Here is a 113979-nt window from a genome sequence, read left to right as displayed (position 1 = left end):
CGTCGCGGACATGCGCAAGACCGGCTTCACCCTCGCCCAGTGAGGCGTCCGGGAAAGGGGGCCCCGACGCGTCGCGCGGGCGCCGTGCCCTACCTGTTCCTCGCCCCGGCCATGGTGTTGTTCACGCTGTTCATGGCCCTGCCCATCGGCTACACCGGCTACCTGAGCCTGCGCCGCACCAAGGTCTCCGGTCTCGGCCTCGGCAGGGGCGCCCGTACGGAGGTCTTCGCCGGGCTCGGCAACTACGCCGCGGCCGCCGGGGACGGCGAGCTGTGGGCCGGCTGGCTGCGCGTCCTCGGCTACGGCGCGCTCGTGCTCGCGCTGATGCTGGGGCTCGCCCTGGTGTTCGCGCTGATGCTCGACGCGGCGCACGTGCGGCTGGCCCGGCTCACCCGGATCTCGATCTACCTGCCGTACGCCGTGCCGGGGGTGGCCGCCACGCTGATGTGGGGGTTCCTCTACCTGCCCGGCCTCAGCCCGTTCGGCGACCACGCGTTCCTGGGCGCCGGCGTGGTCACGTTCTCGATGGCCAACGTGGCGGTGTGGGGCGGCACCGGCTTCAACATGCTGGTGCTGTACACGAACCTGCGGGCCGTGCCGCGCGAGTACTACGAGGCGGCCAGGATCGACGGCGCGGGCGAACTGGGGATCGCGCTGCGGATCAAGATCCCGATCCTCGTCCCGGCGATCATCCTGACCACCGTGTTCTCCGTGGTCGCGACCATCCAGGTGTTCACCGAGCCGACCACGCTGCGGCCGCTGACCAACACGATCAGCTCGACCTGGAGCCCGTTGATGAAGGTGTACCGCGACGCGTTCGTCACCGGCGACCTCCACTCGGCCGCCGCGACGTCCATGGTGATCGCGGGGATCTCCGTCGTGGTGTCGTTCGGTTTCCTGCGGATCGTGAAGAACCACGCGTTCGGGGAGGGCTGATGGCCGCCGCCACGCGGGCCGGGGCACGCCGGCCGGCCGGGATCGTCCCCACGGGGGTGCTCGTGCTGGGCGCGGTCTACACCCTGTTCCCGGTGAGCTGGGTGGTGGTCGCGGCCACCAAGTCCAAGGCCGAGCTGTTCTCCACGCCGACCTTCGCGCCCGGCACCGGCCTGCTGTCCAACCTGGCCGACCTGTTCGCCTACCGCGACGGCGTCTTCTGGCTGTGGCTGCTCAACACGGCCCTGTACGCCGGGGGCGGCGCGGTCCTGGCGACCGCGGTGGCCACCGTCTCGGGGTACGCCCTCGCCACGTACGCCTTCCCCGGCCGCGGCCTGATCTTCAACCTGCTCGTCGGCGGGATCCTGGTGCCGCCCGTCGTGCTGGCGATCCCGCAGTATCTGCTGTTCTCCGAGGCGGGCCTGGCCGGCACCTACTGGTCGGTGCTGCTGCCCCAGGTCCTCAGCCCGTACAGCGTCTATCTGGCCAGGATCTACGCGCGGGCCGCGGTCCCGGCCTCGCTGCTGGAGGCGGGCCGGCTGGACGGCGCGGGCGAGTGGCGGCTGTTCCACCGGGTGGCGCTGCCGATGCTCACCCCGGCCATGGTGACGATCTTCCTGTTCCAGTTCGTCGCGATCTGGAACAACTTCCTGCTGCCGTTCATCATGCTGGGCGACGACCACCGGTTCCCGCTGACGGTCGGCCTGTACACCCTGCTCGCCGCCGGGGCCAACCAGCCCTCGCTCTACAACCTGATCATCACGGGGACGCTGCTGTCGCTCGTTCCGCTCGTCGCGCTGTTCCTCACCATGCAGCGCCACTGGCGGGCCGACCTGTCCGGCGGAGCCGTGAAAAGCTGAGCTGGGCGGGGGAGAACGCGCTGATCGGCGGGGGGACAATACGACCATGGCGAAGCGCCCGACCATCCACGACGTCGCCGCGGCGGCCGGCGTCTCGCGCGGCACGGTCTCCCGCGTGCTCAACGACGACCGGTACGTGAGCCCGGCCGCCCACGCCGCCGTCCGCCGGGCGATCACCGAGACCGGCTACATCGTCAACCGCAACGCCCGCAGCCTGGTCACGCAGCGGACGGGGTCGGTGGTCATGGTGCTGTCCGAACCGCACGAGAAGGTCTTCGAGGACCCCAACTACGGGGTGCTGATCCGCACCGCGATCCGGCGCCTGGCCGAGCGCGACGTCTCCCTGGTCGTCATGCTGGCCGGTGACGACGGGGACCGCGAGCGGGTGCTCCGCTACGTGCGCGGCGGCCACGCCGACGGGGTGTTCCTGGTGTCCACCCACGCCGGCGACACACTGGCGGACGCCCTGGTGAAGACCAGGGTGCCGGCGGTCGCGCAGGGCGCGGTGGTCGGGCGGGAGAACGCGATCCCGTACGCCGCCGCGGACGACCGCGAGGGCGCCCGGCAGATGGCTCGTTACCTGGTCGAGCAGGGCCGCAGGAGGATCGCCACCATCACCGGCCCGATGGACACCCCCGGCGGCGTCCAGCGGCTGGAGGGCTTCGCCGACGTGCTCGGCCGCAAGGCGTCCAGGCGGCTCATCGAGCACGGCGACTGGACTCAGCTCAGCGGCGAGAGCGCGATGGCGCGGCTGCTGGAGCGCGCGCCCGACCTCGACGCGGTGTTCGTGGCCTCCGACCTGATGGCGGCCGGGGCCCTGGCGACGCTGCGGGCCGCGGGCCGGCGGGTGCCCGACGACGTGGCGGTGGGCGGCTTCGACGACTCGTCGATCGCCGTCTCCACGCACCCGCCGCTGACCACGATCCGGCAGCCGCTCGCCCAGGTGGCCGAGGAGACCGTACGCCTGCTGCTCGAACTGGTCGACGGCGCCGACCGCGTCGAGCCGGTCATCCTCCCCACGACGCTGGTCGTACGCGACTCCGCCTGACCTCGGGCGGCGGGGGGATGTCACACATGGAAGGGCTGTCTCGTCCTCAGCACGTGGACGACCATGACGACGGCGGGATCGGCGGGGGCGCCGGGTTCGAGGCGCTGCGGCCCCGGCTGCTCGGCGTCGCGTACGGGCTGCTCGGAAGCCTCGACGAGGCCGAGGACGTCGTGCAGGACGCCTGGCTGCGGCTGCGCCGCCACCGGGAGGAGGGCGGCGCGGAGATCGGCGACGTGGTCGGGTGGCTGGTGGTCACCGTCTCCCGGCTCGCCCTCGACGTGCTGCGCTCGGCCCGGCACCGCCGGGAGGAGTACGTGGGGCCGTGGCTGCCCGAGCCTGTTCTCACCGGTCCCGTGGCCGGTGGGCCCGTGGTTGGTGAACCCGGGCCCACCGAGCGGGTGACGCTGGACGAGTCGATCAGCATGGCCATGCTCGTCGTGCTGGAGTCGCTGAGCCCGGCCGAGCGGACCGCCTTCGTGCTGCACGACGTGTTCGGCCTGACGTTCACCGAAGTGGGCGAGGCGGTCGGGCGCAGCCCGGCCGCCTGCCGGCAGCTCGCCGCCCGGGCGCGGACGCACGTCGCGTCCCGCGCTCCCCGGTTCGACGTGGATCCCTCCGCGCACCGGCGGGTGGTGGACGCCTTCGCCCGTGCCTGCCTCGGCGACGACATCGGCGCGCTGCTCGCGCTGCTCGATCCGGAGGTCGTGCTGCGCAGCGACGGCGGCGGAGTGGTGCGCGCGGCGCGGCGGCCGGTCCTGGGCGCCGCGAAGGTCGCCCGGCTGCTGACGGGCCTGCGCAGGTTCGGCCGATTCGAGCTGGTGCCCGCCTCGGTGAACGGCCGGCCCGGGCTGCTGCGCTACCGCGAGGGGCGGCTGGTGACGGTGATCGGGCTCACCGTCGCGGGCGGCCGGATCACCGCCGTCGACATGGTCCTGAACCCGGAGAAACTCGCCCGCCTGACGCGGGCCGACGAGACGAGGAACCAACGATGACCGCGAGAATCAGTGTGCGTGAGCTGGCCCCTGAGGCGATCGAGGCGATGCGGGGGGTGGAGCGGTTCCTGCACGGGTGCGGCCTGCCGCACGCCATCCTGGAGCTCGTGAAGATCCGGGCCAGCCAGATCAACGGCTGCGCGTTCTGCCTGGACATGCACGTCCGGGACGCGAAGAAGGCCGGGGAGAGCGACGAGCGGCTGTGGTCGGTGGCCGCCTGGCGGGAGGCGCCGTACTACACGGACGCCGAGCGGGCCGCGCTGGCGCTGGCCGAGGCCGGGACCCGGCTCGCCGACCGGCCCGACCCGGTGCCGGACGACGTCTGGGCGGAGGCCGCGCGGCACTACTCCCAGGAGGAGCTGGCCGCGCTGGTCGTGGCCGTCGCGCAGATCAACGCCTGGAACCGGATCTGCGTCATCAGCCGTACGGTCCCCGGCTCGGGGGTCTGACCTGGCCGGACCGGGAGAACGGCCGGTCGTGGGAAAACGGGAGGACGGCGGCGGGCGGGGCGAATAGTCTGCAGGTGTCACGGAAGGACAAGGGCCATGAGACGTACTAGGATCCACCGGCCTCGCCGAATCCGCCGTCCCGCCGCCGATCTCGACCTGCGCACCCCCTCCGGACGACGCCTGCCCTACTGAGACTCCTGTGACGGTTGAGGCTTTACGCCCGCTTTACCCGTCCTCCTGTATCTATTCGGAAAGGTAACGGAACCATCACGGTCGGGGGGATGCAACATGGTCACGGTGGTGCCGTCGCTCGCCAAGGTCAGGGACATCAGGTCCGCACTGCGCCGTAGGCCCAAGCAGGAGAGGAAGATCGTCGACCTCAAGGCCTACACGGGCGGGAACGTCATCCGTTTTCCACGGACGTCGGGTCCCGCCTCGCGGCCCGAACCTGCGTGACGCGGAGCGCGCGGCCCGCCCGGCGTGCCCGCCGGGCGGGCCGCGTGTTTCACGCCGACGACTGGTTGAATGTCCCCTTATGAGCGATCCGTCCGCCTCTTCGTCCGCCCCTTTGTCCGGCACGGAGCGGACCCGGCACCGCCGTCTGCGCGAGCAGGGCCGCACCGGCCGGGAGGCGCTGTTCGACGTGCTCCGGGCCGGGTTCGTCTGCCATCTGGGCGTGGTGGTGGACGGCGACCCGATGGTGGTGCCCACCGTCTACGGCTTCGACGCCGAGCATCTCTACGTACACGGCTCGGTGGCCAGCCAGAGCCTCACCCGGGGCGCGACGGTCTGCGTGACGGTCACCCACGTGGACGGCCTCGTGCTGGCCCGCTCGGTCTTCGAGCACGGGGTCAACTACCGCAGTGCGATGATCTACGGCGTGCCGCGCGTGCTGGAGGGCGACGAGAAGCTCGCCGCCCTGCGCCTCCTGACCGAGCACGTCGCCCCCGGCCAGTGGGACCACGCCCGCCAGCCGGACCGCAGGGAACTCGCCGCGACCAGGATCCTCGCGGTCCCCCTCGACGAGGCGTCGGTGAAGGTGCGGGAGGGCCACCCCGACGACGCCGACGACCCGCACGACGTCTGGGCCGGAATCCTGCCGCTCGCCACATCGTGGCAACCCCCCATAACCGACCCCCCGGCAGCCCACCACCCCATCCCCCCGCACATCCTCACCCGCCCCGGCCCCTGAACGAGGAAGCTCCCAGCCGTGGGACTTCACCGCAGCTTCTGCGTGCGACGAAAGGACACCGTGAGTATCCGTCCGACTGCGTAAAGTATGCGCCGTGCCGTCCTCCCACCACAGCTTCACCGGAATCGATGCCGACTCCTGGGTCGCCTTCATCGACGAATCAGAGTCCAACCAGCGACTCGACCCGCATGTCTATCTTCTTGCCGCAGTCACCGTTCGCCGCGCCTCACTTGTAGCGATCCGCCGGCGCATGGCCGACCTCCGCTTGGACGGCCAGCGCAAGCTGCACTGGGCCAAGGAGTCTGCGTGTCGGCGCATGGAGATCATGACCGTCCTGGAGGGCCTCGACGTGCTCTTCGGTGTCGTGGTGCACGAGGGCGACCCGGACGCGAGCATGGAACGACGGCGTCGGAAGTGCTTGGACCGATTGCTGTGGGAGTTGTCGAGGTCGGGAGTCGCAGAGATCGTCCTTGAATCCCGTGAGGCATCGCAGAACAAAAAGGATCGGGATCTCATGGACGCGCTGCTCGCGCGACGCCGGGTGCCCGATCGAGCTCGCGTCCGGCACATGGCCGGTGCGTTGGAGCCGTTGCTTTGGATGGCGGACTGCCTGGCGGGAGCAGTGGTGGCGAGTCGCATCGGCGATCCCGGTTACATCAAGCGACTGGACGGCCGTATCGAGATTTACTACATAGGCCCATGAAAGCCGCGAGCCCGGGACCCCACCGTCCGGAGGGATCTTCCCGGGCTCACTTCCAACCGCTCCTAAAAGCGGCGGCGTCGTCACTCATGGTACTCGGCTCGTGTCCCCGCGTCGAGTGAGTGGCGAGGACATCGTGAACACCTGCCGCGGGCTCGGGTGAGCGAGCACGCGGGAAATCGCCGCGGACCGCTTCTCGCTGTCGTCAGTCCGCGTCCTCCCACTCCTCGCCCCACCGCGCGACGTCGTCCAGGATCCGCCCGAGCGCGAAACCGCGGGGCGTCAGGGCGTACTCCACGCGCGGCGGCTTCTCCGGGTGCACCGTGCGGGTGACCAGTCCGCGCTCCTCCAGGGCCTGCAGACGGTCGGCCAGCGTCTTGGGACTGATCCCGGGCAGCGCCTGCCGAAGCTCGCCGTACCGCTTGACGCCGTCGAGCAGGTGCCAGATGACCAGCGGCGTCCACCTGCTGCCGACGAAGGTCAGCGTCCGGGTGACGACGCATTCTTCGGGCGTGATCGGCCGCGGTGCCTGGTCTGTTTCCATGACTGTAGTTACTACAGCAAAAGTGCCTACTTCAAAAGATGAAACATTGGCCTTACCGTCGGCCGCATGACGAAGATGATCGTTGCTGTGCACGGAGCGACCGGAACCCAGGGCTCTCCCGTCGTATGGAGGCTGCGCGCGCTCGGGCACCAGGTCCGGCCGCTGAACTCCGCCTCCGCCGATCTGGCCGACGCCGCCTCCCTCGCCGCGGCGTACAAGGGCGCCGACGCGGTCGTCGTGCAGCTTCCGCAGGTGTTCGGCGAGATCGCCCTGCGGCACGCGGCGTCGGTGCTCGCCGCTCTCTGCGAGGCCGGCGTGCCGCGGGTGGTGTTCAATCCGGGGATGCCTCTGCCGCCGGCCCCGGTGGGCGTCCCGTTCGTCGACGCCCGGGTCCTGCTCGCCCGGGACCTGCCCGTACGGGTGGTCGCGTCCGTGATCGGCCCCGCGGGGCCGTACCTGGAGAACCTGGCGCAGCCCTGGTCGGCCCGGCGCGTCCGCGAGCACGGCGAACTCGTCTATCCGCTCCCGGCGGAGGCCCCCGTGCCGTGGTCGGCGCTCGACGACCTGGCGGACGCCGTCGGCGCGGCGCTGACGGGGGCCGAGCCGCCCGCGCGGCTCGTCGTGACGGGCCCGGAGGAGGTCACCGGTGACCGGATCGCCGCCGCCGTGGCCTCCGCCGCAGGAAGGCCGGTGCGCTACCTGCGGGTCGAGCCCGCCGACTACGCCCGGCTCATCACGCCGGTCGTGGGCCGCGAGGCGGCCGAGGGGATCGCCGGGTTCTACGCCCCGGCCGCGGCGGCCACGCCGCCGCCGATCCCGGAGGGGCGGCTCCACCGGGGGACGACGACGGTGGAGCGGTGGGCCGCACGCCAGGCGTGGCGGTGAGGCCCGCCCGGTAAGCGGGCTGCAACCTCCGCGCAGGCGGCCCGCCGTACGAATACGCCATGGACCTGTACATGTGGACGGGCGATCGGCGGACGGGCCGCACCCTCGTGTGGGCGGCGACGGCGGTGCCGCTGCTCGTCGCGCTGCTGGTGGTGCTCGTCGTGTCGACGACGGACACGATGCTCGGCTCGCCTTCCTCCTTCGACGGCGTCCGGACCCTCGACGTGCGAACGGACCACGGAGACGTCGAGGTCGTGGGCGCCGACGTGACCGAGGTGCGGGTGACCCGTCGCGCGCGGGGGGCGGGCCCCCGCGTGGAGTCGTGGGGCGACGGCTCGCTGACGGTCGGACTGGTGTGCGACGACACGGGTTCGATCTGCGGCCCGATCAGGGACACGGCGGAAAGCCACACCGACTACGCGTTCGTGGTGCCGCGCGACATCGAGGTCACGATCCGCAGCGATCACGGCGACGTCACCGTACGCGGCGTGACGGGGAAGGTCGACGCGCGGACGGAGACCGGCCGCCTGCGGCAGGACGCCCCCGCGCCGGGGTGACCGCCCACCCGCCCGCCGGATCGGTGGTCACCTCGTTTCTCTGCCGGCTCCGCCGTCACGACCGCCCCCGTGCCGTCCGCACGATGCGGCAGGATGGAACCCGTGACGCCTTCCCCAGCGGTCGTCCAGCCGGACCGGGAACTCGTCGAAGAGATCCTGGACGAGCTGGACATCGAGCACACCATAGACGCAGAGGGCGACCTGGCGATCTCCACCGCCCACCTCACCATCTTCTTCCTGTTCGGCAAGGAGGGAGACCTGTTCACGGTCCGCACCTTCTACGACAGGCCGTACTCGGTCGACGACAAGCCGATGCTGCTCACCGCGCTCAACGAGTGGAACGCCGACACCATGTGGCCGAAGGTCTACACCTTCACCCAGGACAACGGCGCCCTCCGGCTGGTCGGAGACTCCCAGCTCTACATCGGCGCCGGAGTGACCAGGGAGCACCTGAGCACGGTGATCGCCCACTGGGTCAGGTTCTCGATCAAGTTCTACCGCTGGCTCACCGGCCGGATCGCCTTCGAGACCGACTAGTACCCGCACCGCGACCTGTCCCGGCCCGCGGCCGGCGTCAGGGGGTGACGGGCGTCCGCGGCCGCGGCGACACGCCCATCTGGGCGAACCACTGGCGCACACCCGGCACCTGCGCGGGATCGGCCGCCACCCGGGCCGCGTACTCATCGACGTCGACTTCCCTGCCCGTCGCGTCGCGCAAGGTGGCGGGGCCGGTCCACGACAGCGTCCACCGGGCCCTTCCGCCGCCGATCAGCACGCCCTCGACGGCGCGGGCGAGGACCTTGGCCACCAGGTCCGGCGACGGCTGCCATCCGAGGTGGACGAGCTCCTCGTGGAGGGCGGCGGCCTGGCCCCGGGCCAGCGCCTCCAGAGCGGCGTCCAGGGACGGCTCCGGCCCGCCCGCGATCCGCTGGCCGGCGGCCGACAGGTCCTGCAGCGCCTCGTCGTTGACGCCCATGTACATCCCCTGGGCGACCATCTCCTCCCAGGGCAGCGGGCGCAGTCTCAGTGCCTCCTCCGTCCAGAAGGTCTGCTCCACAGCGTGCGCGGCGATGGCGGGGTCCCGCAGAAGCGCCAGCGCGGGACGCGGGTCACGGGCGTGCGGAACGTCCTGCAGGACAGCGATCGCGGCCAGCCGCTCCGGCAGACTCGGGTGGGAGTCGTACGGCCCGGCCCCTTCGCCGCCTCCGTCCGCCTGGGCGATCTCCGTCCGACGCGCGTCGGTGAGGGCGTGGAAGCCGCCGAACAGGTCGGCCGGACGGCCGCCCGCCATGCCGGTCATGCCGACGTACTGCTCCATGAACAGGTTCCAGGCGTCCGCCGTGCCATGCACCTTGCGCAGGGCGTTCGCGGCGGCCTCACGGCTCGCGACAGCGGCCGCGAACCGGTCGGCCTCCAGCTCCTGCCGACGGGAGACGGCCTGGGAGACCCGCAGGAAGAGCCTGGCGTACAGGGAGAAGAGCTTCTGGATGAAGGCGTGGTTGCGCAGGGATGCGACCGCCGCCAGCACGGCGATCCTGCCGCGGTACACCGGCGCGCCCAGCCGCGTGTGCGCACCGCTGTAGTGACCGAGCTCGTGTCCCAGAACCGCGCGCATCTCGTCCACCGAAAGCGTCATCAGCAGGGGCAGGCCGATGTACATGACGCGCCGGCCCGCCCGCAGCCCCAGCCAGCTCGTGTCCTCCCTCACCGCCGCGTTCACCTCGGCGACCAGCCTGATCTCGTCCGGCGGGCGGGTCCCCACCCGCGCGGCCAGCTCCTCGACCGTCTGCCAGAGCACCGGCTCGTCCCCCCGGCCGACCGCGACGCCCGGCTCCTCCTGGCGTCCGCGGCGGTTGACCAGGATGAGGCCACGCAGCAGCGCCAGGGCGGCAAGGGTGAGCACGATCGCGACCTTCACCGAACCCGCGGTGACGTGCCGCATGACGGCGACGTCGACGAGCACGGCGGCCCCGAGCACGGCTGCGACCAGCACGTAGAAGCCCGCCAGCAGGCCGAATGCGACTGTGGCGCGGAAGGCGGTGACCATGCCATGACTCCGGTGATGATGAGGACGAGAGGCAGAAATTAACGGATCTTGTCGGATTTGTCATCCAGATGGCAAAGGCCGTACGGCCCGCGCACCTGCCGGCGGAAAGCAGATCATCGCCTTGCCGGTACCGTCCTCGCCGTGGCAACGCCCACCGGGGCGGAGGGTGTCTTCAGGGAGCGGTCGCAATCGCGCCCACGCCGATCTCGTCGGCATCGCCGGCATCGCCGGCGAGCGGATCTACGACAACGTCAGGCCGGCGGCGTCCCCGGCAACCCCTGCGACCGCGGCGCACGGAGCCCGTCGAGCACGACGCGCAGGTTACGGCCCCACTGCTCGTCCCCGGCCCGGAGCCTGAGTGTGCGCGGGCCGGTCGCCACCGCCGCCAGCAGGAACGGCACGTCCTGCCAGGCCACGTCGCTCCGCATCACCCCCGCCTCCTGCGCGCGCTCCACCAGAAGCCGCACGCTTTCCTGGATTCGGCCGAGGACCGGGTAGAGGTTCGGCCCGCACGCGCCGCCGACGGCCTCGCGGATACCGCAACTCTCCGCGCGCAGCCGCACGTACGCGACAGCGAAGGTCTCGAATCCGTGCCAGGGGTCGGGGTCGGCGGCGGCGTTCGCGGCCAGGTCGGCCATCTCCGCGAACACCTCGTCGAGGACCGCCTCCAGCAGCGCCTCGCGGGAGGACACGCGCCGGTAGAAGGTGCCGATGCCCACACCGGCCCTGCGGGCGATCTCGTGCGCCGTGACCTCGACTCCTATCTCGGCCACCGCCGCCCGGGCGGCCTCCACGAGCCGCTCCATGTTGCGCCGCGCGTCGGCACGTGGCGTCCGCCCTTGCTCCGCCGCCAGCAGGGCGCCGACCGCTCCGTCCCGGCTGCTCATGACCGCAGCCTACCAACCGGACTCAGCGCGTCCGGTTATGCTTGGTCGTAACCGGACGACAGAAGTCCGCTTATTGGGTGGAGGCGGGAAATGAGCAGTATCCGGGTGGGCATCGTCGGCGCCAACCCCGAGCGCGGCTGGGCGGTGCGCACGCACGTCCCGGCGCTGCGGACGCTGCCGGATTACGAGATCACGGCCGTGGCGACCAGCCGGGAGGACAGCGCCCGGGAGGCCGCGCGCAGGTTCGGCGCCGCGCACGCGTTCACCGACCCCCGGGCCCTGGCCGCGCATCCCGAGGTGGACGTCGTCGTCGTCACGGTCAGGGTCCCCCGGCACGCGGAGCTCGTCGGCGCCGCCCTGGAGGCCGGCACCCACGTGCTGTGCGAGTGGCCGCTGGCGCGGACGACCACCGAGGCGCGCGACCTGCTCGACCAGGCACGCGCGGCCGGCGTACGGCACGCGCTCGGGCTTCAGGGCCGGTTCGCCCCCGCCGTGACGTACGCCCGCGACCTGCTCCGGGACGGCGCGGTGGGCCGGGTCACCTCGGTGAACGTCCACTCGGCGGTCGGCAAGGGCGCGAACGGCAGGCTGCCGTCCTGGTCGGCGTACACCGTCACCCGCGTCGGCGCGGCCGGCCTGCTGGAGGTCGTGGGCGGGCACACGCTCGACGTCGTGGAGCACCTTCTGGGTGGCGTCGCCTCCCTGTCCGCCACCCTCTCCGTCCAGCGCCCGCAGTACACGATCGAGGAGAGCGGCGAGACGATCGAGGCCGACACCCCCGACCAGCTCCTGCTCTCGGCGACCATGACGAGCGGCGCCGTGGTCTCCCTGCACCTCCACAGCGGCAAGGTCACCGAGCCGGGCACGCGAATCGAGATCTCCGGCACCGAGGGCGACCTCTCGCTCGTGTCCACCGGCCCCGGCAGCCCGTACGGCGTGCAGATCGGCGAGCTGCACCTGCGCGGGACGGCGGGGGGCGCGTGGAAGGAGCTGCCCGTTCCCGAGGAGTACGTCCCGGTGCCCGAGGCGGCGGGGGACGCGCGCAACGTCGCCGGGCTCTACGCCGCTCTCGCCGCCGACCTCCGCACCGGCGGAGGGAGGGTGCCGGACTTCGCGCACGGCCTGCGCCTGCACGGCCTGCTCGACGCGATCCGCCGCTCCGCGGAGACCGGCACCCGCCAGACGGTCGCCCCTGCCTGATCCGTCAGCCTCGCGCGAGGGCGTCACGCAGCTCGGCGACGGTGAGACGGGGGCCGTAGGCGGGCTTGTCCCGCTGGAAGCGGCGTCCCTCCGCGAGCGGGCCCGCGTCGACCACGTCGAAGCCGAAGGAGTCGATGAGCTCGGCGACCTGCCGCTTGGCCTCGGCGTCGTCACCCGCGATGGGCAGCGCCCGCCGGTTCTCCGCGCCGGCGGGCAGACCCTGCTCGGCCAGGTGAACATGGGCGATGGAGTTGAATGCCTTCACGACGCGGGCCTCCGGCAGGTGCGCGGCGAGCACCTCGCTGTCACTGGTCTCGTCCGAGTCGATCTCGGGGAAACGACCGTCCCGCTCGAAGTAGTAGTTGTTCGTGTCGATCACCGTCTTGCCCTTCAGCGGCTCGGCCGGGACCTCCCGGTACCGCCCGAAGGGGATGGTGACGACGACGATGTCGCCCGCCTCCGCGGCCTCGGCCGGGGTGGCCGCGCGCGCGTCCGGGCCGAGCCGGGCCACGAGTTCGGTGAGCGTCTGGGGCCCGCGGGAGTTGCTCAGCACCACTGAGTGGCCGGCGTCGACCGCCAGCTTCGCCAGGGTGCCGCCGATCTTCCCGCTGCCGATGAATCCGATGACCATGGCTGCGGCAACACGGGAACCACCGGTGCCATTCCCGGCCGGAGGACGTCCGGTCCTCTCCGGCACGCGCGAAGGGGACCGGCGAGTCCGCCGGCCCCCTTCGCTCACGGGGTTCGAACCGTAGGTCAGCTGCAGCCGCTGGTGCTGCCGCAGCCCTCGCAGACGTAGCAGCTTCCGGCCGGGCGCATCTTCGTGCCGCAGGTCATGCACAGCGGCGCGTCCGCCGTACGGCCCTGGTGGCTCTCCAGCGAGGCCCCGGCCCGGCGCGGCTCGGGCGCCGCCACCGGCTCCACGTGGTTCTCGGCCGGCGCGTCGGCACGCTTCTCGATGGGCGCCGACTGGGCCAGGGCGGCGGTGTCGACGTCCTGGATCGCGGCCGGGTCCTCCCCGCGCTGCTGCGCGGCCCGCTCGGAGGCGGAGAAGATGCCCAGGGCCGCCCTGTCCTCGTACGGCAGGTAGTCGAGCGCGAGCCGCCGGAAGATGTAGTCCATCACGGACTGCGCCATCCGGACGTCCGGGTCGTCGGTCATGCCGGCGGGCTCGAACCGCATGTTGACGAACTTCTGCACGTACGTGTCCAGCGGCACGCCGTACTGGAGGCCGATCGAGATGGCCACCGAGAAGGCGTCCATGACCCCCGCGAGCGTGCTGCCCTGCTTGGACATCTTGAGGAAGACCTCGCCCAGGCCGTCGTCAGGGTAGGACGAGGCGGTCATGTAGCCCTTGGCCCCGCCCACGGTGAAGCGGGTGGTGGTGCTGGGCCGCTGGTTCGGCATCCGCCGCCGGGTCGGCCGCGCGACCTCCACGACCTGGACGACCGGCTCCTTCGTCTCCGGAGCCGCTTCCTCGGAGGCGTCCTCGGAGGTCTTCTTCGCGATCGACAGCGGCTGGCCGACCTTGCAGTTGTCGCGGTAGACGGCCAGCGCCTTGAGGCCGAGCCGCCAGCCCTCCAGGTAGACCTGCTCGATGTCGTCGACCGTGGCCGCCTCGGGCAGGTTCACGGTCTTGGAGATCGCGCCGGACAGGAACGGCTGGACCGCCGCCATCATCCGGACGTGGCCCATCGGGGCGATGGCCCGCTCCCCCATCGCGCAGTCGAACACCTCGTAGTGCTCCGGCCGCAGGCCGGGGGCGTCCACGACGTGACCGTGCTCGGCGATGTACTCGACGATCGCCTCGACCTGCTCCTCCAGGTAGCCGAGCCGGCGCAGCGCGCGCGGGATCGTCTGGTTGACGATCTGCATGGAGCCGCCGCCGACGAGCTTCTTGAACTTGACCAGCGCCAGGTCGGGCTCGATGCCGGTGGTGTCGCAGTCCATCATGAGCCCGATGGTTCCCGTGGGCGCCAGCAGCGAGGCCTGCGCGTTCCGGTATCCGTTCTTCTCACCGGTGCGAAGGCATTCCTGCCACTGCCGGGTGGCCTCGGCGTGCAGGCCCTTGTCCATGTCGTCGAGGGTGCGCAGGTTGTCGTTGGCCGCGGCGTGCTTGCGCATGACCCGCTTGTGCGGCTCCGCGTTGCGCTGGTAGCCGTCGTACGGGCCGACGATCCCGGCGAGCTCGGCCGAGCGGCGGTAGGAGACGGCGGTCATCAGCGAGGTGATGCCCGCGGCGATCGCCCGGCCCCCGTCGGAGTCGTACGCGTGGCCGGTCGCCATCAGCAGCGCGCCCAGGTTGGCGTAGCCGATGCCGAGCTGCCGGTACGCCCGGGTGGTCTCGGCGATCTTCCGCGTCGGGAAGTCGGCGAAGGTGATGGAGATGTCCATCGCCGTGATGATCAGCTCGGTGATCTTCACGAAGTTCGCGACGTCGAAGCTGTCGTCGTCGCGCAGGAACTTCAGCAGGTTGATCGAGGCGAGGTTGCACGAGGAGTTGTCCAGGTGGACGTACTCCGAGCACGGGTTGCTCGCCGTGATGCGCCCGGTCTCCGGGCAGGTGTGCCAGTCGTTGATCGTGTCGTCGTACTGCACGCCCGGGTCGGCGCACTCCCAGGCGGCCTGCGCCATCTTGCGGAACAGCGACCGGGACTCCACCTCCTCGATGACCTCGCCCGTCAGCCGGGCCCGCAGGCCGAAGTTCGACCCGGCCTCCACGGCGCGCATGAACTCGTCCGAGACGCGGACCGAGTTGTTGGCGTTCTGGTACTGGACGGACACGATGTCCTTGCCGCCGAGGTCCATGTCGAACCCGGCGTCGCGCAGCGCGCGGACCTTGTCCTCTTCGCGCGCCTTGGTCTCGATGAACTCCTCGATGTCGGGGTGGTCCACGTCGAGGACGACCATCTTCGCCGCCCTGCGGGTGGCGCCGCCCGACTTGATGGTCCCGGCGGACGCGTCGGCGCCGCGCATGAAGGACACCGGGCCGCTGGCCGTGCCGCCGCTGGACAGCAGCTCCTTGGACGAGCGGATCCGGGAGAGGTTGACCCCCGAGCCCGAGCCGCCCTTGAAGATCACGCCCTCTTCCTTGTACCAGTCGAGGATCGACTCCATCGTGTCGTCCACGGCGAGGATGAAACACGCGCTCACCTGCTGGGGGGAGCGGGTGCCGACGTTGAACCAGACCGGGGAGTTGAAGCTGAAGACCTGGTGGATCAGGGCGTGCTTGAGCTCGTGGTCGAAGATCTCCGCGTCCTCGTCGGAGGCGAAGTAGCCGTTCTCGACGCCGGTCCTGGTGTAGACGCCCACCACCCGGTCGACGAGCTGCCGCAGGCTCGACTCGCGCTGCGGGGTGCCCACCGCGCCCCGGAAGTACTTGGTGGTCACGATGTTGGCCGCGTTGACCGACCAGGAGGCGGGGAACTCCACGCCGTGCTGCTCGAAGTTGACCGAGCCGTCGCGCCAGTTGGTCATCACGACGTCGCGCCGCTCCCAGCGGACCTCGTCGTACGGGTGGACGCCCGGCGTGGTGAAGATGCGCTTCATCTTCAGGCCCTTGCGCGGACGCTTCGCTCCCCGGCCTCCCGCACCCGCCGCTGTGCCGCTCACGGTCTCCGTCATGACTTCCCCCTCCCGGGGCCCGATGGAGCCCCTCTTTCCGACCACGCTCGTTACACCCTCATCGTCGCGCCGCACGGCTCGCTCCTCGCCCCGCCCGCCGGCGCCGGCGGCTACTCCCCGCCGCCGTGGGCCGCCCTGAGCCGCTCGATCTCCGCTTCGAAGTCCGCCAGCGTCTCGAAGCTCCGGTAGACCGACGCGAACCGCAGGTACGCCACCTCGTCCAGGTCGCGGAGCGGGCCGAGGATGGCCAGCCCCACCTCGTGCGAGGCGATCTCCGCGGCGCCGGTGGCCCGGATGGTCTCCTCCACGCGCTGCCCGAGCTGGGCGAGGGAGTCCTCGCCGACCGGGCGTCCCTGACAGGCGCGCCGTACGCCCGCGACGACCTTCTCCCGGGAGAACGGCTCGGTGACGCCGCTGCGTTTGCTCACCATCAGCAGGACGGTCTCCTGCGTGGTGAACCTGCGCCCGCATTCGGGGCAGGTGCGGCGGCGGCGGATGGCCGCGCCGTCCTCGGCTGCGCGGCTGTCCACGACCCGTGTGTCCGGGTGGCGACAGAACGGACAGTGCACTTCATCGCCTCCCTGAACGCCCATCCCGAACACAAGGTGTAGTGAACTTACACCGCTGTGACTACTAGATGTTGGGGTCCAACGGTAGAAGTGCCCGTCCTTGAACGCAAGTCGAACCGGGCGTGGCGGGGGAAGTTCCTGCTCGGCGGGCGTGTCGCCCCATCCGTCCCACCCGCCTCCCCTGCCCCGGGCACGAAGGAATAGGCCGTGCGGCTTTTTCGGGTCCCGATTTCCCCATTCCTTCTGAGCTGGGCGTACGACCGGCCGAGAAGATCGGGTAAATCGAACACGGGATCGATCGAACTCCCGTACGATGAGGAGAACGGCGAGATCGGCGATTTCGCTGGATATCGAACAATTGTTTGACGCTGATCTTGAATCGCGCTACGGTCGCTCTGTGCGACATGAGGAACACGGATTGAGAGGTGGCATCGTGAGTGACCGAAGTGAGCAGGCGAATGGCGTCGGCGACCTCGCGGTTCGTCGGCGTGACTCGCTTGGCCTCACCCCCAGGCAGCGGAAGATCCTCGAGGTGATCCGCGACTCGGTCCAGCAGCGCGGCTATCCGCCGTCCATGCGGGAGATCGGGGAGGCTGTCCAGCTGACCAGCACCTCCAGCGTGTCGCACCAGCTCACGGCGCTCCAGCGTAAGGGCTACCTCCGCCGGGACCCGCACCGCCCCCGGGCGCTGGAGGTCAGGCTCCCCGGTGAGCCGGTCCTGTGGGTGGACCCGGACGCCGCCGAGGAGGAGAGCGGCTTCAACCGGCCCACCGCGGCGTACGTGCCGCTGGTCGGCCGCATCGCCGCCGGTGGCCCCATCCTCGCCGAGCAGAGCATCGAGGACGTGTTCGCGCTCCCCAAGCAGCTTGTCGGCGAGGGCACGCTGTTCCTGCTCCAGGTCTCCGGCGACTCGATGATCGAGGCCGCCATCGCGGACGGCGACTGGGTCGTGGTGCGGCAGCAGCCGGTGGCCGACAACGGCGACATCGTCGCGGCGATGATCGACGGCGAGGCCACCGTGAAGACGTTCAAGCGCAAGGACGGGCACGTGTGGCTGGTGCCGCACAACCCGAACTACGAGCCGATCCCCGGTGACGAGGCCACCGTGCTCGGCAAGGTCACGGCCGTCCTGCGCAAGCTGTAGTCACGCGGCTGTAGTCACGCCCGTACCGGCGTCCCGCCGCGGGACGCCGGTATGGCTGCTTCCCGGATGACCGATATCCGGCGATTAGGGTGAGTCCCGTGAAACTCGACTCGCTCTCCCTGGAGGCCGCCCGCGCCCGTGACGGGATCAAGTGGGCCCTGGCCGCGCCCGATGTCATCCCCGCCTGGGTCGCCGACATGGACTTCCCGGTGCCCGACGCGGTCCGGGAGGCCGTCGCGCGACGCGCGGCCACGGATCTCGGCTATCCCGAGTGGCTGGACCAGCCGGCCGCCGGGCCGCTGGCGGAGGCGTTCGCCGAGCGGATGGAGGCGAGGTACGGCTGGCGCGCCGATCCCGGGCACGTGCGGTCCTACACCGACCTCAACCAGGCCCTCCAGGTGCTGCTGCACCTCATGACCGAGCCCGGCGACGCGGTGGCGCTGCACGTCCCGGCCTACGACCCCTTCCTCGTCACCATCACGGGGATGGGCCGCCGCCTGGTGCCGATGCCGCTTACGGCCGAGGGCCGGTTCGAGGTCCCCGATGAGCCCGTACGGGTGCTCCTGCTGGTGAACCCGCAGAACCCGTCGGGCCGGTCGTTCACCCGGGAGGAGCTGGAGGCGGTCGCCACGTACGCCGACCGGTACGGCACGCTGGTGATCGCCGACGAGATCCACGCCGACCTGACGTACGCCCCGGCCCGGCACATCCCGTTCGCCACGATCCTCCCGGAGCGCACGGTCACGCTGACCTCCGCCAGCAAGGCGTTCAACATGGGCGGGCTGCACTGCTCGGTGGCCCATCTGGGCGCCAGGGACGTCAGGGACGCGATCGGCCGCCAGCCCGCCCACATCTACGGCGCGCCGAGCGTCCTCGGCGTGGAGGCCACGGTGGCCGCGTGGCGGCACGGCCACGCGTGGCTGGAGGAGGTGCTGGCGATCCTGGACCGCAACCGCCGGCTCGTCGCCGAGCGGCTCCCGTCCGGGGTGGGGTACCGCATGCCCGAGGCCACCTATCTCGCGTGGCTCGACTTCGGCATCCCCGACGCCGCCTCCTTCGTCGAGCGGGAGGCCCGGGTCAAGCTCAACCCGGGCCCCAACTACGGAGGCGGGGACACGTTCGCCCGCCTCAACTTCGCGACGTCGGCGCCGATCCTGGAGGAGATCCTGGCCAGGATCGCCGCCGCGCTGAAGTGATCCGCCCGCTCAGCTCGCCGCGCAGGTGACCTGCGACGGCACGCCGTTGGTGCCGGACCAGCTCGCGTTGAACCCGAACGCCGTGGACGCCCCGGCGCCGAGCGCGCCGTTGTAGGACATGTTCGTCACCGTGACGTTGGACCCGCTGGCGCTGAGCGAGCCGTTCCAGAGCTGGCTGATGGTCTGCCCGTTCGGGAAGGCCCACTTCACGGTCCAGCCGGAGATGGCGGAGCTGCCCGCCTTCACCGTGACCTCACCCTGGAAGCCGCCGCTGTACTGGTTGACGACCTTGTAGGTGGCGGTGCAGGACTTGCCCCCGTTCCCGCTGGGGGACGTGGACGGCGAGGCCGACGGGGACACCGACGGTGACGCCGAGGGAGAGGATGAGGGAGAGGTCGAGGGCGAGGAGGACGGGGACGCCGAAGGCGACTGCGGCCTGCCGCCCACCGGCGGGATCAGGTACGGCGAGATGATGCTCTGCTTGGCCTGGTCGACCGTCGCCCAGTCGTCCTTCAAAATGCCGCCCGTGTCACCCGAGTTGGGGTTCCACGACCAGTAGGTGAACGACATGCCGTTCACCCCGGTGCCCAGGTACTTCATGAGCTCCTGGAGCCAGATCTTGTCGGTGTTGCTGGCCAGCGTGGTGCCGAACTCGCCCACCATGATCGGCGCGATGTTCTGCTTGTACAGGTAGCCGAAGTACTTGTCCCAGATGGCCGGCATGTTCGCCGGGTACGTCGGGTCGTCGAACCACGGCTGGTGGTAGACCGACGTGGCGTACTCGTGCGGCGAGTAGACGAGCCGGTTCGCCACGTTCAGCCGGACGGGGAACTGCCCGGCCTTGGTGAGGTTGCCGCCCCACCAGCCGCAGTCCTCGTCGTTGCTGGTGTCGTTGTCCCAGATGTTGGACAGGCCGCCGCTCGGACAGCTCACGCCCTCGACGAAGATCAGCCAGTTGGGCTGCACGGACAGGATCGCGTTGCCCGCCCGCTCGGCCGCGAGCCGCCAGTCGCGCGCCTGGTCGCCGCAGCCCCAGCAGGAGCCGGTCGCGTTCGGGTTGGTGCCGTCGGCGTGCGGCTCGTTGTGCAGGTCGGCCCCGATGACCGTGGTGTTGCCGGCGTAGTGCTGGGCCAGCGACTTCCAGTCGGCGATCCAGGTCGACTCGGGGACGCCGGAGGTGTACCACAGCGCCGTCTGGCCCGCGCTGGTCGGCCGGTGCCGGTCGAGGATGATCCGCATGCCCTTCTGGCCCGCGTAGTCCACGACCTTGTCGAGGATCTGCAGCGGCGACAGGCCGATGAGATCGGGGTTGGATGCGGTGTTGACGCTCGTCGCCTGCGCGCCCGGCTTCAGCGCGTCGTCGGAGAACGGCACCCGGATCGTGTTGTAGCCCAGGTTCGCCATGAGGTCGAGCTGGCTCCTCCACGGGTTGCTGGCCCACAGCCCGTGGAAGGTCTTGTTGTCGGTCTCCATGCCGAACCAGTTGATGCCGGTCAGCCGGACGGTGGCGCCGGTGCTGTCGACGATCTTGTTCCCGCTGGTGTGCAGGTAGCCGGTGCCCGTGCCGGCCGCGTTCGCCGGTGAACCGGTGGCGACGAGCACGGTCGCCGCCATCGCGACGGCGGTCGCCAGCCCGCCGAGAATGCGTCTGTACAAGACGTGCCTCCCACGAGGGGCGCACGCCACCGGTGAGCCGTACGGTCAGGCGCGCACCCCAGACCACCGCCGGAGCGGTGGTGGTCGCGGCATGCCCTGACCGCACGCCTCATCTATATGACTGGTTTTGTGGCTCGGGCGTAATTTTGTCCGGACAGCTGCCCGATCGTCAACGCCCGATCACGGGACGATGTTGACGAGCTTCGGCGCCCGTACGATGACCTTGCGCGGCGTGCCGTCCAGGTACGGCCTGACCTTTTCCGACGCCAGGGCCAGCGCCTCCAGGTCGGCCTCGGAGATGTCCGGGGACACCTCCAGCCGGTCGCGGACCTTGCCCGCTACCTGGACCACGGCCGTGACCGACTCCTGCACCAGCAGCGCCGGGTCGGCCTGCGGCCAGCCCGCCTTCGCGACCGACGGCGCGTGACCGAGCCGCTCCCAGCCCTCCTCCGCGACGTACGGCGCGACCAGCGACAGCATGACCGCCAGGGTCTCGGCGGCCTCGCGGACGGCGGGGTCGGCGGCGCCGGGACCGGCGTCGATCGCCTTGCGCGCGGCGGAGGTCAGCTCCATCATGCGGGCCACCGCGACGTTGAACCGGTAGCCGTCGACGAGCCGGGTGACCTCGTCGATGGTCCGGTGGGTGACCTTGCGCAGTTCGACGTCGCCGCCGGAGACGTCGGCCCCCGGGGCGGACGCCGCTCCGGCCTCGGCCATCACGCGGAACGCGCGGGCCAGGAACTTCTGCGACGCGGCCGGTGAGACGTCGGCCCAGTCGATGTCGTCCTCCGGCGGCCCGGCGAAGATCATCGTCAGCCGGACGGCGTCCACGCCGTAGTTGTCGATCTGCTGGCCGAGGTCGACGCCGTTGCCCAGCGTCTTGGACATCGCCTTGCCCTGGTTGATGACCTGGCCCTGGTTGAGCAGGCGCTCGAAGGGCTCGGTGAAGCCGACCAGGCCCATGTCGTGCAGGACCTTGGTGAAGAACCGCGCGTACAGCAGGTGGAGCACGGCGTGCTCGACGCCGCCGACGTACTGGTCGATCGGGCCCCACTCGCGGACCCTCTCCACGTCGAACGGGCCGTCGGTGTAACCCGGGTCGCAGTAGCGCAGGAAGTACCACGACGAGTCGACGAAGGTGTCCATCGTGTCGGTGTCCCGCTGGGCGGGACCCCCGCACTTGGGGCAGGAGACGTTGACCCAGTCCGTGGCGGCGGCCAGCGGCGAGACGCCCTTCGGCTGGAGGTCCGCGCCACGCAGGTCGGGCAGCCTGACCGGCAGCTGGTCGTCCGGCACCGGGACCTCGCCGCAGTCCATGCAGTGGATGATCGGGATCGGTGTGCCCCAGAACCGCTGCCGCGACAGCAGCCAGTCGCGCAGGCGGTAGTTGACCGTGGCCCTGCCGGTGCCGCGCTCCTCCAGGACCTCGATGATCTTCTGGATCGCCTCGGCCTTCGTCAGCCCGTCGAGCGGGCCGGAGTTGACCAGCGTGCCCTCGCCGGGGGTGGCGACGCCGGTCTCGCCCGGGTCGGCCAGGCCGGTGTGCACGACGACCTTCACCGGCAGGCCGAACTTCCGCGCGAAGTCGAGGTCGCGCTGGTCGTGGGCGGGCACCGCCATGATCGCGCCGTGGCCGTAGTCGGACAGCACGTAGTCGGCAGCCCAGACGGGGATGCGCTCCCCGCTGACCGGGTTGACCGCGTACGTGCCCAGGAAGACGCCGGTCTTCTCCTTCTCGGTGGACAGCCGCTCGATGTCGGAGAGCTTGGCGACCTCGGCGCGGTAGGCGGCCAGCGCCTCGGCCTGCTCGGGGGCGACGATCTCCTCGGCCAGCGGGGCGTCCGCCGCGACGACGAAGAACGTCGCGCCGTACAGCGTGTCGGGGCGGGTGGTGTAGACGGTGACCGGCTCGTCGCGGCCCTCGATCTCGAACCGGACGTCGGCGCCGGTGGAGCGGCCGATCCAGTTGCGCTGCATGGTGAGGATGCGCTCGGGCCAGCCGTCCTCGATCCGCGCCATGTCGTCGAGCAGCCGGTCGGCGTACTCAGTGATCTTGAAGTACCACTGCGTCAGTTCACGGCGGACGACGTCGGCTCCGCAACGCTCGCACTTGCCCCCCACGACCTGCTCGTTCGCCAGCACGGTCTGGTCCTGCGGGCACCAGTTGACCAGGCCGCCCTTGCGGTAGGCCAGGCCCCGCTCGTAGAAGCGGGTGAACAGCCACTGGTTCCAGTGGTAGTACTCCGGGTCGCTGGTGTGCAGGCGGCGCGACCAGTCGAAGGAGATCGCGTACCGCTTGAACGAGTTCGCCTGCGTCTCGATGTTCGCGTACGTCCACTCGGCCGGGTGGGCGTTGCGCTTGATCGCGGCGTTCTCGGCGGGCAGGCCGAAGGAGTCCCACCCGATGGGGTGCAGGACGTTGTAGCCCTTCTGGAACCAGTACCGCGCGACGACGTCGCCGATCGCGAAGACCTCGCCGTGTCCCATGTGGAGGTCGCCGGAGGGGTAGGGGAACATGTCGAGCATGTACTTGCGCGGCCTGGTGTCCGCGGGGTCCTCGACCGCCGCGAAGGGGTTCGACTCCTCCCACCGCGGCAGCCACTTGGCCTGCAGCGCCTGCGGGTCGTACACCGGCTCGTCCACTTCCACTCCTCGCCCGGCGGCAGAATCAGGGTTGATGACGCCCGCCCGGGCAACCCCTGTCGTACGATCGGGGCAGCCCTCGCCTGCGCGCTCTCACGCGCCGAGCTGTGAGATGGATGCCCCAAGTACGGGGTGGCCCAGTGCAGGTGACGCAGTGCAGGGTGGCGGCACGCGTGTCAAGCGTAGCGCAGTCGCCCATGTGGCCGCGGTTTCGATCATCCGGGGCTGACCTCGTGTGTCAGAGTGCGATACCCGATGGTGATAGTTCCGTTGTGACCTCTTATGTCCGCTCCTTTACTGTGCTTCCGTGGCCAACACTTTCCCGCCTCCGGACCTGCCGATGCAGGACCCGCCCACCGACCCCACCGGTGAGCAGTTCCGCGGGGCATTCTCCGATTTCACTGCGGCAGCCCCCGGCTCCCATGAGATCATGCCAGGCACCCCTAATTCGGGCATGATCTCGGGAGGTAGCGTGCCCTCGGACCGCAGTGAGCCCCAGCGGGCGCCGGCCTGGCCGGAGGTCCCCCCGGCCTGGCCCGAGATCCCTCCGCCGGCCTCCTTCACACCCACGGTGCGCTCCTTCGTCGAGGGGGCGCCGCAAGACGCGGACGCGGCGACCATGGCGGGCCCCGTGCCCGGCACGGCTCCGCGCATGCCCACCCCCGCCTTCGGCGAGCCCGGCCCGCCGCGGTCCCCCGCCGGCCCCGCCGCGCCGGCCGGTCCGGCCACCCCGTTCACCCCGGCCGCCCCGTTCACCCCCTCGGTCCGGTCGTACGCCGAGACCTCCCCGCCCCTCCCCCCGCCCTCCCGGCCCGCCTCTCCGCACGCGTCCACGGCTCCGCCGCCGCCTCCCCAGCCGGACGACCCGTACCGGCCGTTCGTGACGGCGGGGCAGATCAGCGGGCCCAAGACGCCTCCGGCGCACCGGCAGCAGGAGCTGTGGAACACGGTGTTCGGGGAGAACTACCGGGCGATCGACGAGTACGAGGACGACGGGCCCGGCCGCCCCGTCTGGCTGTACGCGCTGGTGGCCTCCGTCGTGGCCGCGCTCGTGGCGGTGCTCGTCTGGGCGTTCGGCGCCGGGCCGCTCAGCTCGGGCAGGTCGGCCGAGGCGGCGACCCCGCCCAAGCCCTCGGCCTCCACCCCCGCTTCCCGCTCCAGTGCCCGGCCACAGGCACAGGTGCCGCAGCTGCCCGTCTACAAGGGCACCGCCTCCCCGGTGAACGGCGTGCTCACCGACACCGCCGGCCGGATCACGCTGCCGAGGCTCGGCGGCCCCTGGCAGGCGGACGCCGACCCCGCCCAGACCAAGGCGACGTACGGCTTCACCACCCGGCAGTACGTGCCGGCCGGCATGACCACCAAGGGCAAGCGGGAGTTCGCCGTGGTGATGTCGGGGCCGCTGGCGCAGTCGCTCGCGGTGAAGTACACCGGGCCCGACAAGCTGGGCCCCGTCCTCAGCGCGGTGATGTACCGCGCGCGGCAGACGCAGTTCCCCAAGGACAACAAGGTCACCAAGACCGCCCAGCAGCGCCTGTCGCGGGGCGGCCTGACCGGTCTGCTGGCCGCCTACAAGGTGACCGCCGACGGCGGCTCCACCACGGTCGTGATCGCCGCCGTCGACACCGGCGCCGACCTTCCCACGATCGTCTACATGGCGGTGCCGGAGTTGAAGAACGACCTGCTGCCCGACATCAACACGGTCGTCCGGTCGATCAAGCCGATCCGCTGAGTACCCCCTCCCGCCGTCAGAACGTGCAGGGCATGTGCTTGATGCCGTTGATGAAGCTGGACAGCAGGCGTTCCGGCTCGCCCGCCTCGATGCGGGGGACCCGGCGCAGCAGTTCGCGGAACATCACGGTGATCTCGCGGCGGGCCAGGTGGGCGCCGAGGCAGAAGTGGGGGCCGGGACCGCCGAATCCGACGTGCGGGTTGGGGTCGCGCAGGATGTCGAACCGCAGCGGGTCGTCGAACACCCGCTCGTCCCGGTTGGCCGCCCAGTAGAACAGCAGCACCTTCTCGCCCGCGCGGTAGCGCGTGCCGTTCATCTCGTGGTCCCGGGTGACCTTCCGGCGCATGAAGTTGACCGGCGCCGCCAGCCGGACGATCTCCTCCACGGCGCGCGGGGCGCGGCCCTCGAAGTCCTCCGTCCAGAGGCGCCGCTGGTCGGGGTTGAGGGTGAGCAGGCGCATGCCGGAGGAGATGGCGTTTCGGGTCGTCTCGTTGCCCGCCACGACGAGCAGGATGAAGAACGAGGCGAGCTCCTGCGTGGTCAGCCGTTCCCCGTCGATGTTGGCGTTGACCAGCGACGAGATCAGGTCGCCGGTGGGCCGCTCGGCCCGGTGGACGGCGAGGTCCTGCACCAGTTGCTGCAGCTCCATCGCGGCGGTGAGCAACGCGTGCGCGATGCCCTGCGGGTCGCCGCCGTACTCGGGGTCGGTGGCGCCGAGGATGACGTTCGACCGGTCGAAGACGAAGCCGTAGTCCTTCTCCGGAATGCCCGCCATGTCGCAGATGATCTTCAGGGGCAGCCGGGCGGCCACCTCGGTCACGAAGTCGCAGCCCGGTCCGGTCTCCAGCAGGTCGTCCACGATGCGGGCGGCCGCCGCCTCGACGTCGGCCTCGAACTGCCTGATCATGCGAGGGGTGAACGCCCGGGAGACGATGCGCCGCAGGCGGGCGTGCCGCGGGTCGTCCATGTTGATCATGGAGCCGAAGTACTCGGTGAACTCCGCGGGCAGGTCGGGGATGTTGGTCGCCCCGCCGTCGCCGGAGCAGAAGATCTCGGGCGCGCGGCTGGCCTCCAGGATGTCGGCGTGCCGTACGAGCGCGTGGTAGCCGGGGCCGCGCGTCCCGGCGAAGTTGATCTCGGGCTCGGCGAAGAAGACCGGCGTGCCCAGGTCGCGCAGCAGCCGGAAGGCGTGCTCCCTCTCCTCGTCCGGCCGGGCCCAGAAGTCCCAGCTCGACAGGTCGATGTCCGGCACGGAGGTGATGGGCGCCCGCCCCGTGGGCCGCGTGGTCATGGACCTGCCCTTCGACGAAGACCAGAACGACATTCGGTGGTCAGTCTGCCACAGCGCCGGGATCAGGCGCGGAGGACCGCGGCAGTGCGGTGGAATGCGCCTGCCGGTAGCGCGAGGGCGGGATGCCGTACAGGTCGGCGAAGGCCTGGCGGAGGGTCTCGGCCGTGCCGAAGCCGCACCGGGCCGCGACGGCGGCCACCGGCAGCGAGGTGGTGGTCAGCAGGTGGGCGGCGGCCTCGGCCCGGGCCCGGCGGACGAACCGGCCCGGCGTCTGACCGAGGTGCCGGAGGAACAGCCGGGTCAGGTGACGCTCGCTCACCCCCGCCCCGGCCGCCAGCGCGGCGGTGCCCAGATCGGCGCCGAGGTGGCCGGTGACGTGGTCGACGACCCGCCTGACCAGGTCGTCGCCGGGGGGCGGGCCTTCGGTGAACATGCTCATCTGCGCCTGGTTGCCGGGACGCTGCAGATAGGTCACCAGGTGGCGGGCAACCTCCCGAGCCAGGGCGGAGCCGTTGTCCTCCTCGATGAAGGCGAGGGTCAGGTCCAGCGCGCTGGTGACGCCGGCGGCCGTGGTGACGTTGCCGTCCCGGATGAAGATCGGGGCGGCGTCCACGGTGATCTCGGGGTGGCGCGAGGCGAGCGTGGAAGCGTACCCCCAGTGCGTGGTGACGCGCCGGCCGTCGAGCAGCCCGGCGGCGGCCAGCACCGCCGCGCCCGTGCACACCGAGGCGACGCGGCGGCTCTCCCGGGCCAGACGGCGGACGTGCCCGACGATCACCCGGTTGGCGGCGGCCAGTTCGTGCCCGATGCCCCCGGACAGCACGAGCGTGTCCAGTGGCCCGGTGACGCGTTCGAGGGCCTGCTGCGCCTGCAGCGTCAGCCCGCTGCCGCAGGTGACGGGCAGCCCGGAGGGGGTCACCAGGCACACGTCGTACGGAGGCGCGGCGCCCTGGACGTTCGCCATGACGAGGCTCGACGTCACGCACGCGATGTCCAGGAGTTCCGCCGCGTGGTACCCGACCACGACCACCCGCCGCGAGATCACACCGGGACTGTACGTCACAGGGACCGGTATCCCAAGTTTCCGGACCTGTCGCCGGTCCCGTACTTCGCGGAGCCCCCGGCCGCCGGGACAGTCGAGCCATGACACAGACGACGCCCGCCGGGCACACCGGCCTCCCGTCCAGCTCTCCGTCCGGCCCCCGGCGATGGAGACGCTTCGCTCTGCACTACCTCGAAATGGTCGTGGCGATGTTCGCCGGGATGTTCGCGCTCGGCCTGCTGTGGTCCGCCCTGGGGATCGGCTTCTCCCACACCCGCGACCCCGAGCTCGCCTACCTCCTGATGGCGTTCGACATGTCGGCGGGCATGGCCGTGTGGATGCGTGTGCGCGGCCACGCCTGGGCCGGGACGCTGGAGATGTGCGCCGCCATGTTCGTCCCGGTCGTGCCGTTGTTCCCTCTCCTGTGGCTGGGCCTGATCGACGGGATGACCGTGATGATCCTGGCGCACGTCGCGATGTTCCCGCTGATGCTGGCGGCCATGCTCCACCGGCGCGACGAGTACGCCCACTGCTGAACACGCTGCTGACCACGCTGCTGACCGGGCACTCAAAATCGGGCGGATCAGCCGTTACGCTGAGGTACCTACCGGTTGGTATGGACCACGCGTCCGACAGAAAGAGGGAGCGGCAGATGCTCAACCTGGCCGTCGTGCTGGAGGACAGCGCACGTGACGAGCCCGACGCCACCGCGGTCGTCTTCGGAGACCTCCGCCTGCCGTACTCGCTCGTGAACACCATCGCCGGTCAGGTCGCCAACCTGCTCGCCGCCCGCGGCGTGGGCAGGGGCGACAAGGTCGCCCTCGCCTGCCCGAACCTGCCCTACTTCCCGTTCGTGTACTACGGGATCCTCAAGGCGGGAGCGACCGTGGTCCCGCTGAACGTGCTGCTGCAGGCCAGGGAGATCGCCTATCACCTGGACGACTCCGGCGCCAAGGCGTTCTTCTGCTTCGAGGGCACGCCGGAACTGCCGCTGGGCGAGCGCGGCCGGGCCGGGTTCGCCGAGGCCGGGCGGGCCGAGCACTTCATCGTGCTGCCGGCCACGCCGTTCGCCACCGAGTCGGCGTACGGCGAGACGCTGTGGGCGGCGCTCGACGGGGTGCCGGGCGAGTTCGAGACCGTGCAGACCTCCCCCGGGGACACGGCGGTCATCCTCTACACGAGCGGCACCACGGGGCAGCCCAAGGGCGCCGAACTGACCCACCAGAACATGGTGATGAACGCGGTCGTCAGCGACGAGATGTTCCCGCGCCAGGACCGCAGCACCTACCTCGTGGCGCTGCCGCTGTTCCACTCCTTCGGCCAGACCGTGCTGATGAACGCCGGGTTCCGGCGCCGCGCGACGCTCGTGCTGATGCCGCGCTTCGAGCCGGCCGAGGCGCTCGCCCTGATGGAGCGGGAGAAGGTCACGCTGTTCGCCGGAGTGCCGACGATGTACTGGGCGATGCTCACCGCGGTGCGCGCCGGGGCCGCGGTGCCGTCCTCGCTGGTCACCGCCGCCTCCGGAGGATCCGCGCTGCCGGTCGAGGTGCTCAAGGACTTCAGCGCGACGTTCGGGGTGGACATCCTGGAGGGCTACGGCCTGTCGGAGACCTCGCCGGTGGCCTCGTTCAACCAGCCGGGCCGCCCCGCCAAGGCCGGCTCGATCGGCACCCCGATCTGGGGTGTCGAGATGAAGCTGGTGGACGCCGAGTGGAACACGGTCGGCGACCCCGGCGGCATCGGCGAGATCGCCGTCCGCGGCCACAACGTGATGAAGGGCTACCACAACCGGCCCGAGGCGACCGCGGAGGTCATGCGGGACGGCTGGTTCCGCACCGGGGACATGGCCCGGCGCGACGAGGACGGTTACTACTTCATCGTCGACCGGGCCAAGGACATGATCATCAGGGGTGGGTTCAACGTCTATCCCCGGGAGATCGAGGAGGTCCTCATGACCCACCCGGCGGTCTCGCTCGCCGCGGTCGTCGGGGTCCCCCACGAGTCGCACGGCGAGGAGGTCAAGGCGTACGTCATCCGCACGCCCGGCGACACGACCACCGAGGAGGAACTGGTGGCGTGGGGGCGGGAGACGATGGCGGCCTACAAGTACCCGCGGATCGTGGAGTTCCGCGAGTCCCTGCCGATGACCGCCACCGGCAAGATCCTCAAGCGCGAGCTTCGGTAGGAACCGTCACGGCCAGTCGAGGGACGGGCGCAGCGGCACGTGCGACCGTCCCTCGTCGAGCCGGACGCCGAGCACCTGGTGGAGCTGCACCTTGTTGCGCTCGAACCCGACCACGCACCCGGCCATGTAGAGCCGCCAGACCCGGGCGGTGCCCTGTCCGACCTCCTCCACGGCCTCGTCCCAGTGCTCGTCGAGGTTCTTGCACCACTCGCGCAGGGTCAGCGCGTAGTGCTCGCGCAGGTTCTCCTCGTGCCGGACCTCGTAGCCGATGTCCTCCATCTGACGGATCAGGTGGCCGACCGACTCGAGCTCGCCGTCGGGGAAGACGTAGCGGTTGATGAAACCACCCTTGTTCAGGGTCTTCTCCGTGCTGGTCGGGCGGGTGATGCAGTGGTTGAGGAGGCGCCCGCCCGGCTTGAGCTTGCCGTAGAGGAAGGAGAAGTACGACGGCAGGTTGTCCTTGCCGATGTGCTCGGTCAGGCCGATCGAGCTGACCCGGTCGAACCCGGTCTCGGCGACGTCGCGGTAGTCCATGAAACGCACCTCGGCGAGCTCCGACAGCCCGGCCTCGGCGATGGCCTTCTGCGCGTACTCGGCCTGCTGGCGCGACAGCGTGACGCCGAGGCCCTTCACGCCGTACTCCTTGGCGGCGTGCATGACCATGCCGCCCCAGCCGCAGCCGACGTCGAGCAGCCGCATGCCGGGCTTGAGGTCCAGCTTCTTGGCGACCAGGTCGAACTTGGTGTGCTGCGCCTCCTCCAGCGTCGCGTCCGGCCGGGGGAAGACCGCGCAGGTGTACGCCATGGAGGGGCCGAGCACCCACTCGTAGAACCGGTTGGAGACGTCGTAGTGGTGGTGGATCACCTCGGCGTCACGCTGCTTGGCGTGCCGGCTGCCCAGCTTCGCCAGCGTGCTCTGCCGCGCCTCCTGCGGCGGCGGCGGCACGCGCATCAGCAGCGGCTTGAGCCCGAGCGAGCGGGCCGCGGCGATCTTCTCGCCGAGCGGCAGGTCGTTGAGCGTCAGCGACCACATCCGGTCGAGCAGGGTGTACATGTCACCGTGCACGTCCATGTGCCCCGCGATGTACGCGCGGGCGAGACCGAGCTCCCCCGGCGCCTGCGCGAGGTAGGCCACCGCCGCCGGCGTCTTCACCTCGATGCGGATGTCCGCACCCGGGGATCCCGCCTTGCTGCCGTCGTAGGCGACGAACTCGACGCCCGCGTCAGGACCGACGATCTTCTCGAAGATCTCCGCAAGAGCCATTAAACCTCTCCCGACGTATCGACGCCCACCTACCTGGCCCTGACGCACTTGTCGTACAGGTCCAGCAGCCGGCCGCCCGGGTCGTAGGCGCTCTTGACCGGCCAGTAGGCGTCCCCGTTGTAGAGCCGCCAGAACTCCTCACGACCGTAGAAGGAGGTGGAGTACAGCGACTTGTGGCCGTCGAGCGCGTGCACGGCGCGCTCGATCAGCCGGTTGTGATACCCGTCGTACTGGCCCCGCGGCAGCGGCACCATCCCCCAGAAGCCGAAGTTCACGTACAGGCGGCCGGGTTCGAGGGGATAGAGCGACCACTCGCCGGTCGCCTTGAGCGGGCACATCCACACCGGGGTCATGCCGACCTCGCGGTGGAAGACCTCCAGGAACTCCGCGCCCCGCTCGACCGGGACCTCGACGTCCTGGATCACCGACTCGTGCACGGGGTTGTTCCGCCAGCGGTCGATCCTGGCCGTCAGCCCGTACCTCTGGTCGAGGCCGACGAGCCTGCGGTAGACGTCCGAGCGCATCCACCGGCGCGGCAGGAGCGAGCGGACCAGCGGCTGCTGCACCCCGAAGGCGCGCGAGCACCAGAACCAGTCGGTGTCCCAGCGCCACAGGTAGTCGCGGACGGTGAGCCAGTCGCGGGCGCGGCTGCGGATCGACTGGTAGTAGATCCGCATGCCGGTGTAGTCGGAGGTGTAGGGCGCCCGGTCGGAGAACGACCCGACGGTGACGTACAGCTCGTCGGGACTGAAGAACGTGCCGTCGACGAAGTCGATCGGCTCGCCGTCGTGCTCCCGGCTCTCGCAGATCTCCTGCATGGCGAGCATGCACTTGTCGGCGTCGTTGAAGCGGATGTGGGTCAGCTTGACGTACGGCTTCACCCGGGCCAGCTTGATGCGGATGCGCAGGGCGTAGCCGAGCGTGCCGTAGGAGTTGGGGAATGCCCGGAACAGGTCCGCGTGCTCGTTGTCGGCCCGGGCCACCAGAATCCGCCCGTCGCCGGTGAGGATCTCCAGTTCCTCGACCGACTCGTGCGGCAGGCCGTCCCGGAAGCTGCTCGACTCGATGCCGAGGCCGGTGACCGCACCGCCGAGCGTGATCGTCTTCAGCTGCGGCACGACGTACGGCATGAGCCCGTGCGGCAGCGTGGCGTCCACCAGGTTCTCGTACGTCGTCATGCCCTGGACCTCGGCCGTCATGGTCACCGGGTCGACGTGGATGACCTGGTCCAGGTCACGGGCCGACAGCGACGCCGTCTTGGCCGGGGCCCGGAAGCGGAACAGGTTCGTCGTGGCCTTGGCCAGCCGAGGAGCGGCGTCTTCGGGGATGGCGGCGTAGGAGTCCCTGATCTGCTCGACGGCCTTTATATGGGCGGTCATACTGGCCGTGCGCTCTGGCATGACACCACCCCCATGGATCGTAGTGATCGCCTCTTGGCACGCTATCCCCGGACGGGGACGCAGACCAGAGTAGACACGTTACGCCCGCGAAAACTATCGAGTAGTCTCGCGACACCCCGTCGGCACAGATCGTATCCTTCCCGTGTTCTTCGCCTCGCGCGCCCCTGCCGTAACTGTGGAAACCGTCACGACCTGGGCCGACGAGTGTGTTCCACTGGGCTTCACTGGGCTTCCACCGGGCGGTGAGGAGGAACGCATGGAGAGGTCACGGGGGCCGCTGGCGGGGATCCGGGTGCTGGAGCTGGCCGGGCTCGCGCCGGGGCCGTTCGCCGGGATGATGCTCGCCGACCACGGCGCCGAGGTGCTGCGCGTCGACCGGGTGGCCGCGGTGGGCGACGAGCCCCGGCGGGAGGTGATGGACCGCGGCAAGCGGACGATCGGCCTCGACCTGAAGTCGCCCGAGGGGGTGGCCGCGTTCCGGCGGCTGGCGGCGCGGGCCGACGTGGTTATCGAGGTGTTCCGTCCTGGCGTCGCCGAGCGGCTCGGCATCGGGCCGGACGACCTGCACGCCGTCAACGAGCGGCTCGTGTACGGCCGGATGACCGGCTGGGGCCAGGACGGCCCGCTCGCCCACACCGCCGGGCACGACATCGACTACATCGCGATCGCGGGCGTGCTGTCGATGCTGGGCCGCGCGGGGGACAAGCCCACCCCGCCCATCAACATCCTCGGCGACTTCGCCGGCGGCGGGCTCATGCTCGCGTACGGCGTGCTGCTGGCCCTGATCGAGCGGGAGCGGACCGGCCGCGGCCGGGTGGTGGACGCCGCGATGGTCGACGGCGCGGCGCTGCTGTTCTCGATGTTCCACGGCGCGGTGCACGGCGGCCACTGGGGTCCGCGCGGCACCAACCTCCTCGACACCGGTGCCCCCATGTACGACACGTACGAGACGGCCGACGGCGGGTTCCTCGCCGTGGGCGCGCTGGAGCCGCGGTTCTGGGCGGAGATGCTCGACCGCATGGGCGTCGCCGACCTGCCCGCCCGCGACGACCGGGCCAACTGGCCGGTCATCCGCGAACGGCTGGCCGAGGCGTTCCGGTCCCGTACGCGGGCCGAGTGGGAGGCGGTCTTCGAGGGCTCCGACGCCTGCGTGGTCCCGGTGCTCGACCCGCGCGAGGCCGCCGGGCACCCGCACAACCGGGCGCGCGGCACGTTCGTGGAGGTCGGCGGCGTGCCGCAGGCGGCGCCCGCGCCGCGGCTGGCCGGCGCCGGGCACGGTGACCTGTCCCCCGCCACCCGGCTGCACGACCTGACCGCCTGGGGCCTGTCCGGCGACGAGGCGGAGGCCATGCGCGCCGCCGGCGTGCTGGCCTGATCACGTGAACCAGCCATCGATGGAGCAGGTCTTGAATCAGATGTAGTACACCTACTACATTCGAGAGCAAGGCTACTTCTTTGGAGGGCGCATGACCGATGTCGTCATCCGGGTGCGCGGGCTGCGCATGGCGTACGGGCCGGTGCGGGTGCTGAGCGGCGTCGATCTCGACCTGCGCCGGGGCGAGGTGTTCACGCTGCTGGGCCCGAACGGCGCCGGAAAGACCACCCTGGTGGAGATCCTGGAGGGGTTCCGCACGGGCTGGTCCGGTGAGGTCGAGGTGCTCGGCGAGAACCCGGCGCGCGCCGGGGACGCGTGGCGGGCGCGGCTCGGCGTGGTGATGCAGTCCTGGCGCGACAATCCCCGCTGGCGGGTGCGTGACCTGGTCGCGCACGCCGCGGCGCACTACGACGCCCCCCGCGACGTCGACGGCGTGCTGGCCGCGCTCGGGCTGGCCGAGGAGGCGCGGACCCGGGCGGGGGTGCTGTCCGGGGGCCGGCGCCGCCGTCTGGACGTCGCGCTGGGCATCGTCGGCCGGCCCGAGGTGCTGTTCCTCGACGAGCCGACGACCGGGTTCGATCCCGAGGCCCGGCGGGAGTTCCACCTGCTGATCGAGCGGCTGGCGGGCGAGGAGGGCCTCACCGTGCTGCTCACCACGCACGACCTGGCCGAGGCCGAGCGGCTGTCCGGGCGGATCGCCGTGCTCGTCGCCGGGCGGGTGGTCACCTGCGGCAGCCCGGCCGAGCTGGCGAGCGCCGTACAGGCTCCGTCGCGGGTGCGCTGGGACGGCGGGGAACTGGAGACCGCCGACCCCTCCGGCGCGGCCTGGGACCTGCACCGGCGGTACGGCGGCCCGGTCCCCGGGCTGGAGATCCGGCGGCCGACGCTGGAGGAGAGCTACCTGGACCTCATCGAGGGGGCGAGGACCCGATGAACGCGACGATGCTGAGCCTGACGAAACTGGGGGTGCGGCGGGGCTGGACCGAGCAGCTCAACCTGTGGAGCGACCGCAGGGAACTGCTCAACGCCCTGGTCGGGACCGCGGGCGTCTACACCGTGCTCGCCCTGTTCATCGGCGACGGCACGGTGCCCGGCACGACGGTGTCGATGGGGACGTACATGACACCGGGTTTCCTGGCGTTCGGGGTCTTCGCGACCGGGCTGACGGCGCTGCCCACGCTGATCGCCGCGGACCGCGAGGAGGGCACGCTCATGCGGGCCCGCACCCTGCCCGGGGGCGTCCGGGTCTACCTGACGGGACGGGCCGTCACCACGCTGCTGACGATCGCGCTGAACGCCGCGCTCGTCCTGCTGGTGGCCATGCCGCTGGTCGGCGTGCCGGCGCCGGCGACTCCCGGGCGGTGGCTGACGCTCGTCTGGGTCCTGGTGCTCGGCACGCTGTCCGTCGTGCCCATCGGCGCGGCGATCGGCAGCCTGGTGTCCGGCCCGAAGACGGCCGCGGCCATGCTCGCCCTGCCGACGATGCTCCTGATGCTCGTCTCCGGGGTGATGTTCCCGATCGAGATCATGCCGGGATTCGTGCGCGGCGTCGCCCAGGTCTTCCCGCTCTACTGGCAGAGCCTCGGGCTGCGCGCGGCGTTCCTGCCCGACTCCGCCCTCGCTGCCGAGATCGGACGCGACCGGCCACTCGGCCTGGCCGCGGCCGTTCTGGGCGCGTGGGCGGTCGGCGGTATGGTTCTAGCCCCCTGGTTGCTGCGCCGGATCCGCGGGCGATGAGCGGACCCGGCGCCCCGACGGAGGTGAGGCGTGGCCGACGAGACGGTGTTCAACCGGATCGCGGTGCTGCGGGCCGACCGCGGGATCTCCCGGCGGGACCTCGCGGCGGCGCTCGGCGTGCACTACCAGACGGTGGGCTACCTGGAGCGGGGCGAGTACAGCCCGAGCCTCCACCTGGCCCTGCGGATCGCGGAGTTCTTCGAGGTGCCGGTGGAGGTCGTGTTCTCGCTCAAGCCCTTCCCCAGGCTGGGGAGCGCGTCGTGAAGTGGCACGAGAGGTGGGACGCGCACGTCGTACGGAGCATGGAGCACGAGAGGTTCGTGCCGCTCTACCGGACCCGTGCCCGGCGCCGCCTGCTGGTCGCCTCCGGCGCGACCGGCCTGCTGATGATGTGGGCCGACGCCGTCGTCACCTGGCGCATCGCGCCGAGCGACGCGGCGGTGGTGGCCGACTTCGTGCTGCTGGCCCTGATGCTGGTGCTCTACCTGCCCGCCGTGACGGCGCTGAACGCCGCCACCCGCGGACTGGCCTCGCTGCCGGAGCGCCGGCTGGACGAGCGCCAGGTCGCGGAGCGGCTGCGGGCCTACACGAAGGCCAACACGCTGATGCGGGTGGTCCTCACCGTCGTCCTGGCCGTGGTCTTCGCCGTCATGTGGGGCGGAGGCCGTACGGCGCAGGTGCCGGCCGCCGCCGTCGTCCTCGTCCTCGTGGCGCTGTGGCTCACGCACCTGATCCTGCCGCTGCTGGTCGCCGGATGGCGGCTGCCCGACCCGCCTCCCGACGGCGAGCCGGATCAGGCCGGATGATCAGGCAGGCGCGGCCTGAGCCTGCGCCGGGGGCCCGGAGGGTTCGCCGAAGGACGGCAGGGTCGCGACGTAGAGGTCGGCTCCGTCGGGGTGGTGGATCTCCAGGTCGGTGGTGAAGGCGCGGGCTGGGGTCGCGCCCGACTCCGTGTGCGTCCACACCTGCTGCCAGGCGTCGATCAGCGCTCCGGGCATGGGTCCTCGCGCCTCGGCCAGCAGCGAGGGCACTCCGGGCACCCGTACGGCGACCATGCCCTCCGGCAGCCGCGCGGCCGTGCGCACCGCCACGCCGACGATCTGGGTGTAGGCGCCGTTGTGGTCGCTCTCGTAGTCCGTCAGCACGGCGTACAGGTTCTCGTCGACCCGGCCCGGCACATGGGCGAACGCCCCCGGCGCTCCGGCGCGGGCCCACAGGGCCGGCAGCCGGGCGAGGGCGGGGTCCGCCTCCGCCGCGTTGGTCGTCCGTACGACGTAGCCGACGACAAGCGTCTCCGGACGGTCAACGATGATCACTTGTGCTCCTCTCAGGCGAGGTCAATGTATCCCGTGTGCGGGTCTGCTCTCATCGGCGGGCGGGAATGCCGGAAATGACCGCTCACAACGTAGGCTGGACAAACGTGCGATTCCTCAACGATGTGACGCCGCCCTACGATCTCACGTACAGCGATGTCTTCATGGTGCCGTCCCGTTCCGCGATCGGGTCCCGCCTGGCCGTCGACCTGTCCACGGTCGACGGGACCGGCACCACGATCCCCGTCGTCGTCGCCAACATGACGGCCGTCGCGGGCCGCCGGATGGCCGAGACGATCGCCCGGCGCGGCGGCCTCGCCGTCATCCCCCAGGACATCCCGATCGAGGTCGTGGCCGACGTCGTCGACTGGGTCAAGAACCGCGACCTGGTCCACGACACGCCGATCGCCCTCACCCCGCACGACACCGTCGGAGAGGCGCTGACCCTGCTGCCCAAGCGGGCCCACGGCGCGGTCATCGTGGTCGACTGGGAGAACCGCCCAGTCGGCGTGGTGACCGAGGCCGACTGCCACGGCGTCGACATGTTCACCCAGCTCTCCCAGGTGATGAGCCCCTCGCCGCAGACGCTGCCGCGCGGGATCGACCCGCAGGCGGCGTTCGAGGCGCTGCACGGGGGCCGCCACCGGCTCGCCCCCGTAGTGGACGAGGACGGCCGGCTCGTCGGGATCCTCACCCGCACCGGGGCGCTGCGCTCCACCCTCTACCAGCCCGCCGTCGACCGCCGGAACCGGCTGCGGATCGCGGCCGCGGTCGGGGTGAACGGCGACGTGGCCGCCAAGTCCAAGGAACTGCTCGACGCCGGCGTCGACGTGCTGGTGGTCGACACCGCGCACGGCCACCAGGAGAAGATGATCGGCGCGCTGCGGGCCGTACGCGCGCTCGACCCCGCCGTGCCGGTCGCCGCGGGCAACGTCGTCACCGCCGAGGGCGTACGCGACCTGGTCGAGGCGGGGGCCGACATCGTGAAGGTCGGGGTGGGCCCGGGCGCCATGTGCACGACCCGGATGATGACCGGCGTCGGGCGCCCGCAGTTCTCCGCCGTCATGGAGTGCTCGGCCGAGGCCCGCCGCCTCGGGCGGCACGTCTGGGCCGACGGCGGCGTGCGTCACCCCCGCGACGTCGCACTCGCTCTCGCGGCGGGCGCCGCCAACGTCATGATCGGCTCGTGGTTCGCCGGCACGTACGAGTCCCCCGGCGACACCCGCACCGCCGCGGACGGCCGCAAGTACAAGGAGAACTACGGCATGGCCTCCGCCCGCGCCGTACGGCTGCGCACCGCCGAGGACACGCCGTTCGAGCGGGCCCGCAAGGCGTTGTTCGAGGAGGGCATCTCGACCTCCCGGATGTACCTCGACCCCGCGCGGCCGAGCGTGGAGGACCAGATCGACGCCATCGTGGCCGGTCTGCGGTCCTCCTGCACCTACGCGGGCGCCACCACGCTGGAGGAGTTCCACGAGCGTGCGGTGATCGGCGTGCAGAGCGCCTCGGGCTACAGCGAGGGCATGCCGCTGCACCAGAGCTGGTGACCACACCGACTCCCCGCAGGAATATCGGGCTCTCTCGGGGTAGTGCGTTCCTCGTACCGGCCGCACTATCCCGCGGAGGCGCTCATGGAGTACTCACCGGCCGCAGAGCCGGCCAGTCCGGCGGTCGACAGACGGCTGCTGGTCAGCTACGACAACTACGCCGCGGCGCAACGCGCCGTCGACACGCTGTCCGACGCCGGTTTCCCGGTGGAGAACAGCGCGATCATCGGCAGCGACCTGCGCCTGGAGGAGACCGTCACCGGGCGGCTCACCAACGGCAGGGCCGCGCTGACGGGCCTTGTCAGCGGTGCGGTCTTCGGGCTCATCGTCGGCATGTTCCTCGGGCTGTTCACCTCGACCACGACCTCGTTCTTCGGGCTGGTGCTGTGGTCGATCCTTTGGGGAGCCGTCGCGGGCGCCGCCTTCGGCTTCGTCGGCCACGCCTTCACCGGCGGGACGCGCGACTTCTCCTCCCGGAGCTCGATCGTCGCCGGGCGCTACGACGTGCTGGTGGCCTCGGCCATGCTGGACCAGGCCCAGGCCCTGCTGCAGGGCGGGGTTCGGCCGGCCGACACCGTCGTCCTCCAGCGGCCGCCGTCCGCCGGGCCCGCCACGCCGCCCGTGACCACGCCCGTGACGCCGCCCTCGCCGGTCTCCGGCGACACCGCCCCGCAGGCGGACCTCCGTACGGACGAGGAGCGCGCGGACGCCCGCGACGAGGACGCCCGTGACGAGGAGGTGCGCGACGAGCAGGCGCGTGACGAGGCCGGGCTCTCGAGGGGCCGCCGCATGTGACGCCCGCCCACGCTCTCAGGCACGACGACGGCGCCTTCCCCGTCCGGTGCGGGGAAGGCGCCGTCGCGTCGGCCGTCGTGTCGGGCGCAGTCGCGAGATCGGCGAGCGGGCCTGCCGGTAGAGTCGTCAGCCGGCCGGAACGTCCGGCACGGACAGAACAGGAGACCCACGTGGCACTGGAGAAGCCCGAGATCGACTTCCCCGAGGGCGAGCCGCCCGCCGACCTGGAGATCGCCGACCTCGTGGAGGGGACCGGCCCGGAGGCCAGGCCGGGGCAGAACGTGACCGTGCACTACGTCGGGGTGGCGTTCTCCACCGGCGAGGAGTTCGACGCCTCCTGGAACCGCGGGCAGCCGTTCCAGTTCCCCCTCGGCGGCGGCCGGGTCATCGCCGGCTGGGACCGCGGCGTGGCCGGCATGAAGGTCGGCGGCCGCCGGCGGCTGACGATCCCCCCGCACCTGGGGTACGGCAACCGCGGCGCGGGCGCCGTCATCAAGCCGGGCGAGACGCTCATCTTCGTCGTCGACCTGCTCGGGGTCGGCTGACCCCTCCCCCGCCGCCCTGTCACGCGTGCCCCCGGGACGTCCGGGCGTCCTGGGCCGGCGTCCCGGGTTCAGGGGCCGGGGATCGGGGGTCCGGTGCGAGCCCGAGGCGGGCCTGACGCGGGGCCCGGTGCCTGCGGGACGGACGCCGCCCGGCGGGGCCTATGAGGTCCCGGCCGCGTCGTGGATGATGGCCGCATGGACGGCGTCCCCCCTCACGACGGTCCCTCTCACGGCGGTCCCTCTCATGACGGTCCCTCTCATGACGGTCCCTCTCATGACGGTCACCGCGTGGCCGCGCCGCCGAACGCCGCCGCGGGCGGCCCGACGAGTGCCGTGCCTCCCATCCGGCCGCACCCCGTCCGGCCGCACTCTGCCCGGCTGCCCCCTGCCCCGCTGCCTTCCGTCGGGCTGCCCCGGGCGGTGATCGCGCTCGCCGGCGCGGTCGTGGCCGTGCTGCTCGCGGTGAGCCCCTGGTACGGCTACCACCGCGACGAACTGTACTTCCGCATGCTGGGCGAACGCCCCCGGCTCGGATACTTCGACACCCCGCCGCTCACCCCGATGATCGCCCGGCTGTCGACGGCGGTCTTCGGGGACACCGTCGTCGCGCTCCGGATCGTCCCCGCCCTGTGCGCCGGGACGCTGGTTCTGCTCGCCGCGCTGATCGCCCGGGAGCTGGGCGGCGGCCGGGCCGCGCAGGTCCTCGCCGCGGCCGGCACGGCGGGCGCGGTGCTGCCCCTGATCGCGGGGCACTCGCTGCTGACCCTCACTCCCGATCTCGTGCTGTGGCTCGCGGTCACGCTGTGCCTGCTCCGGGTGCTGCTGCGGGGCGACGGCCGCTACTGGCTCTGGACGGGCCTGCTGGCCGGGATCGCGTCCTACAACCGCGACCTCATCGTGCTGCTGCTCGCCTGCGCCGGGCTGGGCCTCCTCGTCACCGGTCCGCGCGAGGCGCTGCGGGACAGGCGCCTGTGGTTCGGGGCACTGCTGGCCCTGGCGATCGCCTCGCCCAACCTGGTCTACCAGGTCACCCATGACTGGCCGCAACTGCAGATGGCCGAGGCTCTGCGCGCCGACGAGGGGGCGGACAACCGCATCGCCTTCGTCCCCCTGCAGATCCTGCTGCTGGGTCCCCCGCAGGCGGTGGTGTGCGTGACGGGCTGGCTGCGGCTCTGGCGGGACCGGCGGGTCCGCTCGCTCGCCCTGGCCTACCCCGTGGCCTGCGCGCTGGTCCTGCTCTCGGGGGGCCGCCCCGACTACACCGGCGCCTTCCTGCTCTACCTGTTCGCGGCCGGGTGCGTGACGGCGGCCGGATGGCGGAGGCGGACCGTGCTGGTCGTGGCGCTGGCGGCCAACGCCGTGGTCGCGGTGGTCCTGGCGCTGCCGGTCGTCCCGGCCGCGTCGCTCGCGGGGACGCCGGTCGCGGCGATCAACGAGGTCGCCCGCGAGTCGGTGGGCATGCGGGACCTGGCGGCGCAGGTCGGACAGGTGGTGGGCACGCTGCCCGCCGATGAGCGCGCGGGGGCGGTGCTGCTCGCCGGGAACTACGGCGAGGCCGGCGCGCTGCGCCGCTGGGCGGGCGACTTCGGCCTGCCCGCCGTCTACAGCGGCCACAACGAGCTGTGGTGGTGGGGCCCGCCGCCGGAGGGGACCCGGGTGGCGGTCTCCGTCGGCTATCCGCCCGGCCGCCTCCGCACGGTCTTCGCCGACTGCTCGGTCGCGGGGACGGTGACCGGGATGCCGGGCGAGGAGCAGGGCGTGCCGATCACGGTCTGCCGCGATCCCCTCCGGCCCTGGCGCGATCTGTGGCCGCTCGCGCGCCACTACAGCTGACGGCGACACTACAGCTGACGGCGACTCGCCCCCCTGCCTGGGCAGGTGCCCATCCGGTAAGGCAGGATTACGTTGTGTTGCTGATCGACCTTGCCCGGACCTCCGCGGCCGTGGCGGCGGACTCGGCGCGGCTGGCCAAGATCAGGCACCTGGCCGAGCTGCTCGGCAGGGTGGGCCCGGACGAGGCCGAGATCGCCATCGCCTACCTGTCGGGGGAACTGCCGCAGCGTCAGATCGGCGTGGGCTGGCGGAGCCTTTCCGACCTTCCCGAGCCGCGCCAGATCGCCACGGCGACCCTCGGCCAGGTCGACGCGCTGCTCGAACGCATCAAGGCCCAGACGGGGACGGGTTCGCAGGCCGCGCGCCGCGAGCTGCTCGGTCAGCTGTTCGGCGCCGTGACGCGGCAGGAGCAGTCGTTCCTGCACCGGCTGCTGACGGGCGAGCTGCGCCAGGGGGCGCTCGACGGCGTGATGATCGAGGCGATCGCCAGGGCGGCGGACGTGCCCTCCGCCGAGGTGCGCCGGGCCCTGACCCTGCGCGGCTCGCTGCCCGCCGTCGGCGCGGCGGCGCTGCGCGGCGGGGTGGCGGAGCTCAAGGCGTTCCATCTGGAGGTCGGGCGGGCCGTCGCGCCGATGCTCGCGCAGAGCGCGGCCAGCGTGACCGCCGCGCTGGAGAAGGCAGGCGTTCCCGCCGCGGTCGAGTGGAAGCTCGACGGCGTACGGGTCCAGGCCCACCGGTCGGGGGACGACGTCGCCGTCTTCACCCGTACACTCGACGACATCACCGGTCAGGTGCCTGAGCTGGTGGAGGCGGTGCTGGGCCTGCCGGGCACCGACCTGGTCCTGGACGGCGAGGTCCTGGCGTTGCGCCCCGACGGCCGTCCCGAGCCGTTCCAGGTCACCTCGGGCCGGGTGGCCAGCAGGACCGGCGTCGCGTCGCTGCGGGAGACCGTGCCGCTGACCGTCTTCTTCTTCGACGCCCTGCGGGTGGGCGGGGCCGACCTGCTCGACCTGCCCGACCAGGAGCGGCACGCCGCGCTGGAGACGGCGGTGCCGGCCGAGTTGATCACCCCGCGCCTGGTCACCGCGGACGCCGAGGAGGCCGAGGCCTTCTTCGGCGACGCGGTACGCCGCGGGCACGAGGGCGTCGTCGTGAAGTCGCTGGGCACGCCGTACGCCGCGGGCAGGCGGGGGGCGGGCTGGATCAAGGTGAAGCCCCGGCACACCCTGGATCTGGTCGTGCTGGCCGCCGAGTGGGGCAGCGGACGACGCCGGGGCTGGCTGTCGAACCTGCACCTCGGCGCCTACGACCCGGAGACGGGCGGCTTCGTGATGCTCGGCAAGACGTTCAAGGGCCTCACCGACGAACTGCTGACCTGGCAGACCGAGCAGTTCCTGCGGATCGCGGAGAACCCTGCGGACGGCCCTGCGGACGGCCCTGCCGATGGCCCTGCCGAGAGCCCTGGGGACGGCCACGTCGTCACGCTCACGCCCACGCTGGTCGTGGAGATCGCCTTCGACGGAGTGCAACGGTCCAGCCGCTACCCCGGGGGCATGGCGCTGCGGTTCGCCCGGGTGCTGCGCTACCGCCCGGACAAGCGGCCGGAGGAGGCCGACACCGTCGCCACCGTCCGTGCGATCATGCCCTAGCCGCCGCCTACTTGACGAGGCGGACCGTCAGGGGATAGCGGAACTCGGTGTCGGCGATGGCCGACACCCCGCCGACGACGGACAGGACCAGCCCGAGCACCCAGACCACCGGCACCAGCACGACCCCGATGACGGTGAACGGCAGCAGGACGGTCGCGCCGAGCACGGTGAGGTGGAAGTTGAGCGCCTCCACCGCGTGCCGCCTGATGTAGGGGGACGTGCGGCCCGCCGTCACCATCATCAGCAGCGGGCCGATGACGAAGAAGCCCGCCAGCGCGAACAGGTGCGAGGCCGCCGCTCCGGCCCGGTCGCCCCCCTCCAGGGCGGAGGCACGGCCGGTGTACGCGGGCGGCCGGGGCACGTACGCCGGCCGGGCGCCGTACAGGTCGTTCATGATCGGCGCGAGGTCGGCGTGGGTGCGGGCGGTCATCGCCCGGTCCAGCCGCTCGTCCATCTCGTGCTTGTCGAGCCTGCCCTCGGCGTAGGCCGCCTTGACGTGCTCGACCACCTGCTCACGGTCCTGGTTCGTCACGCGCAACTGAGGGTGCGGCATGGGGGCCGGGCGGCCCTGCCACGGTGGTGTCGCTGTCGCGGGCATCACAAACATCGCCTTCCGTCGACGGCCTGCTCGGCTTGTCTCAAGTCTGCCTCCATCCTGCTCCGGAGAGGCGGCCCCGGCATCAGGGACATCCCCGACATGGCCCCGAGACCGTTCCCTTAACGCCATCGTGATCTGGGACGCGGTATACAAGCACTATGAGATGGCGAGATCGTTACGGGCTCCGGCGGCGGCGCGGCCTCCGCGTGGCCAAGTTCGACCGCGAGGCGACCGACGCCGACATCGAGGCGCTCATCGAGTTCGCCAAGACCCGCCGTGGCGTGGAGTTCTACGTGGAGCCCGAGACCTTCGCCACCGACACCACGGCGGTGGCCGTGGCCCACGACGGGGAGTGGACCCGCCGCCGCGTCGGATCGCCCGCCGTCATCGCCAAGGTCGCCAGAGATCTCGCCCTGCCGGTCTACGACGTGCAGCTCACCGGGTATCCCGCGCGGATGCGCGCCTACAACGAGCGCCGTCGTCAGGCTCAGGACAGCGACCCGGTCTGAGCCGGGGCCAGCAGCGCGCGCAGCGGCGCGAGCCAGACCGCTCTCGGGGCGCCCATCTCGTCGTCGAGTTCCTCGGGAGTCGGCATGCGGTCGCGGAGCATGGCGGGCGACATCATGTGCGTCAGCGCCTGCCGCAGCAGGAGCGCCATCGAGTAGCCCGGATCGGCGTCGAGGGCCCGCTCCAGCGCCATGCCGGCCAGTGCGCACTCTCCCCGCTGCCACGCGGCCGCCGCCAGCAGCGAGGCCGCGGGAGCGGCGTGGCCCGGCTCCAGCCGCCGGGTGAGATCACGCCACAACGCCAGATGCGCGTCCCGGTCGTCGATCAGCGCCCACGCCTCGTCCCGCACCCGGACCACGGCGAGGTCCAGCCCGAGCCGCGCGGCCTCCTCGTCGCCCAGCCTGCCCCCCGAGGCGTACAGGCCGATCGCGGCGCGCACCCGCTCCAGCGCGTCGGTGACGAACCGCGCGGCCTGTTCGTCCAGGCCCGCCGCCGTCTCCCTGTCCGTCTCCATGCCCGTCTCCATGGCCGCGAGGCACGTGCGCAGGGCCGCCGTGACGCGGTACGTGGCCTGCCGCATCCGTGTCCCGCCGGACGGCTGGACGGAGCGGCGCAGGCTGCCCCGGTCGGGCAGCGCGACCAGCCCGTGCATCACGGCGGTGGCCGCCACCCGGCTGCCTCCGGTGTCGTACGGCGTGCCCTCCGCGGGGCAGCAGGTCGCGCCCGTGCAGGAGTAGGACCAGTAGCGCCCGCCCTCGGCGCGCAGGCTCTCCGTCACCCGGATGTCCCCGGCCCGCAGCAGCCGGGTCACCTCGTCGACGACGGGGGTCACGAGGGCGCCCGGGCCGTACCCGACGAGGAACGCGGAGGTCACCGCCTCACGGCGGAGCAGCGGGACCAGCCGGTCGATGTCCCGGGGATCGGCCGGGAGGTCCCACCGCGTCGTCAGCCGCACCTCCGGGCCGGTGGACCCGGTCACCACGAGGCTGTCGGACGGGTGGAAACCGACGAGGTAGGGCACGGCGGAGAGGATGTCCGCCGGGGTCGAGAGCACGAGCTTCGGAGTCGTCATGGCGGCAAGCCTCTCCGGACCGTCGCGCCCCCAGGACGGCCGAAGCGCGTTCTGGGGACAGCCGTCCCCTGTGGACAACCCGGCAGCCGGAAAACCGTTGGCGCCGGGCCGGGCACTCGGCCTACGCTCGGCGCCATGTCTCTGCCCCGGATCTCTTAGCTCGGACACCCGCTTCCACGCCACCCGTGTGTCCTTGAGCTTCTCCGGAGCGTCAACAAATGATCACCCTTCGCGGTGTCGACGTGCGCGTCGGCGCCCGTCTCCTGCTGTCGGACGTCAGCGCCCACGTCGCCCCCGGCGACCACGTCGGCCTGGTCGGCCGCAACGGCGCGGGCAAGACCACCCTGCTGAAGACCCTGGCCGGCGAACTGCAGCCGGTCGCGGGCACCATCACCCGGACCGGGGAGGTCGGCTATCTCCCGCAGGATCCCGCGACCGCCGATCCGTCCCTCTCCGTCGCCGCCCGCATCCTGTCGGCCCGCGGCCTCGACGAGGCCGAGCGCGCGCTGCGCGCCGCCGGGGCGGCCATGGCCGACCCCGCCGACCAGAAGCGGGCGATGCGGCGGTACGTCCGGGCCGAGGCGGAGTTCGAGGCCCGCGGCGGATACGCCGCGCAGGCCGAGGCCGCCCGCATCGCCGCCGGGCTCGGCCTGCCCGACCGGGTCATGACCCAGCCGGTCGGCACCCTGTCCGGCGGGCAGCGCCGCCGCGTCGAACTCGCCCGCACCCTGTTCGCCGGGCAGGACACGCTGCTGCTCGACGAGCCCACCAACCACCTGGACGCCGACTCCGTGGCCTGGCTGCGGTCGTTCCTCGCGAGCCGGACCGGCGGGCTGGTCCTGATCAGCCATGACACCGCGCTGCTCGACGACACCGTGAACAGGATCTGGCGCCTCGACGCCGACCGGGCCACGCTGGAGGTGCACAACACCGGCTGGCGCACCTATCTGGCCGACCGTGACGCCGCCGAGCGCGGGCGCGCCCGGCAGCGGGCGGTCGCAGAACGCAAGGCCGCCGCGCTGCACGCCCAGGCCGACAGGATGCGTGCCGGCAAGTCGACGGCCGTGCGGGCCAAGGAGATGGCGCGCCGGGCCGACCGCATGCTGGCCGCGGTGGAGCCGCTCCGCCGCGCCGAGAAGGTCGCGCGCATCCGGCTGCCCGAGCCCGCCCCTTGCGGCCGCACCCCGCTCGGCGCGATCAGCCTGGCCAAGGCGTACGGCGACCTGCGGGTGCTGACCGGCGTGGACCTGGCCGTGGACCGGGGCAGCCGGCTCGTCGTCCTCGGTCTCAACGGCGCGGGCAAGACCACGCTGCTGAAAATCCTGGCCGGGCGGGAACGCCCCGACTCAGGCCGCGTGGTGCACGGGCCCGGTCTGCGGCTGGGCTACTTCGCGCAGGAGCACGACACCCTCGACCCGGCGCGCACCGTCGCCCAGAACCTCGCCGCCGCCGCGCCGCACCTGGGCGACGGCGAGGTGCGCCGGATCCTCGGCTCGTTCCTGTTCGCGGGGGATGACGCGGGTAAGCCCGCGGGCGTGCTGTCCGGCGGCGAGAAGACCCGTCTGGCGCTCGCCACCCTGGTCAGCTCGCAGGCCAACGTGCTGCTGCTCGACGAGCCCACCAACAACCTCGACCCGGCGTCACGGGACGAGGTGCTGGCGGCTGTCGCCTCCTACCAGGGCGCCGTCGTGATGGTGACCCACGACGAGAAGGCCGTGGAGGCCCTGCGTCCCGACCGCGTCCTGCTGCTGCCCGACGGGGCCGAGGACATGTGGAACGCCGGCTACGCCGGTCTCGTGTCCCTGGCCTGACCTCCCGGCGCCCGACCTCCTGATGCCTGGTCTTCCGGTGCGGGCGCCGGCGCGAGCCGGAGGCGGACGAGCATGGCGGCGCCGGCGACGGCGCCCGGCATCGCGACCACGCTCACGAGCGGCACCATGAACGAGAGGAAGAGCGGCACGCCGAACCCGAGCGTGACCGGCAGGTTCGCGCGGAGCAGGGCGAAGCGCTCCTTGCGCCGCAGGCCCCGCCGCTCCATGGCGAGGGCGGTCAGCTCGACCGTGAGGAAGAACCCGGAGACGAACGCGCCGACCACGGGCACCACGGTCTGGCCCACGACCGGCACGAACCCGAGCACGAACAGCGGCACCGTGAACAGCAGGACGTACCACAGCGTCACGAGGCTGTCGCGGACCGACCGGAACAGCGACGACCAGAAGGGCAGGTCGCCGCCGGGAAGCCCGCCCAGGTCCTCCTCGACCTTCTCCGAGAGCTTCTCGTAGAACGGGTCGCCGATCACGAGGGTGACGGCGGTGAAGGTCAGCACGGAGAGCGCGAGCCCCACCACGAAGATCATGAAGCCGACCAGCGCGCGGAACGTGTCCCGCCAGCCCCAGTTGTCAGCGAACGGCGTCACCCAGGCCGCGACGTCGGTGGCGTGCGTGCCCAGCCACACCAGCGCCACGATGTAGAGCGCGAGCGCGATCAGGGCCGGGATCAGCCCGAACAACCACCAGCCGGGATGCCGGGCCACCCATCCGAGCCCACGGAAGCAGAAGCCGATCCCGTCGGCGAAACCGCCGACGCCACGCCGCCCGGCGGGCCGCTCGTTGCCACTCATGGCGGGCAGGCTAGCGCCAAAGGCTCGTCACCGGCACGCCGAGATCGGCGAGCAGGCGGCGGATCAGCGGAAGCGAGATGCCGAGCACGTTGCCGTGGTCGCCCTCGATGCCCTCCACGAACCAGCCGCCCAGGCCGTCGAGGGTGAACGCCCCCGCCACCCGCAGCGGCTCACCGCTCGCGACGTACGTGCCGATCTCCTCGTCCGACGGCGTGCCGAACCGCACCACGGTCGCGGCCACCTCGGACCGCGTGCGTCCCGCGGCCACGTCCTTGACGCAGTGGCCGGTCAGCAGCCGGCCGGTCCTGCCCCGCATCATGTGCCAGCGGCGCACCGCCTCCTCCGGCGTCCCCGGCTTGCCGTACGCGACGCCGTCGAGTTCGAGCACCGAGTCGCAACCGATCACGATGCCGTCGCCGAGGGTCAGCGACACCGCGACGGCCTTGGCCACGGCCAGCTTCAGGCAGAGCTCCTCGGGAGTGGCGGCCGTGATCGCGTCCTCGTCGACCCCGCTGACGATGACCTTCGGGTCCAGTCCGGCCGCCCTCAGCACACCGAGGCGGGCGGGCGAGGCCGAGGCGAGCACCAGTTCCGTCACACGACGAAGCCTAGTCGCTTCTACTATGTCTGACGTTTACCGATCACATGCGGGGGATGCCGGTGTCAAAAGCCACGGTCAAAGAGCGTGCGCGCTACTGGTTCGACAACACCATGTCCAAGGGCACGACCGCCCTCATCGGCTGGCTGGCCCTGGTGTCGCTGGCGCTCATCGTGGTGGTCAGCGCGCTGACGATGTGGCTCGTCCCCGACGAGGCGCTCCGGCACGACGGCTGGCCCGGGGTGCTGTGGCTGTCGCTCATGCACGCCCTCAGCCCGGGCAAGATCGCCGGAGACGCCGGCACGGCGCCCTTCCTCGCGATCATGCTGGGCGCGTCCCTCGGCGGCATCTTCATCGTGAGCATCCTCGTGGGCGTGCTCTCCGCCGGTCTGCGCGGCAAGATCGAGGAGCTGCGCAAGGGCCGCTCCCGTGTGATCGAGAGCGGCCACACCGTCATCCTCGGCTGGTCCGAGCAGCTCTACACGATCGTCTCCGAACTCACGAAGGCGCACGCCAGCCAGCGCGGCTCGGTCATCGCGATCCTGGCCGACAGGGACAAGCCGGCCATGGAGGACGCGATCCGGGCCCGGGTGGGCGACACGGGCAGGACGCGCCTGGTGTGCCGCACCGGCCGGCCCACCGAGCCGGCCGACCTCGACCTGCTGAGCCTGAGCAGCGCGCGAACGATCGTGGTGCTGTCCCCCGAGACGGAAGACCCGGACGCGCACGTCATCAAGACCCTGCTCGCGCTGGCCAAGCGGGCGGGCGAGCATCCTCCGGTGGTCGCCGCCATCGCCTCCTCGCGCAACATGGCCGCCGCCCGGCTGGCCGGAGGGCCCGGCGTCCACCTGGTCGACAGCGACGACATCGCCGCGCGGCTGATCGTGCAGTCGTCCCGGCAGTCCGGCGTGTCCGTCGTCTGCATGGATCTGCTGAACTTCGACGGCGGTGAGATCTACCTGCGCCGCGATCCCGCCCTCGCCGGCCGGTCGTACGGCCAGGCCCTCGACGCGTACGCGACCGCGACCGTCCTCGGCCTGCGCGCGCCCGGCGGTGTGGTGCTCAACCCGCCGCCGGACACGGTGATCGGGACGTCCGACGAGATCGTCGTGCTCGCCCAGGACGACTCGCTCATCCGCCTGGCGAACGGAACGGCTCCCGCGGACGAACGGCACATCGTCCCCGCGACGGCCCCGGAGCCGGCCCCCGAGCGGACGCTGATGCTCGGCTGGAACGGCCGGGCCGAGCGGATCATCCGCTACCTGGACGGCTACGTGACCCGCGGGTCGGTGCTCGACGTCGCCGGCGACCATCCGGGCGCCGGCGCCGGCCTGGCGGACCTGCGCAACCTCACGGTGAACGTCAAGGAGTGCGACGGCACCGACAGGTACGCCCTGGAGTCCCTCGGCGTCGGTGTCTACCAGCACGTCATCGTGCTCTCCGACGACCGGTACGAGCCCCGCCACGCCGACAACCGGACGCTGATGACGCTGCTGCAGCTGCGCGACATGCAGGCGACCCTCGGGGAGAAGTACTCGATCGTGAGCGAGATGCACGACGAGAACAACCGGGCGCTCGCCGAGGTCACCGAGGCCGACGACATCGTGATCAGCGACACCGTCATCGGCCTGCTGCTCGCTCAGCTCGCCGAGAACCCGCACCTCGCCGAGGTCTTCGGCTACCTCTTCGACGCCGCGGGCTCGGAGGTCTATCCCCGGCCCGTGGAGGACTACGTGACGACCGGCCGGCCCGTCGCCTTCCGCACGATCGTGGAGTCGGCCCTGCGCCGTGGCGAGACCGCGATCGGTTATCGCATGGCGGCGAAGTCCGGGGAGCCGCCCCACTACGGCGTCGTGCTCAACCCGGACCGGTCCCGGGCGGTGACGTTCACCCCGGGTGACTCCGTGATCGTCCTCGCCGAATGCTGAGCCCGGCCGTCCCCACCGCTCACTCGCCGAGGCCCGCGCGGCGGGCGCGCACCACGGCCTGCGCCCGGTCGGCCACCTGAAGCTTGGCGAAGACGGACGTCAGGTGGTTCTTCACGGTCTTCTGACTGAGGAACAGGGCGCGGGCGATCTCCGCGTTCGACTTGCCGGACGCGAGCAGGTCGAGAACACCGCGTTCCCTGGCGGTCAGCTCGGGAAAGGGCGTGACATCCGGGCCGGACGCCAGGAACCTGCGGATGCGCCGGGCCACGGCGGGGCCGTACACGGCCTCCCCCCGGGCGACGGACCGCACGGCGGCGATGAACTCCGCCCCGCCCGTGCCCTTCAGGACGTAGCCGCGCGCGCCCGCCCGCAGGGCGGCGAACACCGACGCGTCGTCCTCGCTCATCGTCAGCACGAGCACGCCGAGGGCGGGCTCGCGGCCGATCAGCCGGCGGGTGGCCTCGATCCCCGAGGTGCCCGGCATCACCAGGTCCATCACGACCACGTCGGGGCGCAGCGACAGGGCGAGGGCGACGGCCTCCTCGCCGTCCCCCGCTTCGCCCACCACCTCGGCGCCGCCGACCTGTTCCAGCAGCGTCCGCAGGCCGTGCCGCAGCAGCGGGTGGTCGTCCACCAGCAGGACGCGTATCGGCTCGGCGGTCTCCGGATCGGCCTCGGAGTTCATCACAGCGGCAGCACCGCCTCCACTGTCGTGCCCGCCCCGGAGGCGGACGTCCTGCGCAGCACACCGCCGAGTTCCACGGCGCGCTCTCTCATGCTGCCCGACCCCACGCCCTCGACGAGCGGTTCGGGCAGCCCCCGGCCGTCGTCACGGACCCGCAGGAGCAGCCCGCCCCGCTCGATCCGCGCGACGATCTCGATGGTCCGGGCCTGCGCGTGCCGCAGTGCGTTGGCCAGCGCCTCCTGGGCGATGCGGTAGGCCGCCACCTCGACGGCGGCGCGCAGCTCGGGAAGCGGCTCCGGCACCCGGACCCTGACCGCGGGGCCGCCCTGCGCGGTCTCCTCCGTCTCCAGGGCCAGGTCCTCCAGGGCTCCGGCCAGCCCGAGCTCGTCGAGCGCCGGCGGGCGCAGGTCGTGGACGATTCTCCGCACGTCCCCGACGAGCCCCCGGACGAGCTGCCCGACCTCCGCCAGCGACGACCGCACGGCCGGCGACACCCCCGCGGCGGTGGCCTCTATCACGTCGAGCCGTACGCCGATGGCGGCCAGGCCGGGCCCGAGACCGTCGTGGAGGTCACGGCGGAGCCTGCGCCGTTCCTCCTCCCTGGCGATGACCAGCCGCTCCCGCGACGCCTGCACCTCCCTGGCGAGCCGAACGGCCGCGAGGGCGACCGCGAGCTGGCGGGCGAGGTCGTCGAGCACCGCCAGGTCCGCCGCCGACAGGGCCTCGCCCGGCGACCGGGGAGCCGCGCGCAGCTCCCCCTCCACGCGTCCGCCCACCACGAGCGGCAGCCGTGCGCCGTCGCCGGGCACACCGCCCTCCGCGCAGACCGGTGTGCCGTCGGCGGCGAGCACGGCGACCGCGGGCAGCCGCAGGGTGTGGGCCACGGTCTCCGCCGCCCGTTCGAGCAGCCGCGTCGGGTCGGCCGACGACTCGAGGCGCTGGCCGAGCAGGGACAGCGCGGCCGCGGGGTCGCCCCGGTTGCCGAACAGCAGACGGCCGACGGCCCGCTGCGCGGCGTCCCGCGCGGGTGCGAACGCCACCGCGACGACGGCGGTGGCGGCCAGCGGCTCGACCACCCCGGTCCCGGCCCGCAGGAGTGTGCCGATCGTGGCCACGGTGACCAGGTAGGCCCCCAGCAGCGTGACCGTGACCAGCGCGTACACGACGGTGCGCCGGATCAGCACCTCGATGTCGAACAACCGGTAGCGGAAGATCGAGACCGCCGTGGCCGCGGGGAACAGCGGCAGCGCCACGGCCAGCAGCCACACGCCCACGGGGGGATCGGGCGGCAGCAGCGTGTCGGCGGCCACCGCGAGCCCCACCGCGACGACGGCCGCGAACACCGGCAGGAGACGTCGCCTGTCGTCGGATCGGGTGACCCGTGTGGCCAGCGCCGCCATCCCCGACGCGGCCAGCCCGAGCGCCACCACGCCGAACGCGAGCTCCGCCACGGGCTTCGTGGGGACGAACCCGAACGAGCTGGGCACTTCCCGCCCCCAGACCCAGATGCGGTCCCGGAGCATGAGCATGACCTGGAGCACCGTCATCCCGGCGACGGCCGCGACCAGGACCGGTCGCCAGCGCGGCGACGGCAGCCGTCCGTCGGGCAGCAGCATGGGCAGCAGCAGGAGCGGCCCGAAGCCGGTGAAGAACACCCAGTTCGTCACCCACGCGGCTGCCAGGGCGCCGGGCAGCCCGTGCGGCTGGGCGTACGCGGCGTATCCCCCGGAAAGCGCCTGGAGGGCCAGCCCGGCGCCACTGAGACAGAACAGCCGGCCGACGGGATGCCGCCGCCACCGCGAGAGGATCAGCACGCCCACCGCCGGGCAGGTCAGGCCGGCGACCGCGTCGAGCACCAGATAGGTGGTGTCCGGCGCGGGCGCGGCCGCGGTCAGCGCGACGCCGGCGACGACGGCCGCCCCGCAGAGGACAGGAATCGCCCAGAGCCCTCGGGGCCACGCACCGCTTCGCATCAGGACATCATTGGACATTACGCGCACGGAGGGGAATGGGACCCGGGTCCCGTCCCATCCGGGACCCACCCAGGTCCGTCGCACGGGACGGAACGGGACCTCACCCTCAGGCGGGCGGGACCGCCGGGACGCTGGAATCGGCCCATGCGAACGAACACGTCAACCGTCATCGGCACCGGCACCGGCACCGGCACCGAGACCGCCGCTCCCGCCGCCCGCGAGCCGCGGCTCGGGGTCTACGGCGTCACCCTGGCCGCCCTCGTGCTGCCCGTCGTCGCCCTCGCCGTCTCGCAGGGCGCCGACCTCGACCGGATCGGCGACGCCCCCGTCGGGACCCAGATCGCCATGTACGGCCAGGCGTTCATGCCCGCGCTCGCCGCGCTCGTCGCGTGCCTGGCCGCCGGGGGTGTCCGCGCCGTGGACTGGGGTTTCCACCGGGTTCCCTGGCGCACGCTCGCCACCGCCTGGGCCGTTCCCGTCCTCGGCGTCGGCCTCGCGTACGGCACGGCCTGGCTGACCGGCGCCGCCCGCTTCGACCCGGGCAACCTCGCCGCGTCCACCGGGCTGCATCCGGCACTCGGCGTGCTGCTCGGCCTCGTTCCCGGTGTGGTGCCGTTCGTCGTCCTGGCGCTCGGCGAGCAGCTCGGCTGGAGCTCCCTGCTGGTCATGAGGCTCGCCGCGCGCAGGAGCCCGGCCACGACGGCGGTGATCCTCGGCCTGGCCTGGGCCGCGTTCCACTACCCGCTGATGCTGTTCGTGCCGGGGGCGGTGGAAGAGGGCGTGGCGGTGCCGTACGCGATGCTGATGTTCACGCTCCAGACGGTCACGCTGGCCTTCCCGCTCGTGTGGCTGCGGCTGCGCACCCGGAGCATCTGGCCCGTCCTGGTGTGCCACGCCACGGTGAACGCGTCGCTGTACTTCGTGGCCGAGGCGATGACCTCGACGCACGACAGGTCGGCCTGGATGGTCGGCGAGGGCGGCGCTCTCACCACGGCCGGGCTGGCGGTGGCCGTGCTCCTGACCGGCCGCCTGTGGCGGCGCCCGCGCTCCCGCTGAGTCAGAGCGCCTTCACGGAGGACATCACGGCGTTGATGTCGCGCCAGCGCTTCTTCTGGCTGTCGGGGATCGTGACGAACACGACGGCGGGCTTCCTGTCCGGGACGTCCACGAGGGCCAGCGCCGCCGCGGAGGTCCGCTTCTTGCCCTTCACCGTGTAGTGCACGGTGTAGCCCAGCAGCCAGCCCTTCCGCTTGCCCGCCTTCATCGGCTGGGAGGCCGTCCAGGTGATCGTCGCGCCGGACGGATGGTGGTTGAGCGTCCACCGCGCGGCCAGGAAGGCGGTGTCGCGCAGCGTCTCCTGCTGCGGGATCGGCACCGGGCAGGAGACCAGCAGGCCCCGGTACGACATGCCCTTGACCTTCGGCAGCACCTGCCGGGAGGCGAACGGGCTCGCCTTGGCGAGCGTCCACGACTTGGTGAAGCGCGGCAGGGCGACGCCGGAACGCCGGTCCTTGACCAGGCCGCGGATGTGAGCCGGATGACCGTGCAGGCGGCGCAGCTTGCGCTCGTTCGCCGGCAGCGTGGGCACCCGGGGATCGTGCAGGGCCGCCGCCATCGCGGTGTCGATCGGGCCGGACGAGGGCTCCGGGCTCACACTGGTCTGCGGGCTGACGCTGAGTGAACTGGCACTGGGCAGCGGGCTCAGGCCGGGCGTGGCCACCGCGCCGGTCGCCGCGCCGGTCGCCGCGCTGGTCGCCGTGCCGATCGCGGCGCCGCTTGCCACCGCCGCCTGCTGAGTGACTCCCTGGGCGGCCGGGGCGCGTACGGCGGCCGGGGCGGGCGTGCCCCGGCCGAGCACCGCGAAGGCGACGCTCGCGCCCAGGATGCCGACCCCCGCGGCCACGGCGACCGCCCGGTAGACCACCCGCATCGGCAGGTCCCCGAGGCTCTTTCCGGAGTTCGTCGCCGGCGCCGGCGGCGGGACCGTGATCTTCGGCAGTGGCGTGGTCTCGGCCTCGGCCGCTATGTAGGAGGGCACGGCCTTCGTCCCATAGTCCCCAGGTGACACGATCGGGAGCGTACGGCATATCCCGGTTTTTCGGGTGCCTTCCCCATCACACTTCGGGAACGCCCGCCCGCAGCCAGGGGGCGTCCGCGACGACCGTCGCCGAGCCGGGTTCGATCTCCGTGAACCCGGCGTCCCGGACCACCGGCAGGCCGCTCCCGGCCAGCGCGTCCCACCGGTCCGGGCCCGCCGTGCGGACGCGTACGGCGAAGCCGCGGCCGCGCCAGGCGGCCCTGTCCGCCTCGCCCGCGCCCCACCACGCGAACTGCGCGCCGTGGCCCACCTGGGCCATCGCCTTGCCCGCCGTCATCGTCAGCCGGGGGTTGACCCAGAGCACCACGTCATCGGGGCCCGGCTCCGGCGGAACGGCGTCGTCCGCCAGATCGGTGCCCGACACCTGGAGCCGGGCGAGGTCACGCGGCCAGTCGTCCAGCGGCACCGGCGGATGCACCCGCACCTCGGCCGTGCGCACCGTGACGGTGATCCCGGGCAGGGCGAGCGCCCGCCGCCACTCGGCCCCGCGGGCCCGCCTGACCACCTTCCTGATCCGGCCGTCCTGCCACTCGGCGATCTCCTCGCCCCACTCGTCCGCGTTCTCCGCGTTCTCCGCGTTCTCCGCGTTCTCCGCGTTCTCCGCGTGGTCGAGCAGTCGCGGCACGGCGATCGCCGCCGCCTCCAGCGCGTCGGTGCGGCGCGGCGGCGCCGCCCGCTCGATGCGTACGACCAGGGGAAGAACGCGCTCGGTCACCCGACAAGGATCGCAGCTTCGCGCTGGTCCCGGACACGCGTGACGACACGGGACGACATGAGCGCCGCGAACAGGCACAGAACCCCCGCGCCGTACCACGCCAGGTCGTAGTTGCCCAGGTGGTCGCGGGTGACGCCGGCCACGGTGGCGACGACGGCCGCGCCGACCTGGTGGGAGGCGAAGACCCAGCCGAACACCACCGCGCCGTCCGCGCCGAAGATCTTGCGGCACAGGGCGACGGTCGGCGGCACGGTGGCCACCCAGTCGAGGCCGTAGAACACGATGAACACCAGCATGCTCGGCTCGGTCGTGGCGGCGAACAGCTGCGGCAGCACCAGCAGCGACAGCCCGCGCAGGCCGTAGTAGACGACGAGCAGGAGCCGCGCGTCCACGCGGTCGCTCAGCCACCCGGAGAAGATCGTGCCGGCGATGTCGAACACCCCGATGACGGCCAGCAGAGAGGCCGCGACGGTCTCGGGCATGCCGTGGTCGTGGGCGGCCGGGATGAAGTGGGTGCCGACCAGGCCGTTGGTGCTCGCGCCGCAGATGGCGAAGCCCCCGGCGAGATACCAGAAGTACCGGGTGCGCGCCGCGTCCCGCAGCACCCGTACGGCCCGCGCGGCGGCGCCCCCTCCCGGCGTACGGACGACCGGCGCGTCGGCCCCCAGCGCGGTCAGGCCTATCTCCTCGGGGGTGTCCCTCAGCAGGAACCACACGAGGGGGACGACGGCGAGCGCGGCTCCGGCCACCGTGAGCGAGGCCGGGCGCCAGCCCTGCGCCTCCACGAGGTGGGCGAGCAGCGGGAGGAAGACCAGTTGCCCCGTGGCGCCGCCGGCCGTGAGCACGCCCGTGACCAGGCCGCGGTGCCGGACGAACCAGCGGTCGGTCAGCGTGGCGGCGAAGACGAGCGCCATCGAGCCGGTGCCCGCCCCGACCAGGACGCCCCAGAGCGCGACGAGCTGCCAGCTCGCGGTCATGAACACGGTGAGGCCGCTGCCGACGGCCACCAGAAGCAGGGCGCAGGCGACCACCCGGCGCATGCCGAAGCGGTCCATCAGGGCCGCGGCGAACGGCGCGCACAGCCCGTAGAGCATGAGGTTGACCGACACCGCCAGCGAGATGGTGCCCCTCGTCCAGCCGAACTCGTCCTGCAACGGCATGATCAGCACGCCGGGCGTCGCCCGGAAGCCGGCCGCCCCGATGATCGCGACGAAGGCGACGGCGGCCACTGTCCAGGCACGGTGTAGCGACTTCATGACGAGCATCCTCCCGTCGCGCCCCTGGGGGGAGACAGTGGCCGGGAGGTCAACCTGTGAAAGAATCCGGCCATGCTTCCGGCCATGCTTCCCACCGTGCACCCCGCCCCGCACCGGGTCGCCGTGCTGGCCCTGGACCACTTCGCGTCACTCGACCTGGGCATCCCCGGGCAGGTTTTCCTGGCCGCCCGCAACCGCGGGGCACTGTACGAGGTCGTCACCTGCAGCCCGGGAGGCCGCCCGGTGCGGACCCGGGCGGGCTACCGCGTCCTGCCCGACCACGACCTGGACGTGCTCGCCACGGCGCACACGGTGGTGGTGCCGGGCATATACGACGGGCGCGCGCTGACGGACGGCACGCTCGACGAGGAGGTGCGCGAGGCGCTGCGGGCGGCCGCCCCGCGGGCCCGGCTGATCTCGATCTGCACCGGCGCCTTCGTGCTCGCCGCCGCCGGTCTGCTGGACGGGCGGCCCGCGACGACCCACTGGCGCAACGCCGCGGCCTTCCGCGCCCTCTTCCCCCGCGTACGGCTCGACCCGGACGTGCTCTTCATCGACGACGGCGACGTGCTGACCTCGGCCGGGGTGGCGGCGGGCATCGACCTGTGCCTGCACGTGGTCCGGCGCGACCACGGCACCGAGGTGGCCAACCGCACCGCCCGCCGGTGCGTGACGCCGCCGTTCCGCGAGGGCGGCCAGGCCCAGTACATCGAGCGGCCGCTGCCCGACCCGGCGGGGACGACCACCGCCCCCACCCGGACCTGGATGCTGGAACACCTGGAGGAACCGGTCAACCTGACGGCCCTGGCCGCGCACGCCCGCATGAGCGTGCGGACCTTCACCCGGAGGTTCCGGGAGGAGACCGGCCTCAGCCCGGCCAGGTGGCTCGCCGGGCAGCGAGTCGCGCACGCCCGGCGTCTGCTGGAGACCACCGACCTGCCGGTGGACGCGATCGCCAGGAAGGCGGGGTTCGGCAGCGCGGTCTCGCTCCGGCAGCACCTGAACGCCGCCGTCGGGGTGTCCCCACTCGCCTACCGGCAGACGTTCCGCACCCCCGCGCTCTCCTGACGGGCGACCGGCGGCCGGTCAGCGGCGGCCGCCCGCGACCGGCCTCCGCCGGCCGTAGGCGTCGTCCGACCGGCGTCCCGGCGCGCGGCGCACCTGGGTCTGCTCCTGCTGCCGCTGGTCCGAGCGCCGCTTGCGCATGAAGAGCCAGCCGAGGCCGAGCACGACCATCCCGATCGGCGTACGGGCCAGCCAGCGGGTGACGACGAGCTGAAGGATTCTCTTCATGGCACTCGCCCCTACCCGGCAGGCGTGTGATCATGTGCCCGCCGTTCAGGAAGCCAGCTGCGGATACAGGCCGGCCACGTCGCCGGACAGCATGGCCCGCACCTGGCGGCTCGTGTCGTCGGCGACCACCTCGAAGCGCCCCTGCTCGATCCCCTGCAGGGCCTGGGCGGCGACCTCCGCCGGGTCGATCTTCGGGCCGTCGACGTGGGCGGCCATGTCGGTGTCCATGTATCCGACGTGCAGCGCCGTGACGAGTGTGCCCTGCTCCTTCAGTTCGAGGCGGAGGCTGTTGGTGAGCTGCAGCGCGGCGGCCTTGGCCGCGGAGTAGCCGGCCACCTGCGGTGCGGTGAACCACGACAGCACCGACAGCACGTTGAGGATCGCGCCGCCACCGCCCCGGCCCAGGACCGGGGCGAACTCACGAGCCATGGCGAGCGTGCCGAAGTAGTGCGTCTCCATCTCCAGGCGGATGTCGTCGAGCGTACCGGCGAGGAAGGACGAGCCCGTGGAGATCCCCGCGTTGTTGATCAGCAGGTTCACGTCGCGGGCCCGCTCGGCGGCGGCCCGGACGGACGCGGGGTCGGTGATGTCCAGGGCGAGCGGCACCACGCCCGGCAGGTCGACCGTCTCCGGCCTGCGCGCCGCCGCGTACACCTTGGCGGCGCCACGGTCCAGCAGCGCGGCCGCGAAGCGCCGTCCCAGCCCGCGGTTCGCGCCCGTGACCAGCGCGACCGATCCTTCGATCCTCATCGTGTCTCCATCCGTCGACGTCCTGGCGTCCACGGTAGAAAGCTGACTTTAAAATTGCAAGTGAGCTTTCCCGGGCTAGCCTGGATCCCACCGGCGACGAGTGAGCGAGGCGTGCGATGACGACCACCGAACTCCCCGACTCGATGACGTGCTCCATCGAGCGGGCGGTGACCCTCCTCGGAGAGCGGTGGACGCCGTTGATCCTGCGCGAGCTGCACACGGGAGTCGTCCGCTTCGCCGACATCCAGCAGCGCCTGGGGATCGCCACGAATCTGCTGACCACCCGGCTGGCGACGCTCACCGGTGCGGGCGTCGTCGAGAAGCGGCCCTACCGCGACACCGGAGCCCGCACCCGGTACGAGTACCACCTGACCGATTCGGGCCGCGACGCACTCGTGATCCTCGGAGCGCTGCAGCAGTGGGGGGACCGTCACGTGCCCCGGCTCGCGGGACCGACGTTCGAACGCCGCGATCGGCGGACCGGGGCGCGGCTGGACGTGTCCTTCACCGACCCCGAGGGGCACACCGTCCCGCTGGACGCGGTCGCCTTCGTACGCACGGGCCACTGACCGGCCGGAACGCCGAGAGCCGCCCTCCGGACGGAGGACGGCTCCTGAGATGATTCGGCGACGGTGGAGCTATGGGGACTCGAACCCCAGACCCCTTCCATGCCATGGAAGTGCGCTACCAGCTGCGCTATAGCCCCTTGCCACGCCGCGTCGGCGGCGCCCCGCCAGTGTATAGGACTTCGGCGGCGTGAGCGTAACCCGCGTCAAGGGATCGCCAGGGAGAACCAGACCGTCTTGCCTCCCGCGACCCGGCTCGCCCCCCAGCGCTCGGCGAGCCGGGAGACGACGTACAGCCCTCTGCCGTCCTCGTCGAGGGGTCCGGGCTCGCGCTGCATCGGCAGGCGGTGGTTGTCATCGCTGACCTCGCACAGCAGGTGATCGGTGCGCAGCAGCCTGATCGTGACGGGCCGCGACGTCTGCCGTACGGCGTTGGTGACGAGCTCCGACGCGAGCAGCTCGGCCACCGGGGTCATCGAGGCGAGACCCCACGCGTCGAGCGTACGGCGGACCAGGCCGCGGACACGCGACGGCGTCATCGGCTGCGGCTCCATCATCCACTGGGCGACGTGCTCGCTCGGGATGCCGCGGAAGCGGATGGCCAGCATCGTGACGTCGTCGGCCCGGGCGGCCGACAGCACGGCGTCGCTCAGGTCCTCGATCGAGGTCCCGTCCGAGAGCCGGCGGCGCAGGTCCTCCACCTGCTGGCCGATGTCCTCCCCGCGTTCCTCCACGAGCCCGTCGGTGTAGAGGACGAGCATGCTGCCGTCCTCCGCCGCGATCTCCATCGTCTCGAAGGGGGTGCGGCCCAGCCCGATCGGCGGGCACTGGGGCGGCGCCAGCACCTCCGCCCGGCCGTCCGCGCCCACGAGGATCGGCGGCAGGTGGCCCGCGCTCGCGATCGTGCACCGGCGCAGCACCGGGTCGTACACGCAGTAGACGCAGGTCGTGATGGTCTGCTCGGCCAGCCGCTGCGCCACCTCGTCGAGCGAGTGGAGCACCTGCTCGGCCGGGAGGTCGAGCGCGGCCAGGGTCTGCACGACCGTGCGCAGCCGGCCCATCACGGCGGCGGCGGCCGGCCCGTGACCCATCACGTCACCGACGACCAGGGCCACCCTGCTGCCCGGCAGCGGGATCACGTCGTACCAGTCGCCGCCCACCCGCTCGGCCGCCGGCCGGTACCGGTAGGAGATCTCCAGCCCGGGCAGGTCGGGCGGAGCGCCGGGGCGCATGTCACGCTCCAGCGTCTCGACGATCTCGACCTGGCGGCGGTCCCGCCGGCCGTGGAAGATCGTGAGCGCGGCGGGCACGGCGAACTGTCCCGCGGTGAACAGGTCCGCCGGGCCGAACGGCGGCCGCCCGGCGTCGCGCGCGAGGAGCGCGCAGCCGACGACCGTTCCGTACGCCCGGAGCGGCACGGCGAGCAGGCGCCCGTCGAGCAGGGCGGTCTCACCGGCCTCGTCGCCGGCCCAGTGCGGTGGCAGCCGCCCGCCGGGATCGACCCGGTGCCAGGCGGCGCCGTCCACGTAGACCGCGGCGGCGTCGGCCAGCCCCGGCACCGCCGCCTCACACAGGGCCCTGGTGGCCTCCTCCGGGCCGGGGCTGTCGCCCACGGCCCGGACGATCGCGCTGACATCGTGCAGCATGGTCGACGGCTCCCCGCCTCCCCACACGGATGCGGCCGTTCAGCGATGGTCACGCCGGCAGTTGACGAAGAGCTGGATCTCCGGCGGCGCCTGCGTGGTCGCCGGCGCGTACGAGAGGTGGTTCTCCGACAGCACGGTGAATCCCGCGGCCTCGACGACCTCGCGCAACTCGTCGCGCAGATACCCCGTCACCCGCACGGGAGCGCCGAGGAACTGGAAGGGCACGTCGTCGAGGTCGATCTCCACCATGCTCAGCGAGAAGAGGCCGCCGGGCGCGAGCACGGCGTGGATCCGGCCGAGCGCCCGCTCGATCTGGGGCCGGGGCAGCATGAGGAGGCTGAAGAAGGCCGTCGCGGCGTCGAACGTGCCGAGCGAGGCGTCGAGGTCGACCACGTCGGTCTCGAAGAACGTGCCGACCGGCACGTTCTTCCTGGCCAGGTCGAGCATGACCGGGGAGATGTCGATGCCGGTGACCTCGCAGCCCGCCTCGGCGAACTGCTGCGCGGTGGGAGCGCCGGTGCCGCAGCCCACGTCGAGGACCCGCGCTCCCGGCTGGAGCTGCTTGATCAACCATTCACCGGCGGCGACCTGTCCCTCCTTGTGTGGGAACGCCTCGTCGTACCGGGCTCCGATGCGATTGAACGCCTCGGCCTGCATGGCCCGGTACTCCCGACGCGGATTGTCCGGTCCTGACTCGATTGTCATCATGGCCGCCATTGGTGATCAGCTGTATTTGCTTTCTTCTAGATAGGGGGCTTCGCCCGATCAAGTCAAGACATACCGAAGCTATTTAGGCTTTTCAGCAGGAAAACGAGTCAATGATCATTGTCAACCCTTACGCCATCGGCCGCGCCCGCCGAGCCCGGGAACGACGACGAAGGGCGGCCGGACCGCGCGCCGCGCCGTCCGACCGCCCTTCGACGATCCTGCTTGTGAAGCCACTTGTGAAGCTGTCTGTGGAGCTATGGGGACTCGAACCCCAGACCCCCTCCATGCCATGGAGGTGCGCTACCAGCTGCGCTATAGCCCCGTGCGACGCAGCCAGTGTATAGGAGTCGGCGCGGAGGCGGGTAACCGGCGGACGGGCCCCTCCCCCGGGAAGCCTGGGGAGGGGCCCGTCCGGACGATCAGAATCCCTGCGCGAGCCGGTAGTAGGCCTGGTTCCACCGCAGTTCCTTCGCGAACTGCCGGGGGGTCGTCGCCTCGTCGATGACGAGCAGTTCGACGCCCAGCATGTCGGCGAAGTCGGTCAGCTCCTCGGCCCCGAGGGCCGAGGACAGCACGGTGTGGTGCGGGGCGCCCGCCGTGATCCAGGACTCGGCGGAGGTGCGCAGGTCGGGCCGGGGCCGCCAGACGGCCCGCGCGACCGGCAGGGCCGGCAGCGGCTCGGGCGGGGCGACCACGTCGATCTCGTTGGCCACCAGCCGGAACCGCTCGCCCATGTCGGACAGGCCGACCACCACGGCGGGGCCGGGCGCCGCGTCGAACACGAGCCGGACCGGGTCCTCGCGCCCGCCGATGCTGAGCGGGTGGATCTGGCAGGAGGGGGTGTCCGACGCGATCGTCGGGCAGACCTCCAGCATGTGCGCGCCGAGGATGACCTCCTCGCCGGGAGTGAGGTGATAGGTGTAGTCCTCCATGAAGGAGGTGCCGCCGGGCAGGCCCGCCGACATCACCTTCAGCGTGCGCAGCAGCACCGAGGTCTTCCAGTCGCCCTCGCCGCCGAAGCCGTAGCCGTCGGCCATCAGCCGCTGCACGGCCAGGCCGGGAAGCTGACGCAGCCCGCCGAGGTCCTCGAAGTTGGTGGTGAACGCCTTGAAGCCGCCGCCCTCCAGGAACTGGCGCAGGCCCAGCTCGATGCGCGCCGCGTAACGCAGCGACTCGTGCCGGTCGCCGCCGACGCGCAGCTCCGGCGCCATCCGGTAGAGGTCGTCGTACTCCTTGACCAGCGCGGAGACGTCGGCGTCCGCGGCGGCGTCCACGGCCTCGACCAGCTCGTTGACCCCGTAGGTGTTCACCGACACCCCGAACCGCAGCTGCGCCTCGACCTTGTCGCCCTCGGTCACCGCCACGTCGCGCATGTTGTCGCCGAAACGGGCCAGGCGCAGCGACCCGACCTCGGCGCGGCCGGCCGCCGCCCGCGCCCAGGTGCCGATCCGCGCCACCACCGCGGGGTCGCTGACGTGCCCGGCGACGGTCTTGCGCGGCACGCCCAGACGGGACTGGATGTAACCGAACTCGCGGTCGCCGTGGGCGGCCTGGTTGAGGTTCATGAAGTCCATGTCGATGGAACTCCACGGCAGCTCGACGTTGGCCTGCGTGTGCAGGTGCAGCAGCGGCTTGCGCAGCGCGTCCAGGCCGGCGATCCACATCTTGGCCGGGGAGAACGTGTGCATCCACGCGATCAGGCCGATGCACTCGTCGTCGGCGTTCGCCTCCAGGCACACCCGGCGGATCGCCGCCGCGTCGGTGAGCACGGGCCGCCACTCGAGCTCGAACGGCAGCCCCTCGCCGAGGACCTCGGCGATGCGCTGGGACTGCTCGGCCACCTGCCGCAGCGTGTCCTCGCCGTACAGGCCCTGGCTGCCGGTCAGGAACCAAAACCTCACAGGTGACTCCTCTGTCCGTAGACGTTCTGATAGCGGTCGTACAAGCTGTCGACGTCGCCGGAGGCGATCGGCAGCGGCTCACCGAGCTGACGGGAGATGTGGACGGTGCGGGCGACGTCCTCGCACATGACGGCGGCCTTGACCGCCGCCTTCGGCGACTCCCCGATGGTGAACACTCCGTGGTTCTGCATCAGCACCGCACGGGAACGGTGACCTGTCAAGGTCTCCACGATCCCCTTGCCGATGTCGTCGTTGCCGATCAGCGCGAACGGACCGACGGGGATCTCGCCGCCGAACTCGTCGGCCATGGCCGTGAGCACGCACGGGATCGCCTCCCCGCGGGCCGCCCACGCCGAGGCGTACGTCGAGTGGGTGTGCACGACGCCGTTCACCTCCGGCATGTGCCGGTAGACGTAGGCGTGCGCGGCCGTGTCGCTGGAGGGCGCGAGGTCGCCCTCGACGAGGTGGCCGTCCAGGTCGCACACCACGATCGACTCGGGCGTCAGGTCGTCGTACGACACGCCGCTCGGCTTGATGACGAACAGGTCCTCTCCGGGCACCCGGCCCGAGACGTTGCCCGCCGTCCACACCACCAGGCCGTACCGCACCAGCTCGGTGTGGAGCCGGCACACGGTCCTGCGCAGTTCTTCGATCATGCACTGGCCTCGTTCCTGATCGCGCGGAGCCGGTGCAGGAGATCACCGTCCGCGAAGTGGTCGTGCAGCCTCCGGTACTCGGCGTACAGCCGGTCGTAGGCGTCGGCCCGCTCCTTGTCGGGCGCGTACACCGCGGCGTCGCGCTTGCCCATCGCCGCCGCGGCGGCGGTGATGTCGGGGTACGCCCCGGCGGCGACGGCGGCGTGGATCGCCGAGCCCAGCGCCGGTCCCTGGTCGGAGCCGATCACCGACAGCGGGCGGCGCAGCACGTCGGCGTAGATCTGCATGAGGAACCTGTTCTTCAGCAGACCGCCGGCGACCACGAACTCCTCGACCGGCACCCCGGCGGCCTCGAAGGTCTCCACGATCGTGCGGGCGCCGTACGCGGTGGCCTCGATGAGCGCGCGGTAGACGTCCTCGGGACGGGTGGCGAGCGTCTGCCCGACGATGACCCCGGACAGGGTGTGGTCGACCAGGACCGAACGGTTGCCGCCGTGCCAGTCGAGCGCGACCAGTCCGTGCTGCCCGACCTTCTGCCCGGCCGCGAGCGAGGTCAGATACTCGTGCAGCCCGAGTCCCGCCTCCGCGGCCCGCTCGGCGTACGAGGCGGGCACGCAGTTGTCCACGAACCAGGCGAAGATGTCGCCGACGGCGGACTGGCCCGCCTCGTAGCCCCACAGCCCGGGGACGATGCCGTCCTGCACCACCCCGCACATGCCGGGCACCTCGGCGAGCCGGTCGGAGCACATGACGTGGCACGTGGAGGTGCCCATGATGGCGACCATCTGGCCCGGCCGCACGGCGTCGGCCGCGGCCGCGGTGACGTGGGCGTCGACGTTGCCGACCGCGACGGCGATCCCCTCGGGCAGGCCCGTCCACTCGGCCGCCCGCGCGGTCAGCCGGCCGGCGAGGCCGCCGAGCGGCGCGAGGTCGGTGCCCAGCTTCCCGGCGAAGCCCGCGAAGCCGGGGTTGAGCGCGGCCAGGAACTCCTCCGAGGGGTAGGCGCCGTCCTGGAAGATCCCCTTGTATCCGGCGGTGCAGACGTTGCGGGTCTCCACGCCGGCGAGCTGCCAGATGATCCAGTCGGCCGCCTCGATCCACCGGTCGGCCAGGCCGTAGAGCTCCGGGTCCTCCTCCAGCAGTTGCAGGCCCTTGGCGAACTGCCACTCCGAGGAGATCTTGCCGCCGTACCGCGACAGCCACGGCTCGCCGCGCTCGGCCGCCAGGGCGTTGATCCGGTCGGCGTGGGGCTGGGCCGCGTGGTGCTTCCAGAGCTTCGGCCAGGCGTGCGGCCGCTCGGGGAAGCGCTCGCACAGCGGGTGGCCGTCGGCGGTGACGGGCAGGATCGTGCAGGCGGTGAAGTCGGTGCCGATGCCGACCACCTGCTCGGCCGGGACCTGCGCGGCGGCCAGGGCCTTCGGCACCGCGTGCCGAAGCACGTCGATCCAGTCCGCCGGCGACTGCAGCGCCCAGTCGGGCCCGAGGCGGACCCCCGAGCCCGGCAGCGCCTCCTCGATCACCCGATGGGCGTACTCGTGGACGGCGCCGCCCACCTCCTCGCCGTCGCTCACCCGCACCACCACGGCACGGCCGGACAGTGTGCCGTAGTCGACGCCGATGACGTAACGCTCGCTGTTAGCGCTCACAAGTACTCCAAACCAGGGAGAGGGGAGAGGGGACCCGGGCCCGCGCTATCTGCGCCTGGCGGTGATCAGCCGCTGCAGCAGGATGAAGGCGAACAGCAGCAGGCCGATGAAAATCTTGGTCCACCACGAGCTCAGCGTGCCCTCGAAGCTGATGATCGTCTGGATCAGGCCGAGCACGAGCACGCCGAGCACGGTGCCGAGCAGGTAGCCGCTGCCGCCGGTGAGCAGCGTGCCGCCGATGACGACCGCGGCGATCGCGTCCAGCTCCATCCCGACGGCGCTCAGCCCGTATCCCGACAGCGAGTAGAAGGCGAACAGCAGACCGCCGAGCGCCGAGCAGAACCCGCTGACGGTGTAGACGGCGATCTTCGTACGGGCCACCGGCAGGCCCATCAGCAGCGCCGACTGCTCGCTGCCTCCCGTGGCGTACACGTTGCGGCCGAGCCGGGTGTAGTGCAGCACGTACGCCGCGGCCAGCACGACCACGAGCGCGATCAGCACACTCGGCGAGACCCACATGTCGCCGCCGAGGTCGACCCGCGTCTGGGCGATCGCCGTGAACGTCGAGTCCTCGATCGGGATCGAGTCGGTGCTGATCGTGTAGCACAGGCCGCGGGCGAGGAACATCCCGGCCAGCGTCACGATGAACGGCTGGATCTCGAAGTAGTGGATGATCGCGCCCATGCCCAGGCCGAGCACCGCGCCGATCACCAGCACCAGGGCCATGACCCCGAACGCCGGCCAGCCGTCCTTCAGCAGGCTGGCACTGATCATCGTGGAGAGCCCGACCACCGATCCGACGGACAGGTCGATGCCGCCCGTGAGGATCACGAACGTCATCCCGACCGCGACCACCAGCAGGAAGGCGTTGTCGATGAAGACGTTGAGGATGATCTGCCCGGTGGCGAAGCCCTCGTAGCGGATGCCGCCCGCGACGAACATCGCGATGAACAGGCCCGCCGTCACCATGACGGGGATGTACTTCTGCGGGACCGTGCGGCGGAGGTCCAGCAGACCGGTGACGCTCGTCATGCCGAGACCCTCACCTTCTCTTCGGTCACCGGGCTCGGCGCCTGCGGGCGCCTGCGCCGGTGGAACACCTTCTCGCGGAAGGCCGGGGACTGCAGCAGGCAGACGATCGTCACCACGAGCGCCTTGAACAGCAGCGTGGTCTCCGGCGGGACGCCGATGGAGTAGATCGTGGTGGTCAGCGTCTGGATGATGAGCGCGCCGAGCACCGTGCCGCCGAGCGAGAAGCGGCCGCCCGCCAGGGACGTGCCGCCGATCACGACGGCGAGGATGGCGTCGAGCTCGATCCACAGGCCGGCGTTGTTGCCGTCGGCGCTGGAGACGTTCGAACTGATCATGAGCCCGGCGATGCCCGCGCACAGCGCGCAGAACGTGTACACCGTGATGAGGACGCCGCGGGCGCTGATGCCCGACAGGCGGCTCGCCTCGGCGTTGCCGCCGACCGACTCGATGAGCAGGCCCAGCGCGAGACGCCGGGTGAGGAACGCCGTGAGCGCGAGCACGACCGCCACGATGATGATCGAGAACGGCAGCGTGAGCCAGTAGCCGCCGCCGATCAGCTTGTACGGCGAGCTGTTGACCGTGGTGATCTGGCCGTCGGTGATGAGCTGGGCCAGCCCGCGTCCGGCGACCATCAGGATCAGCGTGGCGATGATGGGCTGGATGCCGATGCCCGCGACCAGGAGGCCGTTCCACACGCCGAGCACCACCGAGAGCGCCAGCGCGATCCCGACTGCTCCGAGGACCCCGCCGATCGAGTTCTGGTCGCCCAGGTCGCTGATCTGCAGGCAGGCCAGCGCGCCGGCGATGGCCACGACCGACCCCACCGACAGGTCGATGCCGCTGGTGGCGATGACGAGCGTCATGCCGAGCGAGACGAGGATCAGCGGGGCGCCGAAGCGGACGATGTCGATGAGGCTGCCGTAGAGGTGGCCGTCCTTCATCTGCACCCGGAAGAAGTTGTCGGTGAAGACGAGGTTGAGCGCCAGCAGGGCGACCAGGATGGCCACGGGCCAGAACAGCCGGTGTCTGAGGAACCGCGTCATGAGATGGCTCCGCTCGCGATCGTCTCCGTGAGCCTGTCCGTGGTGAGGCTCTCGTCGTTGTCCAGTTCGGCCACCAGCCGGCGGTCGCGCAGCACGCCGACCTTGTGGCTGAGCCGCAGCACCTCCTCCAGCTCGGCGGAGATGAACAGCACGGCCATCCCGCCGTCCGACAGCTCGGCGACCAGGCGCTGGATCTCGGCCTTGGCGCCGACGTCGATGCCCCGGGTGGGCTCGTCGAGGATGAGCAGGCGGGGCTCCAGGATCAGCCAGCGGGCCAGCAGCACCTTCTGCTGGTTTCCGCCGCTCAGGTTCCTGACGAGCTGCTCGGGATTGGCCGGGCGGATGTTCAGCGCGGAGATGTACTTCTCGACCAGCTCGTCCTGCTTGCGCCGCGGGATCGGCCTGGTCCAGCCCCGCGCCGCCTGCAGCGCCAGGATGATGTTCTCCCGGACCGTGAGGTCGGGGATGAGCCCCTCGGCCCGCCGGTTCTCCGAGCAGAAGGCGATCTTGCGGGCGACCGCCGACCGGGGCGTGCGCAGGCTGACCGCCTGGCCGTCGATCTTCAGTGCGCCGGTGCCCGCGTGGTCGGCGCCGAACAGCAGCCGGGCGATCTCCGTACGGCCCGAGCCGAGCAGCCCGGCCAGGCCGACGACCTCCCCCTCGTGGATGGTGAGCGTGAACGGCTCGATCGCCCCGGTCCGGCCCAGCAGCTCGGCCTCGACCAGCGGCGCGGCCTCACGGGCGGGCGGGCGGCCCTCCAGTTTCTCCAGGTCGGCCAGCTCGCGGCCGATCATCTTGCCGACCAGCTCGACCTGGCTCAGCTCGCTGGTGAGGTACTCCCCCACGAGCGTGCCGTTGCGCAGGATCGTCATGCGGTCGGAGATCTCGTAGATCTGGTCGAGGAAGTGCGAGACGAACAGGATCGCGATGCCCTGTTCCTTGAGCCGGCGCATCACCCGGAACAGCTGGGCGACCTCCCCCGCGTCGAGGCTGGAGGTGGGCTCGTCCAGGATCAGCACCTTCGCGTCGATGTCCACCGCCCGCGCGATCGCGACCATCTGCTGGATGGCCAGCGAGTACGACGACAGCGGCGCCGACACGTCGAGGTCGAGGTCGAGGCGGGAGAGGATTTCCCCCGCCCGGCGGCGCATCTTCTTCCACTGGATCCGGCCGAGCCGGCGCGGCTCACGGCCGATGAAGATGTTCTCCGCCACCGAGAGGTTGGCGCAGAGGTTGACTTCTTGGTAGACGGTGCTGATGCCCGCCTGCTGGGCGGCCAGCGGGCTGGAGAAGGCGACCCGCCTTCCCTCCAGCTCGATCTCGCCGGCGTCGATGTCGTAGACGCCGGTCAGCACCTTGATGAGCGTTGACTTGCCGGCGCCGTTCTCGCCCATGAGGGCGTGCACCTCTCCCGGCAGCAGCCGGAAGTCGACGCCGTCCAGCGCCTTCACGCCGGGGAACTGCTTGCCGATCCCGCTCATCCGCAGGATCGGCGCGGGTGCGGCCATAGCGGAGCCCCTCTCTCGTTCCTACTCACTGTCGCGGCACCGGGCCGCCCCGGGAAGAGGCGGCCCGGTGAGGGAATCAGTGCTTACGATCAGTACTTGCGGTTGGGCAGGGCCTCCTTGGCCTGCTCCTGGGTGAAGGTGGTCTCCTCGGTCACCACGCGCGGCGGAACCTGCTCGCCCTTGACGACCTTCTTCGCGAGGTCCATCAGCTGGGGGCCAAGCAGCGGGGAGCACTCGACGATGTAGTTGATCTTTCCGTCGGCGAGGGCCTGCATGCCGTCGTGCACCGCGTCAACCGTGATGATCTTGATGTCCTTGCCCGGGACCTTGCCCGCGCCCTCGATCGCCTCGATGGCGCCGAGGCCCATGTCGTCGTTGTGCGCGTAGAGCACGTCGATCTTGGGGTTGGACTTGAGGAAGGCCTCCATGACCTCCTTGCCCTTGGCCCGGGTGAAGTCGCCGCTCTGCGAAGCGATCACCTTGAACTTCGGGTCGGCCGAGATGATCTCGCCGAAGCCCGCCTTGCGGTCGTTGGCGGGCGCAGAGCCGGTGGTGCCCTGCAGCTCGACGATGTTCACCGTGTCCTTGCTGTCCTTGTACTGGTCGACCAGCCACTGGCCGGCCTTCTTGCCCTCCTCGACGAAGTCGGAGCCGAGGAAGGTCTTGTACAGGCTGGTGTCCTTGGAATCCACGGCCCGGTCGGTGAGGATGACCGGAATCTTCGCGTTCTGGGCTTCCTTGAGCACGGTGTCCCAGCCCGACTCCACGACCGGCGAGAAGGCGATCACGTCGACCTTCTGCTGGATGTAGGAGCGGATGGCCTTGATCTGGTTCTCCTGCTTCTGCTGGGCGTCGGAGAACTTCAGGTCGATGCCGGCCTCCTTGGCCGACTCCTGGACGGACTTGGTGTTGGCGGTACGCCAGCCACTCTCCGCGCCGACCTGCGAGAAGCCCATGACGATCTTGTCGTCGCCGCCGCCCGACGAGCCGTTGCTGGCCGACGAGTCGCCGTCGCCGCCACCGCTGCATCCGGCCATCGTCAGGGCGGTCGCGCCCGCCAGGATCAGTGCCGAGATCCTCTTCAACACTGTGGGGATCCTTTCATCGCTGTTAGCGCTAACACAGGTCAGGTGGTCAGCGCTGATCATTTGTTTGATTTCCGTACGGCTAGCGCGCGCCTGTCGTGCTTCCCCTTCGTACGAACTGGGGAGGCACGACGAGCCGTTCATGGGGCAACGGCTCGTTCGACTCGATCTGCCGGAGCAGCACGTCGATGCTGCGCCTGCCGACGGCCCCGAAGTCCTGTCTTATGGTGGTGAGCGGTGGGGAGAAGAACTCCGACTCAGGGATGTCGTCGAAGCCCACGATGCTGATCTGCTCGGGGACCTTCACCCCCTCCTCCGTGAACGCCCGCAGCAGGCCGAGCGCCATCTGGTCGTTGGCGACGAACACCGCGGTGACGTCGCCCGCCATCGCGGCGAGGTGCTTTCCGGCCTGGTAGCCCGATCGAGGACTCCAGTCACCGGTCAGCATGTCGGGTACGCGGCGCCCCGCCTCAGTCAGCACCGCGCGCCAGCCCTCACACCGCCCTTCGGCCTCCAGCCAGTCGGCGGGGCCGCTGACATGCCAGACGGTCTCGTGGCCGAGGCCGAGCAGGTGCGAGGTCGCCAGCCTGGCTCCCTCGACCTGGTCGACGCTCACCACGGAGACGTCGCCCTGATGCCAGCCCTCGACGGCCACGGCGGGCATGCCCGCCGGCAGGTCGTCGAGTGCACGGGCCGCCGAGCGCTGCGGAGCGACGACGACGATGCCGTCGACGCCCTGCTCGGCGAGGTAGCCGATCGCGTCGTTCACGCCGGCCCTGTCGATGGTCCGCAGGCTCACGATGCTCACGAAGTAGCCCGCGTCCCTTGCGGCCTGCTCGATTCCGTATACCGTGCTCGCCGGTCCGTACAGCGTCGTGTCGAAGCTGACGACGCCCAGCGTGCGCGAGTGCTTGGTGACCAGTGCCCGGGCGACGAGGTTGCGGCGGTAACCGAGCTGGTCGATGGCCCGCATGACCCGGGTGCGGGTCTCGGCGCGGACGTTCGGATGATCGTTGAGCACCCGCGAGACCGTCTGGTGCGACACTCCGGCCAGCCTGGCCACGTCGGCCATGACGGGCGGGCGGCGCTCGACGTTGGGTCCCACGGTCGCTCCTCTCAACTGCTTGGCAAGAACTGTGAGCGTTAACACAACCCGGCGTCAAGGAGGTCGCCGGTCACGGTCCGGTTACGCCGAAACATGCCGGTAACCCAGCATTGACGGACATGCCACATCAGCTTTAACTGGTGACCGGATCCCGGGTGTTAACGCTCACCCATCGATGGAGAGGCTGTGTTATCGTTAACAGAACTGTCTGAGGAGCTGCTCGCATGACCGAAAACCCCTGCTCATCGGCCCTGCCGATCGTGGCGGCAGCGAGGATGCCCGGGTTCGGTGGTCACACACGGTAGCCATGAGCGGTGGCACTGGGGACGCCGGCGCGACCGGCACGGCCACCCGCCGGTTTGGGGCGTTCCAATCGCTACGAACGTTTCAGGCGTGCCGGGGCCAAGTGCCTGGCCCCCGGTGACCGATTCTCAGCCCCGGCAGGCAGAAACCCCGGCCGCCGGAGCAACCCCGTGAGCGGCTCGGGATCCCATGGACGGCGACACGCTTCCGCGCCTGGCCCTGCTTCGCTCCTGTCCTGCTTTCACCCCGCCCTGCTTTCGCCCTTGGGGCACCAATGCCACCCCTGCGGGTCCCGTTTGCGCGCCGGAGATTTCATTCGCGCAGTCGGGTGGTGCGGGGGTTGCGGTAGGTGAAGGCCCAGCGGTCGTCGCCGATCTTGCGGCGGGTGTAGCGGGCCGGGTGGCGGTAGCGGTCGCGGTTGTGGAACTGGCACGCCGGTCCCAGCAGCTTGAGGTCGGTCAGCCCGCCGCTGCACCAGTCCTCGGCGTGGTCGATCTGGCACATCGTGGCCGGCAGCGGGCAGCCGTCCACCCAGCAGGTCGCATACCGCGCGAAGACCGCCCGCCGCTGCGCCGGAGTCGCCAACCTCACCTTGCGGCCCATGTCCAGCACCTGCCCACCGGCGTCCATCACGATCCGCACCAAAGTGCTGGTGCGAGCCAGCCGGTGCACGCGGGAGACGGGCAGCAGATGCCCGGTCGCCAGGATCAACCCCGGCAACCCCCGCAACCACACCCCCGGCGGCGGACTGTTGACCCCCACCCCCGGCCACGCGTCATCGTCGCGTTCCACCCCCGGCGGAGCATCGGCTCCTGTCCGGGACGTCTCATGCCGCGCCTCGCCTGTCCAGGAGGCGTGCCGGTAGCCCTCCGCCGGGCAGTCGTCGGCAGGGCGGTCCCCGCCGGGGCAGCCGTGAGCACGGCGATCCCCAGGGCGATCTCCGCTTGGACTGTCCTCCGTGTGAGCGCCAGTGGCGTCGTCACTCTTGGTCGGGGGCTCAGTCGGGGGATCAGGGGCATGCGTCTGCTGCGCACATGTGCGGGCGTCAGAGCCGGGGGCGGAACCAGGGCCGCAGGAACCGAGGTCTGCGCCAGGGCCGTCGCTCGGGTCGGTGTCTGAGGGGTCGCTGGTGGGGTGGCCGGCAGAGGGGTCAGCTGTGGGGTCGTCTGAGGGGCCGGTGCCCGAAGGGTCGGGACCAGGGCCTGGGTCGGTGTCTACCGAGTCGGTGGTGGGGTGTCCAGCTGAGGGGTCGGTGCCTGAGGGACCGTCGGCAGTGGGGTCGTCTGAAGGGCTGGCTGTGGGATCACCTGAGGGGTCGGTGCCTGCGGGCTCGCGTGAGGGTTCGTCGGCTGAGGGTTCGTCGGCTGGGGGGTCGCCGGGCAGGGATTCGGCGGTGACCAGCACCAGAAGCTCGGTCGCGATCTTGTTGTCCAGGAACGCGATGACCGCGTCGGCGTTCCGCACGCTCAGCGTCCGGTCATCGCCCTCGGCCTTCGGCTTTGCGTAGACATCCAGCAGGTGCTGCAACCGCGCCGCGGCCTCGACCGGGAGGTAGAACTCTCCCTCCAGTCCGCCGTTCCTGCGCCGCCGGACCCGGAAGAACCGGCGGTCGAAGTCGGCCTGCTCGTCCTGCTCGTGGCCGTCGGGGTCCAGCACCGCCCGTAGATACCGCCCCGCCTTGGCCACCTCCGCCGCACCCGCCGACCCGGCCAACTCCAGCAAAATTCCCTCAGCGGTGGTCGCCTGCTCGTCGGTCAACCCGGAGGTGGCGGTGCAGATCGCCTCCACGATCCCCTCCGCCAGGCCGCCCTCGGCGAACCGCTCACGCACCCGCGACAGACGACCCAACTCCACGCCCATCGTCACCAACCGACCGGCTCCGGGGATGGTCATCCCCCCGACGCTGCGCAGCCACAATCTGGTCGAGGCGTGCCCATGGTTCTTCGCCTCCCCAGCCCGGTGGACCCGGCCCACCCGGGCGGCCAACGCCGAAGTGATCCGATCGCGGGCCGCCAGCAACTCCTCCGCCTCAGCCAGACACACCTCCGCCGACTCAGGCACCGGCACCAGCGCCACCACCCGCGCCGCCTCACCAACCGCCGCCACCGCCACCCACGACGACGACCCGGCACCGCAAGCACCACCGAAGCCACGCTCAGACGCGCTGCCGGGCACACCGTCCGACGCACCACCAGGCGCACCGCCGGGTGCACCACCGGCAGTCCGACCACGGTCGGCGTCACCCCGGCCCGCATCGTAGATTGGGCCCGGACCTCCTGAATGCTCCCGACCGGCATCCCGATCGCGGTCGGTGGTTCCTCGGCCCGCATCCTGGTCCTCGTCCGCGTTACGCGGGCCGGCGGCAGGGGTGCCGTCAGATGCGCCACCGGCGTCGGCGGCCGGGGCGGCCGGGGTCTCGGGGGCGTTGACTCCGGCAGCGGCGGGACCGCGGGCGCCGCCGGCTGCACCTCCTGGGTGACCGGCGGCCGAGAGAGAACCGGCTGCGGCGCCGGAAACGCCGGCAGAAGAACCATCAGGGGAAGCGCCATTCGCGGTTTCGTCGCCGACGGGGTCGTCAACGGCAGCGGTACCGGCACGAGTCGTAAATGCTCGAACAAAGGGAAAGGTCGCCGGGGTGTCAAATCGGCCGGCGTGCTTTCGCCCTTCGGAATCGGCGATCGGCACAAATTCGCGGGCGAGGGAACCTTCTGACGACCAAAGGGGCGAGCCGGCGACCAGGCGATCCCACCAGTCGTCGGCGGCATGTGAATCATAGGGATGACCAGGACCGAAGCCAGTCGGATCCATCACGCCCCCTTCGCCGATTCGAAATCCTGTACTAATCCTTCCACGAACCGGCACCGGGCGACAACCGCGCGCTGAGACTTGCTGGAGCTACAGGCGAAGGGCGCAGCCCAGCGAATTGAATATTCCTATTTAGGCCCATTGCGCTGATATAGCCGACCTCTGGAAGCGGCACGCGTTCACGTGCGCGGCGCGACAAGGCGGGCGGGCACAGGCTGCACAGGCTGAATGGACGGCGGGCCGATCGGCGACGGGCAGGTTACGGAAGGCCGGTCACGCGGCGGCCGCGCTCTCCCTGACCACGAGTTCGGGCTCGACCAGACGCGCCGACTCGACGTCGCGCCCTGCGATGCGCTGGAGCAGGAGCCGGAACGCCTGCCGGCCGAGCACGCCGAAGTCCTGCCGCACCGTGGTCAGCGGCGGCCAGAAGTACGCCGCCTCCGGCACGTCGTCGAACCCCACGACACTCACGTCCTCGGGCACCCGACGGCCCGCCTCCCGCAACGCCCGCAACACCCCCATCGCCATATGATCATTGGCCACGAACACCGCCGTCACCGCCTCATCGGCCGCCAACCGCCGCCCCAGCTCATAACCCGACGACGCCGTCCAATCCCCCACCAACGGCTCAGGCACCACCCGGCCCTCCGCCTCCAGCACCGACCGCCACCCCGCCGCCCGGCCACGCGAATCCACCCAATTCGGCGGACCCGCCACATGCCACACCGTCCGATGCCCCAAACTCAGCAGATGCCGCGTCGCCCGCGCCGCCCCCGCCCGCTGATCCACCGCCACCACCGGCACCGGCACATCCCCACCCCCACCGACCACCACCACCGGCAACCCCGCCGGAAGCTGCCGCACCCCCTCAGCCGCCGACTCATGCGGCGCCACCACGATCACCCCGTCCACCGACTGCGACCGCAGCCGATCCACCCCCCGCCCGATCCACCGCCGATCCAGCACCGGCAAACTCGCGATACTCACCAGATAGTCACTGTCACGCGCCGCCTGCTCCACCCCGAACAACGTCGACGCCGGCCCGTACAACGTGGTGTCGAAACACACCACCCCCAACACCCCCGACCGCCCCGTCACCAACATCCGCGCCGCCGAATTCGGCCGGTAATCCAGCTCCCGCACCGCCGCCAGCACCCGCTCCCGCGTCTCCGGCCGCACCTTCTCCGGAGCGTTCAGCACCCGCGACACCGTCATCGCCGACACCCCCGCCAGCTCCGCGACGTCTTCCATGACCGCCGCCCTCGGGCGCTCGGCCGGGCTCTCTCCAGGCCGCACCATCGTCATCCCCCGCGTCCCCGCTCTTCCCGATCAGTCGCCCTGAACGAACCCGACAGACTCCGACACGATCCCGGCACAGTCCCGGCACGTTGCCGGGACTGCCGGGACCAGCGGACGGTGCGAGCGCCGACGGCGATCACCGGCGGGACGCGTACCGAAAAGGAACGTTCCGCCTGGCGACCGCGCGCTTCACACCACCCACCCGATGGTACCGTTAACAGCTCGGCTTCCCTGGTCGTGACCCCTGCACCGGCCCTCGCGCCGGGCCCTGCACCGCCTCCCGCGCCGGCCCCTGCACCGGCCCGCCGCGCAACTCCGCGCGGGCGAGCCAGGTGAGGGCGGTCAGGAGGAGGGCTCCCCCGGCCACCTGTACGGCGGTCATGCGCTCCCCCAGCAGAACGACGCCGGCGACGGCCGCGACGAGGGGTTCGAGCAGGGAGACGACCGACGCGGTGACCCCGCCCACGACGCCCAGACCGGTGAAGAACAGCCGGTACGCGAGCGCGGTCGGCACGATCGCCAGATAGCCGAGGAGCAGCACGCTGGTCGTCGTGTGCCCGGCAGGCAGCAGCCCCCCGCCCACGGCGAGCGGGAGCAGGCACAGCGCTCCCCCGGCGAAACCCCACACCGCCACCCCCTCCGCGGGCATGCGGCGGGTCACGAGGGTGACGAAAGAGTAGGCGGCCGCCGACACCAGGCAGTAGCCGACGCCTGCGGGGCCGGCCGGGGCCGCTCCACCCGTGAGCATGGCCAGCCCGGCGAGTGCGAGACCGGCGCAGGCGAGAGCCGTACGGCCCAGCGGCTCACCCTGGAAGATCCGGCCGCCGGCCGCCACCAGGAGCGGGGCCGTCCCCATGGTGATCATCGTCGCGACCGCGACGCCGGTCTCGGCGATCGCGGCGAAGTAGGCGGCCTGACACACCGCCATGGCCGGGCCGACGAGCAGCACCGCCCGCCAGGAAGGGCGGCAGCGCGCGAACACGAGCAGCAGTGCCGCCCCGCAGGCGAAGCGCCAGAAGGACACGGCGACGGGGCTCAGCCGGCCCGCGTCGTGGAGCATCGCCCCCGCCGCGCCGCCGGTTCCCCAGGCGGCCGCGGCGGTGGACACGTGGACAAGGCCCTGCCGTACGGACAGGGCTGGAGCATGATTCATCGACGTCTCTCCAGTGAGGTGGGCCCGATTCCCGTACGCGGGCAGGGGCCACCGGCCGGGCCTTCCAGACCCGGCTCACCGGATGACGCCGCCCGCTATCGGGCGGGCGGCGGAGAGACGATCATTGGCACGCGGGCCACACTAGCGGGCTCTCCCGAAACACGGCATCGGCTTTTCCGGCATTTGGGGGGTGCCGGTGCGCACAGCCGGACATCGAAGTCGTAGTCTTGGCATCGTGACAGCCCGAGGCGAGGTCAGGTCGCCTCGGGCTGTCCGCTGTCCGGCCCCCCGATAGTGCGGCGTAGTGCGGCGGCCGGTAGGCAGCGCGGCGGCGCGGCTCAGGACCCCGCCGGCACACGTTCCAGGAAGGCGAGGACCCGCGACCACGCGTCGGCGCAGGCCTCGGCCAGTTCCGGCCGGCCGAGTTCGAAGAAGCTGTGCGGGGCTCCCGGATAGGTGACGAACTCGTGCTCGACTCCCGCGCCGTCCAGCGCCTCGTCGAACGCCTTCACCACCTCGGGCGAGATGCCCTCGTCCGCGCCGCCGAACAGTCCGAGGATCGGCCCGCGCAGCTCACCGGCCAACTGGGTGGGGCCGGGATTGCCGAACAGCGTGTCCGGATATCCGTACAGGCCGACGACGCCCCTGAATCCGAGTTCGGGGCGGGCCGCCAGGAACGCCAGCCTGCCGCCGAAGCAGAACCCGAGCGTGACGACGTCCTGGTGCCCCTCAGTCCGCAGGCACCGCGCCCCGGCGGCGATGTCGGCGAAGAGGGTGTCCTTGTGCGCCTTGCCCAGGTGCTCCATGAAGGGGAAGCCGGCCGGGCGCGGGCCGGTCCCCGCCGTACGGCCGAAGTAGTCGATCGCCAGCGCGGGATGCCCCTGCTCGGCGAGCCGTCCGGTCAGCTGCTCGTAGAACCCCGAAAGGCCCCGGTTGTCGGGGAGGACGAGTACGGCGGCACCGGCGCGTTCTCCGGGACGGGACAGGAAAGCCGCGAATTCCGCTCCGTCGCCCGAGGTCAGGACGAGGCGCTCGGACGACGTGGTCGTGAGCGGAGCACCGTGAACAGGGGGTACGGCGTCGGCGTCATAGCACACGGGCGGGCATCCCTTCATAATCAAATGAACGACGCCCGAAAGGCTATAGCATTACGATCTAATCATATCACGACAAAATAAATTACCGATAATTCTCTAATATCGGCATTATAACGAGAAGAGGCCCATCTCCCTGTCCCTCGGGAGATGGGCCTCTTCGGACGACCCGCGCCTAGATGACCGGGCCTGGATAACCGCGCCTAGATGACGGGCCTAGATGACGCGCCTAGATGACGGGGCCGGGCGTGTCCCGCGGCGGCAGAGGTCCACTGCCGGGGAGCGGGCCCGTACCGGGCGCCGGCGGGATCGGACCGCTGCCGGGTGCGGGCAGCGGCGTCTCGCGGGGGTAGTCGGGGTTCACGGTCTGGGGCGGCATCGGCTCGCCGATGTCGTAGCCCGTACCGGATCCTCCTCCGGAGAAACCTCCGGAACCCGTTCCGTCCTGCTGGTGCGGGCCGGGCACGTCACCGCGCCAGGCGCCGGTCTCGCCGCCGCGCGACTCGATGAAGGTCTTGAAACGCTCCAGGTCGCCCTTGACGCGCATGCGCACGAGCTGAAGAGCGTCCGCCGCCTTCTCGAGGAAGCCCTCGGGGTCGTACTCCATCTGGAGGGTGACGCGGGTGGTGGCGTCGCCGAGCCGGTGGAACGTGACGACTCCGGCCTGCCGCGGCGTGTCCAGTGAGCGCCAGGCCACGCGCTCGTCGGGGTGCTGCTCGGTGATCTCCGCCTCGAACTCCCGGCGGACTCCCGCGATCTCGACGACCCAGTCGGTACGTGTGTCGCCGATCTGCTTGACCGACTCGACGCCTTCCATGAACTCCGGGAAGCTCTCGAACTGCGTCCACTGGTTGTACGCGGTACGGATCGGGACATTCACATCGATGGACTGTTCGATCGAGCTCATGCCTCCTCCTTCTCTCGTGGGCTACACGACAAGCCCTGCCCTCTGAGGGCTGCCTAAACCCGGAGGTGGGAAGCCCCCTCGGCGTCCGCGTCCTCCAGCGTCCGGTCGCCGCCCGCGTACCAGCCGGTGACGACCTGTACGGCGAGGGCGGCGAACAGCAGGCCGAACGGCAGCGCCCAGCCACCGCTCACCTGGTGGAGGAGGCCGAACGTGATCGGGCCCGCGCCCGCGATGAGGTATCCGGCGCTCTGCCCGAAGGCGGAGAGGGCGGCGGTGCCCGGCGCCGTCCGGGTCCGCAGCGCCAGCATCGCCAGCGCCAGCGGGAACGTGCCGCCGCCCAGCGCCACGAGGATCGCCCACGCCCACATCGCGTGCCCGGTCAGCATCCCGGCGAAGCCGGCCGCGTACAGGGCGGCGAAGGCGACCACCAGCGGGCGCTGCCCGGACAGGCGGGTCGCCAGCGTGGGCACCACCATCGAGATCGGGATGCCGAGCCCGGTGAACACGGCGAGCACCACCCCGGCCTGGCCGCTGGTGTAGCCGTTGTCCTGAAGCAGCAGCGGCAGCCAGCCGAACATGACGTAGGCGATGAGCGACTGCGACCCGAAGTAACCGGCCACGGCCCAGGCGAGCCTGCTGCGCAGGAGGCTCTCGCCCGCCGTCCGGGCGGGGGTGCTACGCCGCTCCGGCTCACCGCGCCTGAGCGCGAGCCACGGAATCGCGGCAACGGCGGCCAGGGCCGCCCACACCCCGAGTGCCACGTGCCAGTTGCCGCCCGCGGCCTGCTGCACCGGGACGGTGGCCGCGGCGGCCACCATCGTTCCGGCCGCGAGGGCGGTCGAGTAGACGGTCGTCATGGCGCCGGACCGTCGCGGGAAGTGCTTCTTGATCAGCGTGGGGATGACGACGTTGCCGACCGCGCCGCCCGCCAGCGCGACCGTGCTGGCGGCCATGAACGGCGCCGCCGAGTCGACGAGGGAGCGTACGGCCTGGCCCGCGGCGAGCAGCACGATCGCGGTCAGCAGCAGCCGGTGCTCGCCGATCCTCCGGGACATGGCCGGCGTCAGCGCCCCGAACAGGGCGAAGCTCACCACCGGCAGCGTGGTCAGCAGCCCGGTCATCGCGCCGGACAGGCCGAGCCCGGTGCTCACCTCGTCGAGGACGGTGCCCACGCTGGTCACGGCGGTGCGGAGGTTCAGTGCGGCGAGGGCGATGCCGCCGGCGATGAGCCACGCCATCGATCCGCCCGGCGCTCTCCACGCGGCTCTCCACGGAGCCTCGCCGGTGGCCCTTCGCGTGACGACGGCACTCATCGCCGCAACATCTCCCCTCATCCAGTCATCCTACGTTTAACACCCTACCAAAGGCCCCAAACTCCTCGTTTGTTCCCGGTTCCTGGAGTAGTCCTGAAAAGGATCGTCAGCGGCGGACGCCGCGCAGCAGCCACAGCAGGCCGACGACGGGCAGCACCAGCGGCACGAAGCCGTACCCGCTGCCGTACCCCGACCACACGGTGGCGTGCGGGAAGGCGGCCGGGTCGGCCAGGCTGAGCGTGCCGACGACCAGCACGCCGGCCAGCTCGACCAGGCAGGCGGCGAGCGCCACACGGGCGGCGCCGCGGGCCAGCGCCACCGTCAAGGCGATGTAGACGACCGCCGCGAACGCCGACAGCGCGTACGCCAGTGGCGCCTCGGCGAAACGGGTGGCGATCTGCACGGCGGCGCGGGAGGTCGCGGCCAGCGCGAAGACGCCGTACACCGCCACGAGCACCCGCCCGGGCCCGGACCGTACGGCCGCGTCGCTCACGGGACCATGCTCCAGACCTGCAGCAGCCGCCCGGTCATGACGGCCACGGTGAACGCGGCCACGGCGATGACCCCGGGGCCCCAGCGGGTCCGCTCCGCCCGGCCCCACCACACCGCGGCGGGCGGGATCACCACGGTCCCCGCCAGGTATCCGACGAAGGTCGCCTTCTCCGCGACGCGCCCCATCCCGGCGAGGGCGAACCCCGCCTGCGCGAGCACGGCGATCTCCAGCAGCCCCAGCCCGATCAGCAGCACCGGCCCCATCGGCCGGTTCCGTACGGTGGTGACCACGGCGGCCAGCGCCAGCAGCAGGGCCGCGCCGATCAGCCAGCCCGAGTAGGCGCCGTTCATGCCGTGCTCAGGGGGTGGGCGGACAGTGGAGGCATGGCCAGAAGGCTATCGGCCCGACCGCCCACCCCCTCGCGCGGCCCGGTCCGCGCTCAGCAAGGGCGCTAGCTCTGCCGGGTCTCCGCGAGCAGCAGGTCGACCGCGTCCTCGGCTCTGCCGTTGACGGCGTACGCCCCCCGCTGGCGGGAGGCGGAGCTGCCGCGGAGCAGGGCCTCGTTGGCGAGTTCCGACACGATCTCCCAGTCGCCGAGTTCCTCCAGGGTCGGCCGCAGCTCCTCCAGCATCCACGCGACGAGCCGCGGCGCCGGCGCCGGCCGGCTGGTGACGGGCGACATCAGCTCGCCCTCCAGCCCGTCGCGGGCCGCCCGCCAGTTGGCCGCCCGCAGCAGCGCGAGACGCTGCTCCCCGACCGGCGGCTCACCCCGCTCCACGGCCTCGATCTCCCTGCTCATGAGGGCCCGGAAGAGCCCGGCCAGCAGCACCACGTCGTCCGCCAGGGGGCACGAGTCGCAGACGCGCATCTCCACCGTCGGCACGTGGGCGCTGAGCCGCAGGTCGTAGTAGATCATGCCGGCGTCCTTGATCACGCCGGAGGCGACCAGGTCCTCTGCCGTCCTGTCGTATTCGGAGGCGTCGGCGAACGGACCGAGCGGCCCGGCCGTCGGCCACCGCTGCCAGGTCAGCGCCCGGCTGCTGGCGTACCCGCTGTCCTCGTTCATCCAGAAGGGCGAGCTGGCGCTGAGGGCGAGCAGCGGCGGAAGCCACGCCTCGACGCGCTGCGCGGCGAGCACCGCCACGTCCCTGTCGTCGATCTCCACGTGCACCTGCGCCCCGCAGATGAGCTGCTCCTCGGCGAGGAACCGGTAGGACTCCGACAGGTAGCGGTAGCGCTCCCCCGGGGTGAAGGTGTAGCCCTCGATGCCGGTGTTGGGGGTCGTCCCGGCGGCGATGACGCCCACGCCCAGCGGCTCTCCGGCCGCGACCAGCGCCTGGCGCAGCCGTACGATCTCGGCCCGTACGTCGCTCAGGTCCTCCATCGGGGTGCTGTTGGTCTCCACCACCGATCGCTGCAACTCGGCCGAGAACCCCTCGTCCGGCAGCCGCTCCAGCATCGACTCCGCCAGCGGCGTGAGACGCCGGGACTGGAGGTCGACGACAAGAAACTCCTCTTCAACGCCGACAGGCCGTCTCTTCATCATGGCCGGGTCACTACCCCCGTCACGGAAAGTAGGCCTGGCCTGCGCGGAACGGCGGGAAGCCGGGGCCACCACCGCCCCGTCCTTTCCGACCCCCCCCGTTTCCCCGGTACGCCGAACCTTTTCCATGGATGATGGCTCTCATCGGTAGGGGCCCGACATTTCCACTAGGGGGGAAGGAACCGACATGCCGGTCAACCTGTCCAACGGAAAGCCGCTCGCCTGGGATTCGGCGAAACTCGACGCCGACACCAAGGCGATGCTCGACAACCTGCAGCCGAACATCCTGCAGGCGCACGTGCGCGAGAGCATGTCCCTGCTGCTCGTGCATTTCGGCGACGGCGCGGACGGCAGGCGGTTCCTGCGCTCCCTGGTGCCGCTCATGAAGTCGGCCAGGAAGCACCTTGAGGAGGTGCGCGAGTTCAACCGCTCGAAGAAGCGCGGCACGCCGTACGTCGGCGTCGGCATCAGCAAGCTCGGATATCTCAAACTGGGCGAATCAACCACTAAATTCACCGACAACGCGTTCAAGTCGGGGATGAAACGGCGCAAGGACACCTTGAGCGACCCGGCGGTCGACGCGTGGGAGAAGCACTACCAGGGGGAGATCCACGCGATCGTGCTGATCGGGGACGCCACGCCCGAGCCGGTCGCCGCGACGCGCACGCGCGTCCTCGCGCTGCTGCCGAAGACCGCGAAGATCCTCGGCGAGGAGACGGGCGAGGGCCTGCGCGACGCCCAGGGCCGGGGCATCGAGCACTTCGGCTACGTGGACGGCCGCAGCCAGCCGCTGTTCCTCGCCGACCAGGTGGCCGCCGAGTCCGGCACCAACTGGAACCCGTTCTTCCCGCTGAGCCACGTGCTCGCCGCCGACCCCCTCGCCCCGCACCCGAGCCGTCACTTCGGCAGCTACCTCGTGCTGCGCAAGCTGGAGCAGAACGTCCGCGCGTTCCGCGAGGCCGAGGAGGCCCTCGCCGACGCGCTCGGCTTCAAGGGGGAGGACCGGCCGCTCGCCGGCGCGATGCTCGTGGGCCGGTTCCGCAACGGCACGCCGCTGCGGCTGCACGGCAGGCCGAGCGCCGAGGGCCACCCGGTGCAGAACGACTTCAGCTACCGCGACGATCCCGGGTCCAGGTGCCCGGTGAGCGCGCACATCCGCAAGGCCAACCCCCGCGACTCCCGTGACGGCGGGCTGGAGCGCGCGCTCGGGGTCATGATGGCCCGGCGCGGCCAGACGTACGGCAGGCGCACCGACAGGCCGTGGGACGACGCGTCTCCGGCGACCAGGCCGACCGGCGGCGTGGGCCTGCTGTTCATGGCGTTCAACTCCAGCCTGCAGTCCCAGTTCGAGTTCACCCAGCAGAGCTGGGCCGACGAGCCCGGCTTCCCCGCCGAGGGCACCGGCCACGACCCCGTGATCGGCCAGGGCAGGCGGGACGTCAAGGTGCGCTTCCCCACCGAGTGGGACGGCAAGAAGCTGAGCGCCCCCCGGCAGCAGGTTCCGCAGACGGTGACGATGAAGGGAGGCGAGTACTTCTTCATGCCGTCGCTCGCCTACCTGAAAGGCCTGTGACGCCCGGCTGAGTCACCAGCTGAGTGACCGCGCACCCGAGTGGGTGGAGCTATGGGGACTCGAACCCCAGACCCCCTCCATGCCATGGAGGTGCGCTACCAGCTGCGCTATAGCCCCTTGCCACCGCTCCGAGTCCTCCCGGCGCGGCGCTCGGAGAGCATATATCCATGCCCTTCCGTTTACCTAATCGTCACCGGTCACCCGCGTAGCACCGGTAACAGGCGTATCAGCCGTCCGCGGTGGCGGCGGGGCTGTCGTCGCTGCTGACCGGCTCAGGCAGGGTGCCCGCGTTGTGCTCCATCAGGCGCCATCCCCGGCGGCCCTCCTCCAGCACCGACCACGAGCAGTTGCCCAGGCTGCCGAGCGCCGACCACAGCTCCTGCGGCAGGCCGAGCAGGCGGCAGATGCCGAGCCGCAGCGCGGCGCCGTGCGAGGCGATCACCAGCGGGCCGTCGTCGCCCAGGCGGCCCGCCCAGCGCTCGACCGCCTCGGCCACCCGGTCGGCCACGTGCGTCACGTCCTCGCCGCCCGGCGCCTCCCACGCCTCGTACTCGACCGGCCAGCCCGCCCTGATCTCGTCGCGGGTCAGGCCCTCCCACTCCCCGCCGCCGCGCTCGCGCAGGTCCTTGTCGACCATGACGTCGAGGCCGGTGATACGGCCGAGCGCGGAGGCCGTGTCGTAGGCCCGGCGGAGGTCGGAGGCGACGAGCATCGTCGGGCGCAGCGACGCGAGCAGGGAGGCCGCCCGGGCGGCCTGGGCGATCCCCGTCTCGTCCAGGGCGATGTCGGTGTGCCCCTGGAAGCGCTTCTCCACGTTCCACAACGTCTGCCCGTGCCGCAGGCAGACCACACGGCGGCCCATCACGCCGCCCCGGCGCCGGCGTCCGTCACGGGTTCGCCCCGCGCCCACGCTGGGCGGCGACCCGCCGTACGCTCTCCGGCAGCTCGATGGACGGGCAGTCCTTCCACAGGCGCTCCAGCGCGTAGAAGGCGCGGTCCTCCTCGTGCTGCACGTGCACCACGATGTCGAGGTAGTCGAGCAGGACCCAGCGGCCCTCCCGCTCGCCCTCCCGGCGTACGGGTTTGGCGTCGGCCTCGACGCGCAGCCGCTCCTCGATCTCGTCGACGACCGCGCGGACCTGCCGGTCGTTGGACGCGGAGCAGAGAAGGAAGGCGTCGGTGATGACGAGCTGTTCGCTCACGTCGTAGGCGATGATGTCGTCGGCCAGCTTCTCGGCGGCGGCCTCGGCCGCCACCCGCACAAGCTCTGCCGCTCTCTCGGATGCTGTCACGATTCGGTTCTGTCCTCCGTTGACGGGCTCTTCAAGGGTGCACAGTCCGCGGCCCCCGTACAACCCGCTTTTCCGTGGAGACCCTACCGTCACACCCTGTCGATACCGGAGTTATGCCCGGGATCGGAGCTTCAACGTCCTCCCGGGCCCGATGATTCCGCCGGAGGGACGCGTGCGGCCCCGCGCCCGTACGGGTGCGGGGCCGCATCGGACAGGTCGCCCGCGGACCACGCGGGCCGGCCGTCAGTGCCCGTGACCAGGCCCGTGATGAGGCTTGGTGTGCTTGTGCTGCTGCTGCTTCGGCTTCTTGTGGTGCTTCCTCGGCTTGTGAGGCTTGGTCGGCTTGACGTGCGGCACCCGCTGCGCCTGGCCGGATCCGGTGCCGTGCCCTGTGCCGTGTCCCGTGCCGTGTCCGGTGCCGTGTCCCGTGCCGGTGGTCGTCACCTGGGCGGGAGCGGCCGAGCCGGCCGTGGCGGCGGCCGTACCGCTCAGCAGCGCGGCCCCTCCCACCGCGAGCGCGGAGGCGAGAACTGTCGCGACGGCGAGCCGCATCGATTTCGGGTGCATGGTCCCTCCTTGCGCCCGGTCAGGGCTGGGACGGGTCTGGCGACCAGGCAGGTCCTGGACCGCGGGAACGGACCGCGCGCCTTCCCCGAGCCGGGTCGGGGGACGGCATTCCTCCGGCGACATCGCGCCTTACGGCCGTACTCCGATCCTGTATCGCCGGACCCGAAGGTTTCCAGGGGAGTTGGCGCAAGCCTGCCCGGCGGTCTCGGACCATTTGACCGCGCAGAGTGATCCGGCGGGCGCGGGGCGCCGACGACCACGCGTCCCTTGCCCGCCCGTTGGCGGCCCCGATGGCGCCCGGCGATTCAGCCGGCCGGGTCCCGGTACAGGCGGCGCTTGTTGATGTACTGCACGATGCCGTCGGGGACGAGATACCAGATGGGCTCCCCGGCGGCCACGCGGTCGCGGCACTCCGAGGAGGAGATCGCCAGGGCGGGGATCTCGACCAGGCTCACCTTCCCGGCCGGCAGGCCGGGGTCCTGCAGCAGGTGACCGGGCCGGGTGCAGCCGACGAAGTGCGCGGTGTCGAAGAGCTCGCCGGCGTCGCGCCAGCTCAGGATCTGCGCGAGCGCGTCGGCGCCGGTGATGAAGTAGAGATCGGCGTCCGGTCCGTACGCGGCGGCGATGTCGCGCAGCGTGTCGATCGTGTACGTGGGCCCCGGCCGGTCGATGTCCACCCGGCTCACCGAGAAGCGGGGGTTCGACGCGGTCGCGATGACGGTCATCAGATAGCGGTCCTCGCTGGAGGAGACACGCTGGTCCGCCTTCTGCCACGGCTGCCCGGTCGGGACGAAGACCACCTCGTCCAGGTCGAAGTGGTGCGCCACCTCGCTCGCCGCCACCAGGTGGCCGTGGTGGATCGGGTCGAACGTCCCGCCCATCACGCCCAGCCGCCGGATCTCCGTCCCGTTTCGCATGGAACGGACCTTAACGTCCTCGCCCGGCCGGCCCGTGAACCGGCCTCCTCGGACGCCGTCAGGGCTCCTCGCGGCGTCCCGCGCGCGTCCGCCCCCTGAGACATAGCATGCGGGACATGACCACTCCCGATCGCAATCGCGTGCAGCTGCCCGGCATCAGCTCACGAGCCTACGAACATCCCGCCGACCGGTCCGCGCTGGTCGCGATGCGTTCGCTCTCCGGGTTCGACGCGGTGCTGAAGCGCACGTCCGGCCTGTTCAGCGAGCGCAGGCTCCGCCTGATGTTCCTCGCCTCCGCCGTGCGCACGACCGACACCCAGTTCCGCGCCCTGTACGACATGGGCCGCGACAGCGCCTACATCCTCGACCTGCACCGGATTCCCGAGATCTACGTGCAGCAGGACCCCAAGGCGTACGCGATGGCGATCGGTTTCGACGAGCCGTTCATCATCGTCTCGACGGGCCTGCTCGACCTCATGGACTCCGAGGAGCTGCGCTTCGTCGTCGGCCACGAGACCTCCCACATCCTGTCGGGCCACGCCGTCTACGGCACGATGCTCGCGATCCTGACCCGGCTGGCCACACGGGTGGCCTGGATCCCGCTCGGCTACATCGGCCTGCGGATCATCGTCGCGGCCCTGGAGGAGTGGCAGCGCAAGGCGGAGATGTCCGCCGACCGGGGCGGCCTGCTCGCCGGGCAGGACCCCGACGCCGCGCTGCGCGCGCTCATGAAGCTCGCCGGCGGCTCGCGCCTGCACGAGATGAACATCGAGGCGTTCCTCGACCAGGCCAGGGAGTACGACACCGCGGGCGACGTCCGCGACGGCCTGCTCAAGGTCCTCAACATGCTCGGCACGACCCACCCGTTCGCCGTGACCCGGGTCGCCGAACTCGACCGCTGGCGCCGCGACGGCGAGTACGACCGCGTCCTCGCCGGCGACTACCCGCGCCGGGAGGACGACGCCAACGCCCGGCTCACCGACGAGATCAAGGCCGCGGCCAACTCCTACCGGGAGTCGTGGGCGCAGTCGCAGGACCCGTTCATCGGCGTGCTGCGCGACGTCGCGGAGGGCGCGGTCAACGCGGGCGAGCGCATCTTCAACCGCTTCGCCCGGCGGGAGAACTGACCCCGGCCCGGCTGCTCAGAAGAAGTAGGAGACGGCGCGTACGGCGGCCGCGCACAGCGGCACGAAGCCGCCGAGCACGGCGAGCGCCCGCAGGCCCTCCCGGCGCAGGCCCGGAATGGCCCCGCCGGCGCGCTCGATCTCCCGCCCGACGAGCCCGCCGCTGACCACTCCGAAGGCGACCCCGGCGATCGTGACCGGCACCACCTGAGACCACCAGTCGGGGTCCAGGCGCGCGCCGGAACCCACCCAGATCGCCGCGAACGCCGCTGCGGCGGCCGGCAGGCCCGGCCACACGACGGCCGACAGCGCCGAGCCCGACAGGGTGAGGGGGAACAGCAGCACCCGCAGGAAGGTGCGTCCCCGGCCGGGCCGGCGTCGTCGTACCAGCCAGTGGCTCGTCCAGATCGCCCTGGTCACGACGGCGAACACCGCGGTGATCACGAAGGTGGCCAGCGGGTAGATCACCGCCGTCACCACGCACGGCACCGCGAGGAGCGCGACCAGGACCAGCGCCGCGTTCCCGGTCGGGATCCCGAGCGCCCCCTCGGGCGCGGCCGGGCCGGTCGCCGACTTCGCCGCCGCCTTCGCCTGGGTCCGCGCCGCGGTCCTCACCGGCGTTCTCAAAGGGCTTCTCAACGGTGGCCGCACCGGGGACCGTGCCGTCCCGGTGCGGGCGGCGGCCTCCGCGGAGGCCCGGACCTGCACGGCCGGGCCGCCCGCGCCGTTCTCCCGGCCGCTCTCCCTGGCGCGCTGCGGGGCGGGCGGCCCGGCGCCGCGGTCCGGCGGGTCGACGGCGACCCGCGCGAGCCTGGACAGGCGGTCGGCGAGCAGCGCGGCGGTGGGACGGCGGGAGGGGTCCCGGTGCAGCGCCGCACGCACCAGCGACAGCAGCGCGGGGGGCACCCCCACGAGATCGGCCTTGCCGTTCAGCACGGCGTACATCTGCGACTCGGCGGTGCCCCGGCCGAAGGTGGGCCGCCCGGTGGCCGCGAACGCCACGGTGGCGGCCCAGCCGTGCACGTCGGCGGGCTCCCCCACCGTCTCGTCGGAGAACACCTCCGGCGCGCAGTAGCCGGGCGTGCCGAGGAACGTTCCGGTCATCGTGACCCGCGTCGCGTCGAGCACCTGGGCGATCCCGAAGTCGATCAGGACCGGCCCGTCCTCGCCGAGCAGCACGTTGGCCGGTTTGACGTCGCGGTGCACGATCCCGCCCGCGTGGATGATCGCCAGCGCGGCGGCAAGCCCCTGCGCCAGCGTGATCAGCTGTGGCTCCTTGAGCGGGCCGCCGCGCCGTACGGCGTCGAGCAGGTTCTCCCCCTCGATGTACTCCATCACGAGGTAAGGCCGGTCGCCCGACAGGTCCGCGTCGAGCACCTGGGCGACGTACGGGCTCTCCACCCTGCGCAGCGCCCGCACCTCGCGCTCGAGGCGTAAACGCGCGTCCGGGTCGTGCTCGATGGGGTCGCGGAGCATCTTGACCGCGACGCGGTCGCCCCGGCGGCCGTCGGCGAGGTACACCTCGCCCATGCCACCCCGGCCCAGCCGCTCCAGCAGCGTGTAGGGGCCGACCCGCCCGAGACGTCCAGCCATAGGAGCGCCAACCATAGCGGGCCCGGAGCCAGAATCGGCGGAGGCGCGCCGATGACCCGATACAAGCGAACACCAACCGGCCCACAAGAGCGTCCCGGCAGAGTCTGCTCCGGAAACACAGGCAAGACGGAGACAACGATGCCGATGACCGACTCCTCCGGCCCGATCACCGTCGTGGTCGCCGCCGATCAGCCTCTGCTCGTCGAGGGCATCCGGTCCGCCCTCGACCAGGCGGCCGGACTCCACGTCGCCGGCACCGCGTGCGACGACCTCGACGCCCTCCGCCTGTGCGTACGGCTGTCGCCGCGGGTGCTGCTGGCCGACCTGGCCATGCTGGGCGCGCTGGAGTCCCTGCCCCGCCGCTGCCCCGCCGTACGGGTGCTCGCGCTCGGCGCGGACGACGGCGAGGCGGGCTTCACGGGCGCGCTACGCGCCGGGGCGTACGGCTACCTGCTCAACGGGTCACGCCCCTCGGAGATCGCGGCCGCGGTCACGTCGGTGGCCCACGGGCAGGTCGTCTTCGGCGGCGGGCTGGCCCCCCGGCTGCTGGACCGCCTGACGACGCCGCCGGCCCGCAGCCCGTTCCCCGGCCTCACCCAGCGGGAGCACGAGATCCTGGAGCGGCTGGCCGACGGCAGGTCCAACGCCGAGATCGCCCGCGAGCTGTGCCTGGCCACCAAGACCGTGCGCAACCACGTGAGCAACGTGCTGACCAAGCTGGAGGCGCCGAGCCGGGTGGACGCGGCGCTGCGGGCGAGGGACGCGGGCCTCGGCTCGCGTCCCGTGCTCACCCGCGTCTGAGGCCGCGTCTGAGGCCGCCTCCGGGCCCGGGTGCGAGGGTCACACCCGGATGTGCCCGTCCCCGGTGTAGATCCACTTGGTGGAGGTCAGCTCCGGCAGTCCCATCGGCCCGCGGGCGTGCAGCTTCTGCGTGGAGATGCCGATCTCCGCGCCGAAGCCGAACTCGCCGCCGTCGGTGAAGCGGGTCGAGGCGTTGACCGCCACCGCGGCGCTGTCCACGGTCGCGACGAACCTGCGGGCGGCCTGCTGGGACCGGGTCACGATGGCGTCGGTGTGGGCCGAGCCGTACCGCCGGATGTGCGCGACCGCGTCGTCGAGCGAGTCGACCACCGCGGCGGCGACGTCGAGCGAGAGGTACTCGGTGGTGAAGTCCTCCTCGGTGGCGGGCACGACGTCGGCGCCGTAGGACCGCACCCGCTCGTCGCCGTGGACGGTCACCCCCGCGTCCTTGAGCACCGTCAGCGCCTTGGGGACGAACTCGTCGGCGATCGCGGCGTGCACCAGGAACGTCTCGGCGGCGTTGCACACCGAGGGCCGCTGCGCCTTGGCGTTCACCAGGATCTTCAGGGCGGTCTCGACGTCCGCGTCGGCGTCCACGTAGACGTGGCAGTTGCCCACCCCGGTCTCGATGACCGGCACCGTCGACTCCTCGACCACGCTGTTGATCAGCGAGGCGCCGCCGCGCGGGATCAGCACGTCGACCAGCCCCCGGGCGCGCATGAGATGCCGGACCGACTCGCGGGTCTGGCCCGGCACGAGCCGTACGGCGTCGGCCGGCACCTCGGTCGCCGCCAGCGCCTCCCGCATGATCCGCACGAGCGCGGTGTTGGAGGAGTACGCGCTGGACGACCCGCGCAGCAGCACGGCGTTGCCGCTCTTGAGGCAGAGCGCCGCCGCGTCGACGGTGACGTTGGGCCTGCCCTCGTAGATGATGCCGATGACGCCGAGGGGCACCCGCACCTGCCGCAGCTCCAGGCCGTTCGGCAGCGTGCTCCCGCGTACGACCTCCCCGACCGGGTCGGGCAGGTCGGCCACCTCGCGGACGGCCCCGGCGATCTTCGCGATCCGGGCGGCGTCCAGCCGCAGCCGGTCGATCATCGCCTCGGGGACGCCGTTCGCCCTGGCCTGGTCCACGTCGACGGCGTTGGCCGCGACGATCTCGTCCGTGGCCGCCTCCAGCGCGTCGGCCACGGCACGCAGCGCCGCGTCCTTCGGCGCGCGCGGCAACGGCGCGAGCGCCGCCGCGGCGTCCTTCGCCGCCCGAGCGACCGTCAGGAATTCCTCTGCCTCGGACACAACCTCAGACATTGCCTCGCGCTCCGTCGCTTCTTCTCGGTGGACTACAGGATCACGATGTCGTCCCGGTGGATCAGCTCACGCTCGTACTCCGGGCCGAGTGTGCTGGCCAGCTCCCTGGTGGAGCGGCCGAGCAGGTCGGGGATCTCCCCCGCGTCGTAGTTGACCAGGCCGCGGGCGACCGCGACGCCCGTCGGCGCGCACAGGTCGACCGGGTCGCCGGCCGCGAAGTCGCCCTCGACCTTCACGACGCCGGCGGGCAGCAGCGACATCCGCCGCCCCACCACGGCCTCGACCGCGCCCGCGTCCAGGTGCAGCCGGCCGCGCCCGGTCGTCGCGTGGGCGAGCCACAGCAGCCGGGTGCCGGGATGGCGGCCCCCCGGGTGGAAGCAGGTGCCGATGTCGGCCCCCGCGAGCGCCTGGGCCGCGTGCGCCGCCGCCGTGAGCACGACGGGCACGCCCGCCCCGGTGGCGATGCGGGCCGCCTCCACCTTGGTGATCATGCCGCCGGTGCCGACCCGGCCGGAGGTGCCGAGTTCGACGCCCTCCAGGTCCTCCGGTCCCCTGACCTCCGCGATGCGGGCGGCGCCCTCCCTGCGGGGATCCCCGTCGTACAACGCGTCGACGTCCGACAGCAGCACCATGCCGTCGGCGTGGATGAGGTGGGCCACCAGCGCCGCCAGCCGGTCGTTGTCGCCGAACCGGATCTCGTCGGTGGCCACCGTGTCGTTCTCGTTCACGACGGGGACGATGCCGAGCTCCAGCAGCCGGGCCAGCGTCCGCTGGGCGTTGCGGTGGTGCGAGCGGCGCATCATGTCGTCGGCCGTCAGCAGCACCTGGCCCACGCGTAAGCCGTACCTGGCGAAGGAGGAGGTGTAACGGGCGATCAGCACGCCCTGCCCCACCGAGGCGGCGGCCTGCTGGGTGGCCAGGTCCTTGGGCCGGGCGCGCAGCCCGAGCGGGCCGAGCCCGGCGGCGATCGCGCCGGAGGACACCAGCACGATCTGCGCGCCGGCCAGCCGCCGGGCGGCCAGCACGTCCACCAGCGCGTCGACCCGGTCGACGTCGATCGTGCCGCGGGGGGTCGTCAGCGACGACGATCCCACCTTGACCACCAGCCGCGCGGCCTCGCCGATCCGCTGCCTGCCCGTCACGCCGTCTCCCCCTCTCTCACCGCTCCCCCTCTCACCGCGTCTCCCGGTCAGCCGAGTCTCAGGTCGGTGCCGCGCGGCCCGAGGACCGCCTCGGCGCCCCGCGACGGCTGCCAGTCGAAGACGTAGCCGCCCTCCATCGGCCCGATGACGACCTCAGCGCCGGCCGTCGCACCGGCCTTGATCAGCTCCTCCTCGACGCCGAGCCGATCGAGCCGGTCGGCGAGGTAGCCGACGGCCTCGTCGTTGGTGAAGTCGGTCTGGCGGATCCACCGCTCGGGCTTCTCGCCGGTCACCTGGAAGCGGTTCTCGTCGATCCGGCGTACGGAGAACCCGGCCTCGCCGAGCTGCTTGGGCCGGATGACCAGACGCGTCGGCTCCTCGACCGGGGCCTGCGCGCGGGCCGCCGCCACCATCTCGGCCATCGCGAACGACAGGGGCCGCAGGCCCTCGTGGCTCGCCGCGGAGATCTCGAAGACCCGCACGCCGCGCTCCTCCAGGATGGGCGTGACGATGTCGGCGAGGTCCCGGCCGTCGGGGACGTCCACCTTGTTCAGCGCGACCAGGCGCGGCCGGTCCTGCAGGGAGCCGTACGCCGCGAGCTCGGCCTCGATCACCTCGAAGTCGGTCACCGGGTCGCGTCCCGGCTCCAGCGTGGCGCAGTCGAGCACGTGCACGATCGTCGAGCAGCGCTCGACGTGCCGCAGGAACTCGTGGCCGAGCCCCCGGCCCTCCGAGGCGCCGGGGATGAGCCCGGGCACGTCGGCGACCGTGAAGACGGTCTCGCCGGCCGTGACCACCCCGAGGTTCGGCACGAGGGTGGTGAACGGGTAGTCGGCGATCTTCGGCCGGGCCGCGGAGAGCGCCGCGATCAGGGACGACTTGCCCGCGTTGGGGAAGCCCACCAGCGCGACGTCGGCGACGGTCTTGAGTTCGAGCACGATCTCGGCCTCGTCGCCCGGCTCCCCGAGCAGCGCGAAGCCGGGGGCCTTGCGTTTGGCGTTGGCGAGCGCGGCGTTGCCGAGGCCGCCGAAGCCGCCCTGCACGGCGACGTACCGGGTGCCCGAGCCGATCAGGTCGACCAGCACCTCCCCGGTCCTGGCGTCCTTCACGACCGTGCCGTCGGGCACCGGCAGGACGACGTCCTCGCCGTTGGCGCCGTCCCGGTTGGAGCCCATGCCCTGCTTGCCGTTGCCCGCGCGGCGGTGCGGCCGGTGGTGGTATTCGAGCAGGGTCGAGGTGTTGGGGTCCACCTCCAGAATGACGTCCCCGCCGCGGCCGCCGTCGCCGCCGTCCGGCCCGCCCAGCGGCTTGAACTTCTCCCGGTGGATGGAGGCGCAGCCGTTGCCCCCGTCACCCGCCTTGATGTGCAGGACGACGTGGTCCACGAAGTCGGCCATCAGCCGCTCCCCCTTACTGCTGTGCCGGAATCGACCGGAGTACGGCCGGAGAAAACGAATGAGGCGGACCGAATGCTCGATCCGCCTCATCGTGCTGCTTCAGGTGTCCGGGCGGATCTACTCCGCGGCCGGGACGATGCTCACCGCGCGGCGACCGCGCTTGGTGCCGAACTGCACCCGGCCGGTGGCCAGGGCGAACAGCGTGTCGTCGCTGCCGCGGCCGACGTTGTCGCCGGGGTGGAAGTGCGTGCCGCGCTGACGGACGATGATCTCGCCCGCGTTCACCAGCTGGCCGCCGAAGCGCTTCACGCCGAGGCGCTGGGCGTTCGAGTCACGGCCGTTCCGGGTGGACGAGGCGCCCTTCTTGTGTGCCATGGTTCACTCCCTGTCGGGGGTAAGCCGGGGTGTCCCCCGGGAGACTACTTTCCGGGGTTGATATCGGTGACCTTGACCTGGGTGTACCGCTGGCGGTGACCCTGGCGCTTCTTGTAGCCACTCTTGTTCTTGTACTTCAGAATCCGGATCTTCGGTCCCTTGGTCTCACCGAGGATCTCGGCGGTCACCTGGAACCGGGAGAGAGCGGCTGCGTCGGTGGTGACATCGCCGTCGTTGACGACGAGCACCGCCGGCAGCGACACCGAGGAGCCAACCTCTCCGGCGACCTTGTCCACCTCGAGGACGTCCCCGACGGAGACCTTCTGCTGCCTGCCGCCGCAACGAACGATCGCGTACACCGCGGAACCCTTCTACTGGCTAATGCTGAGATGCCGCGCCCCGCATCCAGCTGCTGTCGATACACGACCGGCGGTCCGGGCAGGCGCGCGAAGCCAGGCACGCCGACACCAGGCGCACCGGATGACCAGGGTACCGGATATCCGGTACCCAGGTCGAACCGAGCGGACCGCCGGGTGAGGAAGTCGCTACTCCGCCGTCTTCCTGCGGGAACGTCGCCGTCCCCGGGAGGACGGCGCGGAGCCTTCGCCCTCGTCTGAGTCGATGGCGTCGGTCACGCTCTCACGCGCCGACCCCGTCGCCGCGGCGACCGATCCCTCGCTCGCCGCCAGCTTGTCGGCCACCGCCTTCTCGATGGCCATCTTGCCCTGTGTGCCGCGTGGCTCGGGCCTGCCCTCGACCGGTTCGGTCGACACGATGATCCCGCGCCCGTGGCAGCAGTCGCACGGCGTGGAGAACGCCTCCAGCAGACCCTGGCCGACCCGCTTGCGGGTCATCTGCACCAGGCCCAGCGAGGTGACCTCGGCCACCTGGTGCTTGGTGCGGTCCCGCGCCAGGCACTCCAGCAGCCGGCGGAGCACCAGGTCGCGGTTGCTCTCCAGCACCATGTCGATGAAGTCGATGACGATGATGCCGCCGATGTCCCGCAGCCTGAGCTGGCGGACGATCTCCTCGGCCGCCTCCAGGTTGTTGCGGGTGACGGTCTCCTCCAGGTTGCCGCCCTGCCCGGTGAACTTGCCGGTGTTGACGTCGACGACGGTCATCGCCTCGGTCCGGTCGATCACCAGGGAGCCGCCGGACGGCAGCCACACCTTGCGCTCCATCGCCTTGGCGATCTGCTCGTCGATCCGGTAGGCGGAGAAGGCGTCGGTCTCCTCCTGCCACTTCGACAGCCGCTCGGTGAGGTGCGGGGCGACGTAGCGGACGTACTCGTCCACCGTCGTCCACGCCTCGTCGCCCTCGACGACCAGCGAGGTGAAGTCCTCGTTGAACACGTCGCGGACCACCCGGACGGTCAGGTCGGGCTCACCCGACAGCAGCTCCGGCGGGCTGGCCGACTTGGCCTTGCGCTGGATGTTCTCCCACTGGGCCGACAACCGGGCCACGTCGCGGTCGAGCTCCTCCTCCGAGGCGCCCTCCGCGGCGGTGCGCACGATGACGCCCGCGTTCTCCGGCATGACCTTGCGCAGGATCTGCTTGAGCCGGGTTCGCTCCTTGTCGGGCAGCTTGCGGCTGATCCCGGTCATCGAGCCGTCCGGCACGTAGACCAGGTAGCGGCCGGGGAGGCTGATCTGGGAGGTCAGCCGGGCCCCCTTGTGCCCCATCGGGTCCTTGGTGACCTGCACCAGCACCGACTGCCCGGACTTCAGCGCCGCCTCGATCCGCTTCGGCTGGCCCTCCAGCCCGGCGGTGTCGAAGTTCACCTCTCCGGCGTACAGCACCGCGTTGCGGCCCTTGCCGATATCGACGAACGCCGCCTCCATCGAGGGCAGCACGTTCTGGACCTTGCCGAGGTAGACGTTGCCGACGTACGACTGGCTCGACTCGCGGTCGACGTAGTGCTCGACGAGGACCCCGTCCTCCAGCACCGCGATCTGGGTGCGGCCGCCCTGGCGGCGTACCACCATGATCCGCTCGACCGACTCGCGGCGGGCCAGGAACTCCGACTCGGTGATGATCGGCGGGCGGCGGCGGCCCAGCTCGCGGCCCTCGCGGCGGCGCTGCTTCTTCGCCTCCAGCCGGGTCGATCCCCGTACGCCCTGGACCTCGTCGACGGACGTGGACCGGGTCGCGCGGGGCGCCCGGATGCGGACGACGGTGTTCGGCGGGTCGTCGGGGGTGGGCTCGGCCTCCTCGCTGCCCCTGCGGCGGCGACGGCGGCGACGACGGGTGCCGCCCTGGGCGTCGGACTCGTCCTCGGCCTGCTCGCGGTCCTCGTCCTCGTCCTGCGCGGCCCGCGGCTCCTCGCCCTCGGCCTCGGACTCCTCGCCTTCCTCGGCGTCCCTCGTCCGGCTTCCCCGGCCCCGGCCGCCGCGACGGCGGCGACGACGACGGCCGCCGCCCTCGGACTCGTCCTCGCCCTGCTCGGCGGTCTCCTCCGGCTCCTCCTCCGGCTCTTCCGGCTCAAGGTCCTCGTCCCCGGCCGTCGCCGGCGCCGGGACGTGCGCGGCGGGCCGCTGCACGGGCGCCGCGAAGGGGTCGGGAGCCTGGAAGAGCGGATGGAACAGCGCCGACGGCGCCTGGAAGGTCACCGAGGGCGAGGGCTGCGACCGGGAGGACAGCCCGAAGGGGTCGGCCACCACGTCAGGACGGCCGTTCTCCTCCTCGGTCTCACCGATCTCCTCGACGTCGATGTCCTCGATGTCGATCGGCTCGTCGTCCAGCGGCTCCTCGTCGGGCAGGTTCAGCCGCAGCGCGGCGGCCACCTCCGCCTCCGCGGCGCTCATCGCCCTGGATCGTTCCGGTACGGACTCGTCCGCCCGGGCACGACGGCGGCGGCGCGGGGCGGGCGTCTCCTCGACGGCCTCGGCCTGCTCGGCGGGCTCGGCCTGTTCGGCCTGCTCCGGCGTGTCGGTCCGCTTGCGGCTACGGCGACGCCGCGTGGGCGCGGCCGGCTCGTCGTTCCCGCCGTCCACGGGCTCGGCGCCCGCGATCTCAGGGGCGGCGGCCGGGGCCACGTCACCACCGGCCGGGGCCTGCGCGGGCACCGGAGTCTCCATCACCGGCGCCTCCGCCACCGCGGGCTCGGGAGCCGGCGGTTCGGCGGTCTTGGTGCGGCGGCGGGTGGCCCGCTTCGGCCGCTCCTGGACGACCGGCGCCTCCTGCGCCTCCTGGCCCGGCTGCTCGGGCTCCACCGCCTTCGGCGCCGCGGCGGCGGCCACCGTGGTCACCGGAGGCGGCAGTTCGTCCGGCTCGGGCGGGGGCCCGGCGGGCCGGCTCGCCGACCGGCGGCGTGGCGTGGACGCACGGACCGAACCGGAGGAAACCACGTTCCCTCCGGCCTGGCCCTGGTCTTCTGTTGTCGTTTCACCGTCAAGGCTCACAGCCCCGTCAGTGGGCTCGTTGTCGAGCATGCGGGCGCTCTCCCGTCAGCCCCCGGGCACGTCTCCGCGCCGCGCGGAGGCTCTCGTCTCTCGCGGTCCGCCGGGCCTCCTGTCGGCGCCGCGGCGGCAAGTCTTATCGTTCTCCGCCTGCCCGGTCGAGATCGAACGGGTCGGCGGGCTCACCGGTCACCGCGTCGAGCGGCCCCTGCGCCAGCCTGGTCACCGCAGCGGGTGACGGCGGCGCGAAGCCTGCCACGAGACGCAGCCCCATGAGCACGTCATCGGGTCGTACGGCAGGTGTTTCGTGCCGAACAACCATACGAAGTATGACACACGGCTGAACAGGCTCCTGACCTGCCGTCTTTTCCGGCCCCTCCACGAGGGTCAGCGTACGCACCGCCTGGCGGGCGTCGAAGCGCCGCATTCCCTTCTTGGTCAGGCGTTCCACCTCGACGTGACCGGCCGAGAGGAACTCCTTCACCGCCCGCTCGGCCTCCCCCGGATCGGCCCCGGGGAGCCGCAACTCCCAGACCGATCCCTCCAGCCGGTCGGCGAGGCCGCCGTCCCGCGCCTCGACCACGTCGAGCACGTCCAGGCCCGGCGGCAGCGAGGCGTCGAGGTCGTCGCGCACCCGGCGTGGATCGCACGCCCGGTGGACGCCGATCTCCAGGTACTCGGCCTCGCTCGCCACCCCGGTGGGGGCGGCGCCCGCATAGGAGATCTTCGGGTGCGGGTTGAAGCCCGCGCTGTAGGCCACCGGGATCCCCGCTCGCCGCACCGCCCTCTCGACGGCGCGGGAGATGTCGCGGTGGCTGGTGAAGCGCAGCCGCCCCCGCTTGGCGTAGCGCACGCGCAGGCGCTGCACCGTGGGTTCGGGCGCGGGCCCCTCGGGAACGGGTTTCACCAGTTCCGTCGTCCTTCCGGTATCGGTCAGTCGTCTTGTCGGGGCGTCAGATCACCGTGAGGGGCAGGAGCTTCCTGCCGGTCGGGCCGACCTGGATCTCCGTCCCCATCGTCGGGCAGACGCCGCAGTCGTAGCAGGGCGTCCAGCGGCAGTCCTCGACCTCCACGTCGCCCAGCGCGTCCTGCCAGTCCTGCCACAGCCACTCGCGGTCGAGACCGGCGTCGAGGTGGTCCCAGGGGAGCACCTCGTGCTCGTCCCGCTCGCGGATGGTGTACCAGTCCACGTTCACCGGCTCACCGGCCAGGGCCCGCTCGGCCGCGGCCATCCACCGCTCGAACGAGAAGTGCTCGCTCCAGCCGTCGAACCGGCCGCCGTCCTCCCAGACGGCCCGGATGACCCTGCCCACGCGGCGGTCGCCCCGCGACAGCAGCCCCTCCACGATCGACGGCTTGCCGTCGTGGTAGCGGTAGCCGATGGCCCTGCCGTACTCCTTGTCGGAGCGCAGGGCCTCGCGCAGCGCCCGCAGCCGGCGGTCCACCGTCTCGTGGTCGCACTGGGCGGCCCACTGGAACGGCGTGTGCGGCTTGGGCACGAACCCGCCGATGGAGACCGTGCAGCGGACGTCCCGCGAGCCGGTCGCCTCCCGGCCCGCCCTGATGACCTTCTTGGCCAGGTCGGCGATGCCGAGGACGTCCACGTCCTCCTCCGTCGGCAGCCCGCACATGAAGTAGAGCTTCACCTGCCGCCAGCCGTTGGAGTAGGCGGTGGTGACCGTGCGGATCAGGTCCTCCTCGGTGACCATCTTGTTGATCACCTTGCGCATCCGCTCGGACCCGCCCTCCGGCGCGAACGTGAGCCCGGACCGGCGGCCGTTCCTGGACAGCTCGTTGGCCAGGTCGATGTTGAACGCGTCGACCCGGGTGGAGGGCAGGGACAGCCCGATCTGGCTGCCGTCGTAACGGTCGGCGAGGCCCTTGGTGATGTCGGCGATCTCGGAGTGGTCCGCGCTGGACAGCGACAGCAGCCCGACCTCGTTGAAGCCGGACTCCTTGATCCCCGCCTCGACCATGTCGCCGACCGTGGTGATCGACCGCTCCCGGACCGGACGGGTGATCATCCCCGCCTGGCAGAAGCGGCAGCCCCGGGTGCAGCCCCGGAAGATCTCGACACTGAACCGCTCGTGCACGGTCTCGGCCAGCGGGACCAGCGGTTTCTTCGGGTACGGCCACTCGTCGAGGTCCATGACCGTGTGCTTGAAGACGCGCGACGGCACACCGTCGCGGTTGGGGACGACCCGCATGATGCGGCCGTCCGGGTGGTACTCGACGTCATAGAACTTCGGGACGTACACCCCGCCCGTGGAGGCGAGGCGCATCAGCAGTTCGTCACGGCCGCCGGGGCCGCCCTCGGACTTCCACTCGCGCAGCACCTCGGAGATCGCGATGGCGATCTGCTCGCCGTCGCCGAGAACGGCGGCGTCGAGGAAGGCGGCGATGGGCTCCGGGTTGAAGGCGGCGTGGCCGCCCGCCAGCACGATCGGATCCTCGTCGGTGCGGTCCACCGCCTCCAGCGGGATCCCCGCCAGGTCGAGCGCGGTGAGCAGGTTCGTGTAGCCGAGCTCAGTGGCGAACGACACCCCGAGGACGTCGAACGCGCGAACCGGCCGGTGGCCGTCCACGGTGAACTGCGGGACGCCCTCGGACCGCATGAGCGCCTCGAGGTCGGGCCACACCGCGTAGGTGCGCTCGGCCAGCGTCTCGGGCAGCTCGTTGAGGATCTCGTAGAGGATCTGCACCCCCTGGTTGGGCAGGCCGACCTCGTAGGCGTCCGGGTACATGAGGGCCCACCGGACGGTCGCCTCGTCCCAGTCCTTGACCGTCGAGTTCAGCTCGCCCCCGACGTACTGGATCGGCTTCTGCACCTTCGGCAGCAGCGGCTCCAGGCGGGGAAACAACGACTCGACAGACATGACTCCAGGGTATCGGCTTCCGGGAGTGGCCCCTGCGGATCTTGCACCCCTCGTGGGGCTCCAGGAGGGGTCAGAAGGGATGCCACAGCCGGCCGTCCCCGGCACGCAGCGAGGCCAGGCGGTGACGCAGCTCCGCGTGCGCGGCCGCGTCCCGGTGCCCGATGCGCAGGGCGGCCGTCAGCGTCTGGAGCTCCCGGATGTCGCGCAGCACCGGATATCCCGGCCACTCCCGGATGTCACAGCCGTAGGCACGGGCGAAGCCGTCCCGCTGGGCGTCGGACACGCCGAACCGCGCGCCCTGCAGCGTGGGCACCAGGTCGATCTCGCGCGGCCCGGCGCCGGCCGAGTCCCAGTCGCACAGCAGCAGCCGGTCCCGGGTGCGGATCAGGTTGCCCCGGTGCGCGTCGCCGTGGACCAGCCCGTACGGCAGCGTGAACTCGACCCGCTCGTAGTACGCCTCCTCCAGCGCCCCACACCGCGCGACCAGCCACTCCCGTTCCTCGTCGTCCAGCACGCGGCTGGCGTGCACGGCCCGCCGCACGCGGCCGAAGGGGTCGAAGGTCGGCAGCTCGAACGGCACGGGCGGCAGGGAGTGCAGGCGGCGCAGCAGGAGGCCGAGCGGGACCGGGTCGCCGTCGCCCGCGCCGTCCTCGTAGAGCCAGAAGGTCGCCAGGCAGCCCTCCACCGCGAGGGGCTGGCGCACGTCGAGCGGCAGCGTGACCGGGAAGCCCTGCTCGTGCAGCCACCTTGTGACCTTGAGCGAGGTGACCAGGCGGTCGTACTTGCCGGGGGCGCCCGACTCGGCGAGGCGGACGACCACCCCCTCGCCCGGCAGGTGGTAGACGACGTTGGCGAAGCTGCGCAGCAGCCGGGCGCCGGACGCGTCGAGCCCCGCCATGCGGCAGGCCTCCGCGAGGGCGGGCGGGGTGCCCGCGACGGTGGAGACGGTCATCCCACGCCTCCTTCGTGCACAGGTGCCTCCGGCAGCGCGCGGGCCGCCGACTGGGGCAGGCCGGACGCGCAGAACGCCTCCAGCCGGTCGGCGAGCGAGCCGCCCACCCGCGGCCGGGCGGCCTGCAGGGTCTCGGCCAGGCTGTCTATCCGGCGCTCGGGCGGCAGGTCGAACAGCGGCGCCATGGCCCGCTCCGCCCCGGCGGGATCGTCCTCCATCAGATGCGCGGCGGCGAGGTGGGCCGCGGCCATCGCCTCACAGCCGTAGGACCTGTTCTGCCGGTCCTCCCGCGCGTACAGGTCGAGCGCCGCGCGGGCCTGGTCGATCGCGCGGTCCGGCCGGCCGAGGTGGAGGTACGCGACGGCCGAGTAGTAGGCGTGCTTGGCGGGCCGGAAGGCGAACTCGCCGGCGAAGCCGTCGTGCAGTTCGTCCCCCGCTCCCGGCTCGCGGGCGTCGGCCGCCCTGAGCAGGTCGTCCTCGGCCTCGCGGGTCCAGCCGAGCATGGCGCCGGCGCGGGCGCGCAGCATGTGCAGGCGGGCGCCGCCCTGTCCCCTCGGCAGGTGGGTCAGGCCGGCCTCCGCGTAGCCCGCCGCGTCCTCGTAGCGCCGGTCCCACAGCGCCACCGACGCCTGCATGCCGCGTGCCCATCCCATCAGCGACTGGTGCCCGGCGATCCTGCCGTACGTCCAGGCGGCGCGGGCGAGGGTGTCGGCGGGCATCCGGCGGCCCATGTCCATGCTGGCGTTGGCCATCAGCCCGCACAGCGTGCCCGCCAGGAAGTACAGCTCACCGGCCTGGGCGGGATGGACACGCCGTTCCAGCGCCCGCCGGGCCTGCTCCTGCAGCGCCCGCATCTCGACGAACAGCGGCAGCGGCGACTCCCAGACGTACCGCCGCGACAGCCAGATCACCTGTGTGCGCAGCCGCTCCAGCGCGCTGTCGCCGACCTCGCTCGTCTCGGCCCGCTCGGCGTGCTCACTGGCCTCGCGGGCGGCGGCGGTGACCAGGTCCGGGGCCGTCCCGCGCTGCCATCCACCGTCCGGGCGGCGCAGCTCCTCGGGCGTGTAGTCGCGGGCGAACCCGAGCTGCACCGGCCCGGTCTCGAACAGCCGGCACAGCAGGTCGGTGTAGTCGCGGTCGGGCCGGGCCCCGGCCTCCCACTCCCGCCAGGACCGCTCGGTCAGCCCCCTGCGCTTGATCTGCTCGCGGTCGCACATCGCGTGGAAGCGCTCGATCGCCTCCTCCACCGTCCACCCGTACGCCAGCCGCACGCACTTAAAGCGCGACAGCCGCGGGCAGCAGAGATGGATCTCCTCGGCGATCTGGTGGAAGACCGCGGTCGTGGGCGGGTCCCCGAGAGCGGCGAGGGTGCGCTCGCGGATGCCGCCGGCGATCTGGATGGCGGACCGGTCCCCGCCGCGTGAGGGTGTCGTCATCGGCTCTCCCAGTGGTGACAACCGCACGCTAACGGTGTCGATGTCACGAACCGGTCACCTCGCGCACTGCGAGTCGCTCTCCTCCACCCGGAGGGGCGCGATGGTCCCGCCGCTGCGCAACTGCGCCGTGAAGAGCTGTCCGCACAGGCTCGCCGGCGTCTCGGCGAACCACACCGTCGGCGGGTCGCCCGCCGCCGCGGCGGCCCACCGGCCGCCGCCGTACACGATCCGGTAGTCGGGAAAGGCCCTGCGCAGCAGTTCAAGGGCACGCTGGCGGTCCCGCGCCTCGTCGTCCGGAGTCACCGTTCCTCCGTAATGGTTCGTTCAGCCCCCGAACCTGTTCCGTTCCCATACTGTTCGCCGCGCCGTGCGGACGCCAGTGAGAGCGGGGATCCGCCACCCTGCGAACCGCTCTCATGGGAGTGTCACGACGACATCAGGAGATATCAGGAGGCATCGGCAGGCATCGGGAGGCGTCACGAGGAGAAGGGCCGCGACCTGAGGTGGATCGCCTGGAGGACGGCCACCGCCGTCATGTTCGCGAACGTCGCGGTGCCGCCGTAGGACACGAACGGCAGCGGCACGCCGGTGATCGGCATGATGCCGATGGTCATGCCGACGTTGACGAGGGTCTGGAAGGCGAGCCACGCGACGATCCCGCCCGCGACGAGCGCGCTGAACCGGTCGTTGCACATCCGGGCGATCCGGGCGCCGCGCAGCAGGATCACGCCGAGCAGCGCCACCACGGCGACGGACCCGACGAAGCCGAGTTCCTCCCCCGCGACGGTGAAGATGAAGTCGGTGTGCTGCTCGGGCACGAAGCGGCCGGTGGTCTGCCCGCCGTGGAACAGCCCCTTGCCGAACAACTCGCCCGACCCGATCGCCACCAGGGCCTGCCTGCTGTTGTAGCCCACGCCGCGAGGGTCGGTCGACGGATCGAGCAGCGCGGTGAACCGCGCCACCTGGTACGGCTTGAGCAGCCCCAGCGACCACACCGCGGCCCCGGCGAGCGCCGCGAGCAGGATCCCGGCGACCACCCAGCGCTTGCGCACCCCGGAGAGCACGATGATCGCACCGGTGATCGTCGCGAGCACCATCGTCGTGCCGAGGTCGGGTTCGAGCATGATCAATCCCGCTGCCACGCCGGTCAGCGCGATGCAGAGCGCGACGTTCAGGGCCCGCGGCCGGTCCTTGTCCCGTTCGGACGGCCGCGCGAGCAGCCGCGCGAGCATCAGCACGAGCACCGGCTTGGCCAGCTCGTCCGGCTGTACGGCGAAGCCGCCGCCGACCATGATCCAGGAGTGGTGCCCGTTGATCGTGGAGCCCATCGGGGTCAGCACGAGCACCAGCCCCAGGAGCGCCACGGCGTACAGGACCGGCGCGTACGTGCGGAGCCACCGGTAGTCGCTCACGGCGACGGCGCTGTAGAGGGCCAGCCCGATGAGCAGGTTGATCACGTGCTTCTTGGCCATCGCGGTCGGCTCGATGGACGACCAGGTCCTGGTCGACGACCACACCAGCAGCGTGCCCACGACGCTGAGCGCGAGGACCGCGCCGAGGAGGAGCCAGTCCATCCGCCAGACGACCGCGCCGCGGCCGATCGCCCGCCGCGCCAGCGACCCGCGTCCCACTCTCATGGCCTCGGTCATGGCAGGCGCCTCACTGGGTCCCGTCGCGGCTGATGGCCGGCAGCCGCGTGACCGGTTTGCCGTCGGGGAGCGCCGGCTGGACCGGCTTGCCGTTGTCCCCCTTGCCGAGGCCGAAGATGCCCTCCCAGATCCGCCGTACGGCGGGCGCGGCGGTCGAGGCGCCGAAACCGCCCTGCGCCACCATGACCACGGTGACCAGCCGCGGGTTGTCGGCGGGCGCGAAGGAGGCGAACCACGAGGTGTCCTCCTTGCCGTAGACCTCCGCCGTGCCGGTCTTGCCGCCGATCTTCACGATGTTCAGCGGGAACCCGCGGAACGCGCCGGCCGCCGTGCCGTCCGACGGCACCTCGCTGAGCGCCTTGCGGATGTAGGTGCGGGTCTCGTCGCTGACCGGCAGGTGATACTCCACCGGCACCGGGATCTCCTTGTGCAACGTGCCGTCGGGCCGCATGAGCGCCCAGCCCAGCCGGGGGCTGCGGACGTTCCCGTCCCCGACGAGCGCGGCGTACGCCCGGGCGAGCTGGAGCGGCGTGACGAGGACGTCGCCCTGGCCGATGGACAGGTTCACCGCCTCGTACGCGTGGAAGATCATGCCCTCCAGGCAGTTCTCGTTGGCCAGCCGCTTGGCGAAGGCGGCGCGGCTCTCGTTCTTCATCTCCGGATAGCCGATCTTGGCCCGCCTGCACATCTCGGCCCTGGTGGAGTTGTAGAGGTCACGCTTCCACGCGCGGGTGGGGATGCGGCCGGGCGACTCGCCGGGCAGGTCGATGCCGGTGCGGCGGCCGAAGCCGTACGCCTTGGCCATGTTCGGCATCGGCTCCTTGACCTTGGACTTGGGCGTCTTGCCGCCGTCGCGCAGCCACTCCTCGTATCCGGACTTGTAGAAGACGGTGTCGCACGACTTCACCAGCGCCTCGTGCAGCGAGATCGCGCCGAGGCTCATGCCGCCCGCGTTCGGGTACGACCTGCCCTCGACGGTGTAGGCGCCGGGGCACTGGTAGGTGCCGTGCAGCGGCTCCCCGTCGGCGATCATGGCGGAGGCCGAGCTGATCTTGAACGTCGAACCGGGGGCGTACTCGCCCGCGATCGCCCGCGACACCAGCGGCTTGCCCGACTTGTCGGACAGGAGGCGCCGGTAGTCCTTCTCGGTGATGCCGCCCGTCCAGACCCTGGGGTCGTAGTTGGGCCGGCTCGCCATCGCGATCACCCGGCCGGTCTTCACGTCGAGCACCACGCCCGCCGCGCCGTCAGAGTTCGGGATCTCCTGCATGGCCTGGTCGAGCGACTTCTCCACGATCCGCTGCACCTTGGCGTCGATGCTGGTCACCAGGACGTCGCCGGGCACCGGATCGGACTGCTGGTCCACCGTGATGACCTTGCCCATCCGGTCGACCTGGACGGCGCGCAGGCCCGCCGTGCCGCGCAGCGCGGCGTCGTAGGTCCGCTCCAGCCCGTCGCGGCCGGTGAGGTCGACGCCCGAGTAGTTGGCCTTGAGGCCCTCGCGTTTCTCCAGCTCGCTCTGCGTCACCGGCTGCAGGTAGCCGAGAAGCTGGGCGGCGTCCCTGCCGTTCGGGTAGTCGCGCATCGCCTGGATGTCGGCGGTCACGCCGGGGAAGTCCTCCTGGCGCTCCAGGATCTGCAGCGCCGCCCGGGGGTTGACGTTCGTCGCCACCGGGATCGGCGTGTACGGCGAGCCGGGCCAGCACGGGCGGCTGACGCCGGGGCCGCACGCCCGGATCTCCATCTTCAGCTTCGGCAGCGGCACCTTCAGCACGCCGGACAGCCGCCGCAGCACCGCGTCGCCGCCGTCCGGCATGCGCTCCAGCCGGCCGCGGTCCACCGAGACCACCAGCGTCGTGCGGTTGCGCACCAGCGGACGGCCCGAGGAGTCGAGGATCGCCCCCCGCAGGGCGGGCACCCGCACCTCGCGGGTGCGCGTCTCCGTCGCGACCGTGACGAACCGCGATCCCTGCACCACCTGGACCTGCCACAGCCGGACGACGAGCACGACGATCATGGCGATGACCATCACCTGCAGGACGATCAGCCGCCCGCGCAACCGTGTCATGCCGCCCCCCGTCTATAACCCGGAACGAGCTCCGTACGGCCCGCGCGTCTGCGGTGGCCGCCGTACAGGGCGTTGACCGCCCACAGCACCAGTGGAGCGGCCACGAGATTGCAGACGGCCGCCCGGGGCCACGCCGTCGCCAGCACGCCCCAGGTGACCCCCGGCGCGCCGAGCAGCGCGCCCAGACCGGCCACCATGCCGGGCGCGAGCACGGCGCAGCCCGCCATCACGAGCAGCGGCAGGCGGTCGCCCGCACGACCGGCCGCGTAGCCCAGGAAGCACAGGACCAGCGCGTACTGGCCCAGCGTGTGGTTGGCGGGCGGCAGCAGGTCGTAGGCGAGCCCGCCGCAGAAGCCGATCACCGCGCCCGGCAGGGGCCCGCGCCTGGTAGCGAGCACGGCGACCGTCAGGAGCATCAGGTCCGGCGCCCACGTGAACAGCAGCCGGTTCACCAGGACGACCTGCAGCACCAGGACGGCGAAGAGCAGCAGCGCAGGGGTGACGTTGCGGAGCATCGTTCAGTTCCTCCCGCCGCGGCCCTCGCCGGCCGCCACGCCCTCGCGGGCCCGCTCGTCACGCGGTGGCGCCGGCCGCCGGAGTCCGAACCCCTCCTCCAGCGACCTCTGACCGGTCCTGTGCTCGCCGGGCCGCCGTTCGTCGCGCGGCTTCGGCGGCGGCGGCACCGGCGGAAGCACGGAGTCGCGGGGATCCCGCTTCGGCGCCGCGACCACGACCCCGACGACGTCCAGCGCGGAGAAGTCGGTGAAGGGCCGCGCGTAGGCGGTCCTGGTGACCTCGCCCGGGGTGTTGTCGATCCGCTCGACGACCCCGATCGGCACGCCGGGCACGTACGGCAGGCTCCGCTGCGAGCCGAACGACACGATCCGCCGCCCCACTCCGATCGGCACGGTGGAGTCGAGCAGCCGGAACTTGATCAGGTTGCCGCCGCCGCCCGCCTCGCCCAGCCCGTTCACGACACCGAGTTCGTTGCCGCCCTCCAGCCGGGCCCCCGCCGACAGGGCGGGATCGGTCAGCAGCGCGACCGTCGAGCTGGCCGGGCCGGCCTGGATGACCCTGCCGACCAGCCCCTGGTCGCTCAGTACGGTCATGTCGGCCCGGATCCCGTCGGCCGCCCCCACGTCGATCTCGACCGTGTCCTCGAACCCGGCCACGGTGCGCCGCGCGACGACCTGGGCCGGCACGATCCGGTAGCGGCCGAGACCCGCCAGCCCGAGCATGTGGTCCAGCTTGTCGGACCGCGCCCGGTCGAGCCGCTGCGCGGAGACCTCGTCCCGCAGCCGCGCGTTCTCCTTGCGCAGGTCGCCGATCATGCGGCGGGCGGACGGCGCGTCGCGCAGCATGCCGACGAAGCCGGTGATGGGCCCGGTCACGGCGGCGCCGACGCGCTCGACCTTCCCGAACACCGCCCCCGCGAAGCCGCGCACCGGGCCGAGGACGCGGTCGCTCCCGGCCCGGTTGTCCACGGTGATCAGGATCAGCGCGACGGCGAGAAGGAGGCCGAGCATGAGCCGGGCGCGGCGGGTGTCTCTCATGACCGCTCCTTAGCTGCGGGGCTCCGGCACGAGCACCTGCTGGAGGGCTTCAAAGTCCTCCACGCACTTCCCGGAGCCCAGCGCGACGGAGTCGAGCGCGTTCTCGGCGAGGTGGACCGGCATCCCGGTCTCCTCGCGCAGCCGGTCGATCATGCCGCGCAGCAGGGCGCCGCCACCGGCCACGGCGATCCCCCGGTCCATGAGATCTCCCGACAGCTCGGGCGGGCACTTGTCGAGCGTGGACTTCACCGCGTCGACGATCGTGTTGACCGGCTCGGAGATCGCCCGGCGGATCTCCTCGGCGCTGATGACGACGGTCTTCGGCAGGCCGGTGACCAGGTCACGGCCCCGCACCTCGGCGTGGAAGTCCTCACCCGTGGCGCAGGCGGAACCCACCGCGATCTTGACCTCCTCCGCCGTGCGCTCCCCCAGCATCAGGGAGTACTCCTTCTTGGCGAAGGAGATGACCGCCTGGTCGAGCTCGTCGCCGCCGACGCGGATCGACTGGCTGGTCACGATGCCGCCCATCGAGATGATGGCGACCTCGGTGGTGCCGCCGCCGATGTCGACGACCATGTTCCCGGTCGGCTCGTGCACCGGCAGACCGGCCCCGATCGCCGCCGCCATCGGCTCCTCGATGATGTACACACGGCGGGCGCCGGCCTGGTAGCCCGCTTCCTTCACCGCGCGCTGCTCGACCGCGGTGATGCCACTGGGTACGGCCACGATGATGCGCGGGCGCACGAAGTGCCGGCGTTTGTGGATTTTCTGGATGAAGTACCGCAGCATCCGCTCGGTCACATCGAAATCGGCGATGACCCCGTCCCTCAGGGGCCGGATCGCGACGATGTTTCCGGGCGTCCGCCCGATCATCCGCTTCGCTTCGATCCCAACTGCCACGATCTTGCCGGTCGTGACGTTGATGGCGACGACGGACGGCTCGTTCAGGACGATGCCGCGCCCTCGGACGTAGACGAGAGTGTTCGCCGTGCCAAGGTCGACAGCCATGTCACGGCCCAGGAATGTCAGCTTGCTGCCCATGCGGAAGGAAGCCTTCCTTCAGGTGGTGAGCGGTTACCGGGTTCAGCGGGAGTGCGGGATGACGCATCGCATTCGAATCGTAACCGCACGTGCTCATCACTGGGCACATCGAGCTCCCAAGCCCCCGGAAAAACCGGCCTGCTCCGGTCTAAGCTCGATCACCACCTGGGAAAACACGAGAGGCCCCGGTTTAAACCGGGGCCTCTCGTGGGGCAAGGACTAGAAACGGTCGGGAAAGAAAATCTTGGTTTCCCGGGCCGCGGACTCCGGCGAATCGGAGCCGTGGACGACGTTCTCGCCGATCTCCAGCGCGTGGTCGCCGCGGATGGTGCCGGGCGCGGACTTCACGGGGTCGGTGAGCCCGGCCAGCGCGCGGAACGCCTCGACGGCCCGCGGGCCCTCCAGCACCATCGCGACGAGCGGGCCGCCGGTGATGAACTCCACCAGCTCGCCGAAGAACGGGCGCTCGGAGTGCTCGGCGTAGTGGGCCTTGGCCGTCTCGGCGTCGAGCGTGCGCAGGTCCATCGCCACGATCTTGAGGCCCTTGCGCTCGATGCGGCCGATGACGTCCCCGACGAGGCCGCGACGGACCCCGTCGGGCTTGATCAGGACAAGCGTACGCTCGGACACGGTCTTCTCTCCTATTGTCGTCGTGGGTGACGCTCACGTGGCGTCCGACCCGCCGGTTCTCGGGCATGCCCGGGAGCTCCAACGCAACGGCAGCTTACCGGTCCAGGTGCGCCACTCCGCTCACCCGGCGTGGTCAGCGCACGGTGTCCGGCTCCTGCGGTCCGGGGTCGTCCCCCTCGGGCGAGGGCGTCGGCAGGGGGATCACCACCTGACCGGCGGACGCGGCGGCGGCGCTCCGCCGCGCCAGGACCGACGAGAGCACGATCACCCCGACCACGACGAAGCCGCCGACCAGCGCCCACATGTGCAGCGCGTCGACGAACCCCTTCACGAGCGCGTTCCCCCCGTCCCGGCCGGCCGGCGCGGACCCGGCGGCCTCGCGCAGCCGGTTGACCTGGATGCCGGTGCCGAGCAGGAAGCCGGCGAGCACGGCGGGGAAGCACAGCGACAGGCCCAGCAGCGCGGAGCCGAGGCCCGCCAGCCGGAACGCGCCGACCAGCGCCACCGCCGCCCCGGCGGCCAGCAGGACGAACGGCACCACCAGCGGCGTGCCGGAGGGCGCCGGGACGAGAAGCCTGACGGCGCACATCCCGCCGACCACGGCGGCGAGACCGACAGCGGTCATCCGCGTGGCGGACGTCTCCGGCGCCCTTCCCGCCAGGACGGCCGCCGCGAGCGCGGCCAGCCCGGCCACCAGGAACGGCACCCACAGACCCAGCAGCCCGGGACCACCCAGCGGGCCGCCGAGCTCGATGTAGGTCATCTGCGCGGCGGTCGGCAGCACGACCAGCCCGACGGCCACGTTGACGAGCGCGAGGGTCCGGCCGCCCTGTCCCTCGATGGCGCCGAACGCCGCGAGGGCCAGCATCGCCACCGTCGCGAGCGCCGCCGCGGCGACCACCAGCAGGGGCGGCCAGTCGTAGGTGACGCCCACGCCCAGCGCCGCGATCGCCGCGGCGGGCACGACGGCCAGCGCGAGCCTGCCGCGTTCGGCGGAGGTGGGCCGCCGCAGGGGCAGCACCTGCCGTTCGCCCTCCGCCTCGGCCGCGCCGGCGCCGCCGGTGACCATCCACAGGACGAGGTACACCGCGGCGAGGGCCAGCGCGACCCCGGTGAGCAGCGGGTACGGCTGGAGGGTGACCCGCCAGGACGACACGTCCCGGATCGCCCACAGCGCCAGTGCCTGCGCCGACAGCAGCGACACGGCGAGCGCGCCTGCCCAGATCGGCAGCAGCACCCGGTGACGGGGACGCTCGGCCACCGCGGCGAGCGTGGCCGGGACGAGCATGCCCGCGCCGATTCCGTGGAGCACGCGCAGCACGCCGACGAGCGTGACCGTCTCGGTGTATCCGCCCGCGGCGTCCGCGAGCGCGAGCAGGGTCAGCCCCGCGACGAGAATCGGCGCCGCGCGGAACCTGCGCACCGCCACCGCGGCGACGGGCACGGTCACCAGCATGGCGGGCAGCGCGAGACCGTGCGCGCGGATCATCTCGACCTGCGAGACCCCCGGCGGCAGGAGCGCCGCCACGACGGAGATCGTGTTCGGGATCGCGACGACCGCGAGAGGAAGGGCGACCACGGTGAGCAGCCCGATGACGACGTCGACCAGCATGGGGACGCGCACGGCACGGACCGGCACGGCGGCCCGTGCCTGCGGTACGGGAGGGACGGCCATGGAAGCCGACTTTAGCGCTTCGTCGTCCCTTCGACACGGCGAGCGACGAAGATGGCGGTTATCCACAGGGCGGCGAAGATCACCCCGAGGAAGAACATGGCCGGGACCAGGAATCCTGTGGCGATTGTCAGGATCTGCAGCACGCTGCCCGCGATATAGGCGTACGACCGCTTCAGCTGGCCGGCGATCAGCACGCACAGGACGGCCAGGCCGAGCCCGACGGTCACCGCGACCGGCGGGGACACGTGGTTGATGGTGATCGCGACGGGAGTCACCAGCGCCACGACGATCGCCTGCATGCCGAGAACGCTCGCGCAGAGCCGCCGCATGCCGGGAGTCACCTCGAACATGCCGCCGCTCACCGCCCTCACCTGGCGGCCTTCAGCAGGACCCGGGCGTCGCCGGCCGTGACCACCGACCCGGTGATCAGGACCCCGGAGCCCAGTTCGTCCCCCTGGTCGGCCAGTCCGATGCCCGTGTCGATCGCGTCGTCCAGCCGGTCCTCGATGTGGACGCGGTCCGGGCCGAAGACGGCCTGCGCGCGGACCGCCAGGTCGTCGGGGCTCAGGGAGCGCGGGGAGGAGTTGCGGGTGACCACGATCTCCTCGGCCACCGGTTCGAGCAGGTCCAGGATCGTCTCCACGTCCTTGTCGGCCATCACCGCCACCACCGCCACGAGCCGGGTGAAGCCGAACGCCTCGGTCAGCGCCTCGACCGTCGCCTCCATGCCCGCGGGGTTGTGCGCCGCGTCGACCAGGACGGTGGGCCCGCGCCGGACGACCTCCAGCCTTCCCGGGCTGCTCACCTGGGCGAAACCCTGCCGTACGACCTCGTCGCCCAGCGGGTCGTCCCCGGCCGTCAGCGCTTCCACCGCGGCCAGGGCGCCGGCGGCGTTGCCGGCCTGGTGCGCGCCGTACAACGGCAGGAAGACGTCCTCGTACACGCCCTTGAGGCCCCTGAGCTGGAGCATCTGGCCGCCCATCGCCAGTTCGCGGTGCAGCACGCCGAACTCCAGCCCTTCCCGGGCGACGACCGCGCCGACCTCGGCGGCCCTCCGCATCAGCACCTCGGCGGCGGGCAGCGCCTGCTGCGCCAGCACGGTGGTCGCCTTGGGCTTGATGATCCCCGCCTTCTCGCCGGCGATCGTGGCGATGTCGGGGCCGAGGTACTCGGTGTGGTCGAGCGCCACCGGGGTGATCACCGCGACGGTGCCGTCGGCGACGTTGGTGGCGTCGAAGGTCCCGCCCATGCCGGTCTCGACCACCGCGACGTCCACGGGGGCGTCGGCGAACGCGGCGAACGCCATCGCCGTCAGCACCTCGAAGAAGCTGAGCTTCCCCACCCTGGCGTCGATCATCTCCAGGTAGGGCGCGATGTCCTCGTACACCTCGGTGAACCGCTCCTCCGAGAGGGGCTCACCGTCGACGGAGATGCGTTCGCGCATCGACTGCAGGTGCGGGCTCGTGTAGCGGCCGACCCGGAGGTTGCGCTCGCGCAGCAGGGCCTCGGTCATGCGCGCGGTGCTCGTCTTGCCGTTGGTCCCCGCGATGTGAACGACCTTGTACGACTTCTGGGGATCGCCGAGGATCTCCATCAGCGCGGCGATCCGATCGAGAGAGGGATCGAAATCCCACTCCACCCCCCGCGCCATGATCGCTTGCTCGACGGCTCGATATTCCACGACCCTCAGCGTACGGGACGTCGTCATCGCCCCTCACCTCACACCCACCGCCGGGGCGGGGTTCCGGGCACAAAAAAAAGGGGGGTCATCCCAAACGGGATGACCCCCCTCAAAAAATTGTCCGGCGGCGTCCTACTCTCCCACACCGTCCCCGGTGCAGTACCATCGGCGCTGGTAGGCTTAACTTCCGGGTTCGGAA

The 113979-nt window shown here is 71.7% G+C and carries 105 protein-coding genes, 3 tRNA genes and 1 rRNA gene (1 of these 109 only partly in view); 37 read left to right on the top strand and 72 right to left on the bottom strand.

Going from position 1 to position 113979, the window contains the following annotated elements; all coding sequences use genetic code 11:
• The 9 genes from HHX37_RS30595 to HHX37_RS30555 all read left to right on the top strand — a co-directional run.
• Nucleotides 1–43: the end of an ABC transporter substrate-binding protein gene (locus tag HHX37_RS30595; RefSeq protein WP_182887661.1), read on the top strand. The gene continues 1265 nt to the left of window position 1, outside the view; 43 of the gene's 1308 nt are visible here — the last part of the coding sequence; its start codon lies beyond the left edge, outside the window; it ends in the stop codon at nucleotides 41–43.
• The gene (locus HHX37_RS30590) at nucleotides 40–936 is read left to right on the top strand and encodes a sugar ABC transporter permease (protein ID WP_310738319.1); all 897 of its coding nucleotides are present in this window, start codon (nucleotides 40–42) and stop codon (nucleotides 934–936) included. Before HHX37_RS30595 ends, HHX37_RS30590 begins: the two co-directional genes overlap by 4 nt.
• A complete protein-coding gene (locus tag HHX37_RS30585; protein ID WP_182887660.1) occupies nucleotides 936–1793 on the top strand; it encodes a carbohydrate ABC transporter permease in 858 nt (285 codons plus the stop codon). Before HHX37_RS30590 ends, HHX37_RS30585 begins: the two co-directional genes overlap by 1 nt.
• Nucleotides 1794–1839: 46 nt before the next feature.
• Entirely contained in the window at nucleotides 1840–2841 is a 1002-nt protein-coding gene (locus tag HHX37_RS30580; RefSeq protein ID WP_117410573.1) for a LacI family DNA-binding transcriptional regulator, read from the top strand.
• Between the two features lie 53 nt (nucleotides 2842–2894).
• Nucleotides 2895–3833, top strand: coding sequence for an RNA polymerase sigma factor SigJ (gene sigJ, locus HHX37_RS30575; protein ID WP_310740607.1), 939 nt, complete (start codon nucleotides 2895–2897; stop codon nucleotides 3831–3833).
• Nucleotides 3830–4282 (top strand): carboxymuconolactone decarboxylase family protein, encoded by a 453-nt coding sequence (locus HHX37_RS30570; RefSeq protein ID WP_182887658.1) that lies wholly within the window; start codon nucleotides 3830–3832, stop codon nucleotides 4280–4282. The genes sigJ and HHX37_RS30570 overlap by 4 nt, the downstream gene beginning before the upstream one ends.
• Before the next feature lie 288 nt (nucleotides 4283–4570).
• Complete coding sequence (locus HHX37_RS30565; RefSeq protein WP_165900953.1) at nucleotides 4571–4738, top strand: hypothetical protein; 168 nt, start codon at nucleotides 4571–4573, stop codon at nucleotides 4736–4738.
• A gap of 112 nt (nucleotides 4739–4850) precedes the next feature.
• Nucleotides 4851–5474 (top strand): pyridoxamine 5'-phosphate oxidase family protein, encoded by a 624-nt coding sequence (locus tag HHX37_RS30560; RefSeq protein ID WP_259406881.1) that lies wholly within the window; start codon nucleotides 4851–4853, stop codon nucleotides 5472–5474.
• Nucleotides 5475–5568: 94 nt separating this feature from the next.
• On the top strand, nucleotides 5569–6177 hold the full coding sequence (locus HHX37_RS30555; protein WP_182887656.1) for a hypothetical protein: 609 nt from the start codon (nucleotides 5569–5571) through the stop codon (nucleotides 6175–6177).
• A 202-nt stretch (nucleotides 6178–6379) separates the two neighbouring features.
• Here the strand turns inward: HHX37_RS30555 and HHX37_RS30550 are convergent, their stop codons facing one another.
• Nucleotides 6380–6718, bottom strand: coding sequence for a winged helix-turn-helix transcriptional regulator (locus HHX37_RS30550; protein WP_138462595.1), 339 nt, complete (start codon nucleotides 6716–6718; stop codon nucleotides 6380–6382).
• Between the two features lie 66 nt (nucleotides 6719–6784).
• Here HHX37_RS30550 and HHX37_RS30545 point away from each other — a divergent pair, with 66 nt between their 5' ends.
• The 3 genes from HHX37_RS30545 to HHX37_RS30535 all read left to right on the top strand — a co-directional run bounded on the left by HHX37_RS30545 (nucleotide 6785) and on the right by HHX37_RS30535 (nucleotide 8697).
• Entirely contained in the window at nucleotides 6785–7603 is an 819-nt protein-coding gene (locus tag HHX37_RS30545) for an SDR family oxidoreductase (protein WP_182887655.1), read from the top strand.
• Between the two features lie 59 nt (nucleotides 7604–7662).
• Nucleotides 7663–8160: a hypothetical protein gene (locus HHX37_RS30540; protein ID WP_182887654.1), complete on the top strand. Its 498-nt coding sequence runs from the start codon at nucleotides 7663–7665 to the stop codon at nucleotides 8158–8160.
• 102 nt (nucleotides 8161–8262) lie between these two features.
• Nucleotides 8263–8697 (top strand): YbjN domain-containing protein, encoded by a 435-nt coding sequence (locus HHX37_RS30535; RefSeq protein ID WP_182876561.1) that lies wholly within the window; start codon nucleotides 8263–8265, stop codon nucleotides 8695–8697.
• 37 nt (nucleotides 8698–8734) lie between these two features.
• Here the strand turns inward: HHX37_RS30535 and HHX37_RS37995 are convergent, their stop codons facing one another.
• Together HHX37_RS37995 and HHX37_RS30525 are read right to left on the bottom strand one after the other, a co-directional pair.
• Nucleotides 8735–10207 (bottom strand): M48 family metallopeptidase, encoded by a 1473-nt coding sequence (locus HHX37_RS37995; RefSeq protein WP_182887653.1) that lies wholly within the window; start codon nucleotides 10205–10207, stop codon nucleotides 8735–8737.
• A 251-nt stretch (nucleotides 10208–10458) separates the two neighbouring features.
• A complete protein-coding gene (locus HHX37_RS30525) occupies nucleotides 10459–11094 on the bottom strand; it encodes a TetR/AcrR family transcriptional regulator (protein WP_182876563.1) in 636 nt (211 codons plus the stop codon).
• 90 nt (nucleotides 11095–11184) lie between these two features.
• Here HHX37_RS30525 and HHX37_RS30520 point away from each other — a divergent pair, with 90 nt between their 5' ends.
• Nucleotides 11185–12294 (top strand): Gfo/Idh/MocA family protein, encoded by a 1110-nt coding sequence (locus tag HHX37_RS30520; protein WP_182887652.1) that lies wholly within the window; start codon nucleotides 11185–11187, stop codon nucleotides 12292–12294.
• A 4-nt stretch (nucleotides 12295–12298) separates the two neighbouring features.
• Here HHX37_RS30520 and HHX37_RS30515 read toward each other — a convergent pair whose 3' ends face one another.
• The 3 genes from HHX37_RS30515 to nrdR all read right to left on the bottom strand — a co-directional run bounded on the left by HHX37_RS30515 (nucleotide 12299) and on the right by nrdR (nucleotide 16487).
• Nucleotides 12299–12925, bottom strand: coding sequence for an NADPH-dependent F420 reductase (locus HHX37_RS30515; RefSeq protein ID WP_111697940.1), 627 nt, complete (start codon nucleotides 12923–12925; stop codon nucleotides 12299–12301).
• A gap of 125 nt (nucleotides 12926–13050) precedes the next feature.
• Nucleotides 13051–15918: a vitamin B12-dependent ribonucleotide reductase gene (locus tag HHX37_RS30510; RefSeq protein ID WP_182887651.1), complete on the bottom strand. Its 2868-nt coding sequence runs from the start codon at nucleotides 15916–15918 to the stop codon at nucleotides 13051–13053.
• 110 nt (nucleotides 15919–16028) lie between these two features.
• Nucleotides 16029–16487, bottom strand: coding sequence for a transcriptional regulator NrdR (gene nrdR, locus HHX37_RS30505; protein WP_111697938.1), 459 nt, complete (start codon nucleotides 16485–16487; stop codon nucleotides 16029–16031).
• Nucleotides 16488–16917: 430 nt separating this feature from the next.
• Between nrdR and lexA the strand changes: the two genes are divergently transcribed.
• Entirely contained in the window at nucleotides 16918–17631 is a 714-nt protein-coding gene (lexA, locus tag HHX37_RS30500; RefSeq protein WP_373868689.1) for a transcriptional repressor LexA, read from the top strand.
• A gap of 98 nt (nucleotides 17632–17729) precedes the next feature.
• Entirely contained in the window at nucleotides 17730–18827 is a 1098-nt protein-coding gene (locus tag HHX37_RS30495; protein WP_310740606.1) for a MalY/PatB family protein, read from the top strand.
• 9 nt (nucleotides 18828–18836) lie between these two features.
• Here the strand turns inward: HHX37_RS30495 and HHX37_RS37300 are convergent, their stop codons facing one another.
• Nucleotides 18837–20483, bottom strand: a complete 1647-nt coding sequence (locus tag HHX37_RS37300) for a cellulase family glycosylhydrolase (protein WP_259406880.1) — start codon at nucleotides 20481–20483, stop codon at nucleotides 18837–18839.
• A gap of 180 nt (nucleotides 20484–20663) precedes the next feature.
• Entirely contained in the window at nucleotides 20664–23126 is a 2463-nt protein-coding gene (leuS, locus tag HHX37_RS30485; protein WP_182887650.1) for a leucine--tRNA ligase, read from the bottom strand.
• A 454-nt stretch (nucleotides 23127–23580) separates the two neighbouring features.
• Here leuS and HHX37_RS30480 point away from each other — a divergent pair, with 454 nt between their 5' ends.
• Nucleotides 23581–24858 (top strand): hypothetical protein, encoded by a 1278-nt coding sequence (locus HHX37_RS30480; protein WP_182887649.1) that lies wholly within the window; start codon nucleotides 23581–23583, stop codon nucleotides 24856–24858.
• 16 nt (nucleotides 24859–24874) lie between these two features.
• Here HHX37_RS30480 and HHX37_RS30475 read toward each other — a convergent pair whose 3' ends face one another.
• Entirely contained in the window at nucleotides 24875–26149 is a 1275-nt protein-coding gene (locus HHX37_RS30475; RefSeq protein ID WP_182882943.1) for a cytochrome P450, read from the bottom strand.
• A gap of 40 nt (nucleotides 26150–26189) precedes the next feature.
• Entirely contained in the window at nucleotides 26190–27194 is a 1005-nt protein-coding gene (locus HHX37_RS30470; RefSeq protein WP_310740605.1) for a GlxA family transcriptional regulator, read from the bottom strand.
• A gap of 98 nt (nucleotides 27195–27292) precedes the next feature.
• Between HHX37_RS30470 and HHX37_RS30465 the strand changes: the two genes are divergently transcribed.
• Both HHX37_RS30465 and HHX37_RS30460 read left to right on the top strand, forming a co-directional pair.
• The gene (locus HHX37_RS30465) at nucleotides 27293–27727 is read left to right on the top strand and encodes a hypothetical protein (protein ID WP_220499652.1); all 435 of its coding nucleotides are present in this window, start codon (nucleotides 27293–27295) and stop codon (nucleotides 27725–27727) included.
• A 116-nt stretch (nucleotides 27728–27843) separates the two neighbouring features.
• Nucleotides 27844–29376 (top strand): long-chain-fatty-acid--CoA ligase, encoded by a 1533-nt coding sequence (locus tag HHX37_RS30460; protein ID WP_182887648.1) that lies wholly within the window; start codon nucleotides 27844–27846, stop codon nucleotides 29374–29376.
• 6 nt (nucleotides 29377–29382) lie between these two features.
• On the opposite strand, the gene HHX37_RS30455 is transcribed toward HHX37_RS30460, so the two are convergent.
• Nucleotides 29383–30639, bottom strand: a complete 1257-nt coding sequence (locus HHX37_RS30455; RefSeq protein ID WP_182876570.1) for a class I SAM-dependent methyltransferase — start codon at nucleotides 30637–30639, stop codon at nucleotides 29383–29385.
• A 29-nt stretch (nucleotides 30640–30668) separates the two neighbouring features.
• Nucleotides 30669–32039 (bottom strand): FAD-binding oxidoreductase, encoded by a 1371-nt coding sequence (locus HHX37_RS30450; RefSeq protein WP_111697932.1) that lies wholly within the window; start codon nucleotides 32037–32039, stop codon nucleotides 30669–30671.
• A 256-nt stretch (nucleotides 32040–32295) separates the two neighbouring features.
• On the opposite strand from HHX37_RS30450, the gene HHX37_RS30445 reads away from it, so the two are divergent.
• From HHX37_RS30445 to HHX37_RS30425, 5 genes are all read left to right on the top strand, one after another.
• On the top strand, nucleotides 32296–33414 hold the full coding sequence (locus tag HHX37_RS30445) for a CaiB/BaiF CoA transferase family protein (RefSeq protein WP_182887647.1): 1119 nt from the start codon (nucleotides 32296–32298) through the stop codon (nucleotides 33412–33414).
• A 91-nt stretch (nucleotides 33415–33505) separates the two neighbouring features.
• On the top strand, nucleotides 33506–34348 hold the full coding sequence (locus HHX37_RS30440; RefSeq protein ID WP_182887646.1) for an ABC transporter ATP-binding protein: 843 nt from the start codon (nucleotides 33506–33508) through the stop codon (nucleotides 34346–34348).
• Complete coding sequence (locus HHX37_RS30435; protein ID WP_182887645.1) at nucleotides 34345–35151, top strand: ABC transporter permease; 807 nt, start codon at nucleotides 34345–34347, stop codon at nucleotides 35149–35151. The genes HHX37_RS30440 and HHX37_RS30435 overlap by 4 nt, the downstream gene beginning before the upstream one ends.
• Before the next feature lie 30 nt (nucleotides 35152–35181).
• The gene (locus HHX37_RS30430; protein WP_182882948.1) at nucleotides 35182–35415 is read left to right on the top strand and encodes a helix-turn-helix transcriptional regulator; all 234 of its coding nucleotides are present in this window, start codon (nucleotides 35182–35184) and stop codon (nucleotides 35413–35415) included.
• Nucleotides 35412–35957: a hypothetical protein gene (locus HHX37_RS30425; protein ID WP_182887644.1), complete on the top strand. Its 546-nt coding sequence runs from the start codon at nucleotides 35412–35414 to the stop codon at nucleotides 35955–35957. Before HHX37_RS30430 ends, HHX37_RS30425 begins: the two co-directional genes overlap by 4 nt.
• Here HHX37_RS30425 and HHX37_RS30420 read toward each other — a convergent pair whose 3' ends face one another.
• Nucleotides 35958–36467, bottom strand: coding sequence for a GyrI-like domain-containing protein (locus tag HHX37_RS30420; protein WP_182882950.1), 510 nt, complete (start codon nucleotides 36465–36467; stop codon nucleotides 35958–35960).
• Nucleotides 36468–36571: 104 nt separating this feature from the next.
• Here HHX37_RS30420 and HHX37_RS30415 point away from each other — a divergent pair, with 104 nt between their 5' ends.
• The 5 genes from HHX37_RS30415 to HHX37_RS30395 all read left to right on the top strand — a co-directional run bounded on the left by HHX37_RS30415 (nucleotide 36572) and on the right by HHX37_RS30395 (nucleotide 42833).
• Complete coding sequence (locus HHX37_RS30415; protein WP_182887643.1) at nucleotides 36572–38011, top strand: GuaB1 family IMP dehydrogenase-related protein; 1440 nt, start codon at nucleotides 36572–36574, stop codon at nucleotides 38009–38011.
• Between the two features lie 84 nt (nucleotides 38012–38095).
• Complete coding sequence (locus HHX37_RS30410) at nucleotides 38096–38806, top strand: general stress protein (protein ID WP_220503281.1); 711 nt, start codon at nucleotides 38096–38098, stop codon at nucleotides 38804–38806.
• Between the two features lie 170 nt (nucleotides 38807–38976).
• On the top strand, nucleotides 38977–39351 hold the full coding sequence (locus tag HHX37_RS30405; RefSeq protein ID WP_138462609.1) for an FKBP-type peptidyl-prolyl cis-trans isomerase: 375 nt from the start codon (nucleotides 38977–38979) through the stop codon (nucleotides 39349–39351).
• 288 nt (nucleotides 39352–39639) lie between these two features.
• The gene (locus HHX37_RS37990) at nucleotides 39640–41184 is read left to right on the top strand and encodes a glycosyltransferase family 39 protein (RefSeq protein WP_182887642.1); all 1545 of its coding nucleotides are present in this window, start codon (nucleotides 39640–39642) and stop codon (nucleotides 41182–41184) included.
• A gap of 74 nt (nucleotides 41185–41258) precedes the next feature.
• Entirely contained in the window at nucleotides 41259–42833 is a 1575-nt protein-coding gene (locus HHX37_RS30395; protein ID WP_182887641.1) for an ATP-dependent DNA ligase, read from the top strand.
• Nucleotides 42834–42840: 7 nt separating this feature from the next.
• Here HHX37_RS30395 and HHX37_RS30390 read toward each other — a convergent pair whose 3' ends face one another.
• Complete coding sequence (locus tag HHX37_RS30390) at nucleotides 42841–43365, bottom strand: DUF1707 and DUF4870 domain-containing protein (protein ID WP_244302322.1); 525 nt, start codon at nucleotides 43363–43365, stop codon at nucleotides 42841–42843.
• 224 nt (nucleotides 43366–43589) lie between these two features.
• On the opposite strand from HHX37_RS30390, the gene HHX37_RS30385 reads away from it, so the two are divergent.
• The gene (locus HHX37_RS30385; RefSeq protein ID WP_138462612.1) at nucleotides 43590–43940 is read left to right on the top strand and encodes a hypothetical protein; all 351 of its coding nucleotides are present in this window, start codon (nucleotides 43590–43592) and stop codon (nucleotides 43938–43940) included.
• Here HHX37_RS30385 and HHX37_RS30380 read toward each other — a convergent pair.
• Nucleotides 43919–45010 (bottom strand): DUF4192 domain-containing protein, encoded by a 1092-nt coding sequence (locus HHX37_RS30380; protein WP_182887640.1) that lies wholly within the window; start codon nucleotides 45008–45010, stop codon nucleotides 43919–43921. The genes HHX37_RS30385 and HHX37_RS30380 overlap by 22 nt on opposite strands.
• Before the next feature lie 218 nt (nucleotides 45011–45228).
• Here HHX37_RS30380 and HHX37_RS30375 point away from each other — a divergent pair, with 218 nt between their 5' ends.
• Complete coding sequence (locus tag HHX37_RS30375; RefSeq protein WP_182887639.1) at nucleotides 45229–46821, top strand: ABC-F family ATP-binding cassette domain-containing protein; 1593 nt, start codon at nucleotides 45229–45231, stop codon at nucleotides 46819–46821.
• On the opposite strand, the gene HHX37_RS30370 is transcribed toward HHX37_RS30375, so the two are convergent.
• The gene (locus HHX37_RS30370) at nucleotides 46794–47630 is read right to left on the bottom strand and encodes an EI24 domain-containing protein (protein WP_182887638.1); all 837 of its coding nucleotides are present in this window, start codon (nucleotides 47628–47630) and stop codon (nucleotides 46794–46796) included. The genes HHX37_RS30375 and HHX37_RS30370 overlap by 28 nt on opposite strands.
• Nucleotides 47631–47640: 10 nt before the next feature.
• A complete protein-coding gene (locus HHX37_RS30365; RefSeq protein ID WP_111697921.1) occupies nucleotides 47641–48228 on the bottom strand; it encodes a Maf family protein in 588 nt (195 codons plus the stop codon).
• 62 nt (nucleotides 48229–48290) lie between these two features.
• Between HHX37_RS30365 and HHX37_RS30360 the strand changes: the two genes are divergently transcribed.
• On the top strand, nucleotides 48291–50156 hold the full coding sequence (locus HHX37_RS30360) for a CASTOR/POLLUX-related putative ion channel (protein ID WP_182887637.1): 1866 nt from the start codon (nucleotides 48291–48293) through the stop codon (nucleotides 50154–50156).
• A 19-nt stretch (nucleotides 50157–50175) separates the two neighbouring features.
• Here the strand turns inward: HHX37_RS30360 and HHX37_RS30355 are convergent, their stop codons facing one another.
• Together HHX37_RS30355 and HHX37_RS30350 are read right to left on the bottom strand one after the other, a co-directional pair.
• Nucleotides 50176–50841: a response regulator transcription factor gene (locus HHX37_RS30355; protein ID WP_182887713.1), complete on the bottom strand. Its 666-nt coding sequence runs from the start codon at nucleotides 50839–50841 to the stop codon at nucleotides 50176–50178.
• On the bottom strand, nucleotides 50841–52814 hold the full coding sequence (locus tag HHX37_RS30350) for a sensor histidine kinase (protein ID WP_182887636.1): 1974 nt from the start codon (nucleotides 52812–52814) through the stop codon (nucleotides 50841–50843). Before HHX37_RS30350 ends, HHX37_RS30355 begins: the two co-directional genes overlap by 1 nt.
• A gap of 144 nt (nucleotides 52815–52958) precedes the next feature.
• Here HHX37_RS30350 and HHX37_RS30345 point away from each other — a divergent pair, with 144 nt between their 5' ends.
• The gene (locus tag HHX37_RS30345; RefSeq protein WP_182887635.1) at nucleotides 52959–53870 is read left to right on the top strand and encodes a CPBP family intramembrane glutamic endopeptidase; all 912 of its coding nucleotides are present in this window, start codon (nucleotides 52959–52961) and stop codon (nucleotides 53868–53870) included.
• 1 nt (nucleotide 53871) lies between these two features.
• Here HHX37_RS30345 and HHX37_RS30340 read toward each other — a convergent pair whose 3' ends face one another.
• The 3 genes from HHX37_RS30340 to HHX37_RS30330 are packed head-to-tail and all read right to left on the bottom strand — an operon-like array spanning nucleotide 53872 to nucleotide 56883.
• The gene (locus HHX37_RS30340) at nucleotides 53872–54882 is read right to left on the bottom strand and encodes a hypothetical protein (protein WP_182882962.1); all 1011 of its coding nucleotides are present in this window, start codon (nucleotides 54880–54882) and stop codon (nucleotides 53872–53874) included.
• Between the two features lie 46 nt (nucleotides 54883–54928).
• The gene (locus HHX37_RS30335; protein ID WP_310740603.1) at nucleotides 54929–55627 is read right to left on the bottom strand and encodes a peptidyl-tRNA hydrolase; all 699 of its coding nucleotides are present in this window, start codon (nucleotides 55625–55627) and stop codon (nucleotides 54929–54931) included.
• On the bottom strand, nucleotides 55624–56883 hold the full coding sequence (locus HHX37_RS30330; protein ID WP_220503279.1) for an MFS transporter: 1260 nt from the start codon (nucleotides 56881–56883) through the stop codon (nucleotides 55624–55626). The genes HHX37_RS30335 and HHX37_RS30330 overlap by 4 nt, the downstream gene beginning before the upstream one ends.
• Before the next feature lie 84 nt (nucleotides 56884–56967).
• Here HHX37_RS30330 and HHX37_RS30325 point away from each other — a divergent pair, with 84 nt between their 5' ends.
• On the top strand, nucleotides 56968–57951 hold the full coding sequence (locus tag HHX37_RS30325; protein WP_182882965.1) for a GlxA family transcriptional regulator: 984 nt from the start codon (nucleotides 56968–56970) through the stop codon (nucleotides 57949–57951).
• A gap of 18 nt (nucleotides 57952–57969) precedes the next feature.
• Here HHX37_RS30325 and HHX37_RS30320 read toward each other — a convergent pair whose 3' ends face one another.
• Both HHX37_RS30320 and HHX37_RS30315 read right to left on the bottom strand, forming a co-directional pair.
• A complete protein-coding gene (locus HHX37_RS30320) occupies nucleotides 57970–58176 on the bottom strand; it encodes a DUF6203 family protein (protein WP_182882966.1) in 207 nt (68 codons plus the stop codon).
• Between the two features lie 45 nt (nucleotides 58177–58221).
• Nucleotides 58222–58926 carry an SDR family oxidoreductase gene (locus HHX37_RS30315; protein WP_182887632.1) on the bottom strand — a complete coding sequence of 235 codons (705 nt, stop codon included), beginning with the start codon at nucleotides 58924–58926 and terminating at the stop codon, nucleotides 58222–58224.
• Nucleotides 58927–59042: 116 nt separating this feature from the next.
• Between HHX37_RS30315 and HHX37_RS30310 the strand changes: the two genes are divergently transcribed.
• Entirely contained in the window at nucleotides 59043–59495 is a 453-nt protein-coding gene (locus HHX37_RS30310; protein ID WP_182887631.1) for a winged helix-turn-helix transcriptional regulator, read from the top strand.
• Nucleotides 59496–59559: 64 nt separating this feature from the next.
• Here HHX37_RS30310 and HHX37_RS30305 read toward each other — a convergent pair.
• The 21 genes from HHX37_RS30305 to HHX37_RS30205 all read right to left on the bottom strand — a co-directional run bounded on the left by HHX37_RS30305 (nucleotide 59560) and on the right by HHX37_RS30205 (nucleotide 82735).
• Nucleotides 59560–59632: transfer RNA gene (locus HHX37_RS30305), tRNA-Ala, on the bottom strand.
• 66 nt (nucleotides 59633–59698) lie between these two features.
• Entirely contained in the window at nucleotides 59699–61138 is a 1440-nt protein-coding gene (locus HHX37_RS30300; protein ID WP_182887630.1) for an ATP-binding SpoIIE family protein phosphatase, read from the bottom strand.
• 39 nt (nucleotides 61139–61177) lie between these two features.
• Nucleotides 61178–61846 (bottom strand): class I SAM-dependent DNA methyltransferase, encoded by a 669-nt coding sequence (locus tag HHX37_RS30295; RefSeq protein ID WP_208759221.1) that lies wholly within the window; start codon nucleotides 61844–61846, stop codon nucleotides 61178–61180.
• Nucleotides 61847–62095: 249 nt separating this feature from the next.
• Nucleotides 62096–62168: transfer RNA gene (locus HHX37_RS30290), tRNA-Ala, on the bottom strand.
• 97 nt (nucleotides 62169–62265) lie between these two features.
• A complete protein-coding gene (gene araA / locus HHX37_RS30285) occupies nucleotides 62266–63747 on the bottom strand; it encodes an L-arabinose isomerase (RefSeq protein ID WP_182876589.1) in 1482 nt (493 codons plus the stop codon).
• The gene (locus HHX37_RS30280; protein ID WP_111697909.1) at nucleotides 63744–64403 is read right to left on the bottom strand and encodes an L-ribulose-5-phosphate 4-epimerase; all 660 of its coding nucleotides are present in this window, start codon (nucleotides 64401–64403) and stop codon (nucleotides 63744–63746) included. The genes araA and HHX37_RS30280 overlap by 4 nt, the downstream gene beginning before the upstream one ends.
• Nucleotides 64400–66049: a ribulokinase gene (araB, locus tag HHX37_RS30275; protein WP_182887629.1), complete on the bottom strand. Its 1650-nt coding sequence runs from the start codon at nucleotides 66047–66049 to the stop codon at nucleotides 64400–64402. The genes HHX37_RS30280 and araB overlap by 4 nt, the downstream gene beginning before the upstream one ends.
• A 45-nt stretch (nucleotides 66050–66094) precedes the next feature.
• On the bottom strand, nucleotides 66095–67081 hold the full coding sequence (gene yjfF, locus HHX37_RS30270) for a galactofuranose ABC transporter, permease protein YjfF (protein ID WP_182882972.1): 987 nt from the start codon (nucleotides 67079–67081) through the stop codon (nucleotides 66095–66097).
• Entirely contained in the window at nucleotides 67078–68124 is a 1047-nt protein-coding gene (locus HHX37_RS30265; protein WP_111697906.1) for an ABC transporter permease, read from the bottom strand. The genes yjfF and HHX37_RS30265 overlap by 4 nt, the downstream gene beginning before the upstream one ends.
• Nucleotides 68121–69632: a sugar ABC transporter ATP-binding protein gene (locus HHX37_RS30260; RefSeq protein WP_182882973.1), complete on the bottom strand. Its 1512-nt coding sequence runs from the start codon at nucleotides 69630–69632 to the stop codon at nucleotides 68121–68123. Before HHX37_RS30260 ends, HHX37_RS30265 begins: the two co-directional genes overlap by 4 nt.
• Nucleotides 69633–69721: 89 nt before the next feature.
• The gene (locus HHX37_RS30255; protein ID WP_208759222.1) at nucleotides 69722–70720 is read right to left on the bottom strand and encodes an ABC transporter substrate-binding protein; all 999 of its coding nucleotides are present in this window, start codon (nucleotides 70718–70720) and stop codon (nucleotides 69722–69724) included.
• Between the two features lie 79 nt (nucleotides 70721–70799).
• On the bottom strand, nucleotides 70800–71789 hold the full coding sequence (locus HHX37_RS30250; RefSeq protein WP_182876608.1) for a LacI family DNA-binding transcriptional regulator: 990 nt from the start codon (nucleotides 71787–71789) through the stop codon (nucleotides 70800–70802).
• A gap of 648 nt (nucleotides 71790–72437) precedes the next feature.
• Entirely contained in the window at nucleotides 72438–74231 is a 1794-nt protein-coding gene (locus tag HHX37_RS30245; protein WP_182887628.1) for a DUF222 domain-containing protein, read from the bottom strand.
• 972 nt (nucleotides 74232–75203) lie between these two features.
• Nucleotides 75204–76181, bottom strand: a complete 978-nt coding sequence (locus HHX37_RS30240) for a LacI family DNA-binding transcriptional regulator (protein WP_259406877.1) — start codon at nucleotides 76179–76181, stop codon at nucleotides 75204–75206.
• A gap of 262 nt (nucleotides 76182–76443) precedes the next feature.
• Nucleotides 76444–77382, bottom strand: a complete 939-nt coding sequence (locus tag HHX37_RS30235) for a DMT family transporter (protein WP_182887626.1) — start codon at nucleotides 77380–77382, stop codon at nucleotides 76444–76446.
• A gap of 338 nt (nucleotides 77383–77720) precedes the next feature.
• Nucleotides 77721–78479, bottom strand: a complete 759-nt coding sequence (locus HHX37_RS30230; protein ID WP_310740601.1) for a dienelactone hydrolase family protein — start codon at nucleotides 78477–78479, stop codon at nucleotides 77721–77723.
• Nucleotides 78480–78705: 226 nt separating this feature from the next.
• Nucleotides 78706–79383, bottom strand: coding sequence for an SRPBCC family protein (locus HHX37_RS30225; protein ID WP_182883964.1), 678 nt, complete (start codon nucleotides 79381–79383; stop codon nucleotides 78706–78708).
• Between the two features lie 53 nt (nucleotides 79384–79436).
• Nucleotides 79437–80621 (bottom strand): CynX/NimT family MFS transporter, encoded by a 1185-nt coding sequence (locus HHX37_RS30220; RefSeq protein ID WP_259406876.1) that lies wholly within the window; start codon nucleotides 80619–80621, stop codon nucleotides 79437–79439.
• Nucleotides 80622–80802: 181 nt separating this feature from the next.
• Nucleotides 80803–81189, bottom strand: a complete 387-nt coding sequence (locus tag HHX37_RS30215; RefSeq protein WP_117408880.1) for a hypothetical protein — start codon at nucleotides 81187–81189, stop codon at nucleotides 80803–80805.
• Entirely contained in the window at nucleotides 81186–81539 is a 354-nt protein-coding gene (locus tag HHX37_RS30210; protein WP_117408879.1) for a hypothetical protein, read from the bottom strand. Before HHX37_RS30210 ends, HHX37_RS30215 begins: the two co-directional genes overlap by 4 nt.
• 101 nt (nucleotides 81540–81640) lie before the next feature.
• Nucleotides 81641–82735: a carboxylate-amine ligase gene (locus HHX37_RS30205; RefSeq protein WP_182883963.1), complete on the bottom strand. Its 1095-nt coding sequence runs from the start codon at nucleotides 82733–82735 to the stop codon at nucleotides 81641–81643.
• A gap of 184 nt (nucleotides 82736–82919) precedes the next feature.
• On the opposite strand from HHX37_RS30205, the gene HHX37_RS30200 reads away from it, so the two are divergent.
• Nucleotides 82920–84305: a Dyp-type peroxidase gene (locus tag HHX37_RS30200; RefSeq protein ID WP_182878061.1), complete on the top strand. Its 1386-nt coding sequence runs from the start codon at nucleotides 82920–82922 to the stop codon at nucleotides 84303–84305.
• 44 nt (nucleotides 84306–84349) lie between these two features.
• On the opposite strand, the gene HHX37_RS30195 is transcribed toward HHX37_RS30200, so the two are convergent.
• The 5 genes from HHX37_RS30195 to nadD all read right to left on the bottom strand — a co-directional run bounded on the left by HHX37_RS30195 (nucleotide 84350) and on the right by nadD (nucleotide 87081).
• Nucleotides 84350–84422: transfer RNA gene (locus tag HHX37_RS30195), tRNA-Ala, on the bottom strand.
• A gap of 109 nt (nucleotides 84423–84531) precedes the next feature.
• Nucleotides 84532–85167, bottom strand: a complete 636-nt coding sequence (locus HHX37_RS30190) for a histidine phosphatase family protein (RefSeq protein ID WP_117408876.1) — start codon at nucleotides 85165–85167, stop codon at nucleotides 84532–84534.
• 25 nt (nucleotides 85168–85192) lie between these two features.
• Nucleotides 85193–85597, bottom strand: coding sequence for a ribosome silencing factor (gene rsfS, locus HHX37_RS30185; protein WP_117408875.1), 405 nt, complete (start codon nucleotides 85595–85597; stop codon nucleotides 85193–85195).
• A gap of 243 nt (nucleotides 85598–85840) precedes the next feature.
• A complete protein-coding gene (locus HHX37_RS30180; protein WP_182887624.1) occupies nucleotides 85841–86164 on the bottom strand; it encodes a hypothetical protein in 324 nt (107 codons plus the stop codon).
• Nucleotides 86165–86469: 305 nt separating this feature from the next.
• Nucleotides 86470–87081: a nicotinate-nucleotide adenylyltransferase gene (nadD, locus tag HHX37_RS30175; protein WP_182887623.1), complete on the bottom strand. Its 612-nt coding sequence runs from the start codon at nucleotides 87079–87081 to the stop codon at nucleotides 86470–86472.
• Between the two features lie 107 nt (nucleotides 87082–87188).
• Between nadD and HHX37_RS30170 the strand changes: the two genes are divergently transcribed.
• A complete protein-coding gene (locus tag HHX37_RS30170; RefSeq protein WP_396700260.1) occupies nucleotides 87189–88208 on the top strand; it encodes a M48 family metallopeptidase in 1020 nt (339 codons plus the stop codon).
• Nucleotides 88209–88223: 15 nt separating this feature from the next.
• Here the strand turns inward: HHX37_RS30170 and HHX37_RS30165 are convergent, their stop codons facing one another.
• On the bottom strand, nucleotides 88224–89798 hold the full coding sequence (locus HHX37_RS30165; RefSeq protein WP_182887622.1) for a serine/threonine-protein kinase: 1575 nt from the start codon (nucleotides 89796–89798) through the stop codon (nucleotides 88224–88226).
• A gap of 138 nt (nucleotides 89799–89936) precedes the next feature.
• On the opposite strand from HHX37_RS30165, the gene HHX37_RS30160 reads away from it, so the two are divergent.
• Nucleotides 89937–90599, top strand: a complete 663-nt coding sequence (locus tag HHX37_RS30160) for a LuxR C-terminal-related transcriptional regulator (protein WP_182878064.1) — start codon at nucleotides 89937–89939, stop codon at nucleotides 90597–90599.
• Nucleotides 90600–90638: 39 nt separating this feature from the next.
• On the opposite strand, the gene HHX37_RS30155 is transcribed toward HHX37_RS30160, so the two are convergent.
• From HHX37_RS30155 to rrf, 21 genes are all read right to left on the bottom strand, one after another.
• On the bottom strand, nucleotides 90639–91907 hold the full coding sequence (locus HHX37_RS30155) for a glutamate-5-semialdehyde dehydrogenase (protein WP_182878065.1): 1269 nt from the start codon (nucleotides 91905–91907) through the stop codon (nucleotides 90639–90641).
• Nucleotides 91908–91939: 32 nt separating this feature from the next.
• The gene (proB, locus tag HHX37_RS30150; RefSeq protein WP_310738412.1) at nucleotides 91940–93049 is read right to left on the bottom strand and encodes a glutamate 5-kinase; all 1110 of its coding nucleotides are present in this window, start codon (nucleotides 93047–93049) and stop codon (nucleotides 91940–91942) included.
• Nucleotides 93050–93096: 47 nt separating this feature from the next.
• Entirely contained in the window at nucleotides 93097–94446 is a 1350-nt protein-coding gene (gene obgE / locus HHX37_RS30145; RefSeq protein WP_117408869.1) for a GTPase ObgE, read from the bottom strand.
• Nucleotides 94447–94563: 117 nt separating this feature from the next.
• A complete protein-coding gene (gene rpmA, locus HHX37_RS30140; RefSeq protein WP_117408868.1) occupies nucleotides 94564–94821 on the bottom strand; it encodes a 50S ribosomal protein L27 in 258 nt (85 codons plus the stop codon).
• 44 nt (nucleotides 94822–94865) lie between these two features.
• Nucleotides 94866–95180 carry a 50S ribosomal protein L21 gene (gene rplU, locus HHX37_RS30135; protein WP_117408867.1) on the bottom strand — a complete coding sequence of 105 codons (315 nt, stop codon included), beginning with the start codon at nucleotides 95178–95180 and terminating at the stop codon, nucleotides 94866–94868.
• 186 nt (nucleotides 95181–95366) lie between these two features.
• Nucleotides 95367–98252: a ribonuclease E/G gene (locus tag HHX37_RS30130; RefSeq protein ID WP_182887621.1), complete on the bottom strand. Its 2886-nt coding sequence runs from the start codon at nucleotides 98250–98252 to the stop codon at nucleotides 95367–95369.
• Nucleotides 98253–98355: 103 nt separating this feature from the next.
• The gene (locus HHX37_RS30125) at nucleotides 98356–99126 is read right to left on the bottom strand and encodes a TIGR03936 family radical SAM-associated protein (protein WP_310738411.1); all 771 of its coding nucleotides are present in this window, start codon (nucleotides 99124–99126) and stop codon (nucleotides 98356–98358) included.
• A 46-nt stretch (nucleotides 99127–99172) separates the two neighbouring features.
• Complete coding sequence (locus tag HHX37_RS30120) at nucleotides 99173–101095, bottom strand: TIGR03960 family B12-binding radical SAM protein (RefSeq protein WP_182887620.1); 1923 nt, start codon at nucleotides 101093–101095, stop codon at nucleotides 99173–99175.
• Between the two features lie 70 nt (nucleotides 101096–101165).
• Nucleotides 101166–102047, bottom strand: a complete 882-nt coding sequence (locus tag HHX37_RS30115; RefSeq protein WP_182887619.1) for a phosphotransferase family protein — start codon at nucleotides 102045–102047, stop codon at nucleotides 101166–101168.
• Nucleotides 102044–103483 carry a hypothetical protein gene (locus HHX37_RS30110; RefSeq protein WP_182878069.1) on the bottom strand — a complete coding sequence of 480 codons (1440 nt, stop codon included), beginning with the start codon at nucleotides 103481–103483 and terminating at the stop codon, nucleotides 102044–102046. The genes HHX37_RS30115 and HHX37_RS30110 overlap by 4 nt, the downstream gene beginning before the upstream one ends.
• A gap of 54 nt (nucleotides 103484–103537) precedes the next feature.
• Nucleotides 103538–103786: a hypothetical protein gene (locus HHX37_RS30105; protein WP_117408862.1), complete on the bottom strand. Its 249-nt coding sequence runs from the start codon at nucleotides 103784–103786 to the stop codon at nucleotides 103538–103540.
• 173 nt (nucleotides 103787–103959) lie between these two features.
• On the bottom strand, nucleotides 103960–105132 hold the full coding sequence (rodA, locus tag HHX37_RS30100) for a rod shape-determining protein RodA (protein WP_182878070.1): 1173 nt from the start codon (nucleotides 105130–105132) through the stop codon (nucleotides 103960–103962).
• A 10-nt stretch (nucleotides 105133–105142) separates the two neighbouring features.
• On the bottom strand, nucleotides 105143–107200 hold the full coding sequence (gene mrdA, locus HHX37_RS30095) for a penicillin-binding protein 2 (protein ID WP_138463338.1): 2058 nt from the start codon (nucleotides 107198–107200) through the stop codon (nucleotides 105143–105145).
• On the bottom strand, nucleotides 107197–107715 hold the full coding sequence (gene mreD / locus HHX37_RS30090; RefSeq protein ID WP_182887618.1) for a rod shape-determining protein MreD: 519 nt from the start codon (nucleotides 107713–107715) through the stop codon (nucleotides 107197–107199). Before mreD ends, mrdA begins: the two co-directional genes overlap by 4 nt.
• 3 nt (nucleotides 107716–107718) lie before the next feature.
• Nucleotides 107719–108753 carry a rod shape-determining protein MreC gene (mreC, locus tag HHX37_RS30085; RefSeq protein WP_182887617.1) on the bottom strand — a complete coding sequence of 345 codons (1035 nt, stop codon included), beginning with the start codon at nucleotides 108751–108753 and terminating at the stop codon, nucleotides 107719–107721.
• 9 nt (nucleotides 108754–108762) lie between these two features.
• A complete protein-coding gene (locus HHX37_RS30080) occupies nucleotides 108763–109794 on the bottom strand; it encodes a rod shape-determining protein (protein WP_182878073.1) in 1032 nt (343 codons plus the stop codon).
• A gap of 219 nt (nucleotides 109795–110013) precedes the next feature.
• Nucleotides 110014–110424 carry a nucleoside-diphosphate kinase gene (gene ndk / locus HHX37_RS30075; protein WP_117408856.1) on the bottom strand — a complete coding sequence of 137 codons (411 nt, stop codon included), beginning with the start codon at nucleotides 110422–110424 and terminating at the stop codon, nucleotides 110014–110016.
• A gap of 133 nt (nucleotides 110425–110557) precedes the next feature.
• Nucleotides 110558–112099 carry a hypothetical protein gene (locus tag HHX37_RS30070; RefSeq protein ID WP_182887616.1) on the bottom strand — a complete coding sequence of 514 codons (1542 nt, stop codon included), beginning with the start codon at nucleotides 112097–112099 and terminating at the stop codon, nucleotides 110558–110560.
• Between the two features lie 11 nt (nucleotides 112100–112110).
• On the bottom strand, nucleotides 112111–112461 hold the full coding sequence (locus HHX37_RS30065; RefSeq protein ID WP_244302526.1) for a DUF4233 domain-containing protein: 351 nt from the start codon (nucleotides 112459–112461) through the stop codon (nucleotides 112111–112113).
• A 5-nt stretch (nucleotides 112462–112466) separates the two neighbouring features.
• Nucleotides 112467–113750 (bottom strand): bifunctional folylpolyglutamate synthase/dihydrofolate synthase, encoded by a 1284-nt coding sequence (locus tag HHX37_RS30060; RefSeq protein WP_396777275.1) that lies wholly within the window; start codon nucleotides 113748–113750, stop codon nucleotides 112467–112469.
• 149 nt (nucleotides 113751–113899) lie between these two features.
• Nucleotides 113900–113979, bottom strand: a 5S ribosomal RNA gene (rrf, locus tag HHX37_RS30055); the annotation flags it as partial.

It is taken from the genome of Microbispora sp. H10885, from assembly GCF_014161415.1.
GTDB lineage: Bacteria > Actinomycetota > Actinomycetes > Streptosporangiales > Streptosporangiaceae > Microbispora > Microbispora triticiradicis.
Note: the sequence above shows the minus strand (reverse complement) of the source record. Positions and strands in the feature narration are given on the sequence as shown.

What these genes read in the sequence shown, in the direction of transcription:
- HHX37_RS30580 (WP_117410573.1), top strand. Translation starts at nt 1,840, where the DNA reads ATGGCGAAGCGCCCGACCATCCACGACGTCGCCGCGGCGGCCGGCGTC.
- HHX37_RS30565 (WP_165900953.1), top strand. Translation starts at nt 4,571, where the DNA reads ATGGTCACGGTGGTGCCGTCGCTCGCCAAGGTCAGGGACATCAGGTCC.
- HHX37_RS30155 (WP_182878065.1), bottom strand. Translation starts at nt 91,907, where the DNA reads ATGTCTGAGGTTGTGTCCGAGGCAGAGGAATTCCTGACGGTCGCTCGG.
- HHX37_RS30200 (WP_182878061.1), top strand. Translation starts at nt 82,920, where the DNA reads ATGCCGGTCAACCTGTCCAACGGAAAGCCGCTCGCCTGGGATTCGGCG.
- HHX37_RS30355 (WP_182887713.1), bottom strand. Translation starts at nt 50,841, where the DNA reads ATGAACTCCGAGGCCGATCCGGAGACCGCCGAGCCGATACGCGTCCTG.
- HHX37_RS30480 (WP_182887649.1), top strand. Translation starts at nt 23,581, where the DNA reads ATGATCTCGGGAGGTAGCGTGCCCTCGGACCGCAGTGAGCCCCAGCGG.
- HHX37_RS30525 (WP_182876563.1), bottom strand. Translation starts at nt 11,094, where the DNA reads ATGAGCAGCCGGGACGGAGCGGTCGGCGCCCTGCTGGCGGCGGAGCAA.
- HHX37_RS30110 (WP_182878069.1), bottom strand. Translation starts at nt 103,483, where the DNA reads ATGACGACACCCTCACGCGGCGGGGACCGGTCCGCCATCCAGATCGCC.
- HHX37_RS30345 (WP_182887635.1), top strand. Translation starts at nt 52,959, where the DNA reads ATGCGAACGAACACGTCAACCGTCATCGGCACCGGCACCGGCACCGGC.
- HHX37_RS30455 (WP_182876570.1), bottom strand. Translation starts at nt 30,639, where the DNA reads ATGGCTCTTGCGGAGATCTTCGAGAAGATCGTCGGTCCTGACGCGGGC.
- HHX37_RS30460 (WP_182887648.1), top strand. Translation starts at nt 27,844, where the DNA reads ATGCTCAACCTGGCCGTCGTGCTGGAGGACAGCGCACGTGACGAGCCC.
- HHX37_RS30370 (WP_182887638.1), bottom strand. Translation starts at nt 47,630, where the DNA reads ATGAGTGGCAACGAGCGGCCCGCCGGGCGGCGTGGCGTCGGCGGTTTC.
- yjfF (WP_182882972.1), bottom strand. Translation starts at nt 67,081, where the DNA reads ATGACGAGCGTCACCGGTCTGCTGGACCTCCGCCGCACGGTCCCGCAG.
- HHX37_RS37995 (WP_182887653.1), bottom strand. Translation starts at nt 10,207, where the DNA reads ATGGTCACCGCCTTCCGCGCCACAGTCGCATTCGGCCTGCTGGCGGGC.
- HHX37_RS30260 (WP_182882973.1), bottom strand. Translation starts at nt 69,632, where the DNA reads ATGGCCGCACCCGCGCCGATCCTGCGGATGAGCGGGATCGGCAAGCAG.
- HHX37_RS30220 (WP_259406876.1), bottom strand. Translation starts at nt 80,621, where the DNA reads ATGGCGTGGCTCATCGCCGGCGGCATCGCCCTCGCCGCACTGAACCTC.
- HHX37_RS30380 (WP_182887640.1), bottom strand. Translation starts at nt 45,010, where the DNA reads ATGACGACTCCGAAGCTCGTGCTCTCGACCCCGGCGGACATCCTCTCC.
- HHX37_RS30190 (WP_117408876.1), bottom strand. Translation starts at nt 85,167, where the DNA reads ATGGGCCGCCGTGTGGTCTGCCTGCGGCACGGGCAGACGTTGTGGAAC.
- HHX37_RS30385 (WP_138462612.1), top strand. Translation starts at nt 43,590, where the DNA reads ATGAGATGGCGAGATCGTTACGGGCTCCGGCGGCGGCGCGGCCTCCGC.
- HHX37_RS30060 (WP_396777275.1), bottom strand. Translation starts at nt 113,750, where the DNA reads ATGGCGCGGGGGGTGGAGTGGGATTTCGATCCCTCTCTCGATCGGATC.
- HHX37_RS30465 (WP_220499652.1), top strand. Translation starts at nt 27,293, where the DNA reads ATGACACAGACGACGCCCGCCGGGCACACCGGCCTCCCGTCCAGCTCT.
- HHX37_RS30330 (WP_220503279.1), bottom strand. Translation starts at nt 56,883, where the DNA reads ATGAAGTCGCTACACCGTGCCTGGACAGTGGCCGCCGTCGCCTTCGTC.
- obgE (WP_117408869.1), bottom strand. Translation starts at nt 94,446, where the DNA reads ATGGCCGACTTCGTGGACCACGTCGTCCTGCACATCAAGGCGGGTGAC.
- HHX37_RS30545 (WP_182887655.1), top strand. Translation starts at nt 6,785, where the DNA reads ATGACGAAGATGATCGTTGCTGTGCACGGAGCGACCGGAACCCAGGGC.
- HHX37_RS30585 (WP_182887660.1), top strand. Translation starts at nt 936, where the DNA reads ATGGCCGCCGCCACGCGGGCCGGGGCACGCCGGCCGGCCGGGATCGTC.
- HHX37_RS30475 (WP_182882943.1), bottom strand. Translation starts at nt 26,149, where the DNA reads ATGACCACGCGGCCCACGGGGCGGGCGCCCATCACCTCCGTGCCGGAC.
- HHX37_RS30450 (WP_111697932.1), bottom strand. Translation starts at nt 32,039, where the DNA reads ATGCCAGAGCGCACGGCCAGTATGACCGCCCATATAAAGGCCGTCGAG.
- mreD (WP_182887618.1), bottom strand. Translation starts at nt 107,715, where the DNA reads ATGCTCCGCAACGTCACCCCTGCGCTGCTGCTCTTCGCCGTCCTGGTG.
- HHX37_RS30410 (WP_220503281.1), top strand. Translation starts at nt 38,096, where the DNA reads ATGGAGTACTCACCGGCCGCAGAGCCGGCCAGTCCGGCGGTCGACAGA.
- HHX37_RS30225 (WP_182883964.1), bottom strand. Translation starts at nt 79,383, where the DNA reads ATGAGCTCGATCGAACAGTCCATCGATGTGAATGTCCCGATCCGTACC.
- HHX37_RS30320 (WP_182882966.1), bottom strand. Translation starts at nt 58,176, where the DNA reads ATGAAGAGAATCCTTCAGCTCGTCGTCACCCGCTGGCTGGCCCGTACG.
- HHX37_RS30130 (WP_182887621.1), bottom strand. Translation starts at nt 98,252, where the DNA reads ATGCTCGACAACGAGCCCACTGACGGGGCTGTGAGCCTTGACGGTGAA.
- rodA (WP_182878070.1), bottom strand. Translation starts at nt 105,132, where the DNA reads ATGACCGAGGCCATGAGAGTGGGACGCGGGTCGCTGGCGCGGCGGGCG.
- HHX37_RS30210 (WP_117408879.1), bottom strand. Translation starts at nt 81,539, where the DNA reads ATGAACGGCGCCTACTCGGGCTGGCTGATCGGCGCGGCCCTGCTGCTG.
- HHX37_RS30570 (WP_182887658.1), top strand. Translation starts at nt 3,830, where the DNA reads ATGACCGCGAGAATCAGTGTGCGTGAGCTGGCCCCTGAGGCGATCGAG.
- HHX37_RS30235 (WP_182887626.1), bottom strand. Translation starts at nt 77,382, where the DNA reads ATGAATCATGCTCCAGCCCTGTCCGTACGGCAGGGCCTTGTCCACGTG.
- HHX37_RS30280 (WP_111697909.1), bottom strand. Translation starts at nt 64,403, where the DNA reads ATGATCGAAGAACTGCGCAGGACCGTGTGCCGGCTCCACACCGAGCTG.
- HHX37_RS30315 (WP_182887632.1), bottom strand. Translation starts at nt 58,926, where the DNA reads ATGAGGATCGAAGGATCGGTCGCGCTGGTCACGGGCGCGAACCGCGGG.
- HHX37_RS30115 (WP_182887619.1), bottom strand. Translation starts at nt 102,047, where the DNA reads ATGACCGTCTCCACCGTCGCGGGCACCCCGCCCGCCCTCGCGGAGGCC.
- HHX37_RS30160 (WP_182878064.1), top strand. Translation starts at nt 89,937, where the DNA reads ATGCCGATGACCGACTCCTCCGGCCCGATCACCGTCGTGGTCGCCGCC.
- HHX37_RS30180 (WP_182887624.1), bottom strand. Translation starts at nt 86,164, where the DNA reads ATGCACCCGAAATCGATGCGGCTCGCCGTCGCGACAGTTCTCGCCTCC.
- mreC (WP_182887617.1), bottom strand. Translation starts at nt 108,753, where the DNA reads ATGAGAGACACCCGCCGCGCCCGGCTCATGCTCGGCCTCCTTCTCGCC.
- HHX37_RS30300 (WP_182887630.1), bottom strand. Translation starts at nt 61,138, where the DNA reads ATGCTGCACGATGTCAGCGCGATCGTCCGGGCCGTGGGCGACAGCCCC.
- HHX37_RS30445 (WP_182887647.1), top strand. Translation starts at nt 32,296, where the DNA reads ATGGAGAGGTCACGGGGGCCGCTGGCGGGGATCCGGGTGCTGGAGCTG.
- HHX37_RS30120 (WP_182887620.1), bottom strand. Translation starts at nt 101,095, where the DNA reads ATGTCTGTCGAGTCGTTGTTTCCCCGCCTGGAGCCGCTGCTGCCGAAG.
- HHX37_RS30265 (WP_111697906.1), bottom strand. Translation starts at nt 68,124, where the DNA reads ATGACGCGGTTCCTCAGACACCGGCTGTTCTGGCCCGTGGCCATCCTG.
- nadD (WP_182887623.1), bottom strand. Translation starts at nt 87,081, where the DNA reads ATGCGAAACGGGACGGAGATCCGGCGGCTGGGCGTGATGGGCGGGACG.
- HHX37_RS30170 (WP_396700260.1), top strand. Translation starts at nt 87,189, where the DNA reads ATGCGGGACATGACCACTCCCGATCGCAATCGCGTGCAGCTGCCCGGC.
- HHX37_RS30240 (WP_259406877.1), bottom strand. Translation starts at nt 76,181, where the DNA reads ATGGAAGACGTCGCGGAGCTGGCGGGGGTGTCGGCGATGACGGTGTCG.
- HHX37_RS30515 (WP_111697940.1), bottom strand. Translation starts at nt 12,925, where the DNA reads ATGGTCATCGGATTCATCGGCAGCGGGAAGATCGGCGGCACCCTGGCG.
- HHX37_RS30250 (WP_182876608.1), bottom strand. Translation starts at nt 71,789, where the DNA reads ATGGCCGACGTGGCCAGGCTGGCCGGAGTGTCGCACCAGACGGTCTCG.
- HHX37_RS30520 (WP_182887652.1), top strand. Translation starts at nt 11,185, where the DNA reads ATGAGCAGTATCCGGGTGGGCATCGTCGGCGCCAACCCCGAGCGCGGC.
- HHX37_RS30435 (WP_182887645.1), top strand. Translation starts at nt 34,345, where the DNA reads ATGAACGCGACGATGCTGAGCCTGACGAAACTGGGGGTGCGGCGGGGC.
- HHX37_RS30295 (WP_208759221.1), bottom strand. Translation starts at nt 61,846, where the DNA reads ATGATGACAATCGAGTCAGGACCGGACAATCCGCGTCGGGAGTACCGG.
- HHX37_RS30550 (WP_138462595.1), bottom strand. Translation starts at nt 6,718, where the DNA reads ATGGAAACAGACCAGGCACCGCGGCCGATCACGCCCGAAGAATGCGTC.
- HHX37_RS30325 (WP_182882965.1), top strand. Translation starts at nt 56,968, where the DNA reads ATGCTTCCCACCGTGCACCCCGCCCCGCACCGGGTCGCCGTGCTGGCC.
- HHX37_RS30205 (WP_182883963.1), bottom strand. Translation starts at nt 82,735, where the DNA reads ATGATGAAGAGACGGCCTGTCGGCGTTGAAGAGGAGTTTCTTGTCGTC.
- HHX37_RS30350 (WP_182887636.1), bottom strand. Translation starts at nt 52,814, where the DNA reads ATGCGAAGCGGTGCGTGGCCCCGAGGGCTCTGGGCGATTCCTGTCCTC.
- HHX37_RS30070 (WP_182887616.1), bottom strand. Translation starts at nt 112,099, where the DNA reads ATGGCCGTCCCTCCCGTACCGCAGGCACGGGCCGCCGTGCCGGTCCGT.
- mrdA (WP_138463338.1), bottom strand. Translation starts at nt 107,200, where the DNA reads ATGACACGGTTGCGCGGGCGGCTGATCGTCCTGCAGGTGATGGTCATC.
- HHX37_RS30080 (WP_182878073.1), bottom strand. Translation starts at nt 109,794, where the DNA reads ATGGGCAGCAAGCTGACATTCCTGGGCCGTGACATGGCTGTCGACCTT.
- HHX37_RS30375 (WP_182887639.1), top strand. Translation starts at nt 45,229, where the DNA reads ATGATCACCCTTCGCGGTGTCGACGTGCGCGTCGGCGCCCGTCTCCTG.
- rpmA (WP_117408868.1), bottom strand. Translation starts at nt 94,821, where the DNA reads ATGGCACACAAGAAGGGCGCCTCGTCCACCCGGAACGGCCGTGACTCG.
- HHX37_RS30440 (WP_182887646.1), top strand. Translation starts at nt 33,506, where the DNA reads ATGACCGATGTCGTCATCCGGGTGCGCGGGCTGCGCATGGCGTACGGG.
- HHX37_RS30540 (WP_182887654.1), top strand. Translation starts at nt 7,663, where the DNA reads ATGGACCTGTACATGTGGACGGGCGATCGGCGGACGGGCCGCACCCTC.
- HHX37_RS30310 (WP_182887631.1), top strand. Translation starts at nt 59,043, where the DNA reads ATGACGACCACCGAACTCCCCGACTCGATGACGTGCTCCATCGAGCGG.
- HHX37_RS30510 (WP_182887651.1), bottom strand. Translation starts at nt 15,918, where the DNA reads ATGACGGAGACCGTGAGCGGCACAGCGGCGGGTGCGGGAGGCCGGGGA.
- HHX37_RS30165 (WP_182887622.1), bottom strand. Translation starts at nt 89,798, where the DNA reads ATGGCTGGACGTCTCGGGCGGGTCGGCCCCTACACGCTGCTGGAGCGG.